We start from the raw sequence: 111504 nt of genomic DNA on the forward strand, positions 1-111504 counted from the left end.
ACGTCTCGCAAGCCATGATCCTTGTCGCAATGGGCGGCAATCTCATCCGCCGAAACGCTCACCCGTGAATTTCAAAACGGACTCTTAGCGCACGGGCGAGCCGCCCTTCAGTGGTGGTGGGCGGAAACGCTCTTGACGTATTCGGACACCAGTTCCCTCGGTGCCGACTGACTGACGTCGCCGACACTAAGGATGCCGACCATCCGCATATTCTTGTTGATCACCGGCAACCTGCGGATTTTCAGTTCTTCCATGTGCCGTACGGCCTTGGCCAGATCGTCGTCTTCGCGGCAGCAGTGAATGCCGGCCGTCATAACATCGCGCGCCGTTGCGATGCGGCCGTCGAAACCATCTTCTGCCAGTCCGTTGCAGACAATATCGCGGTCGGTCACCATTCCGATCAGTCGGTCGTTCTCTCCAATGGGAATCGACCCGATATCCTGGGCTCGCATCATTTTCGCCAGTTCGGTGACAGCGGTTTCGGGGCTGACCCAGTCGACACCCTTATGCATTGCGTCTTTGACTTTCATGGCGGACCTCCCTTGCTGGGTTGGTGAATGTCCCCCTGTCCCATTCTAACGCGGACGGGGTTTGGCTGCCAGAGGTCATCATCCAGACCCGCATTTTGCGGTGGTTGTCATGCGGAATTACGGTGACAGTGCACTTTTTACCATGTCGCTCCCGCCGCATGGTGCACCTTGCCCGCGTTCCCGGTCTGCCGCATCCCCCAGCATCGATAACCGCAACATCGGCGACGCGGCAATATTCGATGAGCGGTCCTTGTGGAACGCATAGTCTTCGGACGTGAAAACACTTTGGCTCGCCTGTACGGTGCTGCGGCAGACCGGGAACGCGGGCAAGGTTACACGATGCGGCGGGGCGAACATGGTAAAAAGTGCACCGTCACCGTAATTCCGGTGCACTATTTTCTTTTCGCCGCCTGGCTCGTTTCCGGGTTTCTCGGCTTTGCCGATTTGCCCGGCGATACTCTCGGCCCCCGGGTGCATCGAAAAACCGCGACATCGGCGACGCGGCAATACTCGATGAGCAGTTCTTGCGGAACATATATTCTTCGGACGTGAAAACACTTTGGCTCGCCCGTACGGCGCTGGGGGTGCGGCAGACCGGGAACGCGGGCAAGGGTTCGTTGATCAGCGGTATCCCGGGGAACAGATGCAAGCGAGCGCATCTATTTTCCTTCAAACGCCGTTACGAACCCGTTCCGAATTGGTCAGGGCTTCGCCGAGGCGGCCCACCGCTTGTTTCAGTGCCTTTTCCGCGGAATCGGTTAGCGATTTAGCGCCGCCCTCGCAGAGGACACCTGCATCGCCTTGTGCATTTCCCTGACCTTCCACAGTTGAACCGAGCAATCGACCTTTTCGACCGTCAACAGTTATCGAAGCAACCAAGTCAACATCGGTTTCTATGCCGGCAGACCAAAAACCTGGTACAACCCGCAGTCGGGCATTCATCTCTTCGCCTTTGACCATAATCATCCCACGGCTCTTACGCTCCGCGAGGCCAGCGGCATCGACTGGCTGATCCACGATCTCGAGTTCTGTGACGAGGGATTCCAGCGTCTTGCGGACAGATCCGGAGAACCCGCTTCGCATATCGATCGGGTAACTGTGAGCGGCGCAATTTAGATCCGAAGGCTTGATCGATCTATTTAGCGCGGTGGAGTCTATAAACAGCAGATATTTTCCAGGGAGCTTTTCGCCGTAGCTCGAATAAACGTTATAAGCGGCGATTGGCATTGGCTCGGCTTTATATTGACACCCGGCAAGCGTAAACGCGGCCGCAAAAACGGCAAACTTTCTACATTTCATCCCTATCCCCCCAAGCAGAAGGAAGTATTGCGCAAGATCAGCGCGGACGCAAGCATTGTTTGACACAAGTGCATTGCGTGATGATCGAGCAAAATCGTGTACGTGTATTGAAAGAGAATCAATTGGCTGGGGAACCTGGATTCGAACCAGGACTAACGGAGTCAGAGTCCGTGGGTCTACCGTTAACCTATTCCCCAGCAGGCGCGGCTGTTGAAAACCACGCGGGCAGGGCGGCGACGTCGCCGCGCGTGCCTTGTAGCCGCCGCCGGAAAATAGTCAACCCTGTGTCTGGGTGCAATCGTCGGCTTCCGGCGCTTCAACTCTCGCTGCGGCTGTATTGCGAGTGCTCGAAGAACAGCACCACGCCGAGCGCGATCAGCAGCGGGATGATCAGGTAGAACAGCCGGAACACCAGGAGCGCCGCCAGTACGCCGACCTGATCCATATGCGACAAGCCGGCAAGGAAGACCACCTCGAACACGCCGAGCCCGCCCGGCGCGTGCGAGATCTGTGCGATCGAGAACGACACCAGGAAGACGCCGAGCACGATGAAATAGCCGGGATTGCCGGTGGCGGGCAGGGCGAAGAAGATGATCGCCGCCGCCGCCAGCAGCTCGATCGGGCCGACCAGCAATTGCCGCGCCACGATCGGCAGCGCCGGATAGTGCAGCTGAAAGCTGCCGATCCTCAGCGGCCTGAGATGCAGCCAGCTGCCGAAGACATAGGCCGCCACCACGAGCAGCATGGCGAGCCCTCCCGCCTGCGCCAGCCGGTGATGCGGCGTGCCGGAAAACCGGTCGATCACCTCGGGCTCGAGCAGCAGGACGATGCTTGAGACGAACAGCGTCGACAGCACGAAGGTGATCCAGCAGATCGCCACCAGAATGCCGACGTCCTGCCCGGTCAGGCCCCTGGTGCCGTAGGCGCGGTAGCGGATCACCGCGCCGGAAAACACCGAGCCGCCGATATTGTGCGACAGTGCGTAGGTGGTGAACGAGCAGAAGGTGACGAACAACCACGAGACTTTCTTGCCGATGTGCAGCAGCGCGATGTGGTCGTAGCCAGCGAGCGAGGCATAGGCGATGACCGAGCTCAGCGCCGCCAGCACCCAGCCGCGCGCCGGGATGGCGATTATGCCGGCCCAGACATCGTCGAGCGAGATGCCGCGCAATTCGTGCAGCAGCAGCCACAGCGAGAACACCACCGCGGCGATGCCGATGACGGGCCAGAAATAGCGGCTCCAGTTCATTGCCTGACGATCATGCGTTGCAGCCCGTACCCGTTTTCCGGTTCGCAGCAGGAAACCGCCCGCGCTCCCGAATGGTTCATTTCAGAAATGCCTCATTGAAGCCGGCTATTCAACCGGGAAGGCGCGTTGTGGCGCTCGCGCCTTCCCTTCTCCCCTTGTGGGAGAAGGTGGATCGGCGCGCAGCGCCGAGCCGGATGAGGGGTGCCGGAAGGAGCTCGGCTCGAAAAAATAAAATGATTTGAACGGGTTACATCTTCAATGCCGCGATCCGTCCAGCACCCCTCATCCGACCGAGCTTCGCTCGGCCACCTTCTCCCACAAGGGGAGAAGGGGGTCACCGACGTCGCCGCCTTCACGCCGCCGGCAAAATTCGCCGTGAGCACTCTTGGTGATCCGGCCCGGCGCTGATAGTCTGGCGGCAACTTGAACATGTAAAAGCGCCTGCTGCGTCCGGTCTCCGGTTCGCGCGGCGCCGGAAGGAACGACAGTGGAAGACCACGAAGCCGGCGCTGGCGCGCCGGAAGTGGGCGTGTCCAGGGGTTCGCCGACGCCGTCCGGCCAGGCAAGCCCATCCACCGGACGCTACGGCCGTCAGATGCAGCCCCGGTCGGGTAACGGACAGGCTGGCGACACGTCCCACGACCACAAGGGCCAGAACGGCCCGCATCAGAACGGCAAACCCAAGAAGCGGCGCAAGCGGCGGCGCGGGCGCAAGGTTTTCGCACGCGACGAGGCTCGTCCGGGGATAACAGGCACTTCGGTGCCCGTCGCCGGCGGGGCCTCGGCCGCTCGCCCGTCCCAGCCAGCGGCTTCGATCGCGCCGCAGTCCTCGATCGCGCAATCGGCTTCGATCGCGCAATTGCCTCCAACCTCGCCAAGGCCGGGGCAAGGTGCCCGCACACCGCCGCCGCTGCAGGAATTGCCGGTGTTTGCCGCGCTCGATCTCGGCACCAACAATTGCCGCCTGCTGGTCGCGGTGCCGACGCGCCATGGCCAGTTCCGCGTCATCGATGCGTTCTCGCGCATTGTCAGGCTGGGCGAGGGCCTTACCGCCAATGGTCGGCTTGGCGACGCCGCAATGGACCGCGCGGTCGAGGCGCTGAAGATCTGCGGTGACAAATTGCGCAACCGCAAGGTCAGGAAGGCCAGGCTGATCGCCACCGAGGCCTGCCGAACCGCCGCCAACGGCGTCGAGTTCCTCGAGCGCGTCGAGCGCGAGGCCGGCCTGAAGCTCGAGATCATCGACCGCCAGACCGAGGCGCGGCTGGCGGTGTCGGGCTGCGGCTCGCTGGTCGAGCGCGACACGCAAGGCGTCGTGCTGTTCGACATCGGCGGCGGCTCGTCCGAAATCGCGCTGATCGACCTCACCGGTCAGCGCTCGCCAAGGCTTGCCAACCATATCGTCTCGTGGACGTCGCTGCCGGTCGGCGTCGTCTCGCTGGCCGAGCGTTTTGGCGGCCGCACGGTCACGCGCGAGATCTTTGGCGCCATGGTCGAGGATGTCGCAATGCGGCTGCGCGCCTTCGACGAGCGCGACCGGCTGAGCCACCTCCTGTCCAGCCCGAAATTCCATTTGCTCGGCACCTCGGGCACAGTGACGACGCTGGCCGGCGTCCACCTCGATCTCGAACGCTACGACCGCCGCCGCGTCGACGGGCTGTGGATGGATCGCGACAGCGTCGACCGCATGGTCGAAAAGCTGGTCGGCTGGGATTTCCAGCAGCGCGTCGCCAATCCCTGCATCGGCGCCGACCGCGCCGACCTGGTTCTGGCCGGCTGCGCCATATTGGAGGCGATCCGTGCCGTCTGGCCGTCGGAGCGGCTGCGTGTCGCCGACCGTGGCCTGCGCGAGGGCATACTGAGCGAATTGATGGCCGATGACGGCGTCTGGCGGCGAGGCCGGCAATGACCAAGAAACCGGAAAGACCGAGCTCCGCCGGCATTCGCGTGCTGAAGACGAAGATCAAGAAGAAAAGCGGCTTGAAGGAATCGTCGCGCCGCTGGTTGCAGCGCCACATCAACGATCCCTATGTCCAGCGCTCGAAGGCCGACGGCTATCGCTCGCGCGCCGCCTACAAGCTGATCGAGATCGACGACAAGCACCATTTGCTCAAGCCTGGCATGAAGGTGATAGACCTTGGTGCGGCACCCGGCGGCTGGTGCCAGGTCGCCGCCGCGCGTACCAAGTCGACCGCGGAACACCCTAACGTCGTCGGCATCGACTATCTCGAGATGGACGCCGTGCCGGGCGCGCCGGTGCTGCTGATGGATTTCCTCGATCCGCAGGCACCCGAAAAGCTGGCCGAGACGCTGGGCGGCCAGCCGGACATCGTGCTTTCAGACATGGCCGCACCCACCACCGGCCACAAGCGGACCGATCACATCCGCACCATGCATCTTTGCGAGGTGGCGGCCGATTTCGCGCTGTCGGTGCTGAAGCCGGGCGGACATTTCCTCGCCAAGACGTTTCAGGGCGGCGCCGAAAACGAATTGCTGGCCAGGCTGAAGCGGAATTTCCGCTCGGTCCACCACGTCAAGCCGCCGGCCTCGCGCGATGAGTCGGTGGAGCTTTATTTGTTGGCGAAGGATTTTAAGGGGTAGCGCCCTTTCCTTCTCCCCTTGTGGGAGAAGGTGGCCTCGCGAAGCGAGGTCGGATGAGGGGTGTTCCAGCTTGGCAACACGCTTGCAGTTATCATCGCCTCATTTCTTCAAACACCCCTCAACCGTCTCGGCGCTGCGCGCCGATCCACCTTCTCCCACAAGGGGAGAAGGGAAGGGTTCCTCAACTCCCCGGCGGGCTCACCGGCTCCAGCGTCTTCGGCGGCGTCAACCTGCCATGTCCCGACACGGCATTGCCGGCGTCCGGCGCCAGCCGCATGAACGACAGCGAGGCTGCCGCCGACACCGCCGCTACGATGAAGAAGGCGGTGTGGAAGTCGCTCAGCGTCAGCGGGCCGCCATGGATATTGGTCGACACTTCCAGGATGCCGCCGGCCAGCGCCACGCCGAGTGCGATCGCCAACTGCTGGAACACCGCCGTGATCGGCGTGGCCTTGCTGGTGTCGGCGGCCGAAATCTCGGCGTAGGCAAGCGCATTGATGCCGGTGAAGAACATCGACCGGATGAAGCCCCCGGCGAGCAGCATGGCGAGGATCAGCCCATAGGGCGTGTCGGGTGTGAACAGGCCGTTGATGGCGATGGACGCGGCAGCGATGAGCGAGCCTGAAATCAGCACCCGGCGGAAGCCGGCGACCCTGAAGATCAGGGCAGTGACGAATTTCATGCCTATGGCGCCGATCGCCGAGACGAAGGTGATCATGCCGGACTGGAACGGCGTCAGCCCGAAACCGATCTGGAACATCAGCGGCAACAGGAAAGGTACGGCACCAATGCCGATGCGGAACAGTCCGCCGCCGAGCACCGACGAGCGGAACACCCGATTGCGAAACAGCTCGAGCGCCAGCAGCGGATTCTTGGCGCGGCGCGCGTGCAGCAGGTAAAGCACCGCCGATGCCAGCCCGACGGCAACGGTGATAAAGCCGGCAACTGGCGGCAGAGCCGGCAGGCTGACCACCGACAGGCCGAACACAATGCCCGATGCCGCCAGCCCGCTCAGCACGAAACCGATGAGATCGAGCGGCGGCGTCTGCGCGGCGTCGGTCTTCGGCAGGAAACGCGTGGCCAGCCAGATGCCGATCAGCCCGATCGGCACATTGATCAGAAAAATCCAGTGCCAGGAAAAATAGGTCGTGATGAAGCCGCCGACCGGCGGGCCGACCAGGGGGCCGACCAGAGCCGGGACAGTCAGCCACGACATGGCGGCAACGAGCTCGCTTTTCGGCGTCGCGCGTACCAGCACCAGACGCCCGACCGGCGTCATCATGGCGCCGCCAATGCCTTGCAGGAAACGTGACACCACGAAAGCCGGCAACGAATTGGAAATGGCGCACGCGACCGAACCGACGATGAACACGGCGATCGCGGCGCGGAAGACATTCTTGGCGCCGAAGCGGTCGGCCATCCAGCCGCTGATCGGAATGAAGATCGCCAGCGATACCAGATAGGCGGTCAGCGCCAGCTTGAGCGCGATCGGGCTGGTGTGGATGTCGATGGCGATCGCCGGCAACGATGTCGCGATGACGGTCGAATCCATGTTTTCCATGAAAAGAGCGACCGCCAGGATAAGCGGAATGGTGCGGTTCACGATGGATCCGGTCTTGAAATGCGCGTCGCGATTCTTGCCGGCCTTGGGGGCCAAACCGACAGGTAGGGCGGTTATCACGGCTTGGCCCGGATGTCGCATTAATTTGCTGTCACGTTTGTGCGACCGCAAGTCTCGCAGCCCCTAGGGCAAAATGCAGCTTCGCCACTACACAACCATCGGCTTTTCAACGGCGATCGGACGTGTTACGAGCCAGCGCCAATCCTGAAAGGGAAGAAGACGAGTCGGCGCTGTCCATCAGGGCGAGCGCCTTTCCTGCATTCCGAGGGCTGGCCATGGCAAAAATCATCGAGACGTCCACCGGCGCATTGGCGCTGACCTTTGACGACGTGCTGCTGCAGCCGGGTCATTCCGAGGTCATGCCCGGCGAGACCGACATCCGCACCCGCATCGCTGGCGACATCGACCTCAACGTGCCGATCCTGTCGGCCGCCATGGACACGGTCACAGAGGCGCGGCTCGCCATCGCCATGGCCCAGGCCGGCGGCATTGGCGTCATCCACCGCAATTTCTCGCCGGCCGAACAGGCCGAGCAGGTGCGGCAGGTGAAGAAGTTCGAGTCCGGCATGGTGGTCAATCCGGTCACCATCGGTCCCGAGGCGACGCTTGCCGATGCGCTGGGTCTGATGCGCACCTACAGCATTTCGGGCATTCCGGTGGTCGAGAACGGCGGCACCGGCGGCCACACGGTCGGCCGGCTCGTCGGCATCCTGACCAACCGCGACGTCCGCTTCGCGTCCGATCCGGCGCAAAAGGTCTATGAGCTGATGACCCGCGAGAACCTGATCACGGTCAAGGAGAACGTCGATCAGGACGAGGCCAAGCGGCTGCTCCATCAGCACCGCATCGAGAAGCTGGTTGTGGTCGATCGGGACGGCAATTGCGTCGGGCTGATCACGGTCAAGGACATCGAGAAGTCGCAGCTCAACCCGCACGCCACCAAGGATGCGCAGGGGCGCTTGCGCGCCGCCGCCGCCACCAGCGTCGGCGATGACGGTTTCGAACGGGCCGAGCGCCTCATCGACGCCGGCGTCGACCTTCTGGTGATCGACACCGCGCACGGTCATTCGCAGCGCGTTCTGGATGCGGTGACGCGGGCCAAGAAGCTGTCCAACTCGGTTCGCATCCTGGCCGGCAACGTCGCCACCGCGGAAGGCACCTTGGCGCTGATCGATGCCGGCGCCGACGCGGTCAAGGTCGGCATCGGGCCAGGCTCCATCTGCACCACCCGCATCGTCGCCGGCGTCGGCGTGCCGCAGCTCTCGGCGATCATGTCGGCGGTCGAGACGGCGCAGAAATCCGGCGTTTCGGTCATTGCCGACGGCGGCATCAAATATTCGGGCGATCTCGCCAAGGCACTGGCCGCCGGCGCAAGTGCTGCGATGATCGGCTCGCTGCTGGCCGGCACGGACGAGAGCCCGGGCGAGGTCTATCTGCACCAGGGCCGCTCCTTCAAAGCCTATCGCGGCATGGGCTCGGTCGGCGCGATGGCGCGCGGCTCCGCCGATCGTTATTTCCAGGCCGAGGTGCGCGACACGCTGAAACTGGTCCCGGAAGGCATCGAAGGGCAGGTGCCGTACAAAGGACCTGTGTCTGGCGTGCTGCACCAGCTTGCAGGCGGCCTGAAAGCCGCTATGGGTTATGTCGGTGGCCGCGACCTTGCCGATTTCCGCGAGCGCGCCACTTTTGTGCGGATATCCAATGCCGGACTTCGTGAAAGCCACGCCCATGACGTCACGATTACCCGCGAAAGCCCGAATTATCCTGGCGGAGCCTGACCGTCATGCGTCTTGGCGCAATCTGGCGGCAATGATCCTGCGGCTGTCGCGCCACGCGGCCGCACTCTGTACCGCCACCGTGGCGGTTTTCATCATCATGACGGCGATGGAGTTCCTCTATTTTCGCCAATTGAGCGGCGGTCTGCCGTCGCTCGACATGCGCTATACCGGTTTCACCCCGGATGAGGGCATGGCCTGGCTAACAGCCCTCGGCCGGCGCGGCAGCGAAATTATTCTCGTCTGGCATTACCTGACCTTCGACCTGCTTTTTCCGGCGCTGCTATCGCTGACGATGGTCAGCCTGATCCTGGCCACGGGCCGGCGGCTGAAGAATTTCCGTGCACTGCCTGCGCAAACCCAGTCGATATTCGCGGTTGTGCTGGTGCTGCCCTACCTGCTTACCGACTATGCCCAGAATATCGCCGTGGCTCGTCTTTTGTCCGATTTTCTGTCGGCCAATCCGGATTCACTATCCTTCGCCTCGGCGCTGATCGTCACCAAGTTCGCCCTACTGGCGATACCAGTGACGGTCATTGCGGCTTTCACTCTGATGGCTCAGAAACGGCCTTGAAGGCTGGGTGACAACGACAGGGGGCGTCTTGAACCAGACCGCGATCTTCTGGCCGATGCTGGCGCAGGTGCTGCTGGTCTATATCGTCTATATCGTAATGGGCCGGCGCCGCTATGGTGCGGTCAGGTCGGGCGAAGCCAAGACCGGCCAGTTCAAGACGCGCTCGACGGAGCCTGGGTCCAGTATCACCGTCGCCGACAATCTGAGCAACCAGTTCGAACTGCAGGTGCTTTTCTACGTCTTATGCTTGACGCTGCACGTGACCAATGGCGTCAATTATCTGACCTTGGCTCTGATGTGGATATTTGTCGTCTCCCGCTATCTTCACGCGTCGGTCCACTTGACCAGCAATCGGCTAATCCTGCGCAGCAGGGCATTCTACCTGGGCGCGGTAGTTCTTGCACTTGGCTGGATATGGCTAGCGCTGCATCTGCTCGGCTTGGTCTGAGCAAGCTCAAGGCTACAAATCGAACACAGCGATCTTGCGCTTGTCGAACCTGATGGCGAGTTCACCGCGCACCAGCTTGAGCGCGGCCTCGCCGAAGACGGCGCGCCGCCAGCCTTGCAATGCCGGCACGTCGGCTTCCTCGCCCTCGGCAGCGATGCGGTCGATGTCGTCACTGGAGGCGAGTACCTTGGATGCGACGCCCTCCTTTTCGGCAACGATCCGCAGCAGCACCTTCAGCAACTCCGCCGCGGCGCTTGACCCCTCCGGCGGCTGGAAGCTCTTCGGCAGCTTCGGCATCTCTTCCCTGGGCAGGGCAAGGGCAGCGTTTACCGCGCCAAGCAGTGCCGTCGCCGTCGACGAGCGCTCCCAGCCCTTCGGCGTGGTACGCAGCTTGCTCAGCGCCGCAGCGTCGCGCGGCGCCTGCTGCGCCACTTCGTAGATCGCATCGTCCTTGAGCACCCGGCCGCGCGGCACGTCGCGCTCGCGCGCTTCGCGTTCGCGCCAGGCGGCCACCGCCTGCACGATCGCCAGTTCCTGCGGCTTGCGCAGCCGCATCTTGAGCCGCTTCCAGGCATCCTCGGGATGCGGATCGTAGGTCTCGCGCGAGGTCAGCACGTCCATCTCCTCGTTCAGCCAGTGGGCGCGGTTTTCCCGCACCAACTCGGCGCTGAGATGCTTGTAGACCTCGATCAGGTGGGTGACGTCGGCGAGCGCGTAGTCGAGCTGCTTTTCGGACAGCGGACGGTGGCGCCAGTCGGTGAAGCGCGAGGACTTGTCGAGCCGCGCTCCGGTGATGCGCTGCACCAGCTGGTCGTAGGAGACGCTGTCGCCGAAGCCGCAGACCATTGCCGCGACCTGGGTGTCGAACACCGGATGCGGCACCAGATCGCCGAGATGCACGATGATTTCGATGTCCTGCCGCGCCGCATGGAAGACTTTGACGATCGCCTCGTTGGCCATCAGCCTGAAGAACGGTTTCAGGTCGATGTCGGGCGACAGCGGATCGATCAGCGCGGTCACCCCGGGCGCTGCCATCTGGATCAGGCACAGGATCGGCCAGAAGGTCGTTTCGCGAATGAATTCGGTATCGACGGTGACGAATTCCGCCTTTTCGAAAGCGGCAATAGCGGTCTCGAGTTCTTTCTGGGTGGTGATGACGTGCATCAAATCGCTTTTGGCAAGGGATAGGGTCTCTTTCAATTTCAGCCGCGCGCGCTTTCGTCAAGCGCAAGCACCTCTATCCAGGCTTTGCGGGTTCATCGGGATCGGCATTCCGCTTCGCCAACCGGGCAAAAACCGTCGAAGTGCGCAACAGCGCCGTAAAACGGCTGCGATGGGTGGCCGGCACGGCGGAGCGCGCCTGCATCCGGTAAAGGATGACGGCCACGAAGATCGCATAGACGGTGGCGCTGAACACGAACAGCGCGCTCGGCCCGAAAAATTGCATCACCGTCGAGGCTGCGAACGGCCCGCCGATGGCGCCGAAGGAATAAAACAGCATCAAGGCAGCGTTGATCAGCACGAACTCGCCCTTGTCGGCGCGGTCGTTGGAATGCGCCGCTGACAACGAATAGAGCGGCATGGCGAAGCAGCCGAAGATGAAGACGAGCAGGAAGTTGAGAAACGGGCTGCCGCCTGCCACGAATGCCAGCGCCAGTGCCGCCACCATCGCCCAGCACGTCGTCATCAGCAGCACCGAGCGCCGGTCCCAGCGGTCGGAGAGATAGCCAAGCGGGTATTGGATGATGGCGCCGCCGAAAATGCCGACGCTGACGAAGGTGACGACGTCGGCGACCGACATGCCGATCTGCTCGGCATAGACCGGCGACAGGGTGCGGAAGGCGCTGTTTGTGACGCCGACGGCGATACAGCCGAAGCAGCCGAGCGGCGAGATCCGCCAGACGCGCGCCAAATCGAGCTTGACGTCTTCCGGCGGCGTCGGATTGGAGCGGTCGCCGAGCGAAACCGGCACCAGCGAAACGGTGATCATCATCGACATGATGGCGAAGATAGCAAAGCCGCCGGCGCCGAAGATCGGGATCAGGAACTGGGCGCCCGTCACCGAGCCGATGTCGACCATCCGGTAGATGGCAAGCACCCGCGCCCGGTCGGTGTTGGTGACGCCGGAATTCAGCCAGGCTTCCATGATGGTGAACAGGCCGGCAAAGCAGAACCCGCCGGCAAAGCGCACGGCGCACCACATCACCGGATCGATGACCAGCACCAGAAGCAGCGTTCCCGCCGAGGCGATCGCCGCGAGTGCCGAAAAGGCGCGCACATGGCCGACGGACTTCATGATGCGGGTCACGGCAAGGCAGCCGAGCAGGAAGCCGGCGAAATAGAACGTGCCCATCAGGCCGATCGAGGAAGCGGGAAAACCTTCCTGCGCACCACGCAGCGCAATCAACGTGCTCTGCAGGCCGTTGCCGCCGAGCAGGATGCCGGCGGCGATCAGGAGGGGGATCAGCGGGCGGATGGAGGACATGAAGGAAAGCCTGTCGTTGATCCTTCTTGAACCATCGCCTTCGCCAATGCCAGCGGCAATTCCCGGTGGCGTTGGGGCCAGCCGGGGCCTTAATGCATGTCGCGCAAAAGTGTGCAGCGGTTTTGCGATAACGACATGCATAAAAACAAGAACCTAAAGCGCGTCGCATGAGGCCGATCGAACGCGACACGCTTTAGGTGCATTACCGAGGGGGAACTTGCGCTACCGCGTGGCGCCGGACCCTCCGTGTTGGGAACCAAGGCGTATCTTTGTAGTTCAGTGCTGGTGGGCGAATACGCGTCTTGTGAGCTGCCGGTGCGCGGAGACGGTGTCAGGCATCGACGTCGTTTCTGCTGCCCGGCCTGAAGCTCCAAAGGGAGGTCCGCCATCATGAAATTTCATTCCGCATTTGCGGCATTTGCCGTGGCCGCAGTTCTGGCGGCCGGGCCGGCGCGGGCTGTCGACCTCGCCATGGTGTCCGGAGATACCGGCAACGGCCAGAGAATCCTTCGCGAGATCCTCGATCAATACGAGAAGAAGACCGGCAACAAGGTTAGCGTCGTTCCGCTGCCTCCCTCGGCAACGGACCAGTTTGGCCAATACCGGCTCTGGCTTGCCGCCGGAAGCAGCGACGTCGACGTCTATCAAACGGACATCATCTGGGCCCCCCAGCTTGCAAGGCAGTTCATCGACCTGACCGAAGCGACCAAGGATGTCGTTGGCGCCCATTTCCCATCGATCATCAAATCGCAGACCGTGGACGGCAAGCTCGTCGCCTTGCCGATATTCACCGACGCTCCGGCGCTCTACTACCGCAAGGATCTCCTCGACAAATACGGCGCCAGGGTCCCGGCCAGCTGGGCTGAACTTGCCGATACCGCCAAGCTTGTCATGGACAAGGAGCGCGCGGCCGGCAACAAGGACATGTGGGGTTTCGTTTTCCAGGGCAACGCCTATGAGGGGCTGACCTGCGATGCACTCGAATGGGTGAAGTCGAACGGCGGCGGCCAGATTATCGAGCCGGACGGCACGATCTCCATCAACAATCCGCAAGCAGCTGCGGCGCTGGAAATGGCGAGGAGCTGGGTGGGAACCATCTCGCCGCCCGGCGTTCTGGCCTACCAGGAAGAAGAGTCGCGAGGCGTCTGGCAGACCGGCAACGCCGTCTTCATGCGCAACTGGCCCTACGCCTACGCGCTTGGCAACAGCGAAAGCTCCCCCATCAAAGGCAAGTTCAAGGTGACCACGCTGCCGCCGGGGTCGGGTGAGGGCGCGCGCCCGGCAGCAACGCTTGGCGGCTGGAATCTCGCGGTTTCCAAATATTCGAAGAACCCGGATGCAGCGATCGAGCTGGTCAAATGGATCGCCTCGCCTCAGATGCAGAAGTACCGCGCCTTGAAGGGGGCATATCTGCCGACCATCCAGGCACTCTATGACGATGCCGACATCGCCGGCGCGCAGCCGGTCATTCCGCGCTGGAAGGAAGTCGTCCTCAACGCGGTGCCGCGTCCCTCGGCCCAGGCCAAGACCAGGTACAATGAGGCATCGAGCGAGTTCTGGACCGCCGTCCACAACACCATGTCCGGCGAGGGCACGGCCGCCGACAACCTTGCCGATCTGGAGTTCTCCTTGACCAGGCTCAAGGGCACCGCCTGGTGACCTCGCCGCGCTCAGGCTCGCTGCTGGCGCGTCAGCGTGTGCGCTCGGCATGGCTGCTGCTTGCTCCGATGCTCATCGTGCTCGCCGCCGTTGCCGGCTGGCCGTTGATGCGCACGATCTATTTCGGCTTCACCGATGCCTCGCTCGCCGACCTCGAAGCCCGCCGCTGGGTTGGCTTCGCCAACTATTTCTCCGTCCTGCAAATGCCGAGCGGCCGCGTCGTCTATGACGGGCTGCTCGCCGATCCGGTCTGGTGGCGCGCCGTCTGGAACACGGTGCGCTTCGCGGTGATTTCGGTGACCTGCGAGACGGTGCTCGGCATGATCGTCGCGCTGGTGCTCAACGCCAGGTTTCGCGGCCGCGGCATCGTGCGCGCCGCGATCCTCATCCCTTGGGCGATCCCGACGATCGTCTCGGCGAAAATGTGGCAGTGGATGCTCAACGACCAGTTCGGCATCATCAACGACGTCCTGCTCAAGCTCGGCCTGATCAGCACCAAGATCGCCTGGACGGCCAGCGCCGACACGGCGATGGTCGCCGTCCTTGTTGTCGACATCTGGAAGGCCACCCCCTTCATGGCGCTTCTCATTCTCGCCGGCCTCCAGATGCTTCCACAAGAAATCTACGAGGTCGCCAAGCTCGACGGCGTCGGCGCGTGGAGAATTTTCTGGAAGATCACCTTGCCGCTCATCCGACCGGCGTTGATGGTGGCCGTGATCTTTCGCGGTCTCGATGCCCTGCGCATCTTCGATCTGATCTACGTGCTTACGCCAAACAACATACACACCAAGTCGATGTCGGTGTTTGCCCGCGAGAGCCTGTTTGAGTTCGACAAGTTCGCTTCCGGTTCCGCCGCCTCGACGCTTCTCTTCCTTATCCTCGCTCTGCTGACCATGCTCGTTCTTTGGCTCGGCCGGATAAGACTGGACAAGGACTATTGATCATGGGGGACTACTGACCATGTGGATCGTCAAGCGCACGGCTTTCTACCTCCTCGTCGCCGTTATCGTCGTCGTCGCGGTGTTCCCGTTCTACTATGCCACCATCACCAGCCTGAAATCGGGGACGGCGCTCTTCCAGGTCGACTATTGGCCGACGACGATTACCTTCAGCAACTACAGGACCGTATTCACCGAGGGGACCTTCCTGCGCAACCTCGTGAACTCGCTGTTCATTTCGAGCGCCGTTGTCGTCATTTCGCTGTTCCTGGGCGTCACCGCTGCCTATGCGCTGGCGCGCATCCGCTTCAGAGGCCGTTCGGCGCTGCTCCTCATCATCCTGTCCGTCTCGATGTTCCCGCAATTGGCGGTGCTTGCCGGGCTTTTCGAGCTGATCCGCATCTTCGGCCTCTACAATTCGCCGTTCGCGCTGATCTTGTCCTACATGATCTTCACCTTGCCGTTCACCGTCTGGGTGCTCACCGCCTTCGTTCGCGACCTGCCGATCGAGCTGGAGGAAGCGGCGATCCTCGATGGCGCCACGCCCTGGATCATCATCAGCCGCGTCTTCCTGCCGCTGATGTGGCCGGCGCTGGCGACCACCGGGCTTCTCGCCTTCATCGGTGCTTGGAACGAGTTCCTGTTCGCCCTGACGTTTACTTCCAGCAACGAGCAGCGAACCGTGCCGGTCGCGATCGCGCTGCTCTCCGGCAGCTCGCAGTTCGAGATTCCGTGGGGCAACATCATGGCCGCATCGGTGATCGTCACCGTGCCGCTCGTCATCCTTGTTCTCATCTTCCAACGCAAGATCATCTCCGGCCTCACCGCGGGCGGGGTCAAGGGATGAGTGCATAGTTGAACTGCCGGCACAGAGCAGCGAACTCAGATTGACGCCTCGAGCACAAATTGATGCCGGTGGGATAGGGGCGGGAAGAACGCGAACTCGACCCGGCTGCCGCTTGCCTTGACAAATGCACCCTCTCATGTGCTTTTCGCGCAAATTTTCAGGCTGGGCCATCATGCCTCGGCCGCAACCCAACATCCGGACTTTAAGAATGACAATGCATCGTTATCGCAGCCACACCTGTGCCCAGTTGAGGAAAAGCGACGTCGGCTTCGCCGTTCGCCTGTCGGGTTGGGTGCATCGCGTGCGCGACCATGGCGGCCTGCTGTTCATCGATTTGCGCGACCATTACGGCCTGACCCAGATCGTTGCCGACCCGGATTCGCCGGCCTTCAAGATCGCCGAGACCCTGCGCGGCGAATGGGTCGTCCGCGTCGACGGCGAGGTCAAGGCGCGCCTCGCCGACACCGTGAATCCCAATTTGCCAACCGGCGAGATCGAAATCTTCGCCCGCGAGATCGAGGTGTTGTCGGCGGCCAAGGAATTGCCGCTGCCGGTCTTCGGCGAGCCGGATTATCCGGAGGATATCCGCCTCAAATACCGTTTTCTCGACCTGCGCCGCGACACGCTGCACAAGAACATCGTCGCGCGGACGAAAATCATCGCCGAGATGCGCAAGCTGATGGGCGAGGTCGGCTTCACGGAATTCTCGACGCCGATCCTGACCGCCTCGTCGCCGGAAGGGGCGCGCGACTTTCTGGTGCCGTCGCGCATCCACCCCGGCACTTTCTACGCGCTGCCGCAGGCACCGCAGATATATAAGCAGCTGATCATGGTGTCCGGCTTCGACCGCTACTTCCAGATTGCGCCCTGCTTCCGCGACGAGGACCCGCGCGCCGACCGTCTGCCGGGTGAATTCTACCAGCTCGACGTGGAGATGAGCTTCGTCGAGCAGGAGGATGTGTTCACCACTATGGAGCCGGTGATGCGGGGGGTGTTCGAGACCTTTGCCGCCGGCAAGCCGGTGACGGAGAAGTTTCCGCGCATCGCCTATGATGTCGCCATGCGCAAATACGGCACCGACAAGCCGGACCTGCGCAACCCGATCGAGATGCAGGCCGTCTCGGATCATTTTCGCGACTCTGGCTTCAAGGTATTTGCCAACATCCTTGCCAACGATCCGAAAGCCGAGGTCTGGGCCATTCCGGCCAAGACCGGCGGGTCTCGCGCCTTCTGCGACCGCATGAACTCATGGGCGCAAGGCGAGGGCCAGCCCGGTCTCGGCTACATCTTCTGGCGCAAGGAGGGCGAGAAGCTCGAAGGCGCCGGGCCGCTGGCCAAGAACATCGGCGAGGAGCGCACCGAGGCGATCCGACAACAACTCGGCCTTGCCGATGGCGATGCCGCCTTCTTCGTCGCCGGCGATCCGAAGAAGTTCGTCTCCTTCGCGGGAGCGGCGCGCACCCGCGCCGGCGGGGAGCTCAACCTTGTCGACCGTGATCGCTTCGAATTGTGCTGGATCGTCGACTTCCCGTTCTTCGAATGGAACGAGGAGGAGAAGAAGATCGACTTCGCGCACAATCCGTTCTCGATGCCGCAAGGTGGCATCGATGCGCTTAACGGCGAGGATCTGCTAGGCATCAAGGCGTTCCAGTACGACATGGTCTGCAATGGTTTCGAGATCGCCTCAGGCGGCATCCGCAACCATCTGCCCGAAACCATGGTCAAGGCGTTCGAGACGGTCGGACTGGACCGCGCAACCGTCGAGGAACGATTCGGCGGCCTTTACCGTGCTTTCCAGTATGGCGCGCCGCCGCATGGCGGCATGGCGGCCGGCATCGACCGTGTCGTCATGCTTCTGGTCGGCGCCAGGAACCTGCGCGAAGTGACCATGTTCCCGATGAACCAGCAGGCCTACGACCTGTTGATGAACGCGCCGTCGGAAGCCAGCCCGCAGCAGCTTCGCGAATTGTCGCTGCGCGTCGTGGCGACGAAGAAAGAGGTTTAGGAACGCTCCGAACCAGTCCTGTGGATTCATAAAAAAGCCCGGCATCGCTGCCGGGCTTTTGCTTGGAAGCTCGATCAGTCTTCGTTCGCCGTAACCGTCACGCCGAGCGTTTTCGGCAGGTCGAGCGGGTTGGACATGGCGCCCGCCATGATCAGCGCGAACGGCACCGCTGCCGGCGGCTCGGCCGAGACCTCGATGCTTTGCGGGTCGTCGAGGAACTTGTTGACCGCGGCCGAAACCTGCGCCGTCAGTTCCGGATTGTTGAGCTGCGCCATGCCGAATGGCACGATCGCCTTGGCCTGGTTGGCGATGTCCTTGCCGGACATGCCTTGCTGCTTGCCGGCATAATCGAGCACCTTTTTGGTCAGCGAATCGTCGTCGAAGCGGATCGAGGCGCTGTTGAACGAAAGCTGCTGCAGCAGCCCGAGCATGGCCATGCCTTGCGCCGAATTGTCGGCGCCTTCGGGCTGCGCTGCCATCTTCTTCTGCATCTCCTGCAGTGATTTGATGACGTCCAGCGTGTAGCCGCCGAGATCGAAGGTCATGCCGAGCGTGCCGGCATTGTCGACCGATATTTCGTATTTCGACAAGTCCATCCTGCCGTCGGTAGGCTGCCAGGTGCCTTCCATCTCAAGATTGCCTGTTATGTTCTGGTAGCCGAGCGCGTTGATGACTTCCTTGGACTTCGGATCTTCGACCAGGGTCAGGTCGGCAGCGAATTTTTCCGTAGTGCCGGAAAACGCCATGGCCTTGCCGTCGGCCGGTGGCGTGATTGCGATGGCAAGCCCGTCCATCGAGAAAGCAGTTTTGTCAGCCACTTTGACTGTCAAGTTGTCGAGCTCGGCCGATTTGTACATCATCAGCGAGCCCAGCGGACCGGTTGCGCCTTCGGCTGGAACGGTCATGTCGTGGATGACGAAGGGGCTGAGATTGAGCGTGACGCCATCTTCGCTGTGTTCGAACGGCGACGTCGATACGGTCGCGATTTGATAGCCGCCATTGGCTTCGGTCACGCCTTCGAGCTTGACATCGCCGATCTTGAGCGCCTCCTTTTCGGCCGCCGGTTTGACCGCTACGCCTTGCAGAACCATGCTGGAGGTGTCGCCGGTTACTCCGGTCCAGGAGAGGTCGACACCCTGCGCGGCGAGGGCAGCCTTCAGCCGGTCGGCGACAGCGGTATCCTGCGCGAACGCCGCATTCAGCGGCAGCGTCAGCAAAAAGGTCGAAAAAGCCAGTCTCTTAATAAGTGTCGAGTGTCTGTTAATAAGTGTCGAGTGTCTGATCGTCATCGAGAGCTCCCCTGAGAGTGTCCTGAAATTCTTTTCAAATCGTCGCGTCGCCACCATTCGGTGACGAACTGGACCGGAAAAAGGCGGGCCTCGGCACAATGGTCGAAAATCGCGGCCAAAGGCAAACCCGATCCATCAGCCTTGCGATAGAAGCAGGATGTAACGGGTTGATGTTGGCCGGCGTCGTGACGCTTCCAATTCCTGTTGCATAATGGATGTCGCGCAAAAGTGTGCAGCGGGTTTTGCGATAACGGCATGTATCAAAACAAGGACCTAAAGCGTCGCATGGGGCCGGTCGAATGCGACTCGCTTTAGGAGGATGCATACCGGTGCCTCTTGCCGCGAATCACCCGCTCGGCTAGTGCCAGCCGATGGGAAAAAGGCTTTTGCCGCCCGAGAGTGGCGGCGGCGACAATATCGAGCCGGTCGATCTGAAGAAGGCGCTGGAAGAGCGCTATCTCGCCTACGCGCTGTCGACCATCATGCACCGGGCACTGCCAGACGTGCGCGACGGGCTGAAGCCGGTGCATCGTCGCATCATGCATGCCATGCGTCTGTTGCGGCTCAACCCCGACCAGGGCTTTGCCAAATGCGCCCGCATCGTCGGCGAGGTGATGGGCAAATTCCATCCGCATGGCGACCAGTCGATCTACGACGCGTTGGTGCGGTTGGCGCAGGATTTTTCGATGCGCTACCCGCTGGTCGACGGGCAGGGCAATTTCGGCAATATCGACGGCGATAACGCCGCCGCCATGCGCTACACCGAAGCGCGCATGACCGAAGTGTCGACGCTGCTGCTGGAAGGCATCACCGAGGACGCCGTCGATTTCCGCCCGACCTACAACGAGGAAGACGAGGAGCCGGCCGTGCTGCCCGGCGCCTTCCCGAACCTGCTCGCCAACGGCTCGTCCGGCATCGCCGTCGGCATGGCGACCTCGATTCCGCCGCACAATGCGGCCGAGCTCTGCGACGCCGCGCTTCACCTGATCGATCATCCGGATGCGCCCGTCACCAAGCTGATGGATTTCGTGCAAGGTCCGGATTTCCCGACCGGCGGCATCATCGTCGACAGCCGAGCCTCGATCCTCGAAGCCTACGAAACGGGTCGCGGCGGTTTCCGCGTCAGGGCGAAATGGAGCCAGGAGGACCAGGGGAGGGGCACCTGGAACATAGTCGTCACCGAAATCCCCTACGGCGTCCAGAAGGCCCGGCTGATCGAAAAGATCGCCGAGCTCTTGATGGCGCGCAAGCTTCCGTTGCTCGAGGATATCCGCGACGAGAGCGCCGAGGACATCCGCGTCGTGCTGGTGCCGAAGAGCCGCTCGGTCGATCCCGGCATCATGATGGAATCGCTGTTCAAGCTGACCGAGCTCGAAAGCCGCTTTCCGCTCAACATGAACGTGTTGTCGCGCGGCAAGGTGCCGAACGTGCTGTCACTGAAAGGCGTGCTCAAGGAGTGGCTTGAGCACCGCCGCGACGTCCTGATCCGCCGCTCCAAGCACCGCCTCGGCGAGATCGAAAGGCGGCTGGAGATCCTCGCCGGCTATTTGATCGCCTACCTCAACATCGACGAGGTGATTAGGATCATCCGCGAGGAGGACGAGCCCAAGCAGGTGATGATGGCGCGCTGGTCACTGACCGACACCCAGGCTGAAGCCATCCTCAACATGCGGCTGAGGGCGCTGCGCAAGCTCGAGGAATTCGAAATCCGCGAGGAATTCAATGGCCTGACCGGCGAGAAGAAGCAGATCGAGGCACTGCTTGCGTCCGACGCCAAGCAGTGGGCGACGATCAAGTGGGAAGTCGCCAACGTTCGCCAGAAATACGGGCCCGACACCGAGATCGGCAAGCGCCGCACCGAGTTCGCCGACGCACCCGAGCATGACCTGACCGATATCGCCCACGCCATGATCGAGCGCGAGCCGGTCACCGTGGTCGTTTCGGAAAAGGGCTGGCTGAGGGCCATGAAAGGTCATCTGACCGACCATTCGGCCCTGACCTTCAAGGAAGGCGACAGCCTCAAGCTCGCCTTCCACGCCCAGACGACCGACAAGGTGCTGGTCTTCACCACCGGCGGCAAGTTCTACACGATCGGCGCCGACCGGCTGCCGGGTGGGCGTGGCCATGGCGAGCCGATCCGCATCATCGTCGACATGGACAACGACCAGGATATCGTCACCGCCTTCGTCCATGATCCCAAGCGCAAGCTGCTGCTGGTGTCGCATGACGGCAACGGTTTCATCGTGCCGGAAGAAGAAGTCGTCGCCAACACCCGCAAGGGCAAGCAGGTGATGAACGTCAAGGCGCCCGACGAAGCCCAGCGCTGCGTGAGCGTCGCCGGCGACCATCTTGCCATTGTCGGCGAGAACCGCAAGATGCTGGTATTCCCGCTGGCCGAGATCCCGGAGATGGGGCGCGGCAAGGGCGTGCGCCTGCAGAAATACAAAGATGGCGGCGTCCTCGACCTCAAGACCTTCACGCTCGCAAGCGGCCTGTCCTGGCAGGATTCGGCAGACCGCACCTTCACCAAATCGCGTGACGAGCTTACCGAATGGATCGGCGCCCGCGCCTCGGCCGGCCGCATGGTGCCGAAGGGCTTTCCGCGCACGGGCAAGTTCGGGTGAAGCGGTAATCTCCCCCCTTGAGGGGGAGATGTCGCCGAAGGCGACAGAGGGGGTCGGAACGTCCAGACGCGACCCTTATCGCAGACAGAGGAGACTGGCGTCTCACGCGCGGCGACCCCCTCTGGCCTGCCGGCCATCTCCCCCTCAAGGGGGGAGATTAGCAGCTCCACCCAAACATTTGGAATGTCGTCACGATTGCTGCACTATATCAGGGCATAAGCGATACGATCGGCCAGGGAGAGATAGCCGCTTGAAGGAAGTCAGGATCCAGAAGCCGGAGCGGCAGCAGCGTCTGTTTGGCCTGTCGACGCCGCTCAGGGCCGCTGTCATTCCGCCGCTGTCGGCGGCGCGCTGGCTCCTGGTGCTGATCGTCGCCGCCGGCGTATATTTTTTCCACGGCTTCCTGTTCCCGGTTCTTGCCGCCCTGGTTATCGCCTTCGCCAGCTGGCCGCTCTATCGGCGGCTGCTCGCCGGCGTCGGCGGCAACCGCACCATCGCTGCGACGCTTGCGATCTTGTTCATCCTGACCTTCCTGGTGGTGCCGATCGCGCTTGCCGGCACCTACGCCATCAATGAGGTGCGCGAGTGGGTCAACTGGGCGATCGAGACCAACCGCTACGGTGCGCCGACGCCGCACTGGATCGCCACCATGCCCGTGGTGGGCGAATGGCTCAATGAACAATGGACGGTCAACGTTGGCCACCCCGGCGGCATCGGCGAACTGATCCAGCTGATCAGTGGCGCCAATATCGGCAGCATCTATCGCGGCGTGCTTGCCGCCGGCGGCAGCGCCTTCGGCCTTTTGCTGACGCTGCTATTCATGATGATCGCGCTGTTCTTCGCCTATCGCGACGGCGAGCATTTCGCCGGACAGGTCGATCGCCTCGGCGAACGCATCCTGCCGGCCAGATGGGAACGGATCTCACGCGTGGTGCCTGCGACAATCTCCTCGACGGTGACCGGCATGACCGTTATCGCCATCGGCGAAGGGCTGGTGCTGGGTATCGCTTACTGGTTGGCCGGCGTGCCGTCGCCGGTGACGCTCGGCGCGCTGACCGGCATCATGGCGCTGATCCCCGGCGGCGCACCGCTGTCCTTCACGCTGGTGTCGATCTATCTCGCCGCCAGCGGCTCGCCGATGGCGGGGCTGGCGCTGTTCATCTGGGGCGCGGTCGAACTCTTCATCGTCGACAAGACATTGCGCCCGAAGCTGGTCGGCGGGCCGATAAAGCTGCCCTTCCTGCCAACCTTTTTCGGCCTGATTGGCGGCGTCAAGACAATGGGCTTTCTCGGCCTGTTCATCGGCCCGGTGCTGATGGCCCTGCTGGTCGCAATCTGGCGCGAATGGCTGCGCGAAGTGGAACTGACCGATGAGCTCGCTGCCGCCGAACCGGTGGAGCACGATGACGCACCGCCGCAGATCGAAATTGTCGCCGGACGCGCCGCCGCGAAAAAGAATCAGGCCGGGTGACTGACGGCGAACGTGGCGCGGCGCTTGCGCCCCTCGTGCAACTGCCAGAGCGAATGGCCGATCAAGGTCATGATGAGGATCGCGCCGCCGATCAGGCTGTTGCGCGACGGTGTTTCGGCGAAGATCATCCATACCCAGACCGGCGCCAGCACGGTTTCAAGCAGGTAGAACATCGCCACCTCCGGCCCGGAGATGTATTTCGGGCCGTTGGCGAGGCAGAAGAACGAGATCGGCATGATGACGGCACCGTTGAAGACGATCCACCATGGCGCGTTGACGTGAAAACCCACCTTGGAAACCATCAGGGTGGCGACGGCCAGCGGCAGGACCACTCCGATCAGCGCCGTGAAACCCATATCCTTGCCGCTGGCGCGCGAGATGGTGATGGCCGCGGCGATCATGAAAGCCGAGCATAGCGCCATCAGGTCGCCGAAGAGATGTCCGGTTCCAACGGAATCGCCGACAATGATCGTCACGCCGACGATCATCAGTGCCAGCGCTGCAAGCGTCAGGGGCCGTGGCCTCTCCTTCAGGAACAGCCATGACAAAAGGGCCGCGAACATGGTTGTGAACGCCAGGATGAAAACGAGGTTGGCTGTCGAGGTATTGTAGACACCGGTGATGAAGGCGATCGAGCCGAGCCCGTAGAGGCCGGCAACGATGAGCCCTGACAAGCCCGGCACAAGCTGCGGGGCCTTTGCGCTCAGCGAGCGCCAGGCGGCCCAGATGATAAGCGTGGCGACGAAGGTCGTGCCGGTGCGCAACAGCAGGATCGTCCACGCCTCGCCGTCGGCGAGCCGGATCAGCGGAATGTCGACGGTCAGCGTCAGCCCGCCGATGGCGGTGATCAGAAGGCCTCTCTGGTGGTCGTTGTGGGAAGACATGCGGCAATTCTCGCGTAGGCTTGGAGGCGCAAAATTGACCCGCCCGGTTTTCCAACCGATCGGCCGGAAGCCCAGCGGCATCCTCCTCGAAACAATTTAAGAGTGAATACCGAAAGCGAAGATCAGCGCGAAACCGCTTCGTGATTGTAGCGTTCCCAGCCTTTCGGGCCGAGATGCTCCTGCGGCTGGAAGCGCATCTTATAATTCATCTTGCGCGAGCCGTTGACCCAGTAACCCAGGTAGACATGGGGCAGGCCCATCGCCCTGGCGCGGGCGATGTGATCGAGGATCATGAAGGTGCCGAGCGAACGGTCCTCGAAGTCCGGGTTGAAGTAGGAATAGACCATCGACAGGCCATCGGCCATCTTGTCGGTAAGCGCCACGGCGATCAGCTCGCCCTGGCCCTTGCCGGTGATGAAGCTGTCAGGTCCGCGGCGACGGTATTCGATGACCTTGGTGTCGACATGGGTATCCTCGACCATCATGGCGTAGTCGAGCACGGTCATGTCTGACATGCCGCCACGGCGGTGGCGGGCGTCGAGATAGCTGCGGAACAGCGAATACTGTTCGGTGGAGGGTTCGGCGTCGTGCATGGCGCCGACCAGATCCGAATTATGCTGTATGACCCGTTTCAAGTTGCGGCTGGCGGTGAATTCCTGCGCCAGGATGCGCACCGACACACAGGCGCGGCAGGTCTCGCAGGCCGGCCTGTAGGCGATGTTCTGCGACCGCCTGAAACCGCCCTGCGTCAACAGATCGTTCATCTCGGGGGCCTTGTCGCCGACCAGGTGTGTGAACACCTTGCGCTCGAACTGGCCCTCGAGATAGGGACATGGCGAGGGCGCGGTCAGAAAGAACTGCGGCGACTGGGTCGGGTGCTGCGTCATCGAGCCTTGGAAACACTCCTGCGAATCGCTCTACCTTTGGCGCGGACGCCGAAAAATTCAACAGGATTGTGAAAGCCTGGTTGACTGGACGTCTTCACATTTGTGCGCAAAGGCTGCGGCCGCGCTTCAAAAGTCTGCTCAGCGGCCGCTGCGGCTGACGACGGTGCCGAGCAGCAGGTCGTGCAGCGTGCGCTTGCGGTCGGAAAACAGGCTCACCAGCAGGACCAGCGGCGAAAGGATGACATTGCCGGCCCAAAACAGCACCGAATGCACGACGGCGGTCAGCCCGTCGATGCGGCTGCCGTCGAGCCGGTCGAGCCGGATGCCCATCACCTTCATGCCGGTGGTGGCCTGGTCTCTACTGCCGAGCGTGTTCCAGATGTAGAGGATGGCGACGGCCGGCACGAGTATGGAAAACAGCATCCAGCCGAGGCCGAGCGTCAACAGCCCGAACAGGAACACCAGGATCGCGAATGGAATGGTGAGCAGCGCGACGATGAAATAATCGATGACGAAGGCGAGAATGCGCCGCGTGCGCACGCCTTCATAGGCGCGGACGTCTTCGAGCCTGCTGGTGATGATATCGCCGTCGAGAACGCGAGCGTTCATGTCATTTCCTCGTAATCGAACCCGGGTTAATGCACGGGCCGCCTGTTGATGAAATGGTGAAGGTTCGCGGCGGAATCAAGATCGAGCCATTCGCCGCCGTATATGGTGACGGAGTGCCCGGCGTCGTCTGACTTGTTGAATTCATGGCGCGGATGGCGTTAGCTTGCTGCGGCGCAACAAAAGGTGCCGAGCCGAGGGGACGGGGCGACATGGACTACGACATGCTGGTCATCGGCAGCGGCCCATCCGGGCGCCGCGCCGCAGTGCAGTCGGCCAAGCTCGGCAAGTCGGTGCTGGTGGTCGACAGAGGCCGGCGTCTCGGCGGCGTTTCGGTGCATACCGGGACCATACCGTCGAAGACGTTGCGCGAGACGGTGCTCAACCTCTCCGGCTGGCGTGAGCGCGGCTTTTATGGACGCGGCTACCGCGTCAAGCAGGACATTTCGGTCGGCGATCTGGTCAAGCGCCTGCACAAGACGCTCGACCATGAGGTCGAGGTGCTGCAGCACCAGTTCATGCGCAACACGGTCAAGAGTGCGCGCGCCGCGGTAAAATTCCTCGGCCCCAACAAGGTCAGCCTGACCACCGACACCGGCGACTACAGCGAGGTTGGCTTCGCCCATGCGCTGATCGCGGTCGGCACCCGGCCGCACCGGCCGCACGACGTGCCGTTCGACAAAACACGGATTTTCGACAGCGATGAGATGCTGGAGCTCGACCGCCTGCCGCGCACGCTGACGGTGATCGGCGCCGGTGTTATCGGTGTCGAGTATGCGACGATCTTTTCGGCGCTCGACGTGCCGGTGACGCTGGTCGAGCCGCGCAATACGATGTTGGATTTCGTCGATCGCGAGATCGTCGACGACTTCATCCATCAGATGCGCGACCGCGGCATGACCATCCGCTTGGGCAGCGCCGTCAAGGAGATCGCCTCCAAACCCGACTATGCCGAGGTGATGCTGGCCGACGGCCGCACCATACGTTCCGAGATCGTGCTTTATGCTGCAGGGCGTACCGGCAATGTCGGCAGCCTGGGCTTGGAAACGGTCGGCATTGATGCCGATCCCAGGGGCCGCATCAAGGTCGATCCGCAGACCTTCCAGACCAGCGCGTCCAACATCTATGCCGCCGGCGACGTCATCGGTTTTCCGAGCCTGGCCTCGACCTCGATGGAGCAGGGCAGGGTGGCCGCCTGCCATGCCTTCGGCGTGCCCTTGCCGCCGCCGCCCGAAACCTTTCCCTACGGCATCTACGCCGTGCCGGAAATCTCCACCGTCGGGCAATCCGAGGAGCAGGTGCGCGAGAGCGGTGCTGCCTACGAGGTCGGCGTGGCGCGGTTTCGCGAGACATCGCGCGGCCACATCATGGGCGTCAACACCGGCTTCCTGAAGCTTCTGTTCTCGATCGAAACACGCCGTCTGCTCGGCGCCCATATTGTCGGCGAGGGCGCGACCGAACTCATCCACATTGGCCAGGCGGTCATCAATCTCGGCGGCACCGTCGACTTCTTCGTCAACAACACCTTCAACTATCCGACGCTGGCCGAAGCCTACAAGATCGCCGGGCTGGACGCCTGGAACCGCATGGGGCGGGCGTAGACCATGATCCCGAATCGAAGGACCGCTTGGGCATCGGTTTTGCTGCGCGGACCTTCGGGATGGGGGCAGGACACTCAGCAGTGGCGCATTGCAACCGACATGGTAGCCGTTGCGTTTCAGCCAAACGGATTGCCGAACAGGGCAAAGCAATGACTGGGCCAGCGCCAAGGAAAACCTTCGCCTGGATTTCCCGAAATACGGTGCTTCTGGCGCTGGCGAGCCTGTTTGCCGACATTTCGACCGAGATGCTTTATCCGATCCTGCCGATCTTCCTAACCCAGACCCTGCACGCAAGCGGGAGCGTCGTCGGTCTGGTCGACGGAATCGCCCAGGCGACGCAGAACATCGTGCAAGGTTTTTCGGGCTGGCTCTCGGACAGGCTTCAGAAGCGGAAACCGATAGCCCTCATTGGCTATTTTCTGGCCTCTATCGCCAAACCGCTGATCGGCGTGGCCACAGTGTGGCCGATGGTCCTGGGCGCGCGGTTTGTGGATCGGCTCGGTGCAGGTTTCCGGTCCGCTCCGCGCGACGCGCTCCTTGCTTCGTCCGTGGCCGACGAGCACCGAGGCAAAGCATTCGGCCTAGAAGGCATTGGCGACAATCTGGGAGCGTTTCTGGGGCCACTGCTCGCGGTGCTGCTTCTCATCGCGCTCAAAGTCGATATCCGCTGGATCTTCTATCTCGCGCTCATTCCCGGTCTCCTCGCCTTCCTCATGGTGGTGTTGGTGCACGAGCAGCCACTGGCCGTAGCCGCAAAGGCCAAGATCGACATCAATCTGCGGCAGTTTCCCAAAGCCTATTGGACCTATCTCTTGGTGACAGCTCTCTTCGGCATCGGCAATTCGAGCAATGCGTTTCTGATTCTGCAAACACAGGATATCGGTGCCTCTTTGGAGGCAACCATTCTTATCTATGCAGGCTTCAATCTCGTTGCGGCGCTGATTTCCTACCCGGCCGGCTTTCTATCGGACCGCTTCGGCCGCAAGGGCGTGTTACTGTCGTCCTTCGTCATCTTCCTGATCGCCTATCTCGGCTTCGTCTTGACCCGGAACATCTATCTGATCGGGCTGCTTTTTGCCTTCTACGGGTTCTATCAAGGCATCTTCCGCTCAGTCGGCAAGGCATTCGCCTCGGACTTCGTGCCGCAAGAGCTGCGTGCCAGCGGCATCGGCTGGTACAGCACCACGGTCGGCCTGCTGGAACTCGCGGCAAGCGTTGTCGCCGGACAGCTCTGGGATCGTGTAAGCCATGAGGCGGTGTTCATCTACGGCGCTGTCTTCGCCGTGGTCGGCAGTGCTGGTCTGCTTGCCCTGATCCCCTGGCGAACCGACGGTCATAGTGTGTCGGCGGCGTCGTAGTGCTGCCGGGGCGTTGCCGATGATGAGCAGCCTTTAATAAAACGTTCTACTCAAACTGAAAGGTCCCCGGTCATGACGCCCGTCAGTGTTCGCTATATTGTCGACGATGTCGCCGCTTCCATCGATTTCTACGTGAAGCATCTGGGCTTTGCCATTGAACGGGATGCGCGGCCGGCTTTCTGCTCGGTCACGCGCGGCGATCTGCGGCTTCTGCTGAGCGGGCCGGAGAGCTCGGGCGCACGGGCGATGCCGGATGGCCGCCGGCCGGTGCCGGGAGGGTGGAACCGCATCCTGCTGGTGGTGCCGGATCTGAAGCAAGAGGTTGCGCGCCTGAAGGGCGCCGGGCTCGCCTTCCGCAACGATATCATCAACGGCGTCCGCGGCTCGCAGACCCTGCTCGAAGACCCGTCCGGCAATGCGATCGAGCTATTCCAGCCCGCCGCACACTGACATTCGATGGTCGGGCCCGCGTTGTGCGTGCGCTCAATCCGCTCGTTCAGCGGTTGCCTGACCCCGCCAGCCACTGCCTGACGATTTCAGCATCCGCGTCGCCGATTTCATGGCCGGAGGCAATGGTGTGGGTCTCGACCTTGGCGCCATGCGAGCTCAGTAGAGCGGCCAACACGGGGGCGAAAGGCGCGTAGGTCAGGTCGGCGGCGCCGGCGACGATCAGAGCCCGCGCCTTCGACAGGTCGGCCGGCGGCACCTCGTCGAGCACCGGCATGGGGCGCAGCAATGCAGCGCGCTCGATGAGGCCCGGATGCAGCGGCATGACGCTTGAAACCAGATTGGCGCCGTTCGAATAGCCGAGAAAGGTCGCGCGGCGGAGATCGAGGCTGTGGCGCTTCGCGACGCCGGCGACGAAGCTTGCAAACGCATCTGCCTCCGCGCGGATACTTGCCTGCTCGAATCGCGTCGGGGTGATTCGCGTGAACCAGCGGAAACCGTCCTCCTGAGGGATGCGGCCACGGACCGTAACCAGCGCCGCATGCGGCGCGATTTGCCGACCAAGCGGCAGCAAGGTCGTCTCGTCGACACCCGATCCATGCAACAGGAACAGCCAGTCACCGGGTAAATTGGCGGATCGATGGAGCCGGTAGAAAAAGCCTGAATTCTCCTGCAAAATACCGTCTTCGAGGCTTTGCTCGGCCATAGTCACATCCTTTTGATTCCGCGTTACTTTCGTTAATTTGCCGGCTTCAAAACGGAATATTTTCAAGCTCCGCGAAAGTTGATTGAACCGGGCGCATTTCAGTCCGTTTCTTTGCCGATATAATCCCCGCGGGGGGATCGAAGCAGTGTGCGCCGGGTGGTCGCCCGAGGGATCGCATGCCGGGCATGAACAACCAGCTTTAAGGCCTTTTATCGATGACCATGCCAGTTTCGCCGGAACGCGATACGCGTATTGATGTGTTCCGGGCTCTCGCCCTCCTGACCATATTCGTCGACCACGTGCCTGGCACCGTTTTCGAAACCCTGACCTACAAGAATTTCGGGTTTTCGGATGCGGCCGAGGCCTTCGTGCTGATCTCCGGCATGTCCGTCGCTCTCGCCTACGGCACTAAGTTCCAGCCGGGAAACCGGCTGATTGCAACACTGAAAATGTGGCGCCGCGCCGGTGTGCTCTATGTCACCCACATCGTCACGACGATGGTGGTCATGGCTATCTTCTGCGCGGCGGCGGTGTTTGCGAAACGGCCGGATCTTCTGACGCTGATCAACATCGAGCCGCTCGTCAGGAACCCGCCACAAGTCCTGGTCGGCATCGTCACGCTCGGCCATCAGCTCGGTTACAACAACATACTGCCGGTCTATGCGGCCCTGCTGTTGATGGCGCCGGCCTTCCTGCTGTTCATCAGCTACAGGCCGCTGGCGGCGCTTGCCGTATCCGCAGCCCTTTGGCTGATCGCCGGAATCTACCAGATCGCGCCGCCGAACTACCCGGAGCCCGGTTTCTGGTTCCTCAATCCGCTGTCATGGCAATTGCTGTTCAATATCGGCATGGCCAGCGTGTTGCATGTGCGGCGCGGCGGCACCATCCCGGTCAATCGCTGGCTGGTCGGCGCGGCGGCCGCCTATGTGCTGACGGCGCTCGTCTGGGTGCACAGCCCCCTGTGGGGGCATGTGTCATGGCTCGACCTGCCGGTGGTGCTGACCGGTTTCGACAAGACGTTCCTGTCGTTGCCGCGGCTGCTGCACATCCTGGCGATGAGCTATCTGGTCGTCGCCTTGCCTGTCGTCTCGAACCTGTTCCGCACCGCTCGTGACAATCCGCTCGCCATATTGGGCAAACGCTCGCTGCCGGTTTTCATTGCCGGCACGGTGATTGCCATGGCGGCGCAGGTGATGAAGCTGGTCAACCCGGGCGGCTTTGCCTATGACAGCCTGCTGCTCGCCGCCGGCATCGCCATGCAGTTCGCGCTCGCCTTCTATCTGGAATGGCTGTCCGCCATCGGCTGGTCCGGCAAGGGCAAGCCGGTCCGCAACGAGGCGCCGCCTGTCCGTCCATCCTTTGGCATCGGTCCCATGGCGGCCAATAGATAAGATTTGGAGCCGATCTGCCCAGTCAGCCTGTACTTGGCGGCGGTCCGGAAGATGCCCTGACGACAAGTTCGACATCGAGCGTTTCTCGCCGCACCGTGCCGTCGAAGTCGAGGATTCTTCGCGCTGCCCGGCGGCCGATCTCGGCGATCGGCTGGGCGACGGTGGTGAGCGGAGGCTCGCAAATTGCGGCTTCAGGCACGCCGTCGAAGCCGACGACGGAAACATCGCGAGGAACCGCAATGCCCCGCGCGCTGAGCCATTCCAATGCTTCCATCGCGACCCGGTCCGACATCGCCAGGATGGCGGTCGGCGGTTCTGCCGAGGCGAAGAGGGTTTCGAGGCCGGCCTTTGTGCTGGCCTCATCGTTTTCAGTCTCGTAGACCGGCACCTTGGCGGTATCGACGCCGAACCGGGAAAGCTCTTCGAGATAGCCGAGGAGGCGGTCACGGGTTCCTGTATAGACTGCGGTCCGGACCTGCTCGGGCGAGACAAGTCCGGTGCTGTCGTCGGCGAAGGCCAGCGACAGCACGGCGAAGCGGCGATGTCCAAGTTCCGCCAGATGGCGCGCCGCGAGCCGGCCGCCGGCAACATTGTCGACGCCGATCGCGGAGACCGTGGCGTCCTGCGAGCCGAGCTCGAGCGCGACGAAGGGGAGCTTGCGTTCGCGCGTCAGCTCGACGAGGCGCGGACCGCCCTCGATGCAGAACAGGATGAAGCCGTCGACCAGGGCGCTCTGGATATTCCAGGCAAGTTTTTCCTCGTTGCCGGCCGACACGAGGGCTATTCCCGCGCCGGCGGCGTCGCATGCCTCCGAGATGCCGGCCATCATCACGCGCGCAAAGGGGTCGTCGAAGAAATAGGACAGCGGCTCGGTTGTGGCGACGCCGATCGCATTGACCTTGCCGGCGCGCAGCAGGCGGCCCTTTGGATCGGGGCCGGCGTAGCCCAGCGCCTCGGCCGCCGCCTTGACGCGCTCGCGGACTTCCTCACGCACGATTTCGGGACGGCTGAAGACATTGGAGGCGGTGCCGTGTGATACGCCCGCGGCTTTGGCGATGTCCGCCAGCCGGATGGGCCTCCTGCCTTCGGTGAGTGATGCCATTTGTTTGTCTCCGGGACTCCGGTCCAACAGTATCGCCGACTACCTAACACCTTCGTTGGATCGATTCAAATTTTTGCTTGACATTTGTGGTGCGATGCGTATTCTTTGAATCGATCCAAGAGCGTTTTTCGTCCCCAGATTGGATCGATACAAGAGGAGAGCGCCATGCACCCCGTCAATTATCTGTTCGAGGACATTTACCGGAACGACTGGAGCATCCGTTCGAGCGCGGAGGCCCGGAAGCGGCGAGACAGGACCGGTCCGTGGATTCGCGACCTGGGTTTCCTCGTAGGACGCAAGCGGAGCTGATCGGTGGCCTATTTTTGTGCCCGCTGATTGGATCGATTCAAAAAACTAGAGGAGATTAAGCCATGCACCCGATCAAGCATCTGTTCGAAGACATCTATCGCAATTATTGGGGCATCTCGCCGGCCACCGAACGGCCGGAGCGGCGGCGTGTAGTCAAGACGACCAACAGCGATGGCCAAGTCCGGCCCGAACGTCCGCGAGACTGAGCTGGCAAGACAGAGCTCGTGGATCGAGGGCGGCTGGCGAAGGAGCAGCGGCCGCCATTGGTTGCCGCATCAATGGCGGCGCGGGCGCACCAGCGCCGAGGCGGCCATCATCAGCCAGCCGCCGATGAGCAACGTGCCGCCGATCGGCGCCGACATCGGGAACAGCCGCGAGCCAAGGAAGTCGCGGGCCAAAAGATCTCCCGAGAATAGCAGAAGCCCGACGAGAAGGATGAGGCTTCCGGTTCGCAGGATGCTATTGCCACCGAGCAGCCCGACGGTAAGGAAGACCGGCGCATGCAAGAGCAGGAAGGATGCGGCCGTACCGACGAAAGCGCCGCCGAGATGTGCCGCCGCCGCCGAAAGCGCCACGCCGGTTGCGCCGCATAGGCCGCCGGCAAGAACCAGAATGCGGCCGCCTGCCGCGTGTTCATCCGTGCTCATTTCCACGCCTCCGTGATTCCTGGCGACCGCCTGAGATAGTGCCGCGAACCGTGTCAGGATTTGCCGGCTTCCGCCAGCATGTCGCGTTCGCGGCGCGACTGGACCAGCCAGTTATAGGCCGCTCCGCCCGCCATCAGAATGGATGTGCCGAGAAACACCGAGCGCATACCGAAATGGCCGCCGGCGAAGCCGCCGAGCAACGGTCCGGCGACCTGCCCGACATATTGCGCCGAGATCGACAAGCCCAGTACGTTGCCGCCGACCCCGTCGGGCACATTGTGGCGGATGACGCTGATGATGCAGGGCAAAAGACCGCCAAGCGCCAGGCCCATCAGGAAACGCAGGCCGACGAGTTGCCAGCCCTGGGTAACGAAGGCCTGCGGGATCAGCAGCAGTGCCGAGACGGCGAGTGCGGCAACGATGACGTTCCAGTGGCCGATACGGTCGGCGAGCTTGCCGAGCCGCGACGCCGACAGGATGGCGCCGAGCGCTGCCGCGGACATGACGATGCCGGAGACCAGCGTGACCTGGCTCTGATCTTCGATGAGCTGCTGGACATAGACGGTGATGATCGGCTCGATCGACATGGTGGCGAAACTCAACAGCATGCCGGTCGCCAGCATGGCGACGACGGGGCGCTTGTCGGGAATCTGCGACCAGCCGTCTTTCACTTTTTCTTCTGACGCGGCCTTGGCGGCAACCGGGCGAGGGGCCTCCTTGATCAGCAAGGTGGTTGCCAGAAAAGCCAGGAAAATGACGCCGCCGGCGAGCAGGAATGTGGCGCGGATGCCAATCAGCGGCGGCAGCGCGCCGCCAAGCAGCGGACCGACCAGGGCACCGGCCGTGATTCCGGCCGACAGCACGCCCAGCGCCCAGCCGGAGCGATCCTTCGGCGTCTGCATGGCAACCAGGATGGTCGAGCCCGAAGAATAGCCGCCGGCAAAGCCGATCAGCAGGCGCAAGAGCACCAATTGCCAGACGGTCTGCACCATGCCGGTCAGCGACATACACAGCGCCATGCCGAAACTGGCTCGCACCAGCATCAGTTTGCGGCCGTAGCGGTCGCCTAGCCGCCCCCACAGGGGCGCGACCAGCGCGGCAGCAAGGAAGGTGGCGCCGTAGGCGATGCCCGACCACTGCACGATCGCCGCATGGCCCTCGGCGCCCAGCTGCTCGACGTAAAGCGGCAGGAAGGGCAACAGCAGCGTCATCGCTACAAGCGTGCTGAACGAGCCGGCAAAACACACGGCGAGATTGCGGCGCCAGTGGACGTTGTGCGTGCCTTGCATGGCGAGGGCGGCGTCTTGCGGCATGTCATGTCCTGTCCGGCCAGCTTGCATGAAACTTGCTACGGATACCAATTTGGGATACCAAGCTGGTATCTGTCATGAACGCAAGCCCCGTCGCTGTCAATGCGGGCCTCTCAACATGATCGACAAAGGCCGGCGTGATCGGCCAACGCCGGCCAGTGATCCGATTGCCGGAACAAATGACCTGAACGGAACGCCAATGTCGCAGATGCAGAACGTCGAAAAGCAGCTTCGCGAGATGATCCTCGGGCTCGAGATCGGTCCCGGCGAGCGGCTGACGGAGCGCTGGGTCGAAAGCCGCTTCGGCGCATCGCGCACGCCGGTCAGGGCGGCATTGCTGCGGCTCGAGACTGAAGGCCTGATCTGCCGCGACGGCCGCGGCTGGACGGTCTCGCCCATCAATCTTGCTGAACTCGAGCAGATCGCCGTCTATCGCGAGGCGGTCGAGGTCGCGGCACTCAGACTAACTTGCACCTTGCAGGACAGAAGTGCCGTCGAAATCATCGAGGCGATGCTCGATTCTTGCGACGACAAGACGCCGCGCGAGGAATGGCATCGCGTCGGCAGGGATTTTCATATCGAGCTGGCACGTCTATCCGGCAACGAGTTCCTGTTCAGAGCGGTTCGCGATGCGATGACGCGCCTGTCGCGCGCCCGCTGGCTCGAGGTTCGCGACGAGGCAGCGCTTGGCCGTGCCTGGGCCGAACACCATGCCATTCTGTCGGCGGTGCGGGCCGGCGATGCCGATAGCGCCGCCCGCCTGCTTTCGGCCCATATCATCGGCAGCCGCGACCGGCTGGTGACCTCGCTGCGCAACGACCGGCGCGGCCTGCGCGCCCGGGGATTTGCGGTCGTCGCTTGAGTGAGGATCGGCTGCCATTGATCACGAAAAGAGCAGATGAGCGAAGAATGCTACTTTCGGTCTCGCTTCGCAAATGCCGATGGCGTAAGAGCAGCGATGGAAAACAACCGATTTGACACACCCGTGACCGTCAAGGGCGCGGCGGGAAGCAATCAGCTCTTGCGTACGGCCCGCGAGGCTTCCGACTACCTCCTCAACAATTGGCCCGGCAAGCGCAGCCCCAAGCACCGCGAAGCGTTGCAAGCCTGTCATGATGCGCTGGCCGGCGACAAGCCGGCCATGAACGCAAGACGGGCCTTCATTGCCGCCGCTCGTGAAGTGAACGTCTTCGTCAGCGACAAGGCGCCCGCCTGAGGCATAGCGGGATTTGACCGAGGCGCGGACCGCCTGACAGGCCGGGCGTCATCACTCGGCCGTTTCGGTTTTGGTTTGGGACTCTCTCTCGCCCTCGGGCTTCGATCGCTCCTTGGCTGCGACCTTGGCAGCCTGCTTTTCCGCCTTCTTGGCGGCCTTCTGCCGGTCGCGTTCCTTGCGTTCCTGACCGTAGTTCGGTGCTCGTGCCATATCGTTTCCTTTCATTGTGCTTGGCCTTTGCCTAGGAGCATTGGACCGCAAACACAACACCGCAAGGCACGATCGGCTCCATATCTCGGCGTAGTCCGGGAGCCTGGCTTCAGGCTGTTTTTCAGGCGCCGTCGCGGTCGAGGACGAGATCGGCCGGACCGAACCGGTCCTTTGCGGTGAACTGCTGGTGCCAGTAGGGATAGAGCACGGGCGGCCTGCTGACCGCATCGAGGCGTGTGCGCTCCTCATCGCCAAGCACCAGGCTTGCAGCGGCGATATTGTCTTTGAAATGCGCTTCGGTTCGTCCGCCGATCACCAGCGAACTGACAGCGGGCCGGCCGAGCAGCCAGGCAAGCGCCACCTGCGCCGCCGACACGCCGTGGTTCTTGCCGATATCGATCAGCACGTCGACGATCCGCCACAGCCGGTCCTCGTCGCGGATCGGCGGTTCCGACCAGCCGCTGAGCTGGCGGGCGGTCGGCTGGTCACGGTGGTATTTGCCGGACAGCAACCCGCCGGCAAGCGGGCTCCAGACCAGCACGCCGAGCCCCTGGTCGACCGAGATCGGCAACAATTCATACTCGGCCTCGCGCGCTTCCAGCGTGTAGTGGATCTGCTGGGTGACGAAGCGCGGCTGGTGATGATGATCGCTGATGCCAAGCCCCTTCATCACCTGCCAGCCGGAATAATTGGAACAGCCGACATAGCGGACCTTGCCCTGCGCGACCAGCGTGTCGAGCGCGGCGATGGTTTCCTCGAGCGGTGTCAGGCCATCCCACTCGTGCAGGAAATAGATGTCGATGACATCCGTCCTGAGCCGCTTAAGGCTCCTTTCGCATTCGCGGACCAAATGGTAGCGCGACAAGCCTTCATCGTTGGGGCCCTTGCCGATCCGCATGCGCGCCTTGGAGGCGATCAGCACGTCGCCCTTGCGCTTGCCGCCGAGCGCCTCGCCGATGATCTCTTCCGACACCCCGTTCGAATAGACGTTGGCGGTGTCGATGACATTGACGCCGGCATCGATGCAAAGGTCGATCATCCGACGCGCCTCGTCGAGGTCGGTCTTGCCAACCGCCGAAAACGCGCCGCCGCCGCCGAATGTCATGGTGCCCATGGTCAGGGTCGAAACCTTCAGCCCGGAACGGCCGAGAGTGCGGTATTCCATGTCGTATCCTCACGATTTATCGGGAAAGGGCGTTGCAAACGACAGCCCCTCAGTGAACCGGGCATTTGTAGGACAATTCGTTCCGCTTGTCGCCCGCCTCGCAGGGCAAGCTCGATCACATCTTGCGGATTGAACGCACAGCCAGCGCAGTAGTGGCTGCAATAAAACCGTCATTGCCGGCCTATACTAACATCGGTCCAGCGCTTCGATTTCCGGCCGCCGGGCCGGGCGGCAGAGCGCCTGACAGCGGCCGGCAAGGCCTGTAAGCGGAGCAGCGCAAATGACCGAGATAAAACAGAATTCCCCGGCCAGGGACTGGCTGGAGGCGGAACTCGCCGACACGCTCGACGAAGATTATGAGCTGGAAATCTCGGAGCCGGCGCTGTCGATGGAGATCGCCAAGATCTACAAGAATGCGCATCCGCCATCGATCGACCGCCTGCAGTATTTTCGCAATCTCATCACGCTGCAATCCGAATTGATCAAGCTACAATCCTGGGTCGCCTATCACAAGAAGAAGCTCGTCGTGGTCTTCGAGGGCCGCGACTCGGCGGGCAAGGGTGGTGTTATCAAGCGCATCACCCAGAGGCTTAATCCGCGCATCTGCCGCGTCGCAGCACTTCCGGCGCCGACCGAGCGCGAGAAGTCGCAATGGTATTTCCAGCGCTACGTTCCGCATCTGCCGGCCGGCGGCGAGATCGTGCTGTTCGACCGCTCCTGGTACAACCGCTCGGGCGTCGAGCGGGTAATGGGCTTTGCCCAGCCGGATCAGGTCGAGGAGTTCTTCCGCGACGTTCCGGATTTCGAACGCATGCTGGTCCGCTCAGGCATTACGCTTGTCAAATACTGGTTTTCGATCACGGACGAGGAGCAGCAGATGCGCTTTTTGATGCGCATCCATGACCCGATGAAGCAATGGAAACTGTCGCCGATGGACCTCCAGTCGCGCGTGCGCTGGGAGCAGTACACCAAGGCCAAGGAAGAAACGTTCGCCCGCACCAATATCCCGGAAGCCCCGTGGTTCATCGTCGAGGGCAACGACAAGAAGCGGGCACGGCTGAACTGCATCGACCATCTCCTCAAGCAGATGCCCTATGAGGAGGTGCCGCACGAAGAGATCACACTGCCGGAGCGCGTCTTCAATCCCGAATACGAGCGCCAGGTACTGCCGCGCGAACTGTATGTGCCGGAGAAGTACTGACTAAAGCGGCGAGGAGGGCGGCGCCTCCATGGCGGCGCCCTGCAACAAGCTAGGTGCGCTCGATGATGACATGCGTGGCCTTCGGCGTCGCGACCTGCTCGCTGCAGCGATAGCCGAGCTTGGGCATGTCGATGCCGGCAAAAAGGCTCTCGCCGGCGCCTAGCAGGACCGGTGAGATCGCCAGATGCATTTCGTCGATGAGCTTTTCCTTGAGATATTGCCGGATCGTAGAAACGCCACCGCCCAGCCGTACATCCTTGCCGTCAGCCACTGCTTTCGCCTTTTGCAGCGCTGAGTGGATGCCGTCGGTCACGAAATAGAAAGTCGTGCCGCCCTCCATGACAATGGGATCACGCGCATGGTGCGTGAGCACGAAGACCGGCACGTGGTAGGGTGGGTTGTCACCCCACCAGCCTTTCCAGCTGTCATCCGGCCATTCGCCGCGGATCGGCCCAAACATGTTGCGGCCGAGGATCCATGCGCCGACATTTTCGAAGCTGCGTGCCGCGAACGCCTCGTCAGTGTCCGTGGTCCCGCCATCCTTGCCGAGGACCATCTTGCGGAAGGTGCGGGTGCCGAACATCCATTCGTGCAGGGCTTCCCCGCCAACACCCAGCGGGTTCTTCAGGCCTTGGTCGGGACCGGCGCCGAAGCCGTCGATCGACAAGGTGAAAGCGCTGACGCGAAGTTTGGACATGAGAGCCTCCTCGATAACCAATTGTGAGATGCAAGCAGTTATCGGGGTAGCTTAACTGATTGCATTTTGCAAGCGGTATTTTGAATCGCCGGCGGGGCAATCGCTTCCATGTTGGAATAACCAATCTCAATGTCGGCGCCGCCTGTCATCCGCCTGCCGGCAGCTTCTCCCTGTATAGTGACGGGGAGAAGGGGCTGGCCGCAACGTCGATGTTTTTGCAACGCTGGAGATTGGTGAAATCTTTTACGAACGCGTCTTTCTCCCTGCCACTTTACGGGGAGAAATGCCCGGCAGGGCAACGAGGGGCAGCGTAAACTTGAAGCGATGTCCTGCGGCGTTCCATGTCGCGCTTTGGACGAACGAACACTGCTCGATGCAGACGCTACAAAGGCGCATCACCCCTTGAGCATCGCCGCCACTTCGGGCGCAAAGTAGGTGAGAATCCCGTCGCAGCCGGCGCGCTTGAAGGCGAGCAGCGATTCCAGCATCGCCTTTTCGCCATCGATCCAGCCATTGGCGGCGGCGGCCTTGATCATCGAATATTCGCCCGAGACCTGATAGGCGAAGGTCGGCATCTGCAACTCGTCCTTCAGCCGCCGGATGATGTCGAGATAGGGCAGGCCGGGCTTGACCATCAGCATGTCGGCGCCCTCGGCGAGATCCTGCTCGGCCTCGCGCACCGCTTCGTCGGAATTGGCGTGGTCGATGTAATAGGTCTTCTTGTCGCCCTTGAGCAGGCCGGCGGTGCCGACCGCCTCACGATAGGGGCCGTAAAAGGCGGATGCGAACTTGGTCGCATAGGACATGATCGCCACATCCTGAAATCCATTGGCGTCGAGCGCATCGCGGATGGCACCGATCCGGCCGTCCATCATGTCCGAGGGGGCAATGATGTCGGCCCCCGCCGCCGCCTGGATGACTGCCGCCGCCGTCACCTGCTCCACCGTTTCATCATTGACGATAATGCCCTCGCGCAAGATGCCGTCATGGCCATGGGAGGTGAAAGGGTCAAGCGCGGCGTCGGTGATGATGCCGATCTCCGGCACCGCGTGCTTGATGGCGCGGGTGGCACGGTTGATGATGTTTTCCGGATCGAGGATATGCGAACCGGTCTGATCGCGCAGGCCGAGCTCCACATTGGGGAAAGTGGCGATCGCCGGAATACCAAGCTTGGCCGCGCGCTCAGCCTCCTTGACGGCGAGGTCTAGCGACAGGCGGAACACGCCGGGCATGGCGACGATCGGTTCGCGCACTTGTCTGCCGTCGACGACGAAGATCGGCCATATCAGATCGTCGACCGACAGCCGGTTCTCCTGGACAAGGCGGCGCGACCAATCGGCCTTGCGCATGCGCCGCAGCCGCCGGCTGCCGGTGATCTCGTCGACGCTGCGCGCGCCGGCAGGCTTTGCAGGGGTGAATTTGTTCATCGCAAAAACTCCGGATCGGGCGGCTTTTACCACGAGCCTCCGCTGCTGACCAATGCGACACGATTGCGCCAGCGGTCCTGTCGGGCGCTATTCTGGTTGGCCATTGCCCGACAGGATCTGCGCAGCACCCCGCATGGCGACGCGGAATGCCTCGTCGAAGCTGACGCCGCGCACTTGCCAATTGTAGCTCTTGCCATTCAAGGCAAGCCGCCAGTCGGCTATCCAGCCCAGTTCCTTGTCGCTCCAGACGATACTGCCGGCGAGCGCCTGGTCGGCTCCGGCCTTCCTGGCAAGCTGGTCCAGCGTCGTGATATCGGCATGGCGCAGGGCCTGGTCGTTAAGCTTCGAGGCCGACAGCAGCGACGCTTCGGGAAACACAATCCGCATGACCAGCGGACCGGTGGCATTGACGAACGATTCGCGCATCGCCGCCCCGCGCTCATCGTCGGCGGTCAGCACGAACTGCCTTGTGCCTTGCTCCGCCGCCAGGAAAATTACCAGGCGTGGCCGCTCGCCACGCCATGGTTTGCTGCCGAGCGTGGCAAGCACCGGATCGATAACGTCAGGCCTGTACAGACAAGTGAGATCGTGCGGCCGGTCATGGGTGCCCTGTTCGTCATGGACCGGAATGCCTTCGAGACGGTCGCGATAGCGGAATTCGGCAACGAAGCTGCCGGCCTTGTCGCGCAGCGCCGCCATCTCAGTTCTCTTCGGCAGCCGCTGATCGCCGGACACACGAACCAGCACCGCATCGAGGCAGGCCTTGAAACCGATCTGCCTGTTGACCTCGCCCTGGCCGGTGACGATGGTCTGCGATTGATAGAGTTCGTCGACGGTTTCGGCCGATACGGGAGGAGTGTTCGCAGCGATCAGGCCGACCACCACAACAGCAAGGCGCGGCAACCAAGGCATGGTTCAACCTTCCGGTTCAAAGCGCCAGCATTAGCACTGGGTGACGCCGACGACCATGCAGCGGATTGGCCGCCGCCATTGACGCGGCCATGCGCCACGCTTTAGCACTTCACTCCCGGCGGGCGCGGGGAGGGATTCTCTGGCGATGGATTTTGGCGGAGGCGACGAGATTCGCTTCGAAAGATTGGGCAGGGCCGGCGTCGTCACGCTGACGCGGCCGCAGGCGCTCAATGCCGTAACCCACCGCATGGTCAAGGCGCTGGACAAGGCGCTGCGCAGTTGGGAGCGCGACGACGGCGTCGACGTTGTCGTCGTCAAGGCCGAGGGCAGGGCATTTTCGGCGGGCGGCGACATCCTCCACATCTACGAAGCCGGCCGCGCAGGAAGGCCTCCGGTCGATTTCTTCGCCGATGAATACCGGCTGAATGCCCGCATCGCCCGCTTCAAGAAACCCTATGTCGCGGTGATCGACGGCATCGTCATGGGCGGCGGCGTAGGTATCTCCTTCCATGGCTCGCAGCGAGTGCTGACCGAGAACGCCCAGTTTGCCATGCCCGAGGTCGGCATCGGCTTTTTCCCGGATGTCGGCGCCAGCCATCTGTTGCCGGATCTCGGCGGCAGCTTCGGCATGTATCTGGCGCTGACCGGCAACCGCATCCGCTATGGCGATGCTTTGTGGTCGGGCCTCGCCACCCATACGATCAAGGCGGAGGACCAGGCCGGCTTCCTCGACCGTCTGGCGGAAAGCGGCGACCCGGAATCGGTGCTGCGCGGCTGCTTCGTCCCGGCCAGGCGCGAGACCGACAGGCCGACGCTGAAAGCCATCGCCCGGCATTTCGCGCAGCCGTCGCTGGCCGATATCGTCGCCAGTCTGGAGCGGGCAGCCGCTGCCGACGAGTTCGCGGCAAAGACGCTGGCCACCATCCGCACACGTTCACCGACCAGCCTGCATGTTGCATGGCGCCAGATTAGCGCCGGGCAGACGTTGTCGATGGACGAGTGCATGAAAATGGAGTTCCGTATCCTCAACCGCATGCTTGCCGGGCACGACTTCTATGAAGGTATCCGCGCCGCCATCATCGATAAAGGCTCGACGCCGCAATGGCGGCCGGCAGGCATCGATGACGTCAGCGCCGCCAACGTCGACGCCTATTTCGCACCGCTCGGCGAACGGGAACTGAAGCTGTGAGCGAGGTCGCCTCGAGACGCGTGGTGCTGCAGCCCTCGACGATCGAGGTCATCTTCGCCTGGTTCCAGCGCGTCATCGCCGGCTACTGTCTGCTGTTCGGCATCTTGTACTGGATCCGGCTGATCGGCTTTTACCCCGGCCCGTTGTGGCGCTTCGACCTGATGCCGGTGCACTGGCAGGTGGCGGCGGTGGTGCTGGCGGTGTTTTTTCCGTTCGCTGCCGCCGGCCTCTGGATGCTGGCGTCCTGGGGGCCGGTGATCTGGTTCATCTGCGCGGTGACCGAGTGCGTCATGTATGCCGGCTTCCCCGAGCTGTTCGGCCACCGGCCGCTGATCGTCGCCTCGCACCTTGCGGTGGCGCTGCTCTACATAGTGTTCCGCGTGGTGATCTGGATCCAGAAGCGGCAACCCCGGCGATAGCAATTCCGGCCAGGATCGTTGGCTAAATCTTTAGGTTAATTATCCTTGCTCGGGTGACCGTCCGTTAAGCCTCTTTCGAAACCCCTTACCGGTAAGCTCTTGTTAGCCTTGGCGTTTAAGTCGAATTTTATGAGTATTCGATAGTGTCGCGATCAAGGTGACGAACAAAAAATCACCGGGCGACAAACGAGAGGCAAAGACAATGATCAATTCGCGTCCGGCGGCGAAGACCGCCAACGTATCCGATGACCGCCGCGAGGCGATCCGTTCGCTGTACATGGAATCGCTGCAGCTGGTCGAGCGGCTGCATCGCCGTCTGCTTGACGTGATCAAGGACGAATTCGACCGCAACGGTCGCTCCGACATCAACGCCATCCAGGCGCTGCTCCTGTTCAACATCGGCAATTCGGAGCTGACCGCCGGCGAACTGCGCTCGCGCGGCTATTATCTCGGCTCGAATGTCTCCTACAATCTGAAGAAGCTGGTCGATCTCGGCTTCATCAACCACCAGCGCTCGCGCATCGACCGCCGTTCGGTGCGGGTTTCGCTGACGCCGAAGGGCAATGAGGTGGCGGAAGTCGTCGCCGGCCTCTACGAGCGCCATGTCGGTTCGATCGAGCAGGTTGGCGGCATCAACACGGAAGAGTTCAAGCAGATGAACCGCGCCCTGCAGCGCCTGGATCGGTTCTGGAACGATACCATCGCCTACCGGATGTAATCGCATCCGCCGCATCAAGATCTGAAGCTGGACTACGGAAATGCTGCCGCGGCACAAACCAAAGGCCGGTGCCGAAAAGCACCGGTCTTGCCGTTTCGTCAGGCCGGCCGATCCAAATTCGAGCAACAGCCACGTTGCCGCCATATTCCAATGGAACCGAAGATGCGGGTGATGCTGGGGCCAAAGCCGTGCATTTGTCCTGTGCTCAAGTCACTTCCCCTGTGGTTTTACACCGAAGTGATGTGGGCCATGGTTGGCTAATTGTTAAGAAGCCAACTCTAGAGTGCGGGCGAGACCGCCCGGTGGGTTGAATTGTAGCAAGAATGTCTGGAACGTCCATGAGAACCAGCCGCCGTTTCTTCCTTTCAGGAGCCTCCGCGCTCGCAGCCGCAATGGTCGCCGGCCGCGCCAGTGCGCAGGATGTGATCGGGGATATCCTGAAATCCTCGGCGCGCGGCAATTGGGACGACCAATTCGATGCGCGTGCCAGCGAAGGCGGCAAGGTTGCCTCGACGCTGCCGATCTTCAGCCTGCAGACGGTGTCCTTCACCGAGCAGGCGATCATGCAGTATCAGAATATCGTCGCGCAAGGCGGCTGGGAGCAGGTTCCAGACACCAAGAAGCTGCAGCTTGGCGTCGAGGATCCCGATGTGGTGCCGCTGCGCAGGCGCTTGATGATATCGGGCGATCTGGCGCAGAGCGCCGGGCTCTCGGAAGCGTTCGATTCTTACGTCGACTCGGCGCTCAAGCGCTTCCAGTTGCGTCACGGCTTGCCGGCCGACGGAACCACGGGCAAATATACTTTCGCGGCAATGAACGTGTCGGCGCCGGTTCGGCTTGGTCAGCTGCAGACCAATCTGCAACGGCTGCGTGAGCGGGCCGGAACGCTTGGCAACCGCTATGTTCTGGTCGACATCCCGGCGGCGCAGATCGAGGCGGTCGAGAACGACCGCGTTGTGCTGCGCCACACCGCAATCGTCGGCAAGATCGATCGCCAGACGCCGATCGTCAATTCCAAGATCAACGAAATCATCGTCAATCCGTACTGGAACGCGCCGGTCTCGATCGTGCGCAAGGATATCATTCCGCTGATGCGGAAGGACCCCAACTATCTCAAGGATAGCCATATCCGCCTGTTTGCGCCGGACGGCAGCGAGGTCGACCCAATGACGGTCGACTGGTCGACCGACGATGCCGCCAAATACCGCTTCCGCCAGGATCCCGGTTCCGGCAACGCGATGGCCTCGGTCAAGATCAATTTCCCCAGCCCGGACGGCGTCTACATGCACGACACGCCGCAGCAGAGCCTGTTCGGCAAGCTGATGCGCTTCGATTCCTCTGGCTGCGTGCGGGTTCAGAACGTGCGCGACCTCGTCACCTGGATTCTGCGCGACACACCGGGCTGGGATCGCCAGCATTTCGAGGCGGCGATCAAGACCGCGGAGAACACGCCGGTGCAGGTCACCAATCCGGTGCCGGTTTATTTTCTCTACGTCTCGGCCTGGTCGACAGGGCCGGGCGTGGTCCAGTTCCGTGACGACATTTACGGCCTCGACGGAGCCAACGAGCTGCAGATCACATCCGCGCTCTAAGCAGCTGAGTTCATTTGCAAAAGGCCGCCGGAAGGGCGGCCTTTTTCGTTGCCGAGTCTTTCGCGGCAAGCTTTGCTGGACTGATCGCCGGCAAAAGAACGCGCGGCGCCGTATTCGGAAATCGCATCATGCATGTCGCAATGTTCATTCTGGTCGTGCTCATCTTCGTCGCCGTTTCGGGCGCACTGGTCCGGCTGGTGCGGGTGCCGCTGCCGGTACTGCAGATCGCCATCGGTGCAGCGCTCGCCTGGCCGGTGCGCGGCATGCATGTCGAGATCGATCCCGAGCTGTTCCTGCTGGTGTTCATCCCACCGCTGCTGTTCAGCGACGCCTATGGTGCGCCCAAGCGCGAACTGATCGCGCTGCGCGGGCCGATCCTCGACCTCGCCATCGGGCTGGTCTTCTTCACCATTGTCGGCTTCGGCTACGCTTTGCACTGGCTTGTCCCGAGCATCCCGCTCGTCGTCGCTTTCGCACTTGCTGCGGTGCTGTCCCCGACGGATGCGGTGGCCGTCTCCTCGATCGTCGACAAGAGCCTGGTCCCGGCCCGGCTGATGCACATCCTGGAGGGCGAGGCGCTGCTCAACGATGCGTCGGGCCTCGTGATGTTCCGCTTTGCGGTGGCAGCTGCCTTGACCGGCAGCTTCTCCTTCGTCGCGGCGTCCGTGACTTTCCTCTATGCCGTCGCTGCCGGCATCCTGGCCGGCGTGGCTGCCTTGTTCGTCGCCGCCAAGGTGCTGCAATTGCTGAACCGTATCGGCGGCGTGCCGGCCGAGGCGCAGGTGCTGGTCATGGTCCTGCTGCCGTTCATCGCCTATCTCGGCGCCGAGAATGTCGGCGCCTCGGGCATTCTGGCGGCGGTCACGGCCGGAGTGCTCACCGGCGGCTCCGGGATTTTCCGCTTTCTCGGCGTCTCGGCGCGCATACAGACCGTATCGCTGTGGACGACGCTATCCCTCGTCTTCAACGGCGCGCTGTTCATCCTGCTCGGGTTGCAGCTTCCCGAAATCATCGGCAACGTGCCGCCTGAGCTCGGCAGCCGCTATCCGGTCATCCAGCCAATCGCCACGGTGGTCGCGCTGACACTATGCCTGATCGGGCTGCGCTTCCTGTGGATCTGGGTCGGCGACATCGCGACGCGCGTCTCGGCGCGATTACGCGAGCAGAAGGCCGAGCCGTTCGGGCTGCGCGTCCGGATCGCCGGCTCTGTTGCCGGCGTGCGCGGCGCCATCACGCTGGCCGGCATCCTGTCGCTGCCGCTCACCATGCCGAATGGTTCGCCCTTTCCGGCGCGCGACGTGGTGATCTTCCTCGCCGCAGGCGTCATCATCTGCTCATTGCTCATTGCCAGCCTTGCCTTGCCCAAGGTGGCACGGGGGCTGGTCGAGCCGGGCGAGGATCCTGGCGCTGCCGAGGAGCGTCTTGCGCGCGTGGGCGCGGCCAAGGCCGCCATCGCCCGCATCGAGAGCATGGCCGGCGCGACCGACGGCGATGAAGGGGAAATATCCGGCGCCCGGCTTGCCGCCGCCGACAGCATCGTCGCCGGCTACCGTCGCCGCATCGCTGCCTCCGACGAGGCCGACGAGGCGCGCGCCGAGGCCCGCGAGGCCGGACGGCTGGAGCTCGAATTGAGGCTGGCGGGCATTGAGGCCGAACGCGCAGCGGTTCGCGCAATGTTTCGCAGCGGCCAGATTAACGACCATACGATGCAGGCGCTGTTCACCGAGATCACGCTCACCGAGGCCCTGCTGAAGGGCCGGCAGGCAAGGAAATAGAGGCTGCCAGTCTCTCTGGCGCAATCCGGCCAGCAAATTTCGCGCTGCAAACGTGGCGGGCCGAAAGCAACTGTGTTAATGGCGCGACAGACCCCGAACCTTGAGGATTTCAGCCCATGGCAACAGCAGCGGCAGTGTCGAACAAATTCGAATCCTTTTTCGAAACCACGCTTGCCGATGCCGACCCCGAGATTTTCGGCGCAATCCGCAACGAACTCGGCCGCCAGCGCCACGAGATCGAGCTGATTGCCTCGGAAAATATCGTCTCGCGTGCCGTGCTCGAGGCACAGGGGTCGATCATGACCAACAAATATGCCGAGGGCTATCCGGGCAAGCGCTACTATGGCGGCTGCCAATTCGTCGATGTCGCCGAGAAACTGGCCATCGAACGCGCGAAAAAGCTGTTCGGCTGCAACTTCGCCAACGTCCAGCCGAATTCCGGCAGCCAGATGAACCAGGCGGTGTTCCTGGCGCTGCTGCAGCCCGGCGACACCTTCATGGGCCTCGACCTCAATTCCGGCGGACACCTGACGCATGGCTCGCCGGTCAATATGAGCGGCAAATGGTTCAAGGTCGTCTCCTATGGCGTGCGCCGGGACGATCATCTGCTCGACATGGACTCGATCGAGAAGGCCGCCCATGAGACCAGGCCGAAATTGATCCTGGCCGGCGGCACAGCCTATTCACGTGTCTGGGACTGGAAGCGTTTTCGCGAGATCGCCGATTCGATCGGCGCCTATCTGATGGTCGACATGGCCCACATCGCCGGCCTGGTCGCCGGCGGCATGCATCCGTCGCCGCTGCCGCATGCCCATGTGGTCACCACCACGACGCACAAATCGCTGCGCGGGCCTCGCGGCGGCATGATCCTTTGCAACGACGAGGATATTGCCAAAAAGATGAATTCGGCCGTCTTCCCCGGCCTGCAGGGTGGACCGCTGATGCATGTGATCGCCGCCAAGGCGGTGGCTCTGGGCGAGGCGCTGAAGCCGAGCTTCAAGATCTATGCGGAGAGCGTCGTCGCCAATGCCAAGGCGCTGGCCTCCAGTCTGCAGGAAACCGGTCTCGACATCGTCTCCGGCGGCACCGACAACCATCTGATGTTGGTCGACCTGCGTCCCAAGAACGCCACCGGCAAGCGCGCCGAGGCTGCCCTTGGCCGCGCCAACATCACCTGCAACAAGAACGGCATCCCCTTCGATCCGGAAAAGCCTTTCGTGACATCGGGCGTTCGGCTCGGCACGCCGGCCGGCACCACGCGCGGCTTCGGTCAGGCCGAGTTCCGCGAGATCGGCAAGCTGATCGCCGAAGTGCTGGATGGACTGAAGGTCGCCAATTCCGACGAGGGCAATGCGGCCGTCGAGGCAACCGTGAAGGCCAAGGTGGCGGCATTGACGGATCGTTTTCCGCTTTACCCGTATCTTGGTTGACGCAGGGCGTCGTTCCCCCAACTGTGACGGCGCCGATCAACTGGGCGCACGGCTGCATCTCGGAGACGCTTGATGATGATGCGAATTTTCCGTTTCGCCGGTGTTGGCGCTGCCTTGCTCACCTTAGCCACCTCGCCGCTACTCGGCGCAGCCTTGGCGCAGACCGAGCCGACCCCGGCAACACCCAAGACAGAGACCTTCGGCAGGTGGTCCACCACGATGGACGAGGTCAACACCGGTAAGGATGTGCGCAAGACCTGCGCCGCCTCGACGGTCTTTTTCGACGCAAACGGCACCAGCGGCACCCTCACGCTGGCCATCTCGAATGGCGACGTACTGCCACCCGCGGGCTATCCGAGCCTCATCATCGCCGTGAGAAACAGTGACTTGCCCAAGGGGGACAACATCCCGGCGGTGTTCCGCGACGTCAACGACAAGATCAAGGCCGGTTTTCATGTTATCGCCGACGGACAGTGGATGATAGACAACAAGTCCGAGACCACGCTCGCGGTACTGCGCGCCATGCGCCGCACCAGCGCCCTCGATGTCAGCTTCGCCGACAAGCCGGTCGCGACCATATCGATGGACGGCTTCACCAAGGCCTATCGCTATCTCGGCACGTCTTGCGGCTTCCCGACCGGCGACGTCGCGCCCTGATTGGCGGACCGCTGTCAACTGATTGCCGCTCTCGCAATTTTCCTCGCGCCTCGCTATCTCTGAGGCGCGATCGGTCATCGGCCATACTTTGCCATCGTGGCAAAAACCTCTAAGCCGTTCGCACTACGAGAATCGCGAACCGAAGGCTCTCCATGCGCTGTCCCTACTGTCAGTCCGAAGATACGCAGGTGAAGGATTCGCGCCCTGCCGAAGACGGTGCAGCGATCCGCAGGCGGCGCGTCTGCCCGGATTGCGGCGGCCGTTTCACCACTTTCGAGCGCGTCCAATTGCGCGATCTCGTCGTGGTGAAGAAGTCTGGACGCAAGGTGCCGTTCGACCGCGACAAGTTGCTGCGCTCTGTCGAGATTGCCGTCCGCAAGCGCAATGTCGACCCGGAACGTATCGACCGGGCGGTGACCGGCATCGTGCGCCAGCTCGAAAGCTCGGGCGAGACCGAGGTGGCCTCGGGGGAAGTCGGCCGGCTGGTCATGGAGGCGCTTAAGTCGCTCGATGATGTCGCCTATGTGCGCTTTGCCTCCGTCTACCGCAATTTCCGCGAGGCCAAGGATTTCCACGACGTGTTGGGCGAACTCAAAGGCGACGAGCTCAAAACCGACGAGCCCAGGGGCGAAGAGCTGAAGAGCGACGAGGACGCCAGCTGAGCATGGCAGGGTCCGAACGCAGCACGGCTGAGCAAGAGGTCCTCGATCGCCGCTATATAGCGGCAGCCCTCAGGCTGTCGCGCAAGAATGCCGGGCGGACCTCGACCAACCCTTCCGTCGGCACGCTGATCGTGCGCGATGACGGCGACGGGCCGATGATCGTCGGCAGCGGCGTCACCGCCGTCGGCGGCCGGCCGCATGCCGAGACCGAGGCTTTGGCAGAGGCCGGCGAACTGGCGCGCGGCGCCACCGCCTATGCAACGCTGGAGCCCTGCGCCCATCACGGCCGCACGCCGCCTTGCGCCAATGCGCTGGTCAGTGCCGGCGTGGCGCGTGTGGTCGGCGCTGCCAGCGATCCGGACCCGCGTGTTTCCGGCAAGGGCTATGCAATCTTGCGTGCCGCCGGCGTCGAAGTGGTGGAAAAAGTGTTGGCGGCCGAGGCCGCGGAGCAGATGGCCGGCTATTTAATTCGATCTCTGAAAAAACGCCCGGAAGTGATCCTGAAACTTGCGCTTTCGAGCGACAACAAGATCGGCGTGAAAGGCGAGGGACAGGTCTCCATCACCGGCGATATCGCCCGACGCGAAGTCTATCTGATGCGCGCCGAAGCCGATGGCATATTGATCGGCATCGGCACGGCACTGGAGGACGATCCGGCGCTGACGGTTCGGCTTCCGGGACTGGAGAGCCGTTCGCCGGCGCGCATCGTACTCGACCGTCAGATCAGGCTACCCGAGACTTCGAAACTGGTCGCCGGCGTCGACCATGTGCCGCTCTATGTCGCTGCCTGCGCCGAGGCCGATCCGCACCGGCGCGCTGCGCTCGAACGCGCCGGCGTTCGCTTCATCGGTACTGAGACCTATGAAGGCGATATTGCGCTGCCGGAACTGCTCGAGGATCTGGCGGCGCTCGGCATGGCAAGCGTCCTGGTCGAGGGCGGCGCGAGGGTGGCCAAGGCGTTCCTCGACGAACAACTGGTCGATCGTATCGTGCTGTTTCAGGGGCCGGACGCGATCGGCGAGGGCGGCATTGTATCGCCGATCGATGCCAACAATATCCCGCCGGGATTTCGCAAATTGCGCAACATGCGTTTCGGCGAAGATACATATGCGGAATGGATAAGAGACATCTAGGACCGAACTGATGTTCACGGGGCCAAACTAATGTTCACTGGAATCGTCACCGATGTCGGCACCGTCGCTGCCGTGAAGCCGCTCAGGGAAGGCGTCGGTTTGCGTATCGACACCGCTTACGATCCGCAGACCATTGCCATCGGCGCCTCGATTTCCTGCGGCGGCGTCTGCCTGACGGTAACGGGATTGCCGGAAGATGGCGCCAACGCACGCTGGTTCGAGGTCGAGGCCTGGGAAGAAGCGCTCAGGCTGACGACGGCGATGGGCTGGAAGGCCGGCACGCGAATCAACCTTGAGCGGGCACTGAAGATCGGCGACGAGCTTGGCGGCCATATCGTGTCGGGCCATGTAGACGGCATGGCCGAGATCGTGGCGCGCAAGGAAGAGGGCGACGCCGTTCGCTTCACCCTGGAAGCACCGCGAGAGCTGGCCAAATTCATCGCCCCCAAGGGCTCCGTCGCGCTCGACGGCACTTCGCTGACCGTCAACAACGTCGAAGGCACCCGCTTCGACGTGCTGTTGATCCACCATTCGCTGAGCGTCACCACCTGGGGCGAGCGGCAGGTCGGCGACCACGTCAATCTCGAGATCGACACCATGGCCCGCTACGCGGCGCGACTGGTGGAGGCGGCTAAAGAGGGGCTTTGAGGCGCTCGTCCATAAAGCTCATTCCCTGATGCGACCGCCGCCGAGTTGGCCTTGAAAGTTCCTTCGGCAATCTTCCGCTTGCGATCAAACCGGCTTCGGCCTAAGTCACCGGCGATCCCCGGAGACATCTATGGCAGGCACATCCCAACACGGCAAAGCGTTCATCCGTCCGAAGAAGAAGGCCCACCTTCTTGTCATCGAGGCGCGCTTTCACGACGACCTTGCCGACGCGTTGCTCGAAGGCGCGACAAAGGCCCTCGAGGAAGCGGGCGCGACATACGATGTCGTCACCGTTCCGGGCTCGCTCGAAATCCCGGCGGTGATTTCCTTCGCGCTCGACGGTGCCTCCGAAGGCGGGACGAACTATGACGGCTTCGTCGCCCTCGGCACGGTGGTCCGGGGCGACACCTATCATTTCGATATCGTCGCCAATGAATCCAGCCGTGCCCTGATGGACCTGTCCGTGCAGGATGCGGTCTGCATCGGCAACGGCATCCTGACCACCGAAAACGACGAACAGGCCTGGACACGGGCCAGGCGTTCGGAAGGCGACAAGGGCGGCTTTGCCGCGCGTGCGGCGCTGACCATGATCGCTCTAAAGGAACAGCTGGGAGAGCGAACGTGAGCGAACCCGCTTCGCCCGGCCAGCCTGCGGTTCGCCACGCCAACAAGCGCGGTGCTGCCCGTCTGGCGGCCGTGCAGGCGCTCTACCAGATGGATGTCGCCGGCAGCGGCGTGTTCGAGATCACCGCCGAGTACGAGGCGTTCAGGCTCGGCAAGGAAGTCGACGGCGCGCTCTATCGCGAAGCCGATGCTCAATGGTTTCGCGCCATTCTTGCCGGCGTCGTCGAGCACCAGAAGACGATCGATCCGATCATCCGACAGGCGCTGACCGAGGACTGGCCTCTGTCGAGGCTCGATTCCACATTGCGCGCCATATTGCGCGCCGGCGTCTACGAGCTGATGCAGCGCGAGGACGTGCCGGTGGCGGTCATCGTCTCCGAATATGTCGACATCGCCAAGGCATTTTACGAGGAAGACGAGCCGAAACTGGTCAATGCGGTGCTTGATCGCGTGTCGCGCCGGGTGCGTGGCGAGGGCCGCGGCAAGGACGCCTCATGACTGCTATCGTCGCCGTTGGGGCGGGCAAGGAAGCGCGTCGCACCGCCTTCATCCTCGCAGCCTCGCAGGCGATCATCGGCTCGGCCGCACCCATCGCCATTTCCATGGGCGGATTGGCCGGGCAGTACCTGCTCGATGCTGACAAGTCGCTGGCAACCGCGCCGATCACCGGTTTCAATGTCGGCGTGGCGCTCGGTTCCCTGCCGGCCGCGGCGATCATCCGCCGGCTCGGCCAGCGCGACGGCTTCATGACCGGCACAGCGGTCACGGCGCTTGGCGGGCTGGTCGCCACGCTGGCGCTGTTTCATGCCAGCTTCTGGCTATTCGCTTTCGGCTTGGCCGTGATCGGCATCGGGGGCGCCTTCGTCCAGCATTTCCGCTTTGCCGCCGCCGATAATGCGCCGCCTGAATTCAAGGCGCGCGCCATCTCCTTCGTGCTGGCCGGCGGCATCGTCACCGCCATCCTTGGACCGCAGATCGTCATCTTCACCGGCGACCTGTTCTCGCCGGTGAAGTTTGCCGGCTCGTTTGCGTCCATCCTGGTGCTGGCGGCGGTCGGCGCCGCCATTCTCTCTTTGTTGCGCATCCCGGCCAAGGCAACCGACAAGGTGGAAATCGCCGACAGCGACGCCCGGCCGCTCTCGGAAATCGTCACCAGGCCACGCTTCGTCGCGGCGCTGTTTTGCGCCATCGGCAGCTACGCGCTGATGAGCTTCGTCATGACCGGCGCGCCGCTGGCCATGGTCGGCTGCGGCCTTTCGACCGACGACGCCACGCTCGGCATTTCCTGGCATGTGATGGCGATGTTCGCGCCGAGTTTCTTCACGGGGTCGCTGATCTATCGCTTCGGCGCGGAGCGGATCGTGGCCATCGGCCTGGTGCTGCTGATTGGCTGCGCCATAGTGGCGCTGTCAGGGTTGGCACTGTGGCAGTTCTGGACGGCGCTGATCCTGCTCGGCCTTGGCTGGAACTTCAGCTTCATCGGTGCCACCGCCATGGTGGCCGACAGCTACCAGTCATCCGAAAAAGGCAAGGTCCAGGGTTTTCACGATTTCGTCCTGTTCGGCTCCGTCGCCTTCGCCTCGCTGATGTCGGGGGCGGTCTACAATGCCTGGGGCTGGGAGATGTTGAACTGGATGATTTTCCCGGTCGTCGTGCTGTGCTTCGTGGCACTGGGCGTGTTGAAGATGACGGGTTTGCGCGCGGCCAACTCGGGTTTGCGCGCGGCCAACTGACGTCACGCGGTCGGGACGAGGCAACGGCGGAGTCACTCGCATCCGAACAAAATTATTGCGCCCATCCCCCTTCTTATGAAACCGTGTACCCCGACGGGGCATCGAAGCCATGCTCATATGCGGCAGCCGTATTCCGGTTCACAGCAAGGGATTTGTGAGATGTTTTCAATCAAGGTTCTGGCCGGCGCTGTACTAGCGCTCGGAATTGGGTTGGCCTCGGCGAGTGCCCAGGTGGTGGTGTCGTCGAAGATCGACACCGAGGGCGGCGTGCTCGGCAATATCATCCAGCTGGTGCTGAACGCCAATAATATCCAGACCACCGACCGGATCCAACTCGGCGGCACACCTGTGGTGCGCAAGGCGATTACAGCCGGCGAGATCGACATCTATCCGGAATACACCGGCAACGCCGCCTTCTTCTTCGAGAAGGCCGACGATCCGGTGTGGAAAGACGCCGCCAAGGCCTACGAGACTGCCAAGAAGCTCGACTACGACGCCAACAAGATCGTCTGGCTGTCACCGTCACCGGCCAACAACACCTGGGCGATCGCCCTACGCAAGGAGGTCGCCGATACCAATAAGCTCGTCACCCTTTCCGACTTCGGCAAATATGTCTCGGGCGCCGGCAAGGTGGTGCTGGCGGCCTCCGCCGAGTTCGTCAATTCGGCGGCCGCGCTGCCCGCTTTCCAGAAGACGTATGGCTTCACGCTGAAGCCGGACCAGTTGATCACGCTGTCCGGCGGCGACACGGCGGCCACCATTGCCGCCGCAGCCAACCAGACCAACGGCGCCAACGCCGCCATGGTCTATGGCACCGACGGCGGCATCGCGCCCTCCGGCCTCGTCGTGCTTGAGGACGACAAGGGTGTGCAGCCGGTCTACCAGCCGGCGCCGATCATCCGCGAGGCGGTGCTGAAGGAGCATCCCGAAATCGAGACGCTGCTGAAGCCGGTCTTCGCCAAGCTCGATCTCGTCACGCTGCAGGAGTTGAATGGCCGCGTGCAGGTTGGCGGCGAGCCGGTCAAGGGCGTCGCCGAGGACTTTTTGAAAAAGAACGGCTTCCTCAAGTAAGGCGATTCCGGCGCGCCGCTTTCGAGGTGCGCCGGATCGGCCGATGGGGGAGGGCGTGCGCATCCGGTTCGACAAGCTCGGCGTGGTCATCGCGGCGATATCAGCCTATGCGGCTTTTGCGGCACCATTCGCCACCTTCCGCGCCAATCGCATTGTACCCGGCGAGGCGCGCTCGATCCTCGAATCTTTGCCTGCGACGGTCGGTCCGCTGTTGATGGCGATTGTTGTCGCAGCGGCGCTCATTGCGCTGCTGAAAACGCCGCTTGTTCTGCGCCTCGCCGCCAGTGTGGTTGCGCTTGCAGCGCTGGCGCTGCTGATCGGCGTCGCCGGCAGTTTCCTGACACCTGCCGGCAACACCTTCGCCCGTATCTCGCCGGCTTCGGGCTTTTGGCTGCTTATCTTCGCCTTCACGCTTCTGCTCGCCGACGTGCTTACGCGGCTGAACCTGTCGCCGCAGGCACGGATCGGCGTGCTTGTTGTCGCCGCCGCGGCGATCGGCCTGCTGCTCGTCTCGGGAAGCTGGAACAGCCTGTCGATCCTCAAGGAATATTTCAATCGCTCCGATAGTTTTTGGGCGGAAGGCTCCAAGCATGTGACGCTGGCGCTGGGTTCGCTGGCGGCAGCGGTGATCATCGGCCTGCCGCTCGGCATCCTCTGCCACCGCGTCGCGAAATTGCGGGCCGGTGTGCTCAACGTGCTGAACATCATCCAGACCATTCCTTCGATTGCGCTGTTCGGCCTCTTGATCGCACCGCTCGGCTGGGTCGCTTCGCATGTGCCGGGAGCTGCCGCGCTCGGCATTCGCGGCATCGGCACGGCGCCGGCTTTCGTCGCTTTGTTCCTCTATTCGCTGCTGCCGGTAGTGGCCAACACCGTGGTCGGCCTCGCCGGTGTGCCGCGTGCCGCCAACGACGCAGCGCGCGGCATGGGCATGACCGACCGCCAGCGGCTGTTCGGCGTCGAGTTTCCGCTGGCTTTCCCGGTGATCCTCACCGGCATCCGCATCGTGCTGGTGCAGAATATCGGCCTCGCCACAATTGCCGCGTTGATCGGCGGCGGCGGCTTTGGCGTGTTCGTATTCCAGGGGGTCGGCCAGACGGCGATGGACCTGGTGCTGCTCGGTGCTGTTCCCACGGTGGTGCTGGCCTTCGCCGCTGCCATCATCCTCGATGCAGTGATCGAAATGAGCGCCAGCAAGCGCAGGGTTGAAACGGCATGATCGAGATCGAAGGCATCACCAAGCGCTACGGCGAGACGACAGTCGTCGACGACGTGTCGATAGTAATCGAGCCGCGCAGCATCGCCGTCATCGTCGGCACCTCTGGCTCCGGCAAGACGACGCTGCTTCGCATGATCAACCGGCTGGTCGAGCCGACATCGGGCGTGATCAAGCTCGACGGCGTCGACAACCGCTCGGTCCCGGATTATGAGCTGCGTCGCAGCATCGGCTATGCCATCCAGGGCCACGGCCTGTTTCCGCATCGCACGGTGGCGCAGAACATCGCCACTGTGCCGGTATTGCTCGGCTGGGGCGCCAACCGCATCAAGGCCCGCGTCGACGAGCTGATGACGCTATACCAGCTCGACCCGCAAGCCTACGGGCCACGCTATCCGCATGAGCTTTCCGGCGGCCAGCAGCAACGCGTCGGCGTCGCCCGGGCGCTTGCCGCGGAACCCAACGTGCTGTTGATGGATGAGCCGTTCGGCGCGCTCGACCCGATCATCCGCAACAAGGCGCAGGAGGATCTGCTGGCGATCCAGAAACGCTTCGGCACCACCATCATCCTCGTCACCCATGACATGGAAGAGGCCGTTCACATGGGCGATAAGATCGCGGTGATGGATGGCGGCAAAGTAGTGCAATATGCCGCGCCGGCCGAGATACTGGCGAAACCGGCCAGCGCGTTTGTCGAGACCCTGGTTGGCGCCAGTGAAAAACCGTTCCGGCTGTTGTCGCTTGGCCGGGTGCGCGACGCGGTGGAAAAAGGCACGGCCGAAGGCGAGGCGATCCCCGGTGACGCCAGCCAACGCGACGCGTTGGCCGAACTCCTGTGGTCGGGCCGCCCGGCACTTCCGGTGAAAGATTCTGACGGCAAATCGCTTGGCCGCGTCACTGTGGACGGGCTGGTTAAGCGTGCGGCGAGGCCGGCATGAAAGCCTGGCTTCCGTCGCTGCTCAGGCTGGCCTTGGTAGTAGTGCTTATTGCCTTCGTCACCAATCCCGGCTGGTTCGAACCGCTGCTGAAGCCGCTGACAGAGAACAACGCGCCGGTAATCTACAATCAGGGCAGCCTTTTGACGTTGACGCTGCTGCATCTGCGGACCGTGCTGATCGCGACGGTTGCCGCGACGATCGTTGCGGTCGCGCTCGCCATTCTGGTCACCAGGCCAGCCGGCGCCGAATTCCTGCCGCTGTCGCGCAGCCTGGTCAATATCGGCCAAACGTTTCCGCCGGTGGCGGTGCTGGCGCTTGCCGTGCCGGCAGTCGGCTTCGGCGAAAAGCCGACGCTGATTGCGCTGTTTCTCTACGGACTGCTGCCGATCTTTGAGAATGCGCTGACCGGCCTGACGACGCTGCCGGCCAACGTCGTCGAGGCGGCGCGTGGCGCCGGCATGACTGGCTGGCAAAGACTGATCAAGGTCGAGCTGCCGCTCAGCGCGCCGATCATTCTCGGTGGTATCCGGCTGTCGGTGGTGATCAGCCTCGCCACCGCGACCATCGGCTCGACGGTAGCGGCGAGGACACTGGGCGAGGTGATCATCGCAGGCCTGCTGTCGAACAACCTCGCCTTCATCCTGCAGGGTGGCCTGATCGTCGCCGCCCTTGCCGTGCTGATCTATGACGGGCTGTCGGCGGTCGAGCGCTATACCGCCCGGCGCATGGGACGCGAGCCCGAGTAGCGTCTCGGGGCGAAGTTCGCTCTTTTTTCAGTGGCCGGTCGACCGCGTCGGATGATCGAGCGTCAGTTCCAGCGTTGTGCCCGTCTCGCCGGTGATCCAGCGGCGGCGGATGATGGCGAAATCGTGGTGTGTGTCGGCCCTAACCACAGAGACCAAGTCGCCCACCGCGCAATCACTGTCGAGATCGAGGGCTTCGACAGTCTCGGCAATGTCTTGCTTGCCGGCATAATGTCTCGCAATGGCTGTGAGCACGATGATCACTGGCCCACCCGTTGCGCGATCTTCGGGACTCGGCGATTGATGAGTGCGATGCCCCGATCTTTCAGCAGGAGTTCTTGCCATGACCGCGCGTTTCTCCAAGATCGTCATGTGTTTGTGTCTGGCGGCTTTCGCCTTCCTCGTCGCCTTCGGCAACATCACCGATTACGGCTCAAACTTCGCCTTTGTCCAGCATGTGCTGAGCATGGACACGACCTTTCCCGGCAATGCACTGATGTACCGCTCGATCACCAACCCGTCGCTGTGGACGGCTGGCTACTGGCTGATCATCATTGGCGAGGCGCTGACCTGCCTGCTTTACCTAATCGCCGCCTGGCAACTCTGGCAGGCGCGCAAAGCCAGCGGACAGGCATTCAACGATGCCAAGAAGTTCGTCATCATAGCCGCCACCATGGGTTTCCTTGTTTGGTATTTCGGCTTCATGGTCATTGGCGGCGAGTGGTTCGCCATGTGGCAGTCTTCGATTTGGAATGGTCAGGAGGCGGCGTTCAAATTCTACATGACCATGCTGGTGGTGCTGGTCTTCGTCGTCCAGCCGGACGGCGACCCGCGTAAAGCCTGACCGCCGTTCGTCGATTTCAACCGATCTAACCGGATGGCAGTGTCGACAGGCGCACACTGCCGTCCAGCCTTTTGGACGAAACCCGGGATCTTTTGGGCGAAAGCCGGACAGGAACGGAACAATATCTTGACGTTCCGAGCCCTGTTTCGCATAAGCCGCTGCGAAGGGACGGATTCCGGTTGCGGAAAATTCGTCCCTGTCTCAACGGCCCGGGGAGGGGTTCTTTTGGGCCACCAATCGAGGAAAATTCGGCAATGACCATAATTTCAGCTGTCATCGCCTGCGGTCTGCTTTCAGTCCTTTACGCCATCTGGGCGACACGTTCGGTCCTCGCGGCCGATCAGGGCAATGCACGCATGCAGGAAATTTCCGCGGCCATCCGCGAAGGCGCGCAGGCCTATCTGGCGCGCCAGTACACCACTATCGCCATCGTCGGCGTCGTGGTCCTGCTGCTCGCCTGGTGGCTGCTTTCGATCACCGCCGCCATCGGCTTCCTGATCGGCGCCGTTCTATCGGGCGCCGCTGGCTTCATCGGTATGCACGTCTCGGTGCGCGCCAATGTGCGCACTGCGCAGGCGGCTTCCAACAGCCTCGCTGCCGGCCTCGAGATCGCCTTCAAGTCGGGCGCCATCACTGGCATGCTGGTTGCTGGCCTGGCCCTGCTCGGCGTCTCGATCTACTACCTGATCCTGACCCAGTTCATGGGTCTGCAGCCCGACGATCGCGTCGTCATCGACTCGCTTGTTTCGCTCGGCTTCGGCGCCTCGCTGATCTCGATCTTCGCCCGTCTCGGCGGCGGGATCTTCACCAAGGGCGCCGACGTCGGCGGCGATCTCGTCGGCAAGGTTGAAGCCGGCATTCCCGAAGACGATCCACGCAATCCGGCCACCATCGCCGACAATGTCGGCGACAATGTCGGCGATTGCGCCGGCATGGCCGCCGACCTGTTCGAGACCTATGCGGTGACCGTCGTCGCCACCATGGTCCTCGCCGCCATCTTCTTCGGTGGCACCGCCGTTCTCGGCGCGGCCATGCTCTATCCGCTGGCCATCTGCGGCGCCTGCATTCTCACCTCGATCGTCGGCACCTTCTTCGTCAAGCTCGGTTCCAGCGGCTCGATCATGGGCGCGCTCTACAAGGGCCTTATCGTCACCGGCTTGCTGTCGATTGTCGGCCTTGCCGTGGCCACCTCGGCATGCATCGGCTGGGGTGAGATCGGTACTGTCGCCGGCATGGCCATCACCGGCACGAACCTGTTCATCTGCGGCCTGGTCGGCCTTGTGGTGACCGGACTCATCGTGGTGATCACCGAATACTATACCGGCACCAGCAAGCGTCCGGTGAACTCCATCGCCCAGGCCTCGGTCACCGGTCACGGCACCAACGTCATCCAGGGCCTCGCGGTCTCGCTGGAAGCGACGGCGTTGCCGGCGATCGTCATCGTCGGCGGCATCATCTCGACATACCAGCTCGCCGGTCTCTATGGCACGGCGATCGCGGTGACGACGATGCTTGGCCTCGCCGGCATGATCGTCGCGCTCGATGCCTTCGGCCCGGTCACCGACAATGCCGGCGGCATTGCCGAAATGGCCGGCCTGCCCAAAGAAGTGCGCCAGTCCACAGACGCGCTTGACGCTGTCGGCAACACCACCAAGGCGGTAACCAAGGGCTACGCCATCGGCTCGGCCGGCCTCGGCGCGCTGGTGCTGTTCGCGGCCTACTCTAACGACCTGAAGTTCTTTGCCGCCAATGGCGACAAATACCCGTACTTCCAGGGCATGGGCGACGTCTCCTTCGACCTCTCCAATCCTTACGTCGTCGCCGGCCTGATCTTCGGTGGCCTGATCCCGTATCTGTTCGGCGGCATCGCCATGACCGCCGTCGGCCGCGCCGCGGGTGCTATCGTCCAGGAGGTGCGCAAGCAGTTCCGCGAGGATCCGGGCATCATGGCCGGCACCTCGAAGCCGAACTATGCGCGCGCCGTCGACCTTCTGACCAAGGCAGCGATCCGGGAGATGATCGTTCCGTCATTGCTGCCGGTGCTGGCGCCGCTGGTGGTCTATTTCGGCGTCCTCCTGATCTCCGGTTCGAAGGCATCCGCCTTTGCCGCGCTCGGCGCCTCGCTGCTCGGCGTCATCGTCAACGGCCTGTTCGTTGCCATCTCGATGACCTCCGGCGGCGGCGCCTGGGACAACGCCAAGAAGTCGTTCGAAGACGGTTTCGTCGACAAGGACGGCCTCAAGCACCTCAAGGGCTCCGAAGCGCACAAGGCCTCGGTGACCGGCGACACGGTCGGCGATCCCTACAAGGATACTGCCGGCCCAGCGGTCAACCCGGCGATCAAGATCACCAACATCGTCGCGCTGCTGTTGCTGGCCGTTCTCGCGCACGGCTAAGCTCGGTCGCTATGGCCTTAAGACAAAAACCCGCGGGATCGCTCCCGCGGGTTTTTCATTGCCTGAGATATGCCGCTTACAGGGAAGCGAAAGGAACGGAAGGAAGCCGACACCCTCGGGTGGATCAGGTGCCGCCGAGCGTGCTGCCGCCGCTGGCGCCGGGAACACCAGGCGCCAGCTTGCTGGCGCCACTGATGATCTGGCTGAGGAAGTTCTGGTCCTTGCCGCCGGTCGGCGTGGTGCGCGAGATGAAGTCGAACACCTTGCCGTCCTTCAAGCCGTAATTGGCGATCTGGGTGACGCGCCCGTCATCGCCAAAATAGACCGCCAGCACATGTTGGTCGACCAGCCGCGGCTTGTCGAAGGCGACATAGCGCTTGCGCGTCTGAGAAATGTAATAAAAGGCCTCGTTATCGAAGGTCGCCTTCGTCGAGGGAGTGCCGAGCGCCAGCAGCACCTGTTCGCGGCTTGAGCCGACCGGCACCAGGTCGATCGCCTGCTGGTCGATGACGTAGCCTTGCGTCAGCGTCTCGCTCGGATTGAGATCGCCGATCATCTTGGACGAATTGCAGGCGGAAAGTGCCGCAGCGATCACCAGCAGCGAAACCGCACCGCCGGGCCTGGGCAGGAAAGTCGACTTGAATTTCAGCGCGCGCAACTACAACTCCATAAGCTGGCCGCAACTTGCGCTGGGCCGCAAAACCGGTAAACCAGCTTGCTTGCCGATGCAACAAGGCCACTTCAACAAACGGTCCCGGGAGACCACCCTCAAATGTTCCAGCGCCTCTTTGGCCGCGAACGACATGCCAACCGCGCCATCACCGAGGCGCTTTACGCACAAATCGTGGCGGCGGCGCGGCAAACGGTGTTTTATTCCGCCTGGAACGTCCCGGACACGCCGCTCGGCCGCTTCGAGATGCTGTCGTTGCACATGTTCCTGTTCCAGCACCGGTTGCGCGGCGAGGGCGGTGCTGCGGCAGAGGTTGCGCAGGTGCTGATCGACGAGTTCTTCATGGATGTCGAACATTCGTTGCGTGAATTGGGCATTGGCGACGTCGGTGTGCCGAAGCGAATGCGGAAACTGGCGAAGATGTTCTATGGCCGTACCGCCGCCTATGATGATGCGCTGCAACGAAATGACCATGATGCACTCGCCGCCGCCCTTGCCCGCAATGTCAGGCCGGATGCCGGCGCCTGGCCGCAAGCGTCGCAACTGGCACTCTATGCCGCCGATGCATCAAGGCAACTCGCGGAACAGCCGACCGAATCGATCGTTTCCGGAACGGTGGCATTTCCCGTGGCCAACGCTTGAGCGACGGCTGGCCGATGAAGGTGGCGAAGTGGAGGCGAAGATGAAACACCCTGATACCCACAGCCCAGTGTCATTCCTGGCAAATGTCGCCCGGCTGCCGCAAAAGGGGCTGCCGGTGGTCATCGATGCCGACGCTGGGCAGCGCGCCCTGCTGGCCGTCGAGCACGAGCTGCTTTCGGTCGAGAACTATCGCGCCGAACTCCTGGTCGAGCCCTGGAAGCGCAACGGCGTGAAAGTCAGCGGTCATGTCGAGGCCGATATAACGCAGGCCTGCATCGTCACCCTCGACCCGGTCGAGGCGCATATCGATGAGCCGGTCGAAGCGCTGTTCCTGCCGGAGCAATCCAAGCTCGGGCGGCAAGGTTTCGACGGCGGCGGTGAGATCCTGCTCGACGCCGAAGGCCCGGACAGCCCGGAAACCTTTTCCGGCGATGCGATCGACGTCGGGGCGCTTGCCGAGCAGTTCTTTGGCTTGGCGATCGATCCATATCCGCGCAAGCCGGGTGTATCGCTGCAGGCCGCCGGCGATGCCGAGCCTGTGGAGAATGAATTCCAGCAAAAGCTCAGATCACTGTTGGGAAAATCCTGATAGCTGACCCAATTTGAGAAAAGTTGGTTGTGCGGCAGCCCAAAACCGTTATTTTCGCCGAACCTTCGCGAGCCCCGCACCTTGGCAAGCCCGCTGGCCAAGCAACCGTGAGATGAACACCGCGTGATCAGGATTTCCATCGATGCCATGGGCGGCGATCACGGGCCAAGCGTGGTCATCCCGGCGCTCATGACTGTCGCCACCCGCCGTCCGGATATACGCTTCGTCATTTATGGGCGCGAAGAAGTGGTACGGCCCGAACTCGCCAAATTCCCCAAGCTGGCGGAAGTGAGCGAGTTCATCCACTGCGAGATCGCAGTGCGGATGGACGACAAGCCGAGCCAGGCGCTGCGCCATGGCCGCTGGAAGTCATCGATGTGGAAGGCCGTCGAGGCGGTCAAGGCAGGCACTGCCGACGCCTGCATCTCGGCCGGCAATACCGGCGCGCTGATGGCAATGTCCAGATTCTGCCTTCGCACCATGGCGACCATCGATCGCCCGGCAATCGCGGCGCTCTGGCCGACATTGCGCGGCGAGAGCGTGGTGCTGGACGTCGGCGCCACCATTGGCGCGGATGCGCATCAACTGGTTGATTTTGCCATTTTGGGCACCGGCATGGCGCGCTCGGTTTTCGGCATCGAACGGCCGAGCGTCGGCCTGCTCAATGTCGGCGTCGAGGAGATCAAGGGCCAGGAAGAGGTCAAGGAGGCGGGTCGTATGTTGCGCGAGGCCAACATGGCCTCGATGAACTACCATGGCTTTGTCGAGGGTGACGACATCGGCAAGGGCAGTGTCGACGTCGTCGTTACCGAAGGATTTGCCGGCAACATCGCGCTGAAGACGGCGGAAGGCACCGTCAGGCAGATCGCCGGCTATCTACGCGCGGCGATGAACCGGACGCTGATGGCCAGGATCGGCTATATCTTCGCCAAGACCGCCTTCGATCGCCTGCGCGAGAAGATGGATGTCGGCCGCTCCAATGGCGGCGTCTTCCTCGGATTGAACGGCATCGTGGTGAAGAGCCATGGCGGGGCTGATTCGGATGGCTTCGCGGCGGCGATCGAGCTTGGCTACGACATGGTGCGCAACAATCTGCTTGACCGCATCGAAGCCGATCTCGACCTGTTCCATGCCCGCAATCCGAATGCCCAGACAATCCGGAAATCCGACGTCGTCATCGACGCAAAGGAATAGGAAAGAGCATTGATCAGATCCGTCGTGCGCGGCACGGGCGCCGCGCTGCCCCGCCGCATTATGAAGAATGCCGATTTCGAAGGCATGGTCGAGACGTCGGACGAGTGGATCGTCCAGCGCACCGGCATTCGCCAGCGCCACATTGCGGCCGACGACGAGACGACGGCCTCGCTGGGCGAGGCGGCAGCGCGCGCGGCCCTCGACAGCGCCGGCCTGACGGCTGACGACATCGACGTGATCGTGCTGGCGACCTCGACGCCCAACAACACCTTTCCCGCGACCGCGGTCGAGATCCAGAACCGGCTCGGCATGCACCACGGTTTTGCCTTCGACCTGCAGGCGGTCTGCTCCGGCTTCGTCTATGCAGTGACGACCGCGGACCTCTATATCCGCGGCGGCTTGGCCAGACGGGTACTGGTGATTGGCTCGGAAACATTTTCGCGTATTCTCGACTGGAACGACCGCTCGACCTGCGTTTTGTTCGGCGACGGCGCCGGCGCGATGGTGCTGGAAGCAGGCACGGGGGCAGGCGGCATCGCCGACCGAGGCGTTCTGGCGGCCAGCCTGCGCTCCGACGGCATCCACAAGGACAAGCTTTTTGTCGACGGTGGGCCGTCGACCACCGGAACGGTCGGGCACCTCAGGATGGAAGGCCGCGAAGTGTTCAAGCATGCGGTCGGCATGATCACCGACGTCATCGAGGCGACGTTCGCACAGGTCGGCATTTGCGCCGCCGATCTCGACTGGTTCGTGCCGCATCAAGCCAATAAACGAATTATTGACGCTTCGGCCAAAAAGCTCGGGATAGAGCAGCGGAAGGTGGTGGTGACCGTCGATTTGCACGGTAATACCTCGGCGGCTTCCGTGCCGCTGGCACTGTCCGCAGCCGTCGCCGATGGTCGCATCAAAAAGGGTGACCTGGTACTGCTCGAGGCGATGGGCGGCGGCTTCACCTGGGGTGCCGTCCTGCTCCGCTGGTAAGTGCCGAACTATCGGGTTCGGGTCCTTGACCTTGACGGATCAATTACTTAGGTTCTGCCGTTGCTTGTATCGATTTATGTTTTTGAGCTGATGGGACGGTTCGTATGGGGGGAAAGACACTTACGCGCGCCGACCTCGCCGAAGCCGTTTACCGCAAGGTTGGGCTGTCACGTACTGAATCGGCCGAGCTTGTCGAGGCGGTGCTGAATGAGATCTGCGAGGCGATCGTTCGCGGCGAGACGGTGAAGCTGTCGTCCTTCGCGACCTTCCACGTCCGCTCCAAAAACGAGCGCATCGGGCGCAATCCCAAGACCGGTGAGGAAGTGCCGATCCTGCCGCGCCGGGTGATGACCTTCAAGTCGTCGAACGTGCTGAAGAACCGTATCCTGCGCTCCCATCAAAACAGCAAAGCCAAGGGCAGCAAGTAGCCGTCCAATCCCCCTTTGCCAAGAATCATGCTCCAGGCTTCGGTTGAAAAGCGAACCCTGCTTTTGCGCCGGGCTTGAATATTGTTTCATAAACCGCTGAAATAAGATGCGATTCGGTAGGCCGGATCGGTATTTGGGTGTGATCCGTTCCGCCGGGGCGGAAAGCTGCTCTCTTTGTTAAGCGTGATGTCGCCCGAACCCGGTTCCCGCCTTTCGCGATCATGCTCTAGCGTGAGGTTTCGTCCATGGACAAGAGCCCTGATGCTTTCCGCACCATCAGCGAGGTCGCGGAGGATCTGGATTTGCCGCAGCACGTGCTGCGCTTCTGGGAGACGCGTTTCAACCAGATCAAGCCGATGAAGCGCGGCGGCGGCCGCCGCTACTACCGTCCGCAGGACGTCGAACTGATCAAGGGTATTCGTCATATGCTCTACGACCAGGGCTATACGATCAAGGGCGTGCAGAAGCTGTTGCGCGAGAACGGCAACCAGTTTCTGATCGCCGTCGGCAGTGGCGACATGGCGGCGGTCGAGGCGATCTCGCAGCGCCGGCAGGCCGACACGGTACCGCTGACGCAAGCGGCGCAGCCGCGCGGCACGGACGACGAAATGCTGGTTGGCCAGCCGAGGGTGAAACCCAGCCGTCGTTTTTTCGGTATAGGCAAGACCGACGAGGAAGGTCCGGTTCCGCCGGACACGTCAAAACTTTCCCGTGACAATCGCGCATTGCTGCAGGAGGCGCTGTTCGACCTGCTGGAATGCAAGCGCCTGCTCGATCAGGTTCGCTAGAGCCCGCCGGGCTGACCGGAACGGTCTTCAGGGTCATGCGTTAGGCTTCCTTCTACAGATGAAGGAAGCACGTCATGGCATCGCTTTCGAGCATCTCCGACACCGATCTGGACAAACAGGTCGCGACCCTGACCAGGGAACTGGCCACCTTGAAGAAAGCCGTGTTAAAGCGGGGCGGCGCCTTTTACGAAGACGGGCGCGATACCGCGTCGGATTATTATTCGGATATCACTGAGCGCCTCGGCGACGCCTTGCCGGCAATCAGAAGGCAAGGCCGGGCGATCGAGAAGACCGCCCGAGATCACCCGGCGACGGCGGCCGCTGTCGGGCTGGTTCTGGTCGGGCTCGTCGCCAGTCTGTTCCTCGGCGGCCGGCAGCAACAAGCACCGCGAGCGCGTTCAAGATCGGCACGTTGAGATAAGCAAATGGCGGTGGTCAGCGGACCGCCGCCATTTTTCGCCGACACGGAAAGCCCGGCAAGCGCGCCGCCCTTGATCAAGCACCAGAACGCCTGATTGCGGGTTGTTCGCCCGAGGGTGTTTTCAGTACTTCTTCGCGACAACCTTCTTGTGATGGTGGCGGTAGTGGTGGACGCGGTGATGGTAGTGATGGCGGTGATGCTTCTTGACGGTGGTGTGCATCGTCGTTGCATTCGCGCTGCTTGCGCCGATGATCGGCATCGAGAGGGCAAGTGCGATTGCAAGTCCAAGGGCGGAGAGAAGAGGCTTCTTCATGACATCGTTTCCTTTTTGCGCAGGCGGAATTTGAGCGTCACTGATTCAGGTCGGTGACTCGAGCGCTGCGGTTGGGACTATCGCCTTGGAGTTTTTCGGCAGTTTTTCCGGCCTGTAGAATTTTGTTTCCGAACTGTGTCTGCTGACGAACCGGCCAGATGTCGGCGCGCCGGCATCCGCCATTCATTCCGGCGTCGGTTCACGATGCCGTGACGCTATCTTTGATGCTTGGCAAATCACCGGCGAGCGGGCATTCTCCCGATCGTCTCAGGCAACAACATGATTTGATCTAACTCTTTCATCCCACGGAGTTGCCAATGCCCCAAATAGCAAAACGCGAACCTTACTCCGAACTGGCGGCGAGCGCGGTTACGCCTGAACGCAGTGCCGTCCGAACCGCCCGGGAAGCCCGTGGATACAGCATCGAAGAGCTGTCCCTGGCGTGCGGGCTGGCAGCCTATGAGATTGCCGACATTGAAAGCGGCAAGGATGCCGATCCCTCGAAACGTCGGCGTATTGCCTCCGCGCTTCAACTTCCGGAAAGCGCTCTGTTTGACGAAGTCGTGTTGCCTGCCAAAAGGCGATCCGTGTCGTAGCGGCGTGCCATGCGTTTATTCCACGAGCTCGCCATGGGTCGCCCTGGCGGGCTTCGTTTTTTCGGCCACGTAGTGGACTTGCCGGCCGCCACGGCGACGCCAGACGGAAATTGCTGGAGATGAGCCTCGAATCCGTTCGCGCCTTTTTCGCCGCACACGCGCCCGAAATTGATGTCATCGTCACGGAGGCAAGCTCGGCGACGGTGCCTTTGGCCGCCGAAGCGCATGGCGTAGCGCCGGCGCAGATTGCCAAGACGATCTGCTTGCGCGCCGGCGACCAGACGATGCTGATCGTGGCCAGCGGGATCTCCAGGCTGGACAATCGCAAATTCAAGGACCGGTTTGGTGGCAAGGCGCGAATGCTGGACGCCGAGCAGGTGCTCGCCGCGACCGATCATCCCGTCGGTGGGGTGTGCCCGTTCGGCCTACCGGCGCCGCTCCCGGTCTACTGCGACATCTCGCTGCGCGCCTTTGACGAGGTCGTCCCGGCGGCAGGCGCGACGAATGCCGCCGTACGGCTCAGCCCGCAACGTCTGGCCGAACTCGTCGACGCCGAGTGGGTGGATGTGTGCCAGTAGCCATTTATCCGGGTCGTGGGATCCGCTGAGCGTTACCGCTACTCGGTCTTCTGTGGCTCTTCTTTCTTGATCGTCTGAGCGTCCGTGACAGTCGACATATCGGCCTTCTCGACGCTTGCTGTCTTCGTCTGCGTGTCGACCGATGCCTGGACCTTGGAATGCGCGGGGCAATCCGCAGAGGCAGCTGATATGGACATGGTCAGTGCCGCGGCTATTGCGAGGAATGTCTTCATGATATTCTCCTCTTTCGTTCGATGGGTAAAGTTAGCCCGTCTGGCACCGACCGCAAAATCACATTTGTTCACACGCGCTCTTGCGCACACGGAAGCCGACGCTGGGCCAGTAATTCAAATGGTTGCGCGGATAGCCGCTTGCCGTATCAAAGCCCACTGGCTCCGGCCGGAGGATTTTTGGCGTTAAAGATCTCGCCGCTCAGAGCCAGTCTCAAATCTTCGGCACTGAGCTGACCACTTTCAAATAAATCCATCACCCTGCGGCCGAGCACTTCTCTGCCTGGATCTCCATCGGCGAGGCCTAGTTCACGGCATCGGGCATCGAGTGCCTTGGTCAACATGGTCAGATCGGCAGGACAGGCAACCCCTTGAAGCGACATTGCATCTCTCCCGGAAAGGGCGAAAGCCGGTGGCATCTTCGAAGCGTCCGCTCGCCCTTACAACTGCGGACGACGGCAATTCAACTACAGCCAACCTTTTTCGAACTCAACATTCAAACGTACCAAAACGCCGCGCGCTCCAATGGGAGGATCCTGCTACAATACGGTATGGCCGTCCGAATAGCGGTTGTCCTCGCGCTTCTTTTCGCCTTCGCCTACGGCTTCGCAAAACTCGCGGAACATTATCGCAGCGTTGGCGACAGGCCCTCTCCGTGTGAAGAATTGCCCTATCCTGATTGTCCTGACCAAAAAGCTCCTCCCCGGGAAGAAACTGAGCCTTGAGCGCGCGCCTGTTCAGGCCAGGCCAGCCGTCGGGATTGAATTAGTTCTTTCCAACCGACGGTTGGTGGACGCATTGCAGCTGATGCGCCTAGGGTTCACTACGATCCGCGCGCACCGGGCATGCCCAACCCCCGAGTCACCCCTGCCTGATGCAAGGCGCCTGATCGAGTCCCGCCGTTCTGGCATGTGCGGCGGGACCTTTTCTTATTGAAGCTGGAATACGGGCTCACGATAAAGGTTGGCGTACTCAGCAAAGCTTACCTAGCCATTACCGCGCGGTTTCTCGGTGGGCTTCTGGCTAGACGCCAGCCTCCGTGCCTCGCGCACGAGTGATGCGTGATCGATTCCTCGATGAGATCACGCGCCCGCGTATGTTGCGCTGGCTGCAGTGCGGCTATTGTCTGTACAGCCAGTTTGGGGGAAAACTGGCTAAGCCTTTGGATTTTAATGGTCGGAGTGGCCGGATTCGAACCGACGACCCCTTGACCCCCAGTCAAGTGCGCTACCGGGCTGCGCTACACTCCGGACCGGTCGCGATGTATCGTGATAGACCGGGTCCGGTCAACCGAATTCGGTTGCTGTTCTGCCTGAAGCAACCGCGACGAGGATTGCCGGTCGCTGCGCCGCCCGCAGCTGCCACTGGTGGCGGTATTCGAGCGCGATGGCACCCCAGATCAAGCCAAGCAGCAGGTAGACATGGCGCCAGTGGTCGATGTCGATGAAGGTGCCGAGCCCGATATTGCCGATGAAGGCGACGTAGGCGCATAGAAGATAAGGCTGCCACGGCCGGTCGCGCAGCAGAATGCGGAAGCCGGCGGCGATCGTCCAGCACGTCAGCGTCAGGAACGACACGAAGCCGAGCCAGCCGTAATCCATCAGCATCTTCAGCCAGATGTCGTGCGTGTCCTCGCCAAACATCTTGCCGAAGACGAGCGGGCCGATGCCGAACGGATGCTCCAGTGCCATCTGAAAGCCGATCGTATAGCGGGCGAAGCGGCCGAGCCGGGCGGTGTCGTAGCTTTGTTCGAGCTGTGCGCGGTTCGAGAACATCTCGGCGACGCCTGGCAGTTGCAGGATGACGATCATTGCGATGACCAGCAGTCCGACGGCGGCGATGGTCATGACGACGACGCGCAGCTTGAACTTGCCGCTGGCGCTCTGCAGGAACAAGGCACCGGTCAGCAGGATCGCCGAAACGGCGAACATGCCCCAGGCGCCGCGCGAAAAGGAAAAGAAAATGCCGGCGGTGATTATCAGCAACGGCACCGCCAATAGCGGCATGCGTGCGACCGAGCCGGTAAGCAGCAGGTAGAGCAGGTAGATGCCGGGCAGCACCAGGAACGGACCGAACACGTTCGGGTCCTGGAAGGCGCCGGCGGCACGGTCGTATTTGGTGAAGATCTCCGCTCCTGGAAAGGCATGGAAATAGCCGGCTATGCCGACCAGCGAAGTCAGCACTGCCGACACCACATAGGCGACGAAGATCACCCGGTAAAGACTGGGCCGGACGGCCGTTACCGAAGCGAAAAAAATCGCGGTTAAGGCCAGGAACAGCGAGACGGCGAGATAGAGCGGCGTGCCGGCGAGGTCCGACATCTGCGTCATCGAGATCATGCCGCCGATATTCATGATCACCAGCAGCACCAGCAGCGGCACCGCCGCGCGCTGGATGCGCAGGCCGAACAAGGGCCACACCACGATCAGTCCGATCATATAGAGGTCGTATGGCGCCGGCTCGGCGATGACGAAACCGGACAGGAAAACGCCGAGGAAAACCGCCCCCGACGCAATCAGTGCAATCAGCTTGGCGTTGACCGCCGCAGCCGGCAATTCATAGGCCGTCGCGATCAATACGCGTTTTCCGTATTGAGCAGGCGGATCGGCGTCAGGAACAGGATTCTGAGGTCGAACAAGAGCGACCAGTTCTCGATGTAATAGAGGTCGTATTCCGTCCGCATGCGAATCTTCTCGTTGGTGTCCATCTCGCCGCGCCAGCCATTGATCTGCGCCCAGCCGGTCACACCGGGTTTGACCTTGTGGCGGGCGAAATAGCCGTCGACCACTTCATTGTAGAGGAGGTTGTGCGACTGCGCGGCAATGGCGTGCGGGCGCGGCCCGACCAGCGACAGCGAACCGAACAGCGAATTGAAGAACTGCGGCAGTTCGTCGATCGAGGTCTTGCGGATGAAGCGGCCGACGCGGGTGACGCGCGGATCGTTCTTGGTCACGGTCTGTTTGGCCGTCGGGTCCGCCTTGTCGGTATACATCGAACGGAACTTGTAGACGTCGATGATCTCGTTGTTGAAGCCGTGCCGCTTCTGATGGAACAGCACCGGCCCCTTGCTGTCGAGTTTGATCGCGATTGCGGTCGCCAGCATCACCGGCGAGAACACGATGATGCCGATGATCGAAAAGACAATGTCGAAGGCGCGCTTGGCGACCGAATCCCAGTCGTTGATCGGCTTGTCGAAGATATCGAGCATCGGCACCGAGCCGATGTAGGAATAGGCGCGCGGCCTGAACTGCAGCGCGTTCGAATGCGCCGATAGCCGGATGTCGACCGGCAGCACCCACAGCTTCTTCAATAACTGCAGCACGCGCGATTCGGCGGTCAGCGGCAGCGATACGATCAGCATGTCGATGCGCGCGATGCGGGCAAATTCGATGAGCTCGGAAATCGTGCCGAGCTTGGGATAGCCGGCGACAACCGGCGGTGAACGCTTGTCACCACGGTCGTCGAAGATGCCGCAGATGCGGATGTCGTTGTAGGGCTGCCTTTCGACCGAGCGGATCAATACCTCCGCGGCCTTGCCGCCGCCCACGATGACGGCGCGGCGCTCCATCCGCCCGTCGCGCGCCCAGCGCCGGATCAGCTTCGAGATCACCAGGCGGAGACCCAGGATCAACACGAAACCGACGACGAACCACGTGCCGAAGAGCAGGCGCGAATAGTCTTCCGACATTTTCATGGTGAAGGCGGTGAGCGCCATCAAGGCGAATGTTCCGGCCCAGACCAGCAGGAGACGGCCGAAATTGGCGATCGGCCGCATCAGCGCGACGATCTGGTAGCGGTCGGTGACGTCGAACAGAACGACCGCGAGGAACGAAGTGGCGGCGATCGTCAGTGAGTATTGCCAGGCAAGATAGTTGAAAAAGCCGACATAATAGAAATAGACGGCAAGACCTGACACCAACAGCAGCGCGAATTCCACCATGCGCAGGACGCCGCTCACCATGATCGGCGACATCGTATCGCGCCGATATTGCGAGGCGACCTGGCGGGCAACATCGTTCATGCCGCCGGCCGTATTGTTCTCGGCAGGGGCGTCGAATTTGCGCACCGCGTCTAGCGAAAAACGGCGCGCTGGGTCGATTTCGTTCATGGGGCGTCCGCAGGTTTCCCTCAGGTGAATAGCAAAAGAGAGCTAAGAAACCCTTGAAACAACGGATGGCTTTGGAGACGCTTTCACCAGGAGCAGCCCGGTGGAAACCCGTTGCTCTATTTTTTGAGCGCGGCGAAATAGGCCTTTTCGATTTCGGCGGCCATTACATCGGCGCCGAAGCGTGCCTTGAGGTCGGCGAGGCCGGGCATCAGGCCTTTGTAGGTGTCGAGATCGGCCAATGCGGCGCTTATCTTGTCGCCAAGTTCGCGCGGGTCGGGCCGGATCAGGACAGGTGAGCCGGTGTCGAAGATTTCCGGTATGCCGCCAACCGCCGTCGCGATGATCGGCTTGCCGGCGGCGAGCGCTTCCAGAACTATATAGGGCATGGCTTCCGCGCGCGAGGGAACGACGACCAGTTCGGCCAGCCTGAAGGCGAGCCTGGCCGGCATCGGCGCCAGGAAGCTGACCTCGAGGCCGAGCTGATTCACCTGGGCGCGATAGCGCGCCAGGTCGTCGCCGTCGCCGACCATCAGCGCTTTCAATGGGCGGCCGAGCCGTGTCGCGGCTAGCCCCAGCGCATCGATGAAGATGTCCGGGCCTTTGAGGTCTCGCATCATGCCGATATAGAGGAGGTCAACCGCATTGTGCTCGGTCCGCACCGGCTCGAACTCGGCGGCGCGCAGGCCGTTGTGGACGAGAGCGTTCGGAATGGGCGGCTCGCCGACCTTCCTGCGATAAGTCCGCCGCTCATAATCGGAAACAAACAGCAGGCAATCGGTGAAGCGAGCCATGAAGCGCTCGAGCGCGAAGAACAGCTTCCCCATGGCGGTGGTCTCGTCATAGTGAAGCGAGCCGCCATGCGGCGAATAAAGGCGGGCTACGCGAGACCTGGATACCCGCAACAATGAGCCGAACAGACGGGCATAGGCGCCACCTTTGGCGCCATGCCCGTGCAGCACGTCCGGCCGCAATTCTTTTATGATCCTATAGGTGCGCCGGGCCGAGGCGAGATCGCCTGGCCCGACATGCCGCTGCATCGGGGTGCGGTGAATGCCGAGCGCCAGGCTGCCTTTCATCTGTTCGAACAGCCGTTCCTCGAAATCGCCGCCCGTCGTCGAATCGCAGACGATGCCGACGGCATGGCCGGCGGCGACCTGAGCCTCGGTCAGGTCGCGCACATGCCGGAAGATGCCTCCGACCGGTGAGCGAAAGCAGTGGACGATCCTGAGTGTGTCCGCCACTTTGTCAGCACATCAAAACAGGCGTTCGCGAACATAGACTGTATCGCCGGGCAGTAGCGGGTCGGAGGTCACCACGCGTCCGGTTATCACCTTACCGTTGATGTCGCGGGTAATGTCGACGCTTTCCTGGTTGGCGCGTGGCGTGAACCCGCCGGCGATGGCGACGGCTTTCTGCACGGTCAGGCCTGGAACGTAGGAATACTGCCCCGCCGCACCCACTTCACCCATGACGAAGATCGGCCGGTAGCGATCGATTTCGACCGAAACATCGGGATCCCGCAAATAACCCTGGCGCAGTTTCTCGGCGATCTCGCTTTCAAGCTGTTGGGCGGTGTGGCCGCGCGCCGGCACGTTGCCGACGAGCGGCAGCGAGAGATAGCCGGACTGGTCGACGCTGTAGGTATTGGTCAGTCCTTCCTGCTCGAACACGGTTACGCGGACGCGGTCGCCGGCGCCGAGGCGATAGGGCTGGTCGAGAACTTCATGGAATGCGGCCGGCGTCGGCCGGTAGCTGGAGCAGCCCGAAAGCATCGATACGGCAAGCAGCGCGCGGAAAAGGGGAGCAGTGCTTTTCATGAGCGGACACGTACCTTTGAATAGCCGGCGACTCTGCGGCAAACCTTAACGATCGAGCTCGGTTATCATCCTGTTAGGGTTAATGGCCGGTAAAGGCGCGCGGCCGATGCGGGCCGGATCGACAAATGCAGATGGTTTTCAGCCTCTTGTTTGCGGCTTGTTAATAGAGCCTGACAGGTTCTTACCGCGATATTAACGGCTGAGTTACCATAGTTGTTTACGGTGCATGCTGACTCAGTACCGGAGCAGGGATGCATGTCCGTTCAATCCGCGGCCGCAGATGTCGACGTCGATCTCAGGCAGCTTTTCGCCAGCCTGGCGCGAAACTGGTTGCGCATCCTTGTCGTCGCACTGGTTGTAACGGGCCTGGCCTTTGCGCTCGCCTGGCTTGCAACGCCCGAATACAAGGCGGCAGCCAAGCTGGAGATCGGGCCTCGAGAATCGGAGTTCACGCGGCCAGCCGGGGCCAACGGCAACGAGCGGTCGATTCCCGACGAAGAGGCTGTGGCCACCGAGGTCCAGATCATCTCGTCCCCCGACATCCTCAAGCAGGTGGCGGCGAAGCTCAACCTGGCGAAATTGCCCGAATTCGACGAGGCGCTGAAGATGTCGGCGCTGAGCCGCGCCCTTGTCCTTGTTGGCTTGAAAAGCGATCCGTTCGAGATTCCGCTGGAAGAGCGCGTGCTGGACGCAATGCATGAGAAGCTCAACGTCTATGGCGTTGAAAAAACCCGCGCGATCGCAATCGAGTTCTCGTCAGAGGATCCAAAGCTTGCCGCCGCGATCCCGAACGCCATTGCAAACGCCTATATCGCCTCCAAGGGCAATGCCAAGCTCGAATCGAATTCCGCCGCCACCGACTTTCTGGCACCGGAAATCGCGGATCTGCAGAACCGGGTGAAGGAGGCGGAAGCCAAGGTTGCCGCATTCCGTGCGCAGTCCGATCTTTTGATGGGCGGCAACAATTCGGTGCTTGCCACCCAGCAGCTGTCCGAATTGTCGAGCGAACTGTCACGCGTGCGCGCCAATCGCGCTTCGGCGGAAGCGACCGCTGACAGCGTGCGCAGGGCGTTGCGCAATGGCGGCTCGCTGGATGCCGTTCCGGAGGTGTTGTCTTCCGAACTGATCCAGCGCCTGCGCGAGCGGCAAGTCGAACTCAAGAACAACATCGCCGACCTTTCCACCACCTTGCTCGACAACCATCCGCGCATCCGCGCGCTGAAGTCGCAGCTCGCGGATCTCGACCGCCAGATCCGCAACGAAGCGGAAAAGATCATGAAAGGTCTGATGGCGCAGGCCGAGACGGCGAAGGCGCGAGAGGCTCAACTCGTGGCAGACGTCAACACGCTGAAGGCGGCGTCCGCCCGCGCCGGCGAAGAGCAGGTGGAACTCGATGCGCTGCAGCGTGATGCCGCGACCAAGCGTCAGCAGCTCGATCTCTATTCATCCAGCTATCTCCAGGCGGCCGCACGCAAGGACCGCAACTATCTGCCCGTCGACGCTCGCGTATTTTCGGAGGCCCAGATGCCGGCCGAACCTTATTTCCCCAAGATTGGTCCGATTGTCAGTGCGGCCTTTGTCGGCTCGTTGCTCATCATGGCGATCGTCACGCTGCTGCAGGAACTGTTTTCCGGCCGCGCCATGCGTCCGGCCGCCGGTGCCCATTTCGAGCGCATCGAGCAGGTTGCGATGCCGGCTGTCCAGGCCGAACGCGTGATGGCCGAGCCCGGCCCGTCGGTTGGCCGGTCCGAACCGGCAGTCGTTGAGATCGATGAGGCCGACGACGACAATATCATTGAAAGCAAAGTGGAGCCGGAACCCGTCGCGGTGGCGGAAGCGGCTGCCGAGAAAATCGAACCGGAGTACTCTGAAATGGCCGCTGGAGACATTGAACCGGCACGTTCTATCCTCGGCGAGGTCGACATCGACAAGGCCGCGGAAAAACTGATCGCCACCGGTGCCGCCCGCGCCATATTCGTGTCACCGGAAGGCGACGAGGCGGCCGCCTCGGCAGTGCTGGTGGCGCGCGCAGTCTCCGATGCCGGGCTACGCGTGCTGCTGCTTGATCTCACCGCTTCGGGTGCTGCCTCGCGGCCGATGCTGGACAGCGGGCTGTTTCCGGGCATCACCGATCTGCTCGCCTCACAAGCGCAGTTCAGCGATGTGATCCACCCCGATCTCTATTCGGACTGCCACGTGATTCCCGTCGGCACAGCCGATCCGGTCCGCGCCATGCGCGCCGCCGACCGGCTGCCGATCATCATGCAGTCGCTAACCACCGCCTATGATTTGGTCGTGGTCGAATGCGGACCGGCCGACGCGCAAGGCATCAGCCGCCTGGTGGGCGAGGGGACCGAGGTCTTGCTCTCCATGCTTGAGCCGGACGACGAGGTGACGCAGGCCGCGGTCGCGCTCATCGAGAGTGGCTATCCCGACCTGACGCTGGTCACGCCCATCGGCCATGTGGCGCCGGGCCCAATGCCGGGACGGCGCTCGGCCGCCTGAGGCAGTTTTCTCTCAAATCGAAATCAGCTGTCGTCTTCGCCTGCGGCCGGTGCTGTTCGCCCCACGGCTTTGCGGCGCAGCAGCTTGGTCAGCTTCCAGACCATTGGGCTGTGCTTGATGAATGCCTTCAGGCTTGCGCCGTGCCTGAGCGCAAGCGCCAGCGCACGACCTTTCAGCGTCAGCGGAACCAGCACCTCGAAATGCTGCGTTTCGACATCGCACCACAATCGCTTGTAGGGTTCGTCGCCGACCGAGAAATCATAGATTTCGAAACCCGCCTCGCAGGCTTCCTGGATGTTCTCGAAGAACAGGAAGTCGCCCGGGCTGGTGTGTGCGAGGTCGTCCTCGGCGATCGCCCCGAATTCGCAGATCAGCCGCTGGCCCGAGCGGCTCGATCCGGTGACTGCACGAAGTTTGCCGGCGACTTCCAGCCCATGCAGGACGAAGGACGGATCTTCCTCTTGAAGCGCGTCGGCAAACAGCGAGCGGAAAAAAGCGCGCACCTCCGCCTCACCGAAAACATTGGCGATGCCCATCTTGCGGAAGCGGAATTCCTTCATCTCGAAAAAGGCATCGAGCAGCATGTGCACCTCGTCCGCAGTCCTCGCCTCGATGCGACGATAGCTGCCAACGGCCTCGAACTTGCGCGCCTGCGAGCGATGCTTCTTGCGCCTGCGCTTGCCGCTCACCCGGGTGAGCAGTGCATCAAACCCTCCTGCAAGACCGGCGGCCAGCGACAGATTGGGGCTCGAAAAATGCGGCAAGGCGGAGAGCGGGTTGGCAACGCCGTCGAGATCGGGCAGCAGCCGCTCCAGCGCAACAAGATCGATGTCGCGCCGCGCCTTGGCAATCGCAGCCAGCATCGAGCGGATCGCCGCGCTATCGGCATTCGCAAGCCATTGCGGGTCGGCGGCGGCAAAATTGCCGTTTGCATGGCGGCCGCCCATGAACCGGGCGACGCGGAACGCTCCACTGCGAGTGACCTCCAGCGCCAGTGAGAGAATCGGCCTGTCCTCGGCGCGCAGCGTCGCAACGACAACGTCGGCGCCGTTATGTGCGGCCCAGTTCAGGATCCAGCCTGCGCTTTGCGCAGGGGCAAAAAGCGCCGAACGGCAGAATTCTGCGTACGCCGCCAACGCCGCACTATCGGCGACCGAGGTTGACAGGCCGGCTTTGCCGGCCGGCAGGGCACACGGCGACGCCTCGCTGCTTGCCAGCCGATTGCCGTCAAATGACGCGGTGGCGTCAACCATACCTCAATCCTTAGGGCGTATTCGTCGCGATTGGGGGTCCGCGCAGGCGCATTCCATGCTTGATGAGCTTAGGCGCAAAAGGTGAATGAATGATCGACGGGGGCGAGGCAATCCGCAAACTGGCGCTCAATCTCGCCCGCTATTCCGGTCTCGCTCCGCTGGCCAAGCCGTTTATCGGCGGTCTCGGCGCTATCCTGATGCTGCATCGGGTAACCGCGACACCGGAAAAGCCGAACGGCGTCAACCGCCACTTGAACATCGCGCCTGGGTTTCTCGACACCGTGATCGCCGACATGAAGGCGAACGGCTACAGTTTCGTCACGCTCGACAAGGCGATCGAGCGCATCAAGGCTGGCGACAAGTACGGCCAGTTTGCGACGATCACCGCCGACGACGCCTATCGAGACAACATGACCGAGGCGCTGCCGGTGCTGGAGAAACACGGCGCGCCGATCACCATCTACGTCGCGCCGGGACTGATCGACGGCGCTGCCGATTTGTGGTGGGACGTGGTCGAGGACATCGTCAATGCGCGCGATCGCCTGACGCTGACGACGCCGGATGGCCCGGTGACAATCGACTGCTCGACTCCGGGAAAAAAGGTCCAGGCCAATGCGCGCCTGCACGCTCATCTGACGCTGAAGGTGCGCGAGCAGGACCAGCGTGCGGTGTTGCGGGATCTGGCGCGCTCGAACGGCATCGAGTTGGGTGGTCCGCGCCCGAGCACGCTGATGAACTGGGACGAGATCCGCACCATGGCCGAGCACCCGCTGGTGACGATCGGCGCACATAGCGTCAATCACTGCAATCTGAAGCGGCTTTCCGAGAGCGATGCGCGACATGAGATCGGCGACGTCAAGCGCATATTGCAGGCCAAACTCGGCGAGGAGCCGCGCCATTTCGCCTATCCCTACGGTTATGCCAGTGCCGTCGGCCGCCGCGAAGTAGGCCTAGTCCGCGATGCCGGCTATGCCTCGGCGGTGACGACCCGCCACGGCATACTCCGCGCCGAGCATGCCGGCTTCCTGCACGCCCTGCCGCGCATTTCGGTCAATGGCCGCTATCAGAGCGTCGCCCACATCCGAACAATGTTGTCGGGCGTGACGACGCCGCTGGCCAATGCCGGCAAGACGGTGGTGACGATCTAACTGTTGCCTCGCCCCTTCGGCCGCGGCTCCAGGATCAGCCATTTGATGATGCCCATCGCCGGCAGCACCCACAAAAGCCCGCTGAGCAGGAAGAAGATGAAGTGCGCCAGCGGCCCGGACTGCGACAGCTGGGCGACCGCCACGATCGAGGCGACCAGCGCATAGACTATGACCAGCACTACCAGCAGGAAGCTTCCGATCAGCTTTTTCAGGCGAATGGGCATGGCGCGATCTCGTTGATCGCTATCGCTTAGGCCGAACAGCCAATACGCGCAACCCGCCAGCAACAGCGCGACGGCGTGCCGCGCTGTCCGGTCTTGCAAGCCGGGTTGCGATGGTTCACCAATCCGCGACTTCAACTGCCGGGACAAATCCATGGCTGCTGCCATATCCGATGCCGCGCCTTTCGCCGCCCGCGATCGCGACCTTCGCAACCGCGCGCTGGTACGCGGTTGGCTCTATGTCGTGCTCCTGGTGCTGTTTGCGCTGGTGCTGGTCGGCGGCGCTACAAGGCTCACCAATTCCGGCCTGTCGATCACCGAATGGCAGCCGATACACGGCGTCATCCCGCCGCTCAATGATGCCGAGTGGCAGGAGGAGTTCCTGCGCTACCAGCAGATTCCGCAATATGCCGAACTCAACAACGGCATGAGCATCGAGGCGTTCAAATCGATCTTCTGGTGGGAATGGGTGCACCGCATCCTGGCGCGTAGTGTCGGCGTGGTCTTCGCCCTGCCGCTGCTGTTCTTCTGGGCGACGCGCCGCATCGAGCGGGGCCTCGGCACGAAGTTGTCGGGCATCCTCCTTCTCGGCGCTCTGCAGGGCGCGATAGGCTGGTGGATGGTGGCGTCCGGGTTGGTTGACCGGGTTTCGGTCAGCCAATATCGGCTGGCGACGCATCTGACGCTGGCGGCGCTGATCTTCACGGCGACCATGGTGGTCGCGCGTGGGCTGGCGCCGCACTCGGAACCTGCCGCCGACCGCTCGACGCAACGTCTGGCCGGCTTCCTGGTGCTGCTGGCGCTGGTCCAGATCTATCTCGGCGGGCTGGTCGCAGGGCTAGACGCCGGCTTGAGCTACAACACCTGGCCGCTGATGGACGGCAAGCTGGTCCCCGGCGACCTGCTGCTGCTCGAGCCGGCATGGCGCAATTTCTTCGAAAACCCGAAGACGGTGCAATTCGTCCACCGGGTCGGCGCCTACACGATCTTCGCGGTCGCGCTCTGGCACATGATTGCGACACGCCGGCGCCTGCCGGGCACGACGCATACCCGACGCGCGACGCTGCTGTTCCTGATTGTCGTGGTGCAGGCGTCGATCGGCATCGGCACGCTATTGATGCAGGTGCCTCTGCACATGGCCCTGACGCATCAGGCATTCGCGCTGGTTCTGCTGGGCTTCGCCGCCGCGCATTGGCGCGGTACCAAGGGCGCTTACCCGCTGCCCCACGAGATCGATCTCAGAGGCTGAGCCGCACCCGCCGGATTGCCGCGGCAATCGCCAGCTCGCGGTTTTCGTCGACCGCATTGCGATCTTCATGGTGCCATGCAGCCGACAGGCAGCCATAGGCGATGGCGTGGTCAAGTATCGCGGGCGGCGACTGGCCGAGCGTTGCGGCAAAGACATGCGCCATATGCGCGATCCGCCGCGGATCGAGGCAAAGATCGTCTCGGTCGAGTGGGTTGTAGAACACATTGGCGGCATCGAAGCCGGGGTCGCCGAGAACGCCCTTCGGATCGATCGCCAGCCAGCCGCGCGGACCGTGCATGATGTTGTCGTGATGCAGGTCGCCATGCAGCGGCCGTACGTCGTGCGGATTGGACAACAGCCGTTCCGCGATTTCGGCAGCTTCGACATACAGGCTCTTTTCGCCGGCGGCGCGATCGGCCTTCGCCTTTTTGAACAGGCTGGAAAACCGGGTCCGCAACGGCTGAAGGTCCGGCGGGGCAGGGTGCTTCGACGGCGAGACCAGTCTTGCCATCACCTCCGCCGCGATCGCGGTGGCGGCATTGTCGCCCTGATCCGCAATCATCTGTGACAGCGAGGTTTCGCCGGCATACTCGAGCAGCATCCGGTGGCCATCGCGGCCCAGCAGCCGCACCGCGCCTTCGCCGCGTCGCCAGGCGAGGAAATGCTCGCCGCGCAACTCGTCCTCGACATCGTCGAAAGGCTTTAGATCCTTGACGATTGCCGGCGAGCCGTCCTCGCGCGCGACCTTCCAGATGCGGCTGCTGAACGTTTCGGCGGTGAGTTCGGGCGCGCCGACCTTCCAGCGCTTTGGAAATGCCGGCACATCCATTCAGAGGCCGAGCATCAGATCCATGTTCTGCACGGCGGCGCCCGAGGCGCCCTTGCCGAGATTGTCATAGACCGCAAGCAGCAGCGCCTGCGCTCGATCGTCATTGGCGAAGACATAGAGCTTCATCCGGTTGGTGCCATTATAGATCTCCGGATCGATGTCAGGCATGCGTTCCTGATGCAGATACGGCGCCACCTCGACCACGCCGCCATCGATGGAAGCGAAATGATCGGCGATCGCCGCGTGAAGCTCGGCGCCGGTCGGCACATGGTCGAGGCCGCCGAGTTGCAGCGGCACCACCGTGATCATGCCTTGCGCGAAATTGCCGACTGCCGGCTGCATGATCGGATCGTGCGAAAGCCTGGCATAGGTCCTGAGCTCCGGCACGTGCTTGTGCTGCAGCGTCAGTCCGTAGGGCAGGAATTCCGGCGCATCCTCGCCCTTGGCGACATAATCCTCGATCATCGGCCGGCCGCCGCCGGAATAGCCGGAAATGCCGTTGACGGTGACCGGAAAATCGGCCGGCAGCAGCCCCGCCGCAACCAGCGGCCGCAGCGTCGCGATCGGTCCTTGCGGCCAGCAGCCCGGATTGGCGACGCGCTTCGCCGAAGCGATCTTTTTCGCCTGGTCCTTGTCCATTTCGGCGAAACCATATTCCCACCCATCGGCGACGCGATGTGCCGTCGAGGCGTCGATCACCTTGGTGGTGTCATTGGCGATCAGCGAAACGCTTTCCTTGGCGGCCGCGTCCGGTAGGCAGAGGATCGCGACATCGGCGGCATTGAGGAACTCGGCACGCGCTGCCGTTTCCTTGCGGCGCTCGGTCGGGATGGAGATGATTTCCAGGTCGCCACGCTCGGCAAGCAGCGCCCTTATCTGCAGACCGGTGGTGCCGTGCTCGCCGTCGATGAAGATTTTCGGTTTCATTGCTTGCCAAAATTCCTATTATCTCAAAGCTATATGCCGCTTGCCTGATTCAATCCGGCAACGCTGTGATTGCCCTGGTTCATTTCTTCGAGTCGGGCCTTTCGTTCCGCCAACAGCCCAAGATAGTGCATGGCCACCATCGACCCGGCAATTGCCGTTATATCGGCGTGATCATAGGCTGGCGCAACCTCGACGACGTCGGCGCCGACGATATCGAGCTGGTTGATCTGGCGCAGCACCGACAGGATCTTTGCCGAAGACGGGCCTCCCGCGACCGGCGTTCCGGTGCCGGGCGCAAAAGCCGGGTCCAGGCAATCGATGTCGAAAGTGACGTAGGTCTTCTTGCCGCCCGTACGGTCGACGATGGCATACGCGATGTCGGACGCACGCATTTCCTCCACTTCATGGCCATACAGGATCTTGATGCCGAACGTGTCGGGCGCATGGGTGCGGATGCCGATCTGGATCGACCGGTCGGGGTCGATGATGCCCTCCTTGACTGCACGGCCGACGAAGGAGCCGTGATCGATGCGCTTGCCGTCGTCGGGCCAGGTGTCCTGGTGTGCGTCGAACTGCACCAGAGCCAGCGGGCCATGGATGGCGGCATGCGCCTTGAGCAGCGGCCAGGTGACGAAGTGATCGCCACCGAGTGACAGCAGAAAGGCGCCGGATTTCAGGATCTTCGCCGCTTCGCGTTCGATCGTGGCAGGCGTCTTCTGGTGATTGCCGCTGTCGAGCAGGCAGTCGCCATAATCGACCACGGCAAGCTGTTCGAACAGATCGCGCGAAAACGGATATTGCGGATCGTTGTCGAGGATGGCCGAGGCGCGGCGGATTGCCTGCGGTCCGAAACGGGCGCCCGGCCGATTGGTGACCGCAGCGTCGAAGGGAATGCCCCACACCACCGCATCGGCGTCCTTCACGTCCTTCGAATATTTGCGCCGCATGAACGACAGGGCGCCGGCATAGGTCGGCTCGAACGACGCACCCGTCCTGGAGCGGGTGGTGAAGGCATGATCGATGGTCCTTGGTGGCATGAAGCGATCTCCTGTGCGTCGACGCGCAACCTTATTGGACATAATTCTCAGAATTGCGACCCCTGCGGAGGATCATGGCCATTCGATCCGGTCACAAATCCTTGCTCGCCAGGCGAACCCGGCATGGCTCGCCAGGAGATTGCCTGGCAAGCAACCGAAAGTAGCCGCCGAAGACTGCTTCGGCCGGCGCTGACCTGATTTTCCGGCATTTTGCAAGCCGGCTTCGTTCACCTGCCTGTCACGGGCATCGCTTAACCGGGGTGCGATCCCGGTACGGAGCGATTCTCGTGCGAACGACTTGTCTCATGCGAACGATTTGGCTGAGCCTTCTGCTTTCCGCGGCGCTGGCGCTCTCCCTTGGCCAGGCATCGGCAGGCGAAACGCGCGCTAGGCAGATTCTCGACCGCTTCGAGCACGCCAACCAATGGCGCGACCATGTGATAGTGGCCGCGCACCGCGCCGGCGGCATGCAATCCGGCAAGACGCTCTATCCCGAAAATTCGATCGCCGCCGTCGAGGCGTCGATCGCAATGGGCGCCGAAATCGTCGAGGTCGATATCAGGCGCTCGAAGGACGGACAATTCGTCGTCATGCATGACAGTTGGCTCGACCGCACGACGAATTGCAAGGGTGAGGTGGTCAACCGCACGATGGCCGAACTCAAGACTTGCCGGTTGGTGATCGAAGGCACCGGCGCCGTTACGGGCGAGACGGTCTCGACGTTGCGCGAGATGTTGATGACGACCAGGGACAGGATCCTGATCAACCTCGACAACAAGCTCGATACCGAAAGCCTCGTCGGCATGGTCGCGGTTGCGCGCGACCTCGGCATGGCCGAACAGGTGATCGTCAAGGAGAACCTGTGGAATGCGGAGCGGATTGCCAGTGTCAAGGCCGCCATGGACGCGATCGGCAGCGGCTTCCAGTTCATGCCGATTATCGCCGATGACGCGGTTCGCGACGCCATGTTTGCCGAGAAAGTGAGCCGGGCCTTCCCGATGCGCGCGGTCGAGATGATCAACTGGCGCATGGGATCAGAGACACTGACCGAGACCGGCGGCCCGCTGTTCAGCCCGCGCATGCGCGCGCTGGCGGTGAGGGGCGACTGGCACATCTGGGCCGACACCTATGCCATCGTCAACAAGCCGGGCGGCTTCCTCGCCGGCGGTCGCGGCGACGAGCTGGCGGTTGCGGCCAGCCTGCCGCGCGAGACTTATGGCTTCTGGGTCGAGCGCGGCGCCACCATCATCCAGACCGACGAACCGAAGGCCGCCATCGGTTGGCTGGCGGCGAACGGTTTTCGCGTGCCCTATGCCGGTGAGAAGCGCCCGGCCGAGCCGGCCAACACGGCCAGCATCAACTAGACCGGCGCGGCGAGAATTGGATCTCCCTCTTGTGGTGACGATGCCCGGCAGGGCAGAAGGGCGCTGTCCCGCCGACCCCAGGCCGGCAGCGCCAAACTTTCGAAGGAACCCAAAAACAGAAAACCCGCCTCTGTGGGCGGGTCGTTGGAGCCAATTAGCACCATACCCAAATTAGTAGCATAGCTGCCGGCACAAAGCAAGAACAAAATGTGGCGTAGTGGCAGAAAAATGCGACGATCCTTCAGCGTCTCGGCTGTCCCGCCTGCAAGATCGCGCGCCTTCGCTGTCCTGCCGGCAATCTCCCCCGCAAGGGAACCCACTTGGGGGAGATTGGCTCATCACTGCCTTCGGTAATCTACCCGCAGGCCGCCATTGCCACACCATCCAGCTCCTTGATGACATTGTCCGACAGTTCGAGTTCGGCAGCGGCGAGGTTCTCCCGCAAATGCGCGACGGAAGACGTGCCGGGAATCAGAAGAATGTTGGGCGCGCGGCGAAGCAGCCAGGCGAGCGCGACCTGCATGGGCGTGGCGCCGAGGCGTGCGGCGACCTTGGACAAGGTCGACGACTGCAACGGGTTGAAGCCGCCAAGTGGGAAGAACGGCACATAGGCGGTGCCGTCGCGGGCCAGATCGTCGATCGAGGCATCGTCGCCCCGATGCGCCAGATTGTACTGGTTCTGCACGCAGACGATCCTGCACATCCTACGGCCTTCGGCGATCTGAGCAGCGGTGACGTTGCTCAGCCCGATGTGGCGCACGAGGCCCTGTCGCTGGAGCTCGGCAAGCGTCGCAAGCGGCGCCTCGATCGACCCTTCGGCGGGGCCATGCGCGTCGAACATGACCCGAAGGTTGACCACCTCCAGCACGTCGAGTCCGAGATTGTGCAGATTGTCGTGCACCGCCTGTGTCAGCTCTTCTGCCGAGAAGGCCGGCAGCCATGAGCCATCCGTGCCGCGTCGGGCACCGATCTTGGTGACAATAACGAGGTCGTCGGGATAGGGTGCGAGCGCTTCGCGGATCAACATGTTGGTCACGTGCGGGCCATAGAAGTCGCTGGTGTCGATGTGGTTGACGCCTTGTGCAACGGCTTCGCGCAGTACGGCCAATGCCGCGTCGTGGTCCTTTGGTGGGCCGAAGACGCCGGGCCCTGCGAGCTGCATGGCACCGTAGCCGAGCCGTCTCACTGGGCGGTCGCCGAGGATGAATGTGCCGGACTGGTCGACGCTGGACATGGTCTTTCTCCTTCAGGAACGGTGCACAGATAGACGCTGTCCGATCTCATGATAATTGGGTACAATTCGCACGGGCTGTGCGGAATGGCGAACAATGCAGATTGATCTCGGGGACCTGAACGCCTTCGTGGCCGTAGCGCGCGCCAAAGGTTTTCGGGATGCGGCACGCGCCAGCGGCGGCAGTGCGTCCGGCTTGAGCGAGGCGGTGCGGCGCCTGGAGACGCAGCTCGGTGTCAGGCTGCTCAACCGGACGACCCGCAGCGTTGTCCTGACGGAAGCCGGCGAAGGCCTGCTGGCGCGGCTCGGTCCTGCCTTGACCGAGGTGGAGTCGGCCCTCGACGTAGTGAACGGCTTTCGCGACAGGCCGGCAGGTACGTTGCGCCTCAATGTGCCGGTCAGCGCGGCGCGGCTGGTGCTGCCCAGCATCGTTCCGCCTTTTCTCGCCGCCTATCCAGGCATCCGGTTGGAGGTGATCTCGGAGGAGAGCTTCGTCGATGTGCTGGCGGCGGGGTGCGACGCCGGCATTCGCTATGAGGAGCGGCTGGAGCAGGACATGATCGCTGTGCCGATCGGACCGCGCGTGCAGCGCTTCGCCACCGCCGCCAGCCCGGCCTACCTGGATCGTCATGGCCGGCCGCAACACCCGCGCGACCTGCTCGGCCACGCCTGCCTACGCGGCCGCTTTGCCAGCCGTGCGATGCCGCCGTGGGAATTCGAGCGCGAGGGCGAGGTGGTGCGGGTCGACCCGACGGGGCCGCTTCTCGTGACCCTGGGCGGGGCGACTGACCTCAAAGTCGATGCAGCCATCGCCGGCACCGGCATCATCAGCCTGTTCGAGGATTGGCTACGCCCTCACTTCGAGAGCGGGGCGCTCGAACCGCTGCTTGAACCCTGGTGGCAGAGCTTCTCCGGCCCGTTCCTTTACTATCCCGGCCGGCGCCTCGTGCCGGCGCCGTTGCGGGCGTTCATTGACTTCATCAAGGCCTGAAGTCTGCCACCATGCGTGCGAGCCGCGCCCGATGGGGTGATTGGTGCCTCTTTTTGTGGAAAAGGCCGCCCGGAGGCGGCCTTTCGAAAACGTGTAATTGCGCAGCGCTTAACGCTTGGAGAACTGGAAGCTCCGGCGGGCCTTTGCCTTGCCGTACTTCTTGCGCTCGACGACGCGGCTGTCGCGGGTCAGGAAGCCACCCTTCTTGAGCACGGCGCGCAGCGCCGGCTCGTAATAGGTCAGCGCCTTGGAGATGCCGTGGCGCACGGCACCGGCCTGGCCGGAAAGGCCGCCGCCGATGACGGTGGCAACGATGTCGTACTGGCCGGCGCGGTTGGCGGCGATGATCGGCTGGTTGAGGATCATCTGCAGCACCGGACGCGCGAAATATTCGGCGAACACCTTGTCGTTGACGACGATCTTGCCGGAGCCGGGCTTCACCCAGACGCGGGCGATGGCGTTCTTGCGCTTGCCGGTGGCATAGGCGCGGCCCGACTTATCGAGTTTCTGGACGTGGACGGGTGCGGCCGGCTGGGTGTTGGTATTGCCGGTGGCAGCTCCGAGTTCTGCGAGCGAGGAAAGCTCAGCCATCTTACGACACCTTCTTGTTCTTGGCGTTCAGCTTGGCCACGTCGAGGACGACGGGCTGCTGGGCGACATGCGGATGTTCCGTGCCTGCATAGACGCGGAGGTTCTTCATCTGGCGACGGCCGAGCGGGCCACGCGGGATCATGCGTTCGACGGCCTTTTCGACGACACGCTCGGGAAAGCGGCCCTCGAGCAGCTGGCGCGCGGTGCGCTCCTTGACGCCGCCGGGGTGGCCGGTGTGCCAGTAATAGACCTTGTCGGTGAACTTCTTGCCGGTGAACACCACTTTGTCGGCATTGATGACGATGACGTTGTCGCCGTCGTCGACGTGCGGGGTGAAGGTGGGCTTGTGCTTGCCGCGAAGATGATTGGCGATGACAGTGGCGAGACGGCCGACGACGAGACCCTCGGCGTCGATCAGCACCCACTTCTTCACCACATCCGCAGGCTTCTGCGAAAAGGTTGCCATGGATTGTTGCTTTCGGTTCGGGCCTTCAAAAGAAGGCGTTTCTTGTTGCTTGGATTGGCGAAAGGCGCTTGCCCGCCGCCAATAACAAAACGGCGGCCTTTGCGGGCCGCTGTTCCGTGAGGGCTTATAGGAGAGGACGGCGACTGCGTCAAGGCGCGTGAAATGTCGGCGAGCTATCAAAATCCAGCAAAAACAATGCCTTGGATGAAAGGTATTATTTTACCACACCATCAATCCGCTTTGGCGGGATCGAATAGGTGCCCGTTGCGTGCGCTACCGTGTGTCCCTCCGGGCCGGCGACGATGTCGATATCGAACACCATCAGGCTCTTGCCGAGCTTGAGGATGCGGCAATGGCCGTCGATAAGACCACTCTCGGCCTTGCGGACGAAATTGATGTTGAGACTGGTGGTGACCGAAAGCGCATCCGGTCCGGCATGCGAGAGCACGCAGACATAACCGCCTATGTCGGCCAGCGTGAACAGCGCCGAACCCGACACGGTGCCGCCGGGACGCAAATGGCGCTCGTCGGCATTGAGTCGCACGACACAGCCGCCTGGAAACACCTCCAACGCCTCGTAGAAGGTGAACTGGTCGTTGAGCTGCGGGAAAATGGTCGCCATCAGCGCGTTGATTTCGGCAGCCGTCAGCACCGGCTTGAGATTGCTGTGGGCGGGCATTTCAGTCTCCCGGTTTGCGCCCTGCATGTATGAACGCGACGTGGCGTTTCTGGCAACAGCCCATTCATTATGGCAGAAGCGGACGAGGGAGTTGGACGAAGCGAGACGGCATACTAGATTAGTCCATCATCGATCCGGAATCGCGGAGGAACGACCTATGGCCGAAATCGTCGCCATCAAGCCTGCCGTTGCCGAAGGGCCGGTCGTCTCCAGGCTGGACAACGGCGTGCTGCGCCTGACGCTCGCCAATCCGCCGGCCAACGCTCTTTCGCTTGCAGTGATGGCGGCGCTGATGGCGGAACTCGACCGCGCCAAGGCCGACAAATCCGTCCGCGTCACCGTGCTCGGGGCGGCCGGCAAAGTGTTCTGCGCCGGACACGACCTCAAGGAGTTGAGCGCGCACCGCGCCGATGCCGATCGCGGCAGGGGCTTCTTCGAAAAGACGTTTTCCGCCTGCGCTTCATTGATGCAGGCGATCGTTCGCCATCCTAAGCCGGTGATCGCCGTAGTCGACGGCCTGGCGACGGCGGCCGGATTGCAGCTGGTTGCCAGCTGCGATCTCGCCATCGCCTCGCACGAGGCGACCTTCTGCACGCCTGGCGTCAATATCGGACTGTTCTGCTCGACGCCGATGGTGGCGCTGTCGCGCAACGTCTCGCGCAAGCACGCCATGGAGATGCTTTTGACCGGCGAGACGATCGATGCGGCAACCGCCAAGGAATTCGGCTTGGTCAACCGCGTCGTGCCGCGCGAATATCTGAATCAGATTGTCACCAAATACGCGCAAACCATTGCGTCCAAATCCTCCCTGGTCGTCAAGATTGGCAAGGAAGCCTTCTACGAACAGGCAGAAATGGGGCTGGCCGAGGCCTATGATTACACCGGGCGCGTCATGGTCGAGAACATGCTGGCGCGCGATGCGGAAGAGGGCATCGGCGCCTTCATCGGAAAGCGCAAACCCGAATGGCCGCAGGAGTAGGAGGTAGGAAATGGAACCCCGCATCTCCATCATCACCATAGCTACGGACGATCTCAACCGCGCGGTGCGCTTCTACGAGGGCATGGGGCTGACCCGTCATGCCGGGATCACTGAAGGCGTTGCCTTCTTCCAGATGGGCGGCGCCATTCTCGGCCTGTTCCCGAGGCAAAGCGCCGAAGAGGATTCAGGCGTGATCTTCAGCAAGGCGCCGTCGGCCGTCTACCTCGCCTACAACACCCGCTCTGACGCCGAGGTCGACGAAGTGCTTGCGGCGGCTGAGAAGGCCGGCGGCAAGATCGTCAAGCCGGCCGGGCGCGCCTTCTGGGGCGGCTGGTACGGCTATTTCGCCGATGCGGACGGGCATGTCTGGGAAGTGGCGCACAATCCGGCTTTTCCGATCGCGGAAGACGGATCGATTTCGCTGCCCGGCTGACGGCTTTCCCTGGCCCATTGCAAGCCACTGACGCGGCTGTTGGCACCTCACTCCGAAGCGCTGTATGACGAGGCATGAACCACGACGCCTACGACAACGCCTATATCGCCGGCATCCTCAATTCGGTGAAGACCATCGCCATGGTCGGCGCGTCGGCCAATGACGTGCGGCCGAGCTATTTCGTGCTGAAATATCTGCTCGGCAAAGGGTTTTCGGTGTTCCCGATCAATCCCGGCCAGGCCGGCAAGGCGATTCTAGGCCAGATGACCTATGCCAGACTCGCCGACGTTCCAGGACCTGTCGACATGGTCGACGTCTTTCGCGCTTCCGCTGCCGTGCCCGGCATTGTCGACGAGGTGCTGCGGCTCGATCCGCTGCCGAAGGTCATCTGGATGCAGCTTGGCATACGCCATGACGAGGCGGCCGCGCGCGCCGAAGCCGCCGGCATCAAGGTGGTGATGAACCGTTGCCCCAAGATCGAATATGGCAAGCTGTCCGGCGAGATCGGCTGGACCGGCGTCAATTCAGGCGTTTTGTCGTCGAAGAAGCCGCTGATGCGGCCGGGATTCCAGAGTTTCGGCGTTCGCCAGAAGTAGGTAGTGAATAGTGAATGGTGAATAGAAAGATTTTTCTGGAAGGCCGGCAAGGCGGCATATGAGCCGCTTGCAATCAGGGTGGGGCTGGCCGACTTTGCCATTCACCATTCACCATTCACCATTCACCATTCACCATTCACCATTCACCATTCAGGGAGGTTTTTCGATGGCCCGCACGCCCGGTTTCAATACGCTCGCCGTCCATGCCGGCGCCAAGCCGGATCCGGCGACCGGCGCGCGAGCGACGCCGATCTACCAGACGACCTCCTTCGTCTTCGACGATGCCGACCATGCCGCCTCGCTGTTCGGGCTGAAGGCGTTCGGCAACATCTACACCCGCATCATGAATCCGACTCAGGCAGTGCTGGAAGAGCGCATCGCGGCACTCGAAGGCGGCACGGCAGGCCTTGCGGTCGCCTCCGGTCATGCCGCGCAGGTGCTGGTCTTCCACAATCTGATGCAGCCCGGCGACAATTTCGTTTCAGCGACAAAGCTTTACGGCGGCTCGATCAACCAATTCGGCCACGCCTTCAAGAATTTCGGTTGGCAGGTGCGCTGGGCCGACACCAATGACATCTCGACCTTCGAGAGCCAGATCGACGACAGGACCAAGGCAATCTTCATCGAGAGCCTGGCCAATCCGGGCGGCGTCTTCGTCGATATCGAGAAGATCGGCGACATTGCCCGCAAGCACGGCTTGCCGCTGATCGTCGACAATACACTGGCCTCGCCCTATCTGCTGCGGCCGATCGAGCATGGCGCCGACATCGTCGTGCATTCGCTGACCAAGTTCATCGGCGGCCACGGCAACTCGATCGGCGGCGCCATTGTCGACGGCGGCACCTTCGACTGGTCGAAGTCGGGCAAATATCCGATGCTGTCGGAGCCGCGCCCCGAATATGGCGGCCTCGTCCTGCACGAGACCTTCGGCAATTTCGCCTTCGCCATCGCTGCTCGCGTGCTCGGCCTGCGCGACATCGGCGCGGCGATTTCGCCGTTCAACGCATTCCTTATCCTGACCGGTCTGGAAACCTTGCCGCTCAGGATGCAGCGCCACTGCGACAATGCGGCGGCGGTCGCCGGATGGCTTTCCAACCATCCCAAGGTCGCCTGGGTGTCCTATCCCGGCCTGCCCAGCGACAAGAACAATGCGCTGCAGAAGAAGTACTCGCCGCTTGGCGCCGGCGCGGTGTTCACTTTCGGGCTGAAGGGCGGCTATGCCGCGGGCATCAAGTTCGTCGAGGCGCTCGAGCTGTTCTCGCACCTGGCCAATGTCGGCGACACCAAGTCGCTGGTCATCCACCCAGCATCGACCACGCATCGCCAGCTTTCCGACGAGCAGAAGATCAACGCCGGGGCGGGGCCGGACACGGTCAGGCTTTCGGTCGGCATCGAGGACGTCAACGACATCGTCGCCGATCTGGAACAGGCCCTCGCCAAGGTTTGATCGCCATGACCACGCCGAAATTTCTGTCCGTCGACATCGACGCCGTCGAAGCCGAGCATGGCGCACCGGCGCTGGATCGCCTGATTTCGGGCGATCCGAAATTCCGCACCTGGAATGTCGAGGAACAGGACGGCGGCCTTTATGCCGGCATCTGGGAAGCAACGCCCGGCAAATGGCGCATCGAATATGACGAATGGGAGTTCTGCCACATCCTGTCAGGGGTTTCGGTGATCGCCGAAGACGGCGGGAAGGCGCGCACCATCGGGGCCGGAGACAGCTTCGTGCTGAGGCCGGGCTTCAAGGGGAGCTGGGAAGTGCTTGAAACGACTCGCAAGGAGTATGTGATCAAGCTTTGATCACCCCTGCCGGACCGAATGCTCAAAAGTGTACGGCGAGCGTTTCCAGGCCGTGGAAATGATAGGTGTCGCGGAAGCGCGGCTGTTCGGCAAGATGCAGCTGCGGTAGCCGGTCGAACAAGGTTTTCAGCGACACCTGCAGTTCGAGCCGGGCGAGCGGCGCGCCGATGCAGAAATGGATGCCGGCGCCGAACGATACGTTCTTTTGGTCGGCACGGTCCAGCCTGAAGGCGAGGGGCTCGGCAAACGCAGTAGGGTCGCGATTGGCCATGCCGAGCAACAGCCCGATCGTCTCGCCCGGCTGGACGATGATCCCGGGCCCGGCCTCGACCTCCTGATAGACGTAGCGCGTGAACATGTGCAGCGGCGCGTCGTAGCGCAGACACTCTTCGACCGTCGCGGCTGTCGCTTCCGGCGAGGCGAAGAAGCGGCGCGGGTCGCCGCCTTGCGCAAGGATCGAGCGCACCGCATTGCCGGTCTGGTGGACAGTTGCCTCATGGCCGGCATTGAGCAAAAGGATGGCCGAGGATACCAGCTCGTCCTCCGACAGTTTCTGACCGTCCTCCTGTGCCCCAATCAGCAGCGACAGAAGATCCTCGCCCGGCCTCTTTCGCCGCTCGGCGACATAGCCGCGCAAAAAACTCGAAAAGTCGCGCGCGGCGCGATTGGCCGTGTCCTCCGTCTCGCGGGTGCGGCCATGCATGTACATGGCGACGATCCGATGCGACCAGTCGAGCAGCTGCGGCCCCATGTCGACCGGCACGCCGAGCATCTCGGCAATGATGGTGATCGGCAAGGGAGCGGCGAAAGCCGACAGCAAGTCGACCCGGTCCGGCTCGAAACGGTCGATCAGCTCGTTGGCCAGCGCTTCGACACGCGGCCTGAGCCGCTCGACCTGACGCGAGACGAAGGCGCGGTTGACCAGCGTTCTGAGCCGTGTGTGGACGGGCGGCTCCAGCTCCAGCATCGAATTGGCCTCGACACCGTCGAAGGCGCTGAGATGCGTGCGGTCCTGGCCGATGCCCCGGCTGTCCGGAATGCCGGCCGGGTTCTGCCGGCCGAAGCGGCGATCGCGCAGCAGTCGGTTGACGTCGTCGAAGCCGCCAAAACACCAGAAACCAAATTCTTCCCAGAAGAAGGCGTTCGATGCGCCATGCAGGAAGGCGTAGGCTTCGTATGGGTCCTGGAAAAAAGCCGGTTCGTGCGGATCGAGCCGCAGGCGGCGGGAGGCTGGATCAAAGGCAAGATAGGGCGGCTTCAATTCGGTCATGCCAGATCATTAGCGCGGCTTGCCAGTCTGGTGCCAGACCGTATGTTGGCCCTCCCGTGAGGTGAGCCGCCGAAGCGGTTGCGGAAGGACGGTTTTCATGAATGTGATCGTGGTCGGTGCAGGCATTGCCGGGCTTTCCACGGCCTGGTCGCTGGTCAAGGCCGGGCACCTCGTCTCGATCGTCGAGCAGGGACCGATCCCCAATCCGCTCGCCGCCTCCGGCGACCATCATCGCATCATCCGCCGCGCCTACCGGGCCGGAACGGGCTACGGCCGGCTGATCACCGAAGCCTATGAAGCTTGGGATGAGATGTGGGCCGATCTCGGTGAAACCCATCTCGATCCGCGCGGCTTCATCTGCATTTCGCGCCAGCCGGGAGACGAGGCCGAGGAATACCGAGAAGGCATGGAAGCCGGGAACTACCCGTTCGAATTGTTCGAGCCGGATGCCGCGGTCGAACGCTGGCCGTTCCTAGAACCTGGTTCATTCCGCTATGCGTATTTTTCGCCGGACGGCGGCGCGCTGCACTGCCGCAAGATCGCTGCCGGCCTCGCCAGGTGGCTGCGCGCGAACGGCGCCAATGTCTACGAAAACAGCAAGGTGGTCGAGATCGACGCCGAGGCCGGGCATGTCGTGCTGGCGGGCGGCGAAACGATGCAGGCCGACCGGATCGTCGTCGCTGCCGGCGCCTGGGTGCTAAAACTGTTCCCGGAGCTGGATGGCGAGCTGAAAACCTGGCGCACCGCGCTCGCCTATGTCGAACCGCCGACGGACCTGAAAGCGGTCTGGCAGGCAGCACCGGTCGTCCTCAACATCGGCGGCACTGTCGACGGCTACGCCATCCCGCCCTCGGGCGGGGCCGGCATGAAATTCGGCTCAGGCCTGCACAGGGTGCCGACCAGCGATGCCGACTGGAACCGTCAGCCGGTGCCGGGCGAAGGCGAGGCGATCCGCAACCTGTTTTCACCGCCGATTGCCCGTATCGACGAGTACAAGGTCACCGACGTGGTCACCTGCGCCTACACCTTCACCGCCGACGAGAAATTTCTGGCCCACCGGAAAGGCAGATGCCTGGTCGTCTCGGCCTGCTCCGGCCACGGCTACAAGTTCGGCGCGGCAGTTGGCAGAAGGGTTGCGGCCTGCGTCGGCAATGGCGATGTCGACGGCCTGAAGAAATGGCTCAGGGCCGAGGCGGCCTGAGCGCCTAGTATCGGCAATGCCTCGGAATATGCACGCGCCGCCAGCTCGACGAGCCCTCCCTGATCACCACGCGGCGAGCCACTGTTTGATAGGACGCCGGAATTTCGATGATGCGCCGCAGCTCCGGCCGCACGAGAACCTCTTCGGCGACGCTCTCGTATTCGGCGGGGAGGACAACGCGCCGCCGGCGTTCCGGCTCAACCACGACGATCTCGGCCACGCGTTCATAGCGCGCCTTGTGCCTGACCTTGCACAGCACCTTGCGGCCATCGATGATGCGCCATTCCCAGGAATAGCCGCCGTCATCGACCCTCACGGACCGGTAGATGGTGCGGGTGATGGCGGGCACGATCTCGTAGCTGACGCGCGCCGGCGCGATCTGCACCACCCGCTCGCGCGTCCCGTAGATCGGCGCTTCATACTGCACCTGCTGGCCGGCTGGGCTGACGAGCACATCCTCGTAGACGGTGTCGTAGACGGCCGGCCGATTGACCTGCTCGTAGCATTCGACCGCGCGTCCGCCGGCAGCCGTTTCGGACGCCATGCCGAGAACGCTGATGCCGGTAAGGGCCAAGGAAGCAACTTTCTTGATCATCGCACTCCCCCTGTTTGAACTGCGTGAAGCGAGTTCAACGTTGGATTGTAGGGTAAGCCGTGGCCGGAAAAAGCGGTTTCACCACTTTTCGTTAAGCGATGCGGTTAAGAAACTGCTAAACAACGGCCAAGCATGAGCGCCCCTTCCCACGGCAGGAGAGGGGCTGCCGGCACGGCGACAGGCGAAACTGGTTTGGAAACCTTGATTCGACTTAACCGGATGGCTAGGAGAGGCGGCCTTGCGCTAGGGTGAGCCGGCATCCTATTTACACAACAACGATCCAGAACCGATTCTGCCCGATTGCAAATCTCCGGCGCCGGAATCCCATCCTCAAAAAGGGATAGTCCATGAAGAACCCCGTCGAAACCTACATGAACCTCGTTCCGATGGTGGTCGAACAGACCAATCGCGGCGAGCGGGCCTACGACATTTTCTCGCGGCTCCTCAAGGAGCGCATCATTTTCATCACCGGCCCGGTCGAGGATGGCATGGCGACGCTGGTCTGCGCGCAGCTGCTGTTCCTCGAGGCGGAGAATCCGAAGAAGGAAATCAACCTCTATATCAACTCGCCCGGCGGCGTCGTCACCTCCGGCATGGCGATCTACGACACCATGCAGTTCATCAAGCCTGCCGTGTCGACGCTCTGCATCGGTCAGGCCGCCTCGATGGGCTCGCTGCTCTTGACGGCAGGCCACAAGGACATGCGCTTCGCCACGCCGAACGCCCGCATCATGGTCCACCAGCCTTCCGGCGGCTTCCAGGGCCAGGCTTCCGACATCGAGCGCCATGCCCAGGACATCATCAAGCTGAAGCGCCGCCTCAACGAGGTTTACGTCAAGCACACCGGCAAGAGCTACGATGAGATTGAAAAAACGCTCGACCGTGACCATTTCATGACTGCCGACGAGGCCAGGGATTTCGGCCTCATCGACAAGGTCATTTCGTCACGTGAGCCGGTCGAAGGTATTGCCTTATAGGCCCGCGGTGGCCCCGCGGTGGCAATGAGTGGCGGGATCACGCGCTTTTGGCGCAGCTTGCGGCATTTCGGCCACAATTGGCTGTTCCCTCGACGGGTGCAATTGCCTACGTTAAGGCTATGTTGATTTTCGACGGCTTAGCTTTGCGTGGGGTTGTTCGAATCATTGCCCCGTTTTCCGATTTGTGTTTCGTACGGAATGCGTTGCGGGAGCCGGGGCACTGGCGGCAGCGGATTCCCGCGATAGATTGAATATGCGCCCTTTCAACCAGACCATCGGCGGGCGGCCATGAAAGGACAGGAAAATGAGCAAGGTCGGCAACAACAGCGGTGATTCCAAGAACACGCTTTATTGCTCGTTTTGCGGCAAAAGCCAGCACGAAGTGCGCAAGCTGATCGCCGGGCCGACGGTGTTCATCTGCGACGAATGCGTCGAACTGTGCATGGACATCATCCGCGAGGAGAACAAGACCTCGATGGTGAAGTCGCGCGAGGGCGTGCCGACCCCGCAGGAAATCCTCAAGGTTCTCGACGACTACGTCATCGGCCAGCCCTACGCCAAGCGCGTGCTGTCGGTGGCCGTCCACAACCACTACAAGCGCCTCGCCCATGCCGGCAAGAACAACGACGTCGAACTGGCGAAGTCTAACATCCTGCTGATCGGCCCGACCGGCTGCGGCAAGACGTTGCTGGCGCAGACCCTGGCCCGCATCATCGACGTCCCCTTCACCATGGCCGACGCGACGACGCTGACCGAGGCCGGCTATGTCGGCGAGGACGTCGAGAACATCATCCTGAAGCTGTTGCAGTCGGCCGACTACAATGTCGAGCGCGCCCAGCGCGGCATCGTCTATATCGACGAGATCGACAAGATCTCGCGCAAGTCGGACAATCCCTCGATCACCCGCGACGTCTCGGGCGAGGGCGTGCAGCAGGCACTTTTGAAGATCATGGAAGGCACTGTCGCCTCCGTGCCGCCGCAGGGCGGCAGGAAGCATCCGCAGCAGGAATTCCTGCAGGTCGACACCGCCAACATCCTGTTCATCTGCGGTGGCGCTTTCGCCGGCCTGGACAAGATCATCTCGGATCGCGGCAGGAAGACCTCGATCGGTTTCGGCGCCATCGTCGCTTCGCCCGAGGATCGCCGCACCGGCGATGTTTTCCGCCTGGTCGAGCCTGAGGATCTCTTGAAGTTCGGCCTCATTCCCGAGTTCGTCGGCCGTCTGCCTGTCCTGGCGACGCTGGAGGATCTCGACGAGCCGGCACTGATCCAGATCCTGACCGAGCCGAAGAACGCGCTGGTCAAGCAGTATCAGCGGCTGTTCGAGATGGAGAATGTCGACCTGACCTTCCACGAGAACGCGCTCTCGGCGATCGCCAAGCGCGCCATCGAGCGCAAGACCGGCGCGCGCGGCCTGCGTTCGATCATGGAAGCGATCCTGCTCGACACCATGTTCGAGCTGCCGGCGCTGGAAGGCGTGCGCGAAGTGGTTATTTCGGAAGAGGTGGTTTCAGGCAACGCCCGGCCGCTCTACATCTATTCCGAGCAGAAGGAAAAGAAGGGCAACGTCAGCGCCTGACGTGAGCCGGCAATGGATTTTTTTTCCGAAACGGCGCCGCAGGGCGCCGTTTTGCTGTCGCAGACCGCGTACGGCGCCGCGTAATGGCTGCGGATTGGAGGGACGGACCGTGTTGACCCTTGATCTTTACCCCCCGTGCCTCCAACTAATGGCAGAAGGCCGTGGTGCCGAATTCTGTGCTGTAAAACTCCCGTCACAAACGGTGGTAGGCGGAACGATCCCCGGTCGTTAATATGAGATTCGCGGTTGGCCGATTGGCAGCCGCGACATGAAAGGTTGGACAATGGCCAAATTATCCAAGGCTCCCAGCGACGGGGTCTTCGCAGTCCTCCCACTGCGCGACATCGTGGTGTTCCCGCACATGATCGTTCCGCTCTTCGTCGGGCGTGAAAAGTCGATCAAGGCGCTGGAAGAAGTGATGGGTCAGGAAAAGCAGATCCTGCTTGCGACCCAGATGAATGCCGCCGACGACGATCCGGAGCCTGATGCCATCTTTGACATCGGCACGCTCGCCAATGTGCTGCAATTGCTGAAACTGCCGGACGGCACCGTGAAGGTGCTGGTCGAAGGCGCCTCGCGCGCGAAAATCGTCGCGTTCACCGACCGTCCCGACTTCCATGAAGCCCGTGCTGCGGCGCTGGTCGAACCGGAGGAGGAAGAGGTCGAGGTCGAGGCGCTGGCCCGTTCCGTCGTCACCGACTTCGAGAACTACGTCAAGCTGAACAAGAAGATCTCGCCCGAAGTGGTGGGTGCCGCCAGCCAGATCGACGACTATTCCAAGCTCGCCGACACGGTCGCTTCGCATCTTGCCATCAAGATCCCCGAGAAGCAGGAGATGCTCGCCACGCTGTCCGTCAAGGAACGGCTGGAAAAGGCGATGGGCTTCATGGAAGCCGAAATCTCGGTGCTCCAGGTTGAGAAGCGTATCCGCTCGCGCGTCAAGCGCCAGATGGAGAAGACGCAGCGCGAATACTACCTCAACGAGCAGATGAAGGCGATCCAGAAGGAGCTCGGCGAGGGCGAGGACGGCCGCGACGAGGCCGCCGAGATCGAGGCGCGCATCAAGAAGACCAAGCTCTCCAAGGAGGCCCGCGAAAAGGCGGAAGCCGAACTGAAGAAGCTGCGGACGATGTCGCCGATGTCGGCTGAATCGACCGTCGTGCGCAACTATCTCGACTGGCTGCTGTCGATCCCGTGGGGCAGGAACTCCAAGGTCAAGCAGGATCTGGCCTTTGCCCAGAACGTGCTCGATACCGATCATTTCGGCCTCGACAAGGTCAAGGACCGCATCGTCGAATACCTCGCCGTGCAGAGCCGCCAGAAGAAGCTGAAGGGGCCGATCCTGTGCCTCGTCGGACCTCCCGGCGTCGGCAAGACCTCGCTCGGCAAGTCGATCGCCAAGGCGACCGGCCGTGAGTTCATCCGCATGGCGCTGGGCGGCGTGCGCGACGAGGCCGAGATCCGTGGTCACCGCCGCACCTATATCGGCTCGATGCCCGGCAAGGTCATCCAGTCGATGAAGAAGGCAAAGAAATCCAACCCGCTCTTCCTGCTCGACGAGATCGACAAGATGGGCCAGGATTTCCGCGGCGATCCGTCATCGGCTTTGCTCGAGGTGCTCGATCCCGAGCAGAACTCGACGTTCATGGACCATTACCTCGAGGTCGAATACGACCTGTCGAGCGTGATGTTCGTGACGACGGCGAACACGCTGAACATCCCTGCGCCCTTGATGGACCGCATGGAGATCATCCGTATCGCCGGCTACACCGAGGACGAGAAGATCGAGATCGCCAAGCGTCACCTGATGCCCAAGGTGATCCGCGACCACGCGTTGCAGCCGAAGGAATTCTCCGTCGGCGAGGACGCGATCCGCGGCATCATCCAGACCTACACCCGTGAAGCGGGCGTCAGGAGCCTGGAGCGCGAGCTGATGAAGCTCGGGCGCAAGGCGGTGACCGAGATCCTGAAGACGAAGAAGAAGACGATCAACATCACGGCGGACAATCTTGCCGATTATCTTGGTGTTCCGCGCTTCCGCTTCGGCCAGGTCGAGAGCGACGATCAGGTCGGCGTGGTCACCGGGCTCGCCTGGACGGAAGTCGGTGGCGAGCTGTTGACGGTGGAAGGTGTCATGATGCCCGGCAAGGGCCGCATGACCGTGACCGGCAATCTGCGCGACGTTATGAAGGAATCGATTTCGGCGGCGGCGTCCTATGTCCGCTCGCGGGCCATCGATTTCGGCGTCGAGCCGCCGCTGTTCGACAAGCGCGATATCCACGTCCACGTGCCGGAAGGCGCAACGCCCAAGGACGGACCGTCGGCTGGCGTGGCGATGGCGACGGCGATCGTCTCGGTGCTGACCGGAATCCCGGTCAAGGCCGATGTGGCGATGACCGGCGAGATCACGCTGCGCGGCAGGGTGCTGCCGATCGGCGGCCTCAAGGAGAAGCTGCTTGCCGCACTTCGCGGCGGCATCAAGAAGGTACTGATCCCGGAAGAGAACGCCAAGGATCTGGCGGAGATTCCGGAGAACGTGAAGAGCGGCATGGAGATCATTCCGGTCTCACGGGTTGGCGAAGTGTTGCGCCATGCGCTGGTGCGCATGCCGGAACCGATCCAGTGGGTTGAACCCGTCAATGCGCCGGCCGTGGTCGATGTCGGGGACGAAGCTGGTAAATCGCTGGCGCATTAGCTCTTGCTAAAGTTGCAATGCACAAAGAGAGAGCCGGGCCTTGAGCCCGGCTTTTTCATGTGAAGAACCCCGGATTTCCGGGCTTTTTTCAACTTTCGTGGCGCTTTTCGACTTGGTTGCCGGAGCGCTTCTTTCTAAAGTCCGTTTCCTGCCGGATGAGTCGAGTGTTCCGGTTTTCTCATGGAAGGGAATTTTTATGAACAAGAACGAACTGGTGTCCGCTGTCGCCGATGCCGCGAGTATTTCGAAGGGTGACGCGCAGTCGGCGGTTGATGCGGTGTTTTCCGTCATCACCGGCGAACTGAAAAAGGGCGGCGATGTCCGGCTTGTCGGCTTCGGAAATTTCACCGTGTCACAACGCGCCGCGTCGACCGGCCGCAATCCGCAGACCGGTGCGGAAGTGAAGATCCCGGCGCGCACCGTGCCGAAGTTCTCGGCCGGCAAGGGCCTCAAGGACGCGGTCAACTAAGCGCCTCCTTAAGTCTTTCAGAGAAAAGAAAAGCCGGTATATCCGGTTTTTCTTTTCTGTGCCCGCAGCGTCGTTGGAAAGGCGGCACTATGCCGTCGGCGCATCCGCGCGCATCAAGCCTTCTGTCTTGAGATCGGCCCACAGCGCCGGTGGCAGTTTTGTGTCGAGCAGCGAGCGATTGCTTTCGACTTCGCCCGGCCGCTGGCCGCCGGGGATTACCGAGACGACGGAAGGATGCAGCAGCGGGAACTGCAGCGCCGCCTCGATCAGGCGCACGCCGTGGCGCTTGCAGACGGCCTCGATGCGGGTGACGCGGTCGATGATGTCCTGCGGCGCCTCCGAATAATTGTAGTAGGCGCCGGGCTTCGGCCCGGTTGCCAGGATGCCGGAATTGTAAGGCCCGCCGAGAACGATGCCGATGCCGCGTTGCTGGCATAGCGGCAGGAAAGACTGCAGCGCTTCCTGCTCCAGCAGCGTGTAACGCCCGGCAAGCAGGAACAGATCGAAATCGCCGCGCTCGGCCAGCGTCTGGGCAACCTGCCACTCGTTGATGCCGCCGCCGAACGCCTTGATCACGCCTTGGTCGCGCAATGCCAGCAATCCGTAGTAGCCGGAGCTCATGAATTCCTGGATGCGCTGGTCCGAGGCTTCCTTGCTGCCATGGGTGAAGATGTCGACATCATGCACGAAGAGGATGTCGATGCGGTCGACGCCGAGCCGTTCCAGCGAGGCTTCGAAGGAGCGCATGACGCCGTCATAGCTGTAATCGTAGACCTCGCGGCGCGATGGGGTGTCGAAGAATTTGCCGATGCCGGTGCGCTGTTCCGGCGGGCAGGCGCGCATGATGCGCCCGACTTTGCTGGACAGCACGTAGTCGTCACGCTTCTTCGAACGCAGGAACGGATTGAGCCGCGTTTCGGCAAGGCCCAGCCCATAGAGCGGCGCGGTGTCGTAGTAGCGGCAGCCGACCCGCCATGCCGCCTCCAGCGTAGCATTGGCATCCTCGTCGGAGACGGCGCGGTAGAGATTGCCGAGCGGCGCAGTGCCGAAGCCGAGCTCGGTGAAGGTGATGCCGCCATTACCGATGCGGTCGAAATGCCGTGTCTTCATATGCTGTCGTTTCCTCATTTGGATTTGCCGTGACACTATCACGGCTGTAGCGCATCAAAAGCACTGCGTGTCGTTGGACACCGATTTTCGCGGTGATAGCATGAGTGAAAACAAGCTGTTCGGGGCAGATGTGACTGAGATATTCAAATGGTTCTCCGGCACCTGCAAGCTGGTGCAAATGTCATGACGGACGCCGGCGAAAACCTGTTTGGGATTGCGCTGAGCGAGCTTGGCACCGTGCTGGAGCGTATCGACGAAAGCCGCATCGACGCCGCTTGCGCCATCCTGGCTGGCGCGAAAAAGATCGTCACCTATGGCTGCGGCCGCGAGGCGATGCAGGTCAAGGGTTTTGCCATGCGGCTCTACCATCTCGGTCTGCCGGTGTCGGTCGTCGGCGACATGACCACGCCGCCGCTGGGCGAGGGCGATGTTTTCCTCGCAAGTTCCGGCCCGGGTGAGACGTCGACGGTGCTGACCTTGATGCAGGTCGCGCGCGAGGCCGGTGCCACAGTCCTGCTGCTCACCGCACAAGCCGACAGCACTGCCGCGAAGCTGGCCGATTTCACACTGCTTATCCCGGCTCAGACCATGGCCGACGACCAGGGCCCTGAAAAGACATCCGTCCTGCCGATGGGCTCGGTTTTCGAAGGCGCGCTGTTCGTCCTCTTCGAAGTGATGGTGCTGAAGCTCAGGGATTTGACCGGCGTCTCGCCGGAAGCGATGCGCGCCCGCCACACCAATATGGAGTAGGTGTCATGCGCTACGAATTGATGCTGCCGCACCAGATCCGCAAGGCGATCGCCGAGAACCGGCCGGTCGTGTTGCCGCTCGGTGTGCTCGAATATCACGGCGAGCACATGGCCGTCGGAATGGACACGCTGGCGGTCGTCAAGAGCCTGGAACTGTTCGAAAAAGAAGCAGAGATCGTCATTCTGCCACCCTTCCATTACGGCGCGGCGAGCTATGCGGTTGCAGCACCGGAGGGCAGTGGTTCGCTGCAGGTCGGTGGCAATGTGCTGGCGCCATTTGCGGAAGAACTGTTCTACAGCCTGCTGCGCATTGGCTTCCGCAACATCCACGCCATCATTCACCACCAGACCGAAAATTTTGCCGCCGGCATGCCGACCGATCTCGCCTTCAAGGCTGCCGGCCGGCAGGCGATCTTCCGCTTCCTGGAGAAAGAACGTGGCGAAGGCTGGTGGGGCTCTCCGGCGATGGCCGACTATTATGCCGAGCACGCCGAGGGCAGCAATTTCTTCAACTGGGTGCAGGTGCATCCGCTGATGCCGGCTTCAATGCACAGCCGGTACCCGTTCGACCATGCCGGCACCGGCGAGACGTCACTGATGCTGGCGCTGTGCCCGGAAGCGGTCGATGCCGGCCGCTTCGCCGACAACACCGGCTGGTACACGGCAAGTGCGCCCGAAGCCTCGGCGGAATTGGGGCAAAAAGGGGTTGCCATGATCCTCGAGCATTTGCGGGCAACACTTTCGGGTTAGCGCGCTTTTCCCTTCTCCCACAACAAGGGGAGAAGGGAGAGCCGGCGCAGTTATTTCACCGCGCCTGCTGTCATGCCCATGATCAGGTAACGCTCGAGCGCGATGCCGATGACGGCGAGCGGTGTGATGGCGGCGGTGGCAAGCGCTGCCATCGACCACCAGTTGATGCCTTGTGAGCCGGTCTGGCTGGCCACCATGACAGGAATGGTCTTTGCGTCGGTCGAGGTCAAAAGCGCGGCGAAGAAATACTCGTTCCAGCACAGCACCATCGCCAGGATGAAGGCGGCGACCATGCCCGGCAGCGCGATTGGCATGACGATGCGCAAGAAGGCGCCCCAGATCGACAGGCCGTCGACGAGTGCTGCCTCCTCCAACTCCACCGGAATGGAGTTGAACTGGTCGCGCATGATCCAGATGACGATCGGCAACACCATCAGCGTGTAGAGCAGGATCAACCCGACGCGCGTGTCGAGCAGGCCGACCTCCCGGTAAAGCACGAGGAAGGGCAGGGCCAAAACCACCGGCGGCAGGATCAGCTGCGACAGGAAGAAGAAGGAAATATCCTCGTTCCTGAACCAGGCGAACTTGTAACGATAGCGGGTCAGCCCATAGGCGGCGAGACTGCCGATGACGATGGCGAGGGTCGACGCGCCGACCGAAGTGATGACCGAATTCATGAAACGCTTGATGAATTCGTCGCGAACTGTCGACGTCCGAAAGATCGAGTCCGGCGACAGGCCGAGCGAACGCCAGCCCTTCCAGTCGGGCCGGAAGTCGACGAACGGGATCAAGTGGCCCTGGGTGACGTCGACCGCGGTCTTGAACGAAGTGGTTATCGTCCAATAGATCGGGAACAGGCAGATGAAAGCCCAGAAGATGAGCGCGCCATAGATGAAGACGCGGTTGGCGACGAAGCTCGCCGGCGAGCGGATTTCGGAAGCGGCATAGTCGGTGGTCTGAACGCTCATCTTGCCAGCCCGATCAGTTGACGTTGCGCACGAAGCGGCTGGCGAATTTCAGCAGCCAGGTCACGAACACGATGATGATGATCAAATAGGCCATCGCCAGCATCGTGCCGTAGCCGACGTTCGAGCGGTCGCGATATTCGCGGTAGATGAAACTGGACACCGAATCGGTCGCGCCGCCGGGGCCGCCGGAGGTGACGGTGATGATGATATCGGCGAGCTTCAGCTTGAAGATGATGCGCAGGATGACCGCCGTCACCGACACCGGCAGCATCAGCGGGAAGGTGACCTGCCAGAAGGTCTGCCAGGCAGTGGCGCCATCGACACGCGCTGCCTCGAGCACCTCGCGCGACATCGCCTGCAGGCCGGCGAGCAGCATGATCATCATGAACGGGATGAACGTCCACGCGTCGAGCACCATGATCGAGATGCGGGCGGTGATCGGGTTGGAGAAGAAGGCGGGGTTTTCCCAGCCGAGATGCCGCGCTAGTGTCGCGGCCGGCCCGAAGCGGTATTCCATCAGCGACTTGCCGATCATCCACGACACCGCCACCGGCGACAGCATCAGCGGCATGAGAAACACGACGCGGAAGAATTTTCGCGCCCGGATCTGCGCGTTGAGCAGCAGCGCCAGGCCGAAGGCGATGACATATTCGACGAACACCGCCAGCACGTAGAGCACCATGTTGAACAGCGCGTTGCGATAATAGGCGTCGTTCAGCATCTGCCAGAAATTGTCGAGCCCGTTGAACTGCCGTCCGCTGAAGGAACTGAGGTTCCAGTCGGTCAGCGCGATGTAGAAGCCGAACAGCGTCGGGAAGATCACCATGGCAATGGTAAACAGCAGCGCCGGCAGCAGGAACAGCGCGCGCTGGCCGTCTTCGCCGCGCGTCAGTACCTGGCCGATGCCGAGCGCGACACCCCACAGCACATAGGCGTAGACCACCGGCCGCCAGGTTTCGAAGCCGATAGCATCGACATCGCTCCTGTAAAGGATTTGCAGCGCGATCACCGCCAGAAGGCCGAGCGTTGCAGCAGCCATCAGCGCCCAGCCAAGCCGTTTGCGGCTCCGCGGTATCAGGTCGGATGGCACGGCGCCTGCCGGCCATTCACTTGTCGACAAAGTCTGGTCAGCCAGGGTCCGGTCAGCCACGCGTCTTGCCCGTTCACAGGAGGCTCGGTGATCCGGCTGAGCCGGTCGAGGCCAAGTCGGTCAAGGGGCGGGCCGGCGGCGGTGCGCCGCCGGACCAGGTTTCACGATCTCAGCCTACATGCCGAGCGAGGCCTTGTAGAGCTTGACCTGGTTGTCGCGGCCGATCTGGTCGGTCAGCTTCTCCCAGGCGGCTGCGATGGCGTCGGCGCCTTCCTGCGCCTTCATCTTGCCGGCAAAGGTGTTGGCCAAAATGTCCTCGGCAGCGCTGTAGTACTGGAAGATGCCGGGGATGCGCGGCTCGATCGCCGCGTTCGGATGGTTGTAGCTGTCGGCTTCCGACTTCAGATACGAGGTGATGAACGCCTCGTCGTAGCCCGCCGCCACCCATTCCGGAATGTTGAAATGCGAGTTGCGATAGGGCTGGAAACCCGACGGATAGGCCGCGCACCAGAGCGACAGGTCCTTGCCGCCTAGATGGGCAGCGGCAGACCATGCCGCCTTCTTCTTCTTTTCGTCGCTGTCGACGCGGGCCATGACATAAACGCCCCAGCCGAGATAGGCGCAGTTCGGCGCATGGTTCGGGCCGCTGGCGAGCTTGTCCCACTGCCCGGTCTTGGAGTTGTAGACATCGTCCGAGCCCGGCAGGATCGAGAAGCCGGTGATGTCGCCGACGACCGAGGAATCGTTGGTCTTGACGTTCGAACCGACGTCGCCCCACCAGGTAACCATCGAACCGGTGCCTGCCAGGAATTGCTGGAAGGCGGTGGTGTTCGGGTCGGCATTGATCTGGTCGGCGGGTTCGGAGGGCAGGGCATCGATGACGTCCTGGATCGCCCGCACCCATGCCGGATTGTTGACGCGCGGCTTCATCGTGTCGGCATCGAACAGCCAGGCCTTGTCATCGGGATGCTTGGCGTAGGCGCTGGCGCGGCTGCCGAGGAAATAAAAGCCGAAACCGCCCCAGGGCTTGGGCGCATCGAGATAGCCAAAGACATCCTGGCCTTTCACCTGCTTGCCCTTGAGGAACTTCGTCACCGCCTGCACCTGCTGCCAGGTCTTCGGCACGCCCCATTCGCCTTCTCCGCCGCCGTCCTTCCAGGCCTTGGCGAGGTCGGCATCGGCGAACACGTCGGTGCGGTAGTTGAAGTTATGCGCGTCGCCGTCGACCGTGACGCGATATTGCTTGCCGTCCCAGGTGCCGACCGGCGGCTGCAGATAGGCCACGACATCCTTCATGTCGATCTGGTCCTTGACCCAGTCCGGCATCTCGGAGGTGAGACCCTTGCCGCAGACGTCGCCTTCGAACGGTGCCCCCATTTCGATGATGTCGAAATCGACGGTGCCGGTCGCGATCGACTGCTGCAGGCGGGCGTTGTAGTCAGCCTGCGCCAGGTCGATCCAGTTGATCTTGGCGCCGGTATAGGTCTCCCACGGCTTCAGGAAGCCGCGAAACAGCACATTGTGCAGGTTCTGGTTGTTGAGGCCCATGAAGGTGAGTTCGACACCGGCGAATTCGCCTTCCTTGACATTGGCCTTGGTGGCGCCAAGGCAAAGCTCGCCGACCTGCTGGAAGTCGGCATCGGTCGGCTGACCCTTGCCGACACCCGGGATCTGCAGGATCTGCGCACGCAGGTCGTCGGCGGCCGCAGCCGTGCGCGTCAGCGCACCAAGTCCGGCGCTTGAGGCCGCCGCGAGGGCGGCCATGCTGGCCGCTCCCTTCAGCACGTCGCGGCGGGTGGCCCCGGCGCGGACAAGTTGGTTATAAAGGCTGACTTTCATTTCGTTCCTCCCAGAAGGTCAATTGTGAATTGGTTCAGATGGTGGAGCGCCGATTATGTTCCCCAACGACAGCGACTCCCGTAAATAGCGGCCCGAATTCTCCCTCCCGCGACGCTTGGCATTCAGTGCCGGACAAGCGTACCGGTGCGCCCGGAACAGGGTCATAAGCCGGACATTGTCACTATTCGCACAACGAAGTGCGGTGTCAACGTGAATGGGTTTTTTATCTATAAGAGACTGACTTGCCCTCGCCGTTTGCGTTGTTTAGCTTCACGGCAACTGAAGGGGGAATGATGGCTCAAGTCGCGATCCGCAATGTGGCCAAGGCGTTCGGAACCGTCAAGGTTCTGCACGATGTCAGCGTCGACATCGCCGACGGGCAGTTCGTGGTGCTGGTCGGGCCTTCCGGCTGCGGCAAGTCCACGCTGCTGAGGATGGTGGCCGGGCTGGAAACGGTCTCCGGCGGCACCATCGCCATCGGCGAGCGCGTCGTCAACCATCTGCCGCCGGCCAAGCGCGACATCGCCATGGTGTTCCAGAACTACGCGCTCTATCCGCACAAGACGGTCGAGCAGAACATGGCCTTTGCTCTCAAGCTGCGCAAAACCGACCCGGCGGTGGTTACTGAGCGAGTCAAACGCGCCGCCGACATCCTCGACCTCAATCCCTACCTCAAGCGCTATCCGCGCCAGCTCTCTGGCGGCCAGCGCCAGCGCGTCGCCATGGGCCGCGCCATCGTGCGCAACCCGCAGGTGTTCCTCTTCGACGAGCCGCTCTCCAATCTCGACGCCAAGCTGCGTGTCCAGATGCGCACCGAGATCAAGGAACTGCACCAGCGGCTGAAGACCACCACCATCTACGTCACCCACGACCAGATCGAGGCCATGACCATGGCCGACAAGATCGTGGTGATGCGCGACGGTCGCATCGAACAGGTCGGCGCGCCGCTGGAATTATTCGACCGGCCGGCCAACCTGTTTGTGGCCGGCTTCATCGGCTCGCCCTCGATGAACCTGCTCAAGGGCGTCGTGCGCAAGGGCGACAAGCCCGTCGTCGAGATCGCCGGGACGCCGTTCCCGATTGCGGCGACCAGTGCCGTCGAGGATGGCCGTAATGTCGTCTACGGCGTGCGGCCCGAGCATCTCGAAATCCATCCCGATGGCGTTCCGGCGAAGATTTCGGTGGTCGAGCCGACCGGTTCCGAGACTTTGGTGTTCCTGCGCTTCGGCGAGGGCGAGATGGTGGCGCTGTTCCGTGAGCGCCACGACTTCAAGCCGGGCGACACACTGCACCTGAAACCGCGGCTCGACCAGGTGCATCTCTTCGACGCAGAGACCGGCAAGCGTCTCTGATTTCGCCCCAGCAAACTTCGCGAGGAATACCATGCTCAAAGGAATCAATCCGCTGCTCAATGCCGATGTGCTGCAGGCGCTGCGGGCGATGGGCCACGGTGACGATCTGATTATCGCCGACACCAATTTCCCGTCTGATTCGGTGGCGCGCCAGACCGTGCTTGGCCGGCTGCTGCGCATCGATGCGTCGGCGGCCGACGTGGTCAAGGCGGTACTGTCGCTCTATCCGCTGGACACCTTCGTCGACGACGCGGCCGCGCGCATGGAGATCGTCGGCAAGCCGGACGACATTCCCGCCGTGCAGCAGGAAGTGCAAAAAGAGATCGATGCCGCCGAGGGCAAGGCTTGGCCGATGATCTCGGTCGAACGCTACGCCTTCTACGAACGCGCCAAGAGGGCCTATTGCGTCATCCAGACCGGCGAGCGCCGCTTCTACGGCTGCTTCGCCTTCCGCAAGGGCGTCGTGCCGCCGGATGCGGAGTAGCGAGATGCCGGGCAGACCGATCGTCATACTGGGCGTCTTCGTCGCCGACACCGCCTACCGCGCCGCCCGCCAGCCGCGCATGGGAGAGACGATCCTGGGCACGTCCTTCACACTCGGCCCCGGCGGCAAAGGCTCCAACCAGGCGGTGGCGGCCGGCCGGCTCGGCGCCGACGTCACCTTCCTGACCCGCCTCGGCGTCGATCCGTTCGCCGATATGGCGAGGCAGACCTGGAAAGAGGCGGGCGTGAAAAGCGCCGTCATCGAGACGCCGCAGAGCTATACGGGTGCCGCCTATATCTTCGTCGAGGAGACGAGCGGCAATAACGCCATCATCGTCAGTCCCGGCGCGGCAATGCTGATCTCGGCCGCCGACATCGAGGCAAATGCCGGGCTGATCCGCTCGGCCGGCGTCTTCGTCACCCAGCTCGAACAGCCGATCGAGGCGGCGCTGCCGGCGCTGGGGATCGCGCGCGGGGCAGGGGTGACCACCATCCTCAACCCGGCGCCGGCGGCCAAGCTTCCGGACCGTATCTACACGCTTTGCGACTATGTCACGCCGAACGAGACTGAGGCCGAGGAACTGACCGGCATCAAGGTATCCTCCATCGACGATGCCCGCCGTGCCGCCGACAGCCTGCTCGAGAAGGGCGTGGGCGCTGTCATCGTGACGCTTGGCGAAAACGGCGCGCTGCTGCACACGGCCGACCGTTCCGAGCATGTCGCAGCGGTCGCCGCCGGCCCGGTCATCGAGACCACGGGTGCGGGCGACGCCTTCAATGGCGGCCTGGCTGCGGCGCTGTCGAGGGGGATGGAACCCCTGCAGGCGGTGCGCTTCGCTTGCGCCGTCGCCGGCATTTCGGTGACGCGCCCGGGCACCGCGCCGTCCATGCCGACGCTGCAGGAAGTCGAGGCGCTGCTCGCCGAGGGGTGAAGCCCGGCACTGCGGGATGAGACTGTAAGCGGGAGCGAATGGGTTAGACCCGACTCTTGTCCGAGAAGCTATTGTCTTCTGGCTCGACCACAAACAGGCGGGCAGGTCGATGGATGAGGATCAATGCCAGAATTCGAAAGGAATGGACCTAGACTGAGTCACGAAAGAAGATGATTTTTGACAAATCAACGTCGACATTTCTCCGACATCAAGGGGACGTGACCCCAAAGGAGAAATGGCGCGAGTGACGGGGCTCGAACCCGCGACCTCCGGCGTGACAGGCCGGCACTCTAACCAACTGAGCTACACCCGCGCATAGACGAGCACGTGTCAGCCGTGTTCGTCGTTGGGGCGGTGGATAAGGGGTAAGCCACCGGGTGTCAAGCGGACCCGGACAGCATAACAGCAAACAGGAGAAGGTTTTTTGACAAGCCGAACTTTGTTGCCGAAACCGGCTCCCGGCCAAGCCACTCGCCGCTCATTTGGCCTTGCGAAGCCGGTCCTAACTG

The 111504-nt window shown here is 62.5% G+C and carries 112 protein-coding genes and 3 tRNA genes; 68 read left to right on the forward strand and 47 right to left on the reverse strand.

The annotated features are described in order from the left end of the window. Window positions 1-107 precede the first annotated feature (107 nt). On the reverse strand, window positions 108-530 hold the full coding sequence (locus NKK47_RS07265; protein ID WP_023674444.1) for a CBS domain-containing protein: 423 nt from the start codon (window positions 528-530) through the stop codon (window positions 108-110). Between the two features lie 252 nt (window positions 531-782). Between NKK47_RS07265 and NKK47_RS07270 the strand changes: the two genes are divergently transcribed. Further along, window positions 783-1082 (forward strand): hypothetical protein, encoded by a 300-nt coding sequence (locus tag NKK47_RS07270; RefSeq protein WP_352458760.1) that lies wholly within the window; start codon window positions 783-785, stop codon window positions 1080-1082. Window positions 1083-1199: 117 nt separating this feature from the next. Here NKK47_RS07270 and NKK47_RS07275 read toward each other — a convergent pair whose 3' ends face one another. From NKK47_RS07275 to NKK47_RS07285, 3 genes are all read right to left on the reverse strand, one after another. Beyond that, complete coding sequence (locus NKK47_RS07275) at window positions 1200-1829, reverse strand: hypothetical protein (RefSeq protein ID WP_352575845.1); 630 nt, start codon at window positions 1827-1829, stop codon at window positions 1200-1202. Window positions 1830-1952: 123 nt separating this feature from the next. Further along, a tRNA-Gln gene (locus tag NKK47_RS07280) sits at window positions 1953-2026 on the reverse strand. Window positions 2027-2145: 119 nt separating this feature from the next. Continuing rightward, on the reverse strand, window positions 2146-3078 hold the full coding sequence (locus tag NKK47_RS07285) for a lysylphosphatidylglycerol synthase domain-containing protein (protein ID WP_352575847.1): 933 nt from the start codon (window positions 3076-3078) through the stop codon (window positions 2146-2148). Between the two features lie 487 nt (window positions 3079-3565). On the opposite strand from NKK47_RS07285, the gene NKK47_RS07290 reads away from it, so the two are divergent. After that, window positions 3566-4987, forward strand: coding sequence for a Ppx/GppA phosphatase family protein (locus NKK47_RS07290; protein ID WP_023674448.1), 1422 nt, complete (start codon window positions 3566-3568; stop codon window positions 4985-4987). Continuing rightward, window positions 4984-5679, forward strand: coding sequence for an RlmE family RNA methyltransferase (locus NKK47_RS07295; protein ID WP_023674449.1), 696 nt, complete (start codon window positions 4984-4986; stop codon window positions 5677-5679). The genes NKK47_RS07290 and NKK47_RS07295 overlap by 4 nt, the downstream gene beginning before the upstream one ends. A 181-nt stretch (window positions 5680-5860) precedes the next feature. On the opposite strand, the gene NKK47_RS07300 is transcribed toward NKK47_RS07295, so the two are convergent. Continuing rightward, on the reverse strand, window positions 5861-7282 hold the full coding sequence (locus NKK47_RS07300; protein ID WP_352575849.1) for an MFS transporter: 1422 nt from the start codon (window positions 7280-7282) through the stop codon (window positions 5861-5863). Between the two features lie 293 nt (window positions 7283-7575). Between NKK47_RS07300 and guaB the strand changes: the two genes are divergently transcribed. Genes guaB through NKK47_RS07315 form a run of 3 tightly spaced genes read left to right on the forward strand, consistent with a single transcriptional unit; the run spans window position 7576 to window position 10097 of the window. Beyond that, window positions 7576-9078, forward strand: a complete 1503-nt coding sequence (gene guaB / locus NKK47_RS07305) for an IMP dehydrogenase (protein ID WP_352458563.1) — start codon at window positions 7576-7578, stop codon at window positions 9076-9078. A gap of 31 nt (window positions 9079-9109) precedes the next feature. After that, entirely contained in the window at window positions 9110-9649 is a 540-nt protein-coding gene (locus NKK47_RS07310; protein WP_031211165.1) for a hypothetical protein, read from the forward strand. A gap of 28 nt (window positions 9650-9677) precedes the next feature. Further along, window positions 9678-10097, forward strand: coding sequence for an MAPEG family protein (locus NKK47_RS07315; protein WP_023674453.1), 420 nt, complete (start codon window positions 9678-9680; stop codon window positions 10095-10097). A 12-nt stretch (window positions 10098-10109) separates the two neighbouring features. Here NKK47_RS07315 and rnd read toward each other — a convergent pair whose 3' ends face one another. Together rnd and NKK47_RS07325 are read right to left on the reverse strand one after the other, a co-directional pair. Continuing rightward, window positions 10110-11261, reverse strand: coding sequence for a ribonuclease D (gene rnd, locus NKK47_RS07320; protein ID WP_023674454.1), 1152 nt, complete (start codon window positions 11259-11261; stop codon window positions 10110-10112). Between the two features lie 73 nt (window positions 11262-11334). After that, complete coding sequence (locus NKK47_RS07325) at window positions 11335-12582, reverse strand: MFS transporter (RefSeq protein ID WP_352575852.1); 1248 nt, start codon at window positions 12580-12582, stop codon at window positions 11335-11337. Window positions 12583-12972: 390 nt separating this feature from the next. Between NKK47_RS07325 and NKK47_RS07330 the strand changes: the two genes are divergently transcribed. From NKK47_RS07330 to aspS, 4 genes are all read left to right on the forward strand, one after another. After that, on the forward strand, window positions 12973-14241 hold the full coding sequence (locus tag NKK47_RS07330; protein WP_352458565.1) for an ABC transporter substrate-binding protein: 1269 nt from the start codon (window positions 12973-12975) through the stop codon (window positions 14239-14241). 68 nt (window positions 14242-14309) lie between these two features. Then, window positions 14310-15182 (forward strand): carbohydrate ABC transporter permease, encoded by an 873-nt coding sequence (locus NKK47_RS07335; protein ID WP_352576050.1) that lies wholly within the window; start codon window positions 14310-14312, stop codon window positions 15180-15182. 19 nt (window positions 15183-15201) lie between these two features. Next, the gene (locus NKK47_RS07340; RefSeq protein WP_352575854.1) at window positions 15202-16026 is read left to right on the forward strand and encodes a carbohydrate ABC transporter permease; all 825 of its coding nucleotides are present in this window, start codon (window positions 15202-15204) and stop codon (window positions 16024-16026) included. A gap of 214 nt (window positions 16027-16240) precedes the next feature. After that, window positions 16241-18031: an aspartate--tRNA ligase gene (aspS, locus tag NKK47_RS07345; RefSeq protein WP_352576052.1), complete on the forward strand. Its 1791-nt coding sequence runs from the start codon at window positions 16241-16243 to the stop codon at window positions 18029-18031. 74 nt (window positions 18032-18105) lie between these two features. Here the strand turns inward: aspS and NKK47_RS07350 are convergent, their stop codons facing one another. Next, a complete protein-coding gene (locus NKK47_RS07350) occupies window positions 18106-19320 on the reverse strand; it encodes an aq_1923 C-terminal domain (protein ID WP_352575856.1) in 1215 nt (404 codons plus the stop codon). A 371-nt stretch (window positions 19321-19691) separates the two neighbouring features. On the opposite strand from NKK47_RS07350, the gene parC reads away from it, so the two are divergent. Together parC and NKK47_RS07360 are read left to right on the forward strand one after the other, a co-directional pair. Next, window positions 19692-21944 carry a DNA topoisomerase IV subunit A gene (gene parC, locus NKK47_RS07355; protein ID WP_352575858.1) on the forward strand — a complete coding sequence of 751 codons (2253 nt, stop codon included), beginning with the start codon at window positions 19692-19694 and terminating at the stop codon, window positions 21942-21944. A 250-nt stretch (window positions 21945-22194) separates the two neighbouring features. After that, window positions 22195-23415 (forward strand): AI-2E family transporter, encoded by a 1221-nt coding sequence (locus tag NKK47_RS07360; protein WP_352575860.1) that lies wholly within the window; start codon window positions 22195-22197, stop codon window positions 23413-23415. Here the strand turns inward: NKK47_RS07360 and NKK47_RS07365 are convergent. The 3 genes from NKK47_RS07365 to NKK47_RS07375 all read right to left on the reverse strand — a co-directional run bounded on the left by NKK47_RS07365 (window position 23403) and on the right by NKK47_RS07375 (window position 25795). Beyond that, the gene (locus NKK47_RS07365) at window positions 23403-24299 is read right to left on the reverse strand and encodes a DMT family transporter (protein ID WP_352575862.1); all 897 of its coding nucleotides are present in this window, start codon (window positions 24297-24299) and stop codon (window positions 23403-23405) included. The two genes, NKK47_RS07360 and NKK47_RS07365, sit on opposite strands and share 13 nt — an antisense overlap. 122 nt (window positions 24300-24421) lie before the next feature. Next, the gene (locus tag NKK47_RS07370; RefSeq protein WP_352456566.1) at window positions 24422-25186 is read right to left on the reverse strand and encodes an arginyltransferase; all 765 of its coding nucleotides are present in this window, start codon (window positions 25184-25186) and stop codon (window positions 24422-24424) included. Window positions 25187-25324: 138 nt separating this feature from the next. After that, the gene (locus NKK47_RS07375) at window positions 25325-25795 is read right to left on the reverse strand and encodes an RDD family protein (RefSeq protein ID WP_352575864.1); all 471 of its coding nucleotides are present in this window, start codon (window positions 25793-25795) and stop codon (window positions 25325-25327) included. Window positions 25796-26004: 209 nt separating this feature from the next. On the opposite strand from NKK47_RS07375, the gene sthA reads away from it, so the two are divergent. The 3 genes from sthA (at window position 26005) to NKK47_RS07390 (ending at window position 29201) form a co-directional block, all read left to right on the forward strand. After that, window positions 26005-27393: a Si-specific NAD(P)(+) transhydrogenase gene (sthA, locus tag NKK47_RS07380; protein ID WP_352575866.1), complete on the forward strand. Its 1389-nt coding sequence runs from the start codon at window positions 26005-26007 to the stop codon at window positions 27391-27393. 149 nt (window positions 27394-27542) lie between these two features. Next, complete coding sequence (locus NKK47_RS07385) at window positions 27543-28751, forward strand: MFS transporter (protein WP_352575868.1); 1209 nt, start codon at window positions 27543-27545, stop codon at window positions 28749-28751. 72 nt (window positions 28752-28823) lie between these two features. Further along, window positions 28824-29201 (forward strand): VOC family protein, encoded by a 378-nt coding sequence (locus NKK47_RS07390; RefSeq protein ID WP_352575870.1) that lies wholly within the window; start codon window positions 28824-28826, stop codon window positions 29199-29201. A 46-nt stretch (window positions 29202-29247) separates the two neighbouring features. On the opposite strand, the gene NKK47_RS07395 is transcribed toward NKK47_RS07390, so the two are convergent. Beyond that, window positions 29248-29904, reverse strand: a complete 657-nt coding sequence (locus NKK47_RS07395) for an alpha/beta hydrolase (RefSeq protein WP_023674469.1) — start codon at window positions 29902-29904, stop codon at window positions 29248-29250. Window positions 29905-30119: 215 nt separating this feature from the next. Here NKK47_RS07395 and NKK47_RS07400 point away from each other — a divergent pair, with 215 nt between their 5' ends. Continuing rightward, window positions 30120-31295 carry an OpgC family protein gene (locus tag NKK47_RS07400; protein WP_352575873.1) on the forward strand — a complete coding sequence of 392 codons (1176 nt, stop codon included), beginning with the start codon at window positions 30120-30122 and terminating at the stop codon, window positions 31293-31295. A gap of 22 nt (window positions 31296-31317) precedes the next feature. On the opposite strand, the gene NKK47_RS07405 is transcribed toward NKK47_RS07400, so the two are convergent. Then, window positions 31318-32397, reverse strand: a complete 1080-nt coding sequence (locus NKK47_RS07405; protein ID WP_352575875.1) for a LacI family DNA-binding transcriptional regulator — start codon at window positions 32395-32397, stop codon at window positions 31318-31320. 371 nt (window positions 32398-32768) lie between these two features. Between NKK47_RS07405 and NKK47_RS07410 the strand changes: the two genes are divergently transcribed. After that, window positions 32769-32912, forward strand: coding sequence for a hypothetical protein (locus tag NKK47_RS07410; protein ID WP_023674473.1), 144 nt, complete (start codon window positions 32769-32771; stop codon window positions 32910-32912). 69 nt (window positions 32913-32981) lie between these two features. Here the strand turns inward: NKK47_RS07410 and NKK47_RS07415 are convergent, their stop codons facing one another. Next, on the reverse strand, window positions 32982-33353 hold the full coding sequence (locus NKK47_RS07415) for a DUF423 domain-containing protein (protein WP_023674474.1): 372 nt from the start codon (window positions 33351-33353) through the stop codon (window positions 32982-32984). A 53-nt stretch (window positions 33354-33406) separates the two neighbouring features. Further along, a complete protein-coding gene (locus tag NKK47_RS07420) occupies window positions 33407-34666 on the reverse strand; it encodes a multidrug efflux MFS transporter (protein WP_352575877.1) in 1260 nt (419 codons plus the stop codon). Between the two features lie 196 nt (window positions 34667-34862). On the opposite strand from NKK47_RS07420, the gene NKK47_RS07425 reads away from it, so the two are divergent. Together NKK47_RS07425 and NKK47_RS07430 are read left to right on the forward strand one after the other, a co-directional pair. Further along, complete coding sequence (locus NKK47_RS07425; RefSeq protein ID WP_023674476.1) at window positions 34863-35525, forward strand: GntR family transcriptional regulator; 663 nt, start codon at window positions 34863-34865, stop codon at window positions 35523-35525. Window positions 35526-35621: 96 nt separating this feature from the next. Next, on the forward strand, window positions 35622-35879 hold the full coding sequence (locus NKK47_RS07430) for a DUF982 domain-containing protein (protein WP_023674477.1): 258 nt from the start codon (window positions 35622-35624) through the stop codon (window positions 35877-35879). Between the two features lie 51 nt (window positions 35880-35930). On the opposite strand, the gene NKK47_RS07435 is transcribed toward NKK47_RS07430, so the two are convergent. Then, window positions 35931-36089, reverse strand: coding sequence for a hypothetical protein (locus tag NKK47_RS07435; protein ID WP_023674478.1), 159 nt, complete (start codon window positions 36087-36089; stop codon window positions 35931-35933). Between the two features lie 121 nt (window positions 36090-36210). Then, on the reverse strand, window positions 36211-37254 hold the full coding sequence (locus tag NKK47_RS07440) for an aldo/keto reductase (RefSeq protein ID WP_023674479.1): 1044 nt from the start codon (window positions 37252-37254) through the stop codon (window positions 36211-36213). Between the two features lie 280 nt (window positions 37255-37534). Between NKK47_RS07440 and ppk2 the strand changes: the two genes are divergently transcribed. Then, window positions 37535-38455: a polyphosphate kinase 2 gene (ppk2, locus tag NKK47_RS07445; protein WP_352575879.1), complete on the forward strand. Its 921-nt coding sequence runs from the start codon at window positions 37535-37537 to the stop codon at window positions 38453-38455. A 49-nt stretch (window positions 38456-38504) separates the two neighbouring features. On the opposite strand, the gene NKK47_RS07450 is transcribed toward ppk2, so the two are convergent. From NKK47_RS07450 to NKK47_RS07460, 3 genes are all read right to left on the reverse strand, one after another. Beyond that, a complete protein-coding gene (locus tag NKK47_RS07450; RefSeq protein ID WP_352575881.1) occupies window positions 38505-39152 on the reverse strand; it encodes a dihydrofolate reductase family protein in 648 nt (215 codons plus the stop codon). 395 nt (window positions 39153-39547) lie between these two features. Then, window positions 39548-40579, reverse strand: a complete 1032-nt coding sequence (gene hemB / locus NKK47_RS07455; protein ID WP_023674482.1) for a porphobilinogen synthase — start codon at window positions 40577-40579, stop codon at window positions 39548-39550. An 87-nt stretch (window positions 40580-40666) separates the two neighbouring features. Further along, on the reverse strand, window positions 40667-41491 hold the full coding sequence (locus NKK47_RS07460; protein ID WP_352456574.1) for a DUF8605 domain-containing protein: 825 nt from the start codon (window positions 41489-41491) through the stop codon (window positions 40667-40669). Window positions 41492-41636: 145 nt separating this feature from the next. On the opposite strand from NKK47_RS07460, the gene NKK47_RS07465 reads away from it, so the two are divergent. The 4 genes from NKK47_RS07465 to NKK47_RS07480 all read left to right on the forward strand — a co-directional run bounded on the left by NKK47_RS07465 (window position 41637) and on the right by NKK47_RS07480 (window position 45409). Continuing rightward, the gene (locus tag NKK47_RS07465) at window positions 41637-42680 is read left to right on the forward strand and encodes an enoyl-CoA hydratase/isomerase family protein (protein ID WP_352575883.1); all 1044 of its coding nucleotides are present in this window, start codon (window positions 41637-41639) and stop codon (window positions 42678-42680) included. Beyond that, complete coding sequence (locus NKK47_RS07470) at window positions 42677-43099, forward strand: DUF6163 family protein (RefSeq protein WP_023674485.1); 423 nt, start codon at window positions 42677-42679, stop codon at window positions 43097-43099. Before NKK47_RS07465 ends, NKK47_RS07470 begins: the two co-directional genes overlap by 4 nt. A gap of 202 nt (window positions 43100-43301) precedes the next feature. After that, the gene (gene ldtR / locus NKK47_RS07475; RefSeq protein ID WP_023674486.1) at window positions 43302-43817 is read left to right on the forward strand and encodes a transcriptional regulator LdtR; all 516 of its coding nucleotides are present in this window, start codon (window positions 43302-43304) and stop codon (window positions 43815-43817) included. A 338-nt stretch (window positions 43818-44155) separates the two neighbouring features. Further along, the gene (locus NKK47_RS07480; protein WP_352575885.1) at window positions 44156-45409 is read left to right on the forward strand and encodes a L,D-transpeptidase family protein; all 1254 of its coding nucleotides are present in this window, start codon (window positions 44156-44158) and stop codon (window positions 45407-45409) included. Here the strand turns inward: NKK47_RS07480 and NKK47_RS07485 are convergent. Continuing rightward, window positions 45406-45543, reverse strand: a complete 138-nt coding sequence (locus NKK47_RS07485; RefSeq protein WP_156937265.1) for a hypothetical protein — start codon at window positions 45541-45543, stop codon at window positions 45406-45408. The genes NKK47_RS07480 and NKK47_RS07485 overlap by 4 nt on opposite strands. Here NKK47_RS07485 and NKK47_RS07490 point away from each other — a divergent pair. From NKK47_RS07490 to NKK47_RS07550, 13 genes are all read left to right on the forward strand, one after another. Continuing rightward, window positions 45538-47184, forward strand: a complete 1647-nt coding sequence (locus NKK47_RS07490) for a Na+/H+ antiporter (RefSeq protein WP_352575887.1) — start codon at window positions 45538-45540, stop codon at window positions 47182-47184. The genes NKK47_RS07485 and NKK47_RS07490 overlap by 6 nt on opposite strands. 116 nt (window positions 47185-47300) lie before the next feature. Further along, a complete protein-coding gene (gene glyA / locus NKK47_RS07495; RefSeq protein ID WP_352575889.1) occupies window positions 47301-48614 on the forward strand; it encodes a serine hydroxymethyltransferase in 1314 nt (437 codons plus the stop codon). Between the two features lie 72 nt (window positions 48615-48686). Further along, complete coding sequence (locus tag NKK47_RS07500) at window positions 48687-49271, forward strand: invasion associated locus B family protein (protein WP_352575891.1); 585 nt, start codon at window positions 48687-48689, stop codon at window positions 49269-49271. 152 nt (window positions 49272-49423) lie between these two features. Continuing rightward, the gene (gene nrdR / locus NKK47_RS07505; RefSeq protein ID WP_352575893.1) at window positions 49424-49933 is read left to right on the forward strand and encodes a transcriptional regulator NrdR; all 510 of its coding nucleotides are present in this window, start codon (window positions 49424-49426) and stop codon (window positions 49931-49933) included. Window positions 49934-49935: 2 nt separating this feature from the next. Then, on the forward strand, window positions 49936-51066 hold the full coding sequence (gene ribD / locus NKK47_RS07510; RefSeq protein WP_352575895.1) for a bifunctional diaminohydroxyphosphoribosylaminopyrimidine deaminase/5-amino-6-(5-phosphoribosylamino)uracil reductase RibD: 1131 nt from the start codon (window positions 49936-49938) through the stop codon (window positions 51064-51066). A gap of 30 nt (window positions 51067-51096) precedes the next feature. Beyond that, the gene (locus tag NKK47_RS07515; RefSeq protein WP_352456582.1) at window positions 51097-51714 is read left to right on the forward strand and encodes a riboflavin synthase; all 618 of its coding nucleotides are present in this window, start codon (window positions 51097-51099) and stop codon (window positions 51712-51714) included. A 130-nt stretch (window positions 51715-51844) separates the two neighbouring features. Next, window positions 51845-52339 (forward strand): 6,7-dimethyl-8-ribityllumazine synthase, encoded by a 495-nt coding sequence (gene ribH, locus NKK47_RS07520; protein ID WP_352449305.1) that lies wholly within the window; start codon window positions 51845-51847, stop codon window positions 52337-52339. Beyond that, window positions 52336-52836, forward strand: coding sequence for a transcription antitermination factor NusB (nusB, locus tag NKK47_RS07525; protein ID WP_352456584.1), 501 nt, complete (start codon window positions 52336-52338; stop codon window positions 52834-52836). Before ribH ends, nusB begins: the two co-directional genes overlap by 4 nt. Next, window positions 52833-54071 (forward strand): MFS transporter, encoded by a 1239-nt coding sequence (locus NKK47_RS07530; protein ID WP_352575897.1) that lies wholly within the window; start codon window positions 52833-52835, stop codon window positions 54069-54071. The genes nusB and NKK47_RS07530 overlap by 4 nt, the downstream gene beginning before the upstream one ends. Window positions 54072-54230: 159 nt before the next feature. After that, window positions 54231-55142 carry a glycine betaine ABC transporter substrate-binding protein OsmF gene (gene osmF / locus NKK47_RS07535; RefSeq protein ID WP_352575899.1) on the forward strand — a complete coding sequence of 304 codons (912 nt, stop codon included), beginning with the start codon at window positions 54231-54233 and terminating at the stop codon, window positions 55140-55142. Between the two features lie 43 nt (window positions 55143-55185). Beyond that, complete coding sequence (locus NKK47_RS07540) at window positions 55186-56361, forward strand: ABC transporter permease (protein ID WP_352575901.1); 1176 nt, start codon at window positions 55186-55188, stop codon at window positions 56359-56361. Beyond that, the gene (locus tag NKK47_RS07545; RefSeq protein WP_023674500.1) at window positions 56358-57296 is read left to right on the forward strand and encodes an ABC transporter ATP-binding protein; all 939 of its coding nucleotides are present in this window, start codon (window positions 56358-56360) and stop codon (window positions 57294-57296) included. The genes NKK47_RS07540 and NKK47_RS07545 overlap by 4 nt, the downstream gene beginning before the upstream one ends. After that, window positions 57293-58042 (forward strand): ABC transporter permease, encoded by a 750-nt coding sequence (locus tag NKK47_RS07550; protein WP_352575903.1) that lies wholly within the window; start codon window positions 57293-57295, stop codon window positions 58040-58042. The genes NKK47_RS07545 and NKK47_RS07550 overlap by 4 nt, the downstream gene beginning before the upstream one ends. A 27-nt stretch (window positions 58043-58069) precedes the next feature. Here the strand turns inward: NKK47_RS07550 and NKK47_RS07555 are convergent, their stop codons facing one another. Beyond that, window positions 58070-58303 (reverse strand): hypothetical protein, encoded by a 234-nt coding sequence (locus NKK47_RS07555; protein ID WP_352575904.1) that lies wholly within the window; start codon window positions 58301-58303, stop codon window positions 58070-58072. Window positions 58304-58382: 79 nt separating this feature from the next. Here NKK47_RS07555 and NKK47_RS07560 point away from each other — a divergent pair, with 79 nt between their 5' ends. Continuing rightward, on the forward strand, window positions 58383-58883 hold the full coding sequence (locus NKK47_RS07560) for a DUF2165 family protein (RefSeq protein WP_352575906.1): 501 nt from the start codon (window positions 58383-58385) through the stop codon (window positions 58881-58883). Window positions 58884-59137: 254 nt separating this feature from the next. Then, window positions 59138-61279 carry a sodium-translocating pyrophosphatase gene (locus tag NKK47_RS07565; RefSeq protein WP_352575908.1) on the forward strand — a complete coding sequence of 714 codons (2142 nt, stop codon included), beginning with the start codon at window positions 59138-59140 and terminating at the stop codon, window positions 61277-61279. A 124-nt stretch (window positions 61280-61403) separates the two neighbouring features. Here the strand turns inward: NKK47_RS07565 and NKK47_RS07570 are convergent, their stop codons facing one another. Beyond that, on the reverse strand, window positions 61404-61937 hold the full coding sequence (locus NKK47_RS07570; RefSeq protein WP_023674505.1) for an outer membrane protein assembly factor BamE: 534 nt from the start codon (window positions 61935-61937) through the stop codon (window positions 61404-61406). 114 nt (window positions 61938-62051) lie between these two features. Here NKK47_RS07570 and NKK47_RS07575 point away from each other — a divergent pair, with 114 nt between their 5' ends. The 7 genes from NKK47_RS07575 to NKK47_RS07605 all read left to right on the forward strand — a co-directional run bounded on the left by NKK47_RS07575 (window position 62052) and on the right by NKK47_RS07605 (window position 66987). Then, the gene (locus NKK47_RS07575) at window positions 62052-62591 is read left to right on the forward strand and encodes a ubiquinol-cytochrome C chaperone family protein (RefSeq protein ID WP_023674506.1); all 540 of its coding nucleotides are present in this window, start codon (window positions 62052-62054) and stop codon (window positions 62589-62591) included. Window positions 62592-62631: 40 nt separating this feature from the next. Beyond that, on the forward strand, window positions 62632-63180 hold the full coding sequence (locus NKK47_RS07580) for a YceD family protein (protein WP_352575910.1): 549 nt from the start codon (window positions 62632-62634) through the stop codon (window positions 63178-63180). A gap of 123 nt (window positions 63181-63303) precedes the next feature. Continuing rightward, window positions 63304-64374, forward strand: coding sequence for a phosphate acyltransferase PlsX (gene plsX / locus NKK47_RS07585; RefSeq protein WP_352449317.1), 1071 nt, complete (start codon window positions 63304-63306; stop codon window positions 64372-64374). Window positions 64375-64383: 9 nt separating this feature from the next. Then, complete coding sequence (locus tag NKK47_RS07590) at window positions 64384-65355, forward strand: beta-ketoacyl-ACP synthase III (protein ID WP_352575912.1); 972 nt, start codon at window positions 64384-64386, stop codon at window positions 65353-65355. Window positions 65356-65459: 104 nt separating this feature from the next. After that, window positions 65460-65783: an integration host factor subunit alpha gene (locus tag NKK47_RS07595; protein WP_023717292.1), complete on the forward strand. Its 324-nt coding sequence runs from the start codon at window positions 65460-65462 to the stop codon at window positions 65781-65783. A gap of 245 nt (window positions 65784-66028) precedes the next feature. Beyond that, complete coding sequence (locus tag NKK47_RS07600) at window positions 66029-66571, forward strand: MerR family transcriptional regulator (protein WP_352575914.1); 543 nt, start codon at window positions 66029-66031, stop codon at window positions 66569-66571. A gap of 74 nt (window positions 66572-66645) precedes the next feature. Continuing rightward, window positions 66646-66987, forward strand: a complete 342-nt coding sequence (locus tag NKK47_RS07605) for a hypothetical protein (RefSeq protein ID WP_352575916.1) — start codon at window positions 66646-66648, stop codon at window positions 66985-66987. Window positions 66988-67113: 126 nt separating this feature from the next. Here NKK47_RS07605 and NKK47_RS07610 read toward each other — a convergent pair whose 3' ends face one another. After that, entirely contained in the window at window positions 67114-67305 is a 192-nt protein-coding gene (locus NKK47_RS07610) for a hypothetical protein (RefSeq protein ID WP_023674514.1), read from the reverse strand. Between the two features lie 317 nt (window positions 67306-67622). Here NKK47_RS07610 and NKK47_RS07615 point away from each other — a divergent pair, with 317 nt between their 5' ends. Both NKK47_RS07615 and NKK47_RS07620 read left to right on the forward strand, forming a co-directional pair. Continuing rightward, window positions 67623-67901 carry a helix-turn-helix domain-containing protein gene (locus NKK47_RS07615; protein WP_352456593.1) on the forward strand — a complete coding sequence of 93 codons (279 nt, stop codon included), beginning with the start codon at window positions 67623-67625 and terminating at the stop codon, window positions 67899-67901. Window positions 67902-68020: 119 nt separating this feature from the next. Further along, the gene (locus NKK47_RS07620) at window positions 68021-68479 is read left to right on the forward strand and encodes a YbaK/EbsC family protein (protein WP_352456594.1); all 459 of its coding nucleotides are present in this window, start codon (window positions 68021-68023) and stop codon (window positions 68477-68479) included. A gap of 38 nt (window positions 68480-68517) precedes the next feature. On the opposite strand, the gene NKK47_RS07625 is transcribed toward NKK47_RS07620, so the two are convergent. The 7 genes from NKK47_RS07625 to NKK47_RS07655 all read right to left on the reverse strand — a co-directional run bounded on the left by NKK47_RS07625 (window position 68518) and on the right by NKK47_RS07655 (window position 74634). Beyond that, on the reverse strand, window positions 68518-68712 hold the full coding sequence (locus NKK47_RS07625; protein WP_023674517.1) for a hypothetical protein: 195 nt from the start codon (window positions 68710-68712) through the stop codon (window positions 68518-68520). Between the two features lie 146 nt (window positions 68713-68858). Then, window positions 68859-69092 (reverse strand): hypothetical protein, encoded by a 234-nt coding sequence (locus NKK47_RS07630; protein WP_352456595.1) that lies wholly within the window; start codon window positions 69090-69092, stop codon window positions 68859-68861. A 790-nt stretch (window positions 69093-69882) separates the two neighbouring features. Continuing rightward, window positions 69883-69959 (reverse strand) — tRNA-Pro (locus NKK47_RS07635). Window positions 69960-69995: 36 nt separating this feature from the next. Beyond that, window positions 69996-71285 (reverse strand): O-antigen ligase family protein, encoded by a 1290-nt coding sequence (locus tag NKK47_RS07640; RefSeq protein ID WP_352575918.1) that lies wholly within the window; start codon window positions 71283-71285, stop codon window positions 69996-69998. Then, a complete protein-coding gene (locus tag NKK47_RS07645) occupies window positions 71282-72817 on the reverse strand; it encodes an undecaprenyl-phosphate glucose phosphotransferase (protein ID WP_352575920.1) in 1536 nt (511 codons plus the stop codon). Before NKK47_RS07645 ends, NKK47_RS07640 begins: the two co-directional genes overlap by 4 nt. 116 nt (window positions 72818-72933) lie before the next feature. Continuing rightward, window positions 72934-74058 carry a glycosyltransferase family 4 protein gene (locus NKK47_RS07650; RefSeq protein ID WP_352471992.1) on the reverse strand — a complete coding sequence of 375 codons (1125 nt, stop codon included), beginning with the start codon at window positions 74056-74058 and terminating at the stop codon, window positions 72934-72936. A gap of 12 nt (window positions 74059-74070) precedes the next feature. Beyond that, window positions 74071-74634 (reverse strand): polysaccharide biosynthesis/export family protein, encoded by a 564-nt coding sequence (locus tag NKK47_RS07655; protein WP_023674625.1) that lies wholly within the window; start codon window positions 74632-74634, stop codon window positions 74071-74073. Between the two features lie 255 nt (window positions 74635-74889). Between NKK47_RS07655 and NKK47_RS07660 the strand changes: the two genes are divergently transcribed. After that, window positions 74890-77139 carry a GumC family protein gene (locus tag NKK47_RS07660; protein WP_352575922.1) on the forward strand — a complete coding sequence of 750 codons (2250 nt, stop codon included), beginning with the start codon at window positions 74890-74892 and terminating at the stop codon, window positions 77137-77139. A gap of 23 nt (window positions 77140-77162) precedes the next feature. Here NKK47_RS07660 and NKK47_RS07665 read toward each other — a convergent pair whose 3' ends face one another. Then, window positions 77163-78392 (reverse strand): GNAT family N-acetyltransferase, encoded by a 1230-nt coding sequence (locus tag NKK47_RS07665; RefSeq protein WP_352575923.1) that lies wholly within the window; start codon window positions 78390-78392, stop codon window positions 77163-77165. A gap of 89 nt (window positions 78393-78481) precedes the next feature. On the opposite strand from NKK47_RS07665, the gene NKK47_RS07670 reads away from it, so the two are divergent. Then, a complete protein-coding gene (locus tag NKK47_RS07670; protein WP_352575925.1) occupies window positions 78482-79540 on the forward strand; it encodes a polysaccharide deacetylase family protein in 1059 nt (352 codons plus the stop codon). Here NKK47_RS07670 and NKK47_RS07675 read toward each other — a convergent pair. Further along, on the reverse strand, window positions 79537-79764 hold the full coding sequence (locus tag NKK47_RS07675; RefSeq protein WP_023674629.1) for a DUF2842 domain-containing protein: 228 nt from the start codon (window positions 79762-79764) through the stop codon (window positions 79537-79539). The genes NKK47_RS07670 and NKK47_RS07675 overlap by 4 nt on opposite strands. A 151-nt stretch (window positions 79765-79915) precedes the next feature. On the opposite strand from NKK47_RS07675, the gene NKK47_RS07680 reads away from it, so the two are divergent. Continuing rightward, window positions 79916-81010, forward strand: coding sequence for a COX15/CtaA family protein (locus NKK47_RS07680; RefSeq protein ID WP_352575927.1), 1095 nt, complete (start codon window positions 79916-79918; stop codon window positions 81008-81010). Here the strand turns inward: NKK47_RS07680 and NKK47_RS07685 are convergent. Genes NKK47_RS07685 through speB form a run of 3 tightly spaced genes read right to left on the reverse strand, consistent with a single transcriptional unit; the run spans window position 81000 to window position 83803 of the window. Further along, window positions 81000-81839 carry an aminoglycoside phosphotransferase family protein gene (locus NKK47_RS07685; protein ID WP_352575929.1) on the reverse strand — a complete coding sequence of 280 codons (840 nt, stop codon included), beginning with the start codon at window positions 81837-81839 and terminating at the stop codon, window positions 81000-81002. The two genes, NKK47_RS07680 and NKK47_RS07685, sit on opposite strands and share 11 nt — an antisense overlap. After that, window positions 81840-82766 carry an N-acetyl-gamma-glutamyl-phosphate reductase gene (gene argC, locus NKK47_RS07690; RefSeq protein WP_352575931.1) on the reverse strand — a complete coding sequence of 309 codons (927 nt, stop codon included), beginning with the start codon at window positions 82764-82766 and terminating at the stop codon, window positions 81840-81842. Between the two features lie 29 nt (window positions 82767-82795). Next, entirely contained in the window at window positions 82796-83803 is a 1008-nt protein-coding gene (gene speB / locus NKK47_RS07695; protein WP_352471982.1) for an agmatinase, read from the reverse strand. A gap of 305 nt (window positions 83804-84108) precedes the next feature. On the opposite strand from speB, the gene NKK47_RS07700 reads away from it, so the two are divergent. Beyond that, complete coding sequence (locus NKK47_RS07700) at window positions 84109-85167, forward strand: glycerophosphodiester phosphodiesterase family protein (protein ID WP_352575933.1); 1059 nt, start codon at window positions 84109-84111, stop codon at window positions 85165-85167. Between the two features lie 355 nt (window positions 85168-85522). On the opposite strand, the gene NKK47_RS07705 is transcribed toward NKK47_RS07700, so the two are convergent. Continuing rightward, on the reverse strand, window positions 85523-86401 hold the full coding sequence (locus tag NKK47_RS07705; protein WP_352575934.1) for an aldo/keto reductase family oxidoreductase: 879 nt from the start codon (window positions 86399-86401) through the stop codon (window positions 85523-85525). A gap of 94 nt (window positions 86402-86495) precedes the next feature. Between NKK47_RS07705 and NKK47_RS07710 the strand changes: the two genes are divergently transcribed. After that, window positions 86496-87389 (forward strand): LysR family transcriptional regulator, encoded by an 894-nt coding sequence (locus NKK47_RS07710; protein ID WP_352575936.1) that lies wholly within the window; start codon window positions 86496-86498, stop codon window positions 87387-87389. Window positions 87390-87497: 108 nt separating this feature from the next. Here the strand turns inward: NKK47_RS07710 and rpsI are convergent, their stop codons facing one another. The 3 genes from rpsI to NKK47_RS07725 all read right to left on the reverse strand — a co-directional run bounded on the left by rpsI (window position 87498) and on the right by NKK47_RS07725 (window position 89125). Next, complete coding sequence (gene rpsI, locus NKK47_RS07715; protein WP_023674644.1) at window positions 87498-87980, reverse strand: 30S ribosomal protein S9; 483 nt, start codon at window positions 87978-87980, stop codon at window positions 87498-87500. A 1-nt stretch (window position 87981) separates the two neighbouring features. Then, the gene (gene rplM, locus NKK47_RS07720) at window positions 87982-88446 is read right to left on the reverse strand and encodes a 50S ribosomal protein L13 (protein WP_023674645.1); all 465 of its coding nucleotides are present in this window, start codon (window positions 88444-88446) and stop codon (window positions 87982-87984) included. Window positions 88447-88660: 214 nt separating this feature from the next. After that, the gene (locus tag NKK47_RS07725) at window positions 88661-89125 is read right to left on the reverse strand and encodes a PaaI family thioesterase (RefSeq protein WP_352575937.1); all 465 of its coding nucleotides are present in this window, start codon (window positions 89123-89125) and stop codon (window positions 88661-88663) included. A gap of 157 nt (window positions 89126-89282) precedes the next feature. Between NKK47_RS07725 and NKK47_RS07730 the strand changes: the two genes are divergently transcribed. The 5 genes from NKK47_RS07730 (at window position 89283) to NKK47_RS07750 (ending at window position 92936) form a co-directional block, all read left to right on the forward strand. After that, complete coding sequence (locus NKK47_RS07730) at window positions 89283-90104, forward strand: enoyl-CoA hydratase (protein ID WP_352575939.1); 822 nt, start codon at window positions 89283-89285, stop codon at window positions 90102-90104. 10 nt (window positions 90105-90114) lie between these two features. Beyond that, window positions 90115-90537: a VOC family protein gene (locus NKK47_RS07735; RefSeq protein WP_352575941.1), complete on the forward strand. Its 423-nt coding sequence runs from the start codon at window positions 90115-90117 to the stop codon at window positions 90535-90537. Between the two features lie 74 nt (window positions 90538-90611). Beyond that, window positions 90612-91133 (forward strand): CoA-binding protein, encoded by a 522-nt coding sequence (locus tag NKK47_RS07740; protein WP_352571446.1) that lies wholly within the window; start codon window positions 90612-90614, stop codon window positions 91131-91133. 166 nt (window positions 91134-91299) lie between these two features. Further along, complete coding sequence (locus tag NKK47_RS07745; protein ID WP_023674650.1) at window positions 91300-92580, forward strand: O-acetylhomoserine aminocarboxypropyltransferase; 1281 nt, start codon at window positions 91300-91302, stop codon at window positions 92578-92580. A 5-nt stretch (window positions 92581-92585) separates the two neighbouring features. Further along, window positions 92586-92936: a cupin domain-containing protein gene (locus tag NKK47_RS07750; RefSeq protein ID WP_352571445.1), complete on the forward strand. Its 351-nt coding sequence runs from the start codon at window positions 92586-92588 to the stop codon at window positions 92934-92936. Between the two features lie 22 nt (window positions 92937-92958). Here the strand turns inward: NKK47_RS07750 and NKK47_RS07755 are convergent, their stop codons facing one another. Next, window positions 92959-94206: a cytochrome P450 gene (locus NKK47_RS07755; RefSeq protein WP_352575943.1), complete on the reverse strand. Its 1248-nt coding sequence runs from the start codon at window positions 94204-94206 to the stop codon at window positions 92959-92961. Window positions 94207-94303: 97 nt separating this feature from the next. Between NKK47_RS07755 and NKK47_RS07760 the strand changes: the two genes are divergently transcribed. After that, on the forward strand, window positions 94304-95407 hold the full coding sequence (locus NKK47_RS07760) for an NAD(P)/FAD-dependent oxidoreductase (RefSeq protein WP_352575945.1): 1104 nt from the start codon (window positions 94304-94306) through the stop codon (window positions 95405-95407). A gap of 4 nt (window positions 95408-95411) precedes the next feature. On the opposite strand, the gene NKK47_RS07765 is transcribed toward NKK47_RS07760, so the two are convergent. Further along, the gene (locus tag NKK47_RS07765; RefSeq protein ID WP_352575946.1) at window positions 95412-96002 is read right to left on the reverse strand and encodes a hypothetical protein; all 591 of its coding nucleotides are present in this window, start codon (window positions 96000-96002) and stop codon (window positions 95412-95414) included. Window positions 96003-96349: 347 nt separating this feature from the next. Here NKK47_RS07765 and NKK47_RS07770 point away from each other — a divergent pair, with 347 nt between their 5' ends. From NKK47_RS07770 to NKK47_RS07785, 4 genes are all read left to right on the forward strand, one after another. Then, window positions 96350-96979, forward strand: coding sequence for an ATP-dependent Clp protease proteolytic subunit (locus NKK47_RS07770; protein ID WP_023674655.1), 630 nt, complete (start codon window positions 96350-96352; stop codon window positions 96977-96979). Between the two features lie 304 nt (window positions 96980-97283). Beyond that, complete coding sequence (clpX, locus tag NKK47_RS07775) at window positions 97284-98558, forward strand: ATP-dependent Clp protease ATP-binding subunit ClpX (protein WP_006332719.1); 1275 nt, start codon at window positions 97284-97286, stop codon at window positions 98556-98558. A gap of 283 nt (window positions 98559-98841) precedes the next feature. Then, window positions 98842-101253, forward strand: a complete 2412-nt coding sequence (lon, locus tag NKK47_RS07780; protein ID WP_023674656.1) for an endopeptidase La — start codon at window positions 98842-98844, stop codon at window positions 101251-101253. Between the two features lie 196 nt (window positions 101254-101449). Beyond that, window positions 101450-101722: an HU family DNA-binding protein gene (locus NKK47_RS07785; RefSeq protein ID WP_023674657.1), complete on the forward strand. Its 273-nt coding sequence runs from the start codon at window positions 101450-101452 to the stop codon at window positions 101720-101722. Window positions 101723-101809: 87 nt separating this feature from the next. On the opposite strand, the gene NKK47_RS07790 is transcribed toward NKK47_RS07785, so the two are convergent. After that, on the reverse strand, window positions 101810-102832 hold the full coding sequence (locus NKK47_RS07790) for an aldo/keto reductase (RefSeq protein WP_352575948.1): 1023 nt from the start codon (window positions 102830-102832) through the stop codon (window positions 101810-101812). A gap of 183 nt (window positions 102833-103015) precedes the next feature. Here NKK47_RS07790 and hxlB point away from each other — a divergent pair, with 183 nt between their 5' ends. Both hxlB and NKK47_RS07800 read left to right on the forward strand, forming a co-directional pair. After that, a complete protein-coding gene (gene hxlB, locus NKK47_RS07795) occupies window positions 103016-103582 on the forward strand; it encodes a 6-phospho-3-hexuloisomerase (RefSeq protein WP_352575950.1) in 567 nt (188 codons plus the stop codon). A gap of 5 nt (window positions 103583-103587) precedes the next feature. Next, window positions 103588-104331, forward strand: coding sequence for a creatininase family protein (locus NKK47_RS07800; RefSeq protein WP_352575952.1), 744 nt, complete (start codon window positions 103588-103590; stop codon window positions 104329-104331). Between the two features lie 50 nt (window positions 104332-104381). Here NKK47_RS07800 and NKK47_RS07805 read toward each other — a convergent pair whose 3' ends face one another. The 3 genes from NKK47_RS07805 to NKK47_RS07815 form a co-directional block, all read right to left on the reverse strand. Further along, window positions 104382-105299, reverse strand: coding sequence for a carbohydrate ABC transporter permease (locus NKK47_RS07805; protein WP_352575954.1), 918 nt, complete (start codon window positions 105297-105299; stop codon window positions 104382-104384). A gap of 13 nt (window positions 105300-105312) precedes the next feature. Next, window positions 105313-106434 (reverse strand): carbohydrate ABC transporter permease, encoded by a 1122-nt coding sequence (locus NKK47_RS07810; RefSeq protein WP_352576054.1) that lies wholly within the window; start codon window positions 106432-106434, stop codon window positions 105313-105315. 129 nt (window positions 106435-106563) lie between these two features. Then, on the reverse strand, window positions 106564-108228 hold the full coding sequence (locus tag NKK47_RS07815; protein WP_352575956.1) for an ABC transporter substrate-binding protein: 1665 nt from the start codon (window positions 108226-108228) through the stop codon (window positions 106564-106566). Window positions 108229-108521: 293 nt separating this feature from the next. Between NKK47_RS07815 and NKK47_RS07820 the strand changes: the two genes are divergently transcribed. Genes NKK47_RS07820 through rbsK form a run of 3 tightly spaced genes read left to right on the forward strand, consistent with a single transcriptional unit; the run spans window position 108522 to window position 110995 of the window. Further along, window positions 108522-109580 carry an ABC transporter ATP-binding protein gene (locus NKK47_RS07820; protein ID WP_352456634.1) on the forward strand — a complete coding sequence of 353 codons (1059 nt, stop codon included), beginning with the start codon at window positions 108522-108524 and terminating at the stop codon, window positions 109578-109580. A 31-nt stretch (window positions 109581-109611) separates the two neighbouring features. Beyond that, window positions 109612-110064, forward strand: coding sequence for an RbsD/FucU family protein (locus NKK47_RS07825; RefSeq protein WP_352456621.1), 453 nt, complete (start codon window positions 109612-109614; stop codon window positions 110062-110064). A 4-nt stretch (window positions 110065-110068) separates the two neighbouring features. Further along, entirely contained in the window at window positions 110069-110995 is a 927-nt protein-coding gene (gene rbsK / locus NKK47_RS07830; protein WP_352575958.1) for a ribokinase, read from the forward strand. Between the two features lie 236 nt (window positions 110996-111231). Here the strand turns inward: rbsK and NKK47_RS07835 are convergent. Continuing rightward, window positions 111232-111308: transfer RNA gene (locus NKK47_RS07835), tRNA-Asp, on the reverse strand. Between the last annotated feature and the right edge of the window lie 196 nt (window positions 111309-111504).

It is taken from the genome of Mesorhizobium sp. M0019 (assembly GCF_040323975.1).
Lineage (GTDB): Bacteria > Pseudomonadota > Alphaproteobacteria > Rhizobiales > Rhizobiaceae > Mesorhizobium.

Bases quoted from the DNA above. Each gene is read 5' to 3' on its own strand.
- speB (WP_352471982.1), bottom strand. From the start codon at position 83,803: ATGCCACCAAGGACCATCGATCATGCCTTCACCACCCGCTCCAGGACG.
- NKK47_RS07805 (WP_352575954.1), bottom strand. From the start codon at position 105,299: ATGAGCGTTCAGACCACCGACTATGCCGCTTCCGAAATCCGCTCGCCG.
- NKK47_RS07670 (WP_352575925.1), top strand. From the start codon at position 78,482: ATGATCGACGGGGGCGAGGCAATCCGCAAACTGGCGCTCAATCTCGCC.
- parC (WP_352575858.1), top strand. From the start codon at position 19,692: ATGGGAAAAAGGCTTTTGCCGCCCGAGAGTGGCGGCGGCGACAATATC.
- ppk2 (WP_352575879.1), top strand. From the start codon at position 37,535: ATGACCGAGATAAAACAGAATTCCCCGGCCAGGGACTGGCTGGAGGCG.
- NKK47_RS07740 (WP_352571446.1), top strand. From the start codon at position 90,612: ATGAACCACGACGCCTACGACAACGCCTATATCGCCGGCATCCTCAAT.
- NKK47_RS07730 (WP_352575939.1), top strand. From the start codon at position 89,283: ATGGCCGAAATCGTCGCCATCAAGCCTGCCGTTGCCGAAGGGCCGGTC.
- lon (WP_023674656.1), top strand. From the start codon at position 98,842: ATGGCCAAATTATCCAAGGCTCCCAGCGACGGGGTCTTCGCAGTCCTC.
- ribH (WP_352449305.1), top strand. From the start codon at position 51,845: ATGGCAGGCACATCCCAACACGGCAAAGCGTTCATCCGTCCGAAGAAG.
- nrdR (WP_352575893.1), top strand. From the start codon at position 49,424: ATGCGCTGTCCCTACTGTCAGTCCGAAGATACGCAGGTGAAGGATTCG.
- NKK47_RS07425 (WP_023674476.1), top strand. From the start codon at position 34,863: ATGTCGCAGATGCAGAACGTCGAAAAGCAGCTTCGCGAGATGATCCTC.
- NKK47_RS07515 (WP_352456582.1), top strand. From the start codon at position 51,097: ATGTTCACTGGAATCGTCACCGATGTCGGCACCGTCGCTGCCGTGAAG.
- NKK47_RS07485 (WP_156937265.1), bottom strand. From the start codon at position 45,543: ATGCATGATGCGATTTCCGAATACGGCGCCGCGCGTTCTTTTGCCGGC.
- NKK47_RS07600 (WP_352575914.1), top strand. From the start codon at position 66,029: ATGGACAAGAGCCCTGATGCTTTCCGCACCATCAGCGAGGTCGCGGAG.
- rbsK (WP_352575958.1), top strand. From the start codon at position 110,069: ATGCCGGGCAGACCGATCGTCATACTGGGCGTCTTCGTCGCCGACACC.
- NKK47_RS07440 (WP_023674479.1), bottom strand. From the start codon at position 37,254: ATGGAATACCGCACTCTCGGCCGTTCCGGGCTGAAGGTTTCGACCCTG.
- NKK47_RS07825 (WP_352456621.1), top strand. From the start codon at position 109,612: ATGCTCAAAGGAATCAATCCGCTGCTCAATGCCGATGTGCTGCAGGCG.
- NKK47_RS07545 (WP_023674500.1), top strand. From the start codon at position 56,358: ATGATCGAGATCGAAGGCATCACCAAGCGCTACGGCGAGACGACAGTC.
- NKK47_RS07325 (WP_352575852.1), bottom strand. From the start codon at position 12,582: ATGTCCTCCATCCGCCCGCTGATCCCCCTCCTGATCGCCGCCGGCATC.
- NKK47_RS07660 (WP_352575922.1), top strand. From the start codon at position 74,890: ATGTCCGTTCAATCCGCGGCCGCAGATGTCGACGTCGATCTCAGGCAG.
- NKK47_RS07430 (WP_023674477.1), top strand. From the start codon at position 35,622: ATGGAAAACAACCGATTTGACACACCCGTGACCGTCAAGGGCGCGGCG.
- NKK47_RS07420 (WP_352575877.1), bottom strand. From the start codon at position 34,666: ATGCCGCAAGACGCCGCCCTCGCCATGCAAGGCACGCACAACGTCCAC.
- NKK47_RS07735 (WP_352575941.1), top strand. From the start codon at position 90,115: ATGGAACCCCGCATCTCCATCATCACCATAGCTACGGACGATCTCAAC.
- NKK47_RS07760 (WP_352575945.1), top strand. From the start codon at position 94,304: ATGAATGTGATCGTGGTCGGTGCAGGCATTGCCGGGCTTTCCACGGCC.
- NKK47_RS07295 (WP_023674449.1), top strand. From the start codon at position 4,984: ATGACCAAGAAACCGGAAAGACCGAGCTCCGCCGGCATTCGCGTGCTG.
- NKK47_RS07550 (WP_352575903.1), top strand. From the start codon at position 57,293: ATGAAAGCCTGGCTTCCGTCGCTGCTCAGGCTGGCCTTGGTAGTAGTG.
- NKK47_RS07800 (WP_352575952.1), top strand. From the start codon at position 103,588: ATGCGCTACGAATTGATGCTGCCGCACCAGATCCGCAAGGCGATCGCC.
- NKK47_RS07340 (WP_352575854.1), top strand. From the start codon at position 15,202: ATGTGGATCGTCAAGCGCACGGCTTTCTACCTCCTCGTCGCCGTTATC.
- sthA (WP_352575866.1), top strand. From the start codon at position 26,005: ATGGACTACGACATGCTGGTCATCGGCAGCGGCCCATCCGGGCGCCGC.
- NKK47_RS07400 (WP_352575873.1), top strand. From the start codon at position 30,120: ATGACCATGCCAGTTTCGCCGGAACGCGATACGCGTATTGATGTGTTC.
- NKK47_RS07765 (WP_352575946.1), bottom strand. From the start codon at position 96,002: ATGATCAAGAAAGTTGCTTCCTTGGCCCTTACCGGCATCAGCGTTCTC.
- NKK47_RS07370 (WP_352456566.1), bottom strand. From the start codon at position 25,186: ATGACGCAGCACCCGACCCAGTCGCCGCAGTTCTTTCTGACCGCGCCC.
- NKK47_RS07395 (WP_023674469.1), bottom strand. From the start codon at position 29,904: ATGGCCGAGCAAAGCCTCGAAGACGGTATTTTGCAGGAGAATTCAGGC.
- NKK47_RS07605 (WP_352575916.1), top strand. From the start codon at position 66,646: ATGGCATCGCTTTCGAGCATCTCCGACACCGATCTGGACAAACAGGTC.
- NKK47_RS07330 (WP_352458565.1), top strand. From the start codon at position 12,973: ATGAAATTTCATTCCGCATTTGCGGCATTTGCCGTGGCCGCAGTTCTG.
- NKK47_RS07285 (WP_352575847.1), bottom strand. From the start codon at position 3,078: ATGAACTGGAGCCGCTATTTCTGGCCCGTCATCGGCATCGCCGCGGTG.
- NKK47_RS07820 (WP_352456634.1), top strand. From the start codon at position 108,522: ATGGCTCAAGTCGCGATCCGCAATGTGGCCAAGGCGTTCGGAACCGTC.
- NKK47_RS07405 (WP_352575875.1), bottom strand. From the start codon at position 32,397: ATGGCATCACTCACCGAAGGCAGGAGGCCCATCCGGCTGGCGGACATC.
- NKK47_RS07680 (WP_352575927.1), top strand. From the start codon at position 79,916: ATGGCTGCTGCCATATCCGATGCCGCGCCTTTCGCCGCCCGCGATCGC.
- rnd (WP_023674454.1), bottom strand. From the start codon at position 11,261: ATGCACGTCATCACCACCCAGAAAGAACTCGAGACCGCTATTGCCGCT.
- NKK47_RS07465 (WP_352575883.1), top strand. From the start codon at position 41,637: ATGGATTTTGGCGGAGGCGACGAGATTCGCTTCGAAAGATTGGGCAGG.
- NKK47_RS07665 (WP_352575923.1), bottom strand. From the start codon at position 78,392: ATGGTTGACGCCACCGCGTCATTTGACGGCAATCGGCTGGCAAGCAGC.
- NKK47_RS07460 (WP_352456574.1), bottom strand. From the start codon at position 41,491: ATGCCTTGGTTGCCGCGCCTTGCTGTTGTGGTGGTCGGCCTGATCGCT.
- hemB (WP_023674482.1), bottom strand. From the start codon at position 40,579: ATGAACAAATTCACCCCTGCAAAGCCTGCCGGCGCGCGCAGCGTCGAC.
- NKK47_RS07610 (WP_023674514.1), bottom strand. From the start codon at position 67,305: ATGAAGAAGCCTCTTCTCTCCGCCCTTGGACTTGCAATCGCACTTGCC.
- NKK47_RS07790 (WP_352575948.1), bottom strand. From the start codon at position 102,832: ATGAAGACACGGCATTTCGACCGCATCGGTAATGGCGGCATCACCTTC.
- NKK47_RS07630 (WP_352456595.1), bottom strand. From the start codon at position 69,092: ATGTCGCTTCAAGGGGTTGCCTGTCCTGCCGATCTGACCATGTTGACC.
- NKK47_RS07580 (WP_352575910.1), top strand. From the start codon at position 62,632: ATGAAACACCCTGATACCCACAGCCCAGTGTCATTCCTGGCAAATGTC.
- NKK47_RS07755 (WP_352575943.1), bottom strand. From the start codon at position 94,206: ATGACCGAATTGAAGCCGCCCTATCTTGCCTTTGATCCAGCCTCCCGC.
- NKK47_RS07725 (WP_352575937.1), bottom strand. From the start codon at position 89,125: ATGCCCGCCCACAGCAATCTCAAGCCGGTGCTGACGGCTGCCGAAATC.
- NKK47_RS07615 (WP_352456593.1), top strand. From the start codon at position 67,623: ATGCCCCAAATAGCAAAACGCGAACCTTACTCCGAACTGGCGGCGAGC.
- NKK47_RS07705 (WP_352575934.1), bottom strand. From the start codon at position 86,401: ATGTCCAGCGTCGACCAGTCCGGCACATTCATCCTCGGCGACCGCCCA.
- NKK47_RS07575 (WP_023674506.1), top strand. From the start codon at position 62,052: ATGTTCCAGCGCCTCTTTGGCCGCGAACGACATGCCAACCGCGCCATC.
- aspS (WP_352576052.1), top strand. From the start codon at position 16,241: ATGCATCGTTATCGCAGCCACACCTGTGCCCAGTTGAGGAAAAGCGAC.
- osmF (WP_352575899.1), top strand. From the start codon at position 54,231: ATGTTTTCAATCAAGGTTCTGGCCGGCGCTGTACTAGCGCTCGGAATT.
- guaB (WP_352458563.1), top strand. From the start codon at position 7,576: ATGGCAAAAATCATCGAGACGTCCACCGGCGCATTGGCGCTGACCTTT.
- ribD (WP_352575895.1), top strand. From the start codon at position 49,936: ATGGCAGGGTCCGAACGCAGCACGGCTGAGCAAGAGGTCCTCGATCGC.
- NKK47_RS07700 (WP_352575933.1), top strand. From the start codon at position 84,109: ATGCGAACGATTTGGCTGAGCCTTCTGCTTTCCGCGGCGCTGGCGCTC.
- NKK47_RS07530 (WP_352575897.1), top strand. From the start codon at position 52,833: ATGACTGCTATCGTCGCCGTTGGGGCGGGCAAGGAAGCGCGTCGCACC.
- NKK47_RS07625 (WP_023674517.1), bottom strand. From the start codon at position 68,712: ATGAAGACATTCCTCGCAATAGCCGCGGCACTGACCATGTCCATATCA.
- NKK47_RS07785 (WP_023674657.1), top strand. From the start codon at position 101,450: ATGAACAAGAACGAACTGGTGTCCGCTGTCGCCGATGCCGCGAGTATT.
- NKK47_RS07310 (WP_031211165.1), top strand. From the start codon at position 9,110: ATGATCCTGCGGCTGTCGCGCCACGCGGCCGCACTCTGTACCGCCACC.
- NKK47_RS07265 (WP_023674444.1), bottom strand. From the start codon at position 530: ATGAAAGTCAAAGACGCAATGCATAAGGGTGTCGACTGGGTCAGCCCC.
- NKK47_RS07500 (WP_352575891.1), top strand. From the start codon at position 48,687: ATGATGATGCGAATTTTCCGTTTCGCCGGTGTTGGCGCTGCCTTGCTC.
- rpsI (WP_023674644.1), bottom strand. From the start codon at position 87,980: ATGGCTGAGCTTTCCTCGCTCGCAGAACTCGGAGCTGCCACCGGCAAT.
- rplM (WP_023674645.1), bottom strand. From the start codon at position 88,446: ATGGCAACCTTTTCGCAGAAGCCTGCGGATGTGGTGAAGAAGTGGGTG.
- glyA (WP_352575889.1), top strand. From the start codon at position 47,301: ATGGCAACAGCAGCGGCAGTGTCGAACAAATTCGAATCCTTTTTCGAA.
- clpX (WP_006332719.1), top strand. From the start codon at position 97,284: ATGAGCAAGGTCGGCAACAACAGCGGTGATTCCAAGAACACGCTTTAT.
- NKK47_RS07770 (WP_023674655.1), top strand. From the start codon at position 96,350: ATGAAGAACCCCGTCGAAACCTACATGAACCTCGTTCCGATGGTGGTC.
- NKK47_RS07675 (WP_023674629.1), bottom strand. From the start codon at position 79,764: ATGCCCATTCGCCTGAAAAAGCTGATCGGAAGCTTCCTGCTGGTAGTG.
- NKK47_RS07385 (WP_352575868.1), top strand. From the start codon at position 27,543: ATGACTGGGCCAGCGCCAAGGAAAACCTTCGCCTGGATTTCCCGAAAT.
- NKK47_RS07645 (WP_352575920.1), bottom strand. From the start codon at position 72,817: ATGAACGAAATCGACCCAGCGCGCCGTTTTTCGCTAGACGCGGTGCGC.
- ldtR (WP_023674486.1), top strand. From the start codon at position 43,302: ATGATCAATTCGCGTCCGGCGGCGAAGACCGCCAACGTATCCGATGAC.
- NKK47_RS07375 (WP_352575864.1), bottom strand. From the start codon at position 25,795: ATGAACGCTCGCGTTCTCGACGGCGATATCATCACCAGCAGGCTCGAA.
- NKK47_RS07565 (WP_352575908.1), top strand. From the start codon at position 59,138: ATGACCATAATTTCAGCTGTCATCGCCTGCGGTCTGCTTTCAGTCCTT.
- NKK47_RS07745 (WP_023674650.1), top strand. From the start codon at position 91,300: ATGGCCCGCACGCCCGGTTTCAATACGCTCGCCGTCCATGCCGGCGCC.
- NKK47_RS07335 (WP_352576050.1), top strand. From the start codon at position 14,310: ATGCTCATCGTGCTCGCCGCCGTTGCCGGCTGGCCGTTGATGCGCACG.
- NKK47_RS07655 (WP_023674625.1), bottom strand. From the start codon at position 74,634: ATGAAAAGCACTGCTCCCCTTTTCCGCGCGCTGCTTGCCGTATCGATG.
- NKK47_RS07480 (WP_352575885.1), top strand. From the start codon at position 44,156: ATGAGAACCAGCCGCCGTTTCTTCCTTTCAGGAGCCTCCGCGCTCGCA.
- NKK47_RS07595 (WP_023717292.1), top strand. From the start codon at position 65,460: ATGGGGGGAAAGACACTTACGCGCGCCGACCTCGCCGAAGCCGTTTAC.
- NKK47_RS07560 (WP_352575906.1), top strand. From the start codon at position 58,383: ATGACCGCGCGTTTCTCCAAGATCGTCATGTGTTTGTGTCTGGCGGCT.
- NKK47_RS07410 (WP_023674473.1), top strand. From the start codon at position 32,769: ATGCACCCGATCAAGCATCTGTTCGAAGACATCTATCGCAATTATTGG.
- NKK47_RS07390 (WP_352575870.1), top strand. From the start codon at position 28,824: ATGACGCCCGTCAGTGTTCGCTATATTGTCGACGATGTCGCCGCTTCC.
- NKK47_RS07750 (WP_352571445.1), top strand. From the start codon at position 92,586: ATGACCACGCCGAAATTTCTGTCCGTCGACATCGACGCCGTCGAAGCC.
- NKK47_RS07620 (WP_352456594.1), top strand. From the start codon at position 68,021: ATGAGCCTCGAATCCGTTCGCGCCTTTTTCGCCGCACACGCGCCCGAA.
- NKK47_RS07490 (WP_352575887.1), top strand. From the start codon at position 45,538: ATGCATGTCGCAATGTTCATTCTGGTCGTGCTCATCTTCGTCGCCGTT.
- NKK47_RS07365 (WP_352575862.1), bottom strand. From the start codon at position 24,299: ATGTCTTCCCACAACGACCACCAGAGAGGCCTTCTGATCACCGCCATC.
- NKK47_RS07450 (WP_352575881.1), bottom strand. From the start codon at position 39,152: ATGTCCAAACTTCGCGTCAGCGCTTTCACCTTGTCGATCGACGGCTTC.
- argC (WP_352575931.1), bottom strand. From the start codon at position 82,766: ATGAAACCGAAAATCTTCATCGACGGCGAGCACGGCACCACCGGTCTG.
- NKK47_RS07710 (WP_352575936.1), top strand. From the start codon at position 86,496: ATGCAGATTGATCTCGGGGACCTGAACGCCTTCGTGGCCGTAGCGCGC.
- NKK47_RS07540 (WP_352575901.1), top strand. From the start codon at position 55,186: ATGGGGGAGGGCGTGCGCATCCGGTTCGACAAGCTCGGCGTGGTCATC.
- NKK47_RS07435 (WP_023674478.1), bottom strand. From the start codon at position 36,089: ATGGCACGAGCACCGAACTACGGTCAGGAACGCAAGGAACGCGACCGG.
- NKK47_RS07350 (WP_352575856.1), bottom strand. From the start codon at position 19,320: ATGACGATCAGACACTCGACACTTATTAACAGACACTCGACACTTATT.
- NKK47_RS07415 (WP_023674474.1), bottom strand. From the start codon at position 33,353: ATGAGCACGGATGAACACGCGGCAGGCGGCCGCATTCTGGTTCTTGCC.
- NKK47_RS07815 (WP_352575956.1), bottom strand. From the start codon at position 108,228: ATGAAAGTCAGCCTTTATAACCAACTTGTCCGCGCCGGGGCCACCCGC.
- NKK47_RS07685 (WP_352575929.1), bottom strand. From the start codon at position 81,839: ATGGATGTGCCGGCATTTCCAAAGCGCTGGAAGGTCGGCGCGCCCGAA.
- NKK47_RS07275 (WP_352575845.1), bottom strand. From the start codon at position 1,829: ATGAAATGTAGAAAGTTTGCCGTTTTTGCGGCCGCGTTTACGCTTGCC.
- hxlB (WP_352575950.1), top strand. From the start codon at position 103,016: ATGACGGACGCCGGCGAAAACCTGTTTGGGATTGCGCTGAGCGAGCTT.